Source organism: Pelagibius sp. (assembly GCF_965227505.1).
In the GTDB taxonomy this organism is placed as follows: domain Bacteria; phylum Pseudomonadota; class Alphaproteobacteria; order Kiloniellales; family Kiloniellaceae; genus Pelagibius.
This window is the reverse complement of sequence record NZ_OZ245757.1, coordinates 4608722-4724064: the sequence shown is the minus strand read 5'-3', so window position 1 is coordinate 4724064 and position 115343 is coordinate 4608722. Positions and strand designations below refer to the sequence as shown.

The window sequence follows — 115343 nt, the reverse complement described above, 5'->3', positions numbered from 1 at the left end:
CAGCGGGAGACCGTTGCGCGGTATCAACTGAACAGTCTCGGCTTCCGCGGCCCCGACTGGGACTTTGCGGCGCCTTACAGCAACGTCTTCCTTGGCGCCTCGTCCACCTTCAACTTTCATGACAGCGACGATGCGATCTGGCCCTTTCTCGTCAATGGCTGCCTACAGAGCCAGCAGAACAGGGACTATCAGTATGTCAATCTGTCCCAGCCGGGATACAGCGTGGAGAACGCACCGCACCTTTATATCCAGATCGCCCAACACCTGAATCCCCGCAACATCTTCGTCTATCATGCCTGGAACGACCTGAAGCTGGTTTCCAGGCTGGCGAGCGACAGGAACCGCCGGTTCTTTTCCGGTGTCTCCAGGAATCAATGGTCGATAAAGAACGCTCTCCTGGACCTGGGCCTCTTTCCGAACATCATTCAAAGAGCAAACATCTTTTTCAGATCGAACCTGGCGACCGAGAACTACTACGCAGACTCGAAGGTCTCCGAAGAAGACATCGCCTTTGCCATAGACTTTCTGCGGCGTCAGTACGAAGTCCTGATCGACCTCGCCGGAGAGGACCGACAGATCTATCTGATCAAACAGGGAGTCAACATCGACGGCGAGGGCTTGCCCCCCAAGGATGCCGTCATCGGCCGCCTTCAGCGCATGACAAAGGCGCAATTCCAAAGCGCACTGACAGCCTATTTCTCCATGCTGGACGATTTGGCCGAGGACCACACGCAGGTCAGAGTCATCGACGCACAGTCAATGCTCCCCAAGACCGAGGACATCTTCGAGGATCACGTGCACCTGCAAACAAAGGGCAACAGGCTGCTGGCCGAGGTCATCTGTTCGAACCTGTGATCCTGCAGGCCCGCTGCAATGGCGGCACCTAGGGCGTCCGGGTTCTAATCCTTGAACTCTGCATACGCGAGCGGCATCCTAGTATTGAAGTTTAGTAACAGAACGGCAGATACTTGGCCCATGATTTCAAGAGCAGCGGCATCACTTGCATCGGTTAGCCTCTTGGTCTTTGTAGTATTGGCGTGGGTGCCTGAAGTGGTCGCCGAAGAAGGACGGTGGGTCTCTCTGGCCAATGATCCGGATTGCCAGGTTTGGAATCCAATGCCGAACTCGAACATGAAAACCTTCGTCTTTTGGGATGGAGGGTGCTCTGATGGCAAGGCGGATGGCAAAGGCACACTACAATGGTCATCCCACGTTTCGGGACTGGAACTCCTGGACCGGTACGACGGAGGGATTCGTCGCGGTAAAATTCATGGAGAGGGAACCATAACCACCAATAGTGGATGGGTGACGTCAGGCTACTTCATTGATGGGCTGCTCCATGGGCATGGCGTTTCTTCATTTCCCAAGGGGGTTCGCTTCGAAGGTAACTATCAGAGTAATCGCAGACATGGCCTTGGAAAGTTGACCCTTCCGAACGGTGACACCTGCGAAGCAGAGTTTTCCAACGGAAGTCAAGTCGGCATCGGGCGTGGAGTTCAAAACGGTGTCGAGACTGTCTGCCAGATCAATGCGCTGAACGCCGTGTTCTCCCACTAGTAGCTATCAGGAGACTGTCACGGGTGCCGCAGCGCCCTCCGTATCGGCGGGTTTCTCGGCCGCCCGGCTCTGGCGCAGGATGCCGGCGTAGATCTCCTCGTCGCCGCAGACACCGACCAGACGGCCGTCCTCCATCAGCGCCACGGGGTGACCGGTGGCCTGGCGCAGTTCGATGGCCACGCGCATCGACATGTCTGTCGGCGCGGTGATCAGGGCAACGTCGGGAAGATCGGCCATGTCCATGGAGCCGTCATAGGCCATGAGGCGCCCCAGAAAGCCATCCAGGGTGACCGACTGCGGCGCGCCGCGCTCGTCCAGCTTCACCCGGAACCGCCCCCGGCGGTCCAGCAGTACGCTGTCGCCTTCGCGCTTCAACTGTTCGACCGGGGTCATGAGGGAGCCGCCGCGCAGTACGTTCAGCGGGTTCATGTGGGCGACGAACTCGGCCACGTAGTCGCTGGCCGGTTTGAGGACGATGGCCTCCGGCTCGCCGTACTGAACGATGCGGCCGGATTCCATGATGGCGATGTGGCTGCCCAGCTTCAGCGCCTCGTCGAGATCGTGGCTGACGAAAACGATGGTCTTCTTCAGGCGGCGCTGCAGCTCCAGCAACTCGTCCTGCAGATGGTCGCGGATCAGCGGGTCGAGAGCCGAGAAAGGTTCGTCCATCAGCAGGATGTCGGCATCGGTGGCAAAGGCCCGCGCCAGACCGACGCGCTGCTGCATACCGCCGGACAGCTCGTGCGCGAACTTGTCCTGCCATTGGGACAGGCCGACCAGCTCCAGCTTCTCCTCGACGATGGCATCGCGCTCCCCCTGCCCCAACCCGCGCAGTTCCAGCCCGAAGCCGACGTTCTCCTTCACCGTACGCCAGGGCAAGAGGGCGAACTGCTGGAAAACCATGGCCACCCGGTTCATGCGCAGGCGGCGCAGGGTGGCTGGGTCGCAGGAAGCCACGTCCACCAGCCCGCCTTCCCCCGGCTGTCCCTCATCCCGCACCATGACGGCCCCGCGGGTCACCTTGTTGAGGCCGTTGACGGCACGCAGCAGGGTCGACTTGCCGGAACCGGAGAGGCCCATGAGAACGCAGATCTCGCCCTCTTCGATGGCGAGCGAGGCGCCGGCAACCCCCAGCACATTGCCGGTCCGCTCCAGGATCTCGTCGCGGCCAGCGCCGCTGTCCAGCAGGGCCAGGGACTTCTCCGGCTCCTTGCCGAAGATGATGTCGACACTGCGGAAGTCGACGACGGTAGTGGTGTTGGGCTCAGCGCTCATGGCTCAGCGCTCCTGCGCGGCGGCGCCGCGCTGCTTGCAGAGACGGTCGAGGACGATGGCGACGATGACGATGGCGAGCCCCGCTTCGAAACCCCGCGCCACGTCCACCGTGTTCAGCGCCCGCACCACCGGTTTGCCGAGCCCGTCGGCCCCGACCAGGGCGGCGATCACCACCATGGAAAGCGACAGCATGATGCACTGGGTGAGCCCGGCCATGATGGTCGGCATGGCATGGGGCAGTTCCACCTTCCAGAGCAGCTGGCTCTTGGTCGCGCCGAAGGACTCCCCGGCCTCCACGAGATTGGTGGGGACGGAGGAGACGCCGAGGTAGGTCAGGCGGATCGGCGCGGGAATGGCGAAGATGACGGTGGAGATGAGGCCCGGTACCACGCCGAGACCGAAGAGGATGAGGGTCGGGATCAGATAGGCGAAGGTGGGGATGGTCTGCATCAGGTCCAGCACCGGCCGTATGGCGGTGTAGAGCCAGGGGCGGTGCGCGGCGGCGATGCCGACCGGCACGCCGATCACCATGCAGAACAGCGTTGCATAGATAACGAGGGACAGCGTCTCGATGGTCTCTTCCCAGTAACCCAGGTTGATGATCAGCAGCAGCGACAGCACGACGCCGACGGCCAGCCAGATCGAGCGCTGCAACCAGTAGGCCACGGCGGCAATGAGCACCACCAGCAACAGCGGCGGCGCGAACTGCAGGACGTCGATGAGCCCGTTGATCAAAAACCCGAGGATGTCGGAGATGCCGTCGAAGAACCAGGCGGCATTCTCGGTCAGAAATTCCACAAAGCTCTCGATCCACTTGCCGAGTGGGATCTTGTTATCGGTCAGCCAGTCCATGCCAAGGCCTCCCCCCTTTATCTGTCGGACCCGTAAAAGCAGAACGGCCAGGCAGTTCTGCCTGACCGTTCCAAGCTTACATGCAATGTGATGGGCTTTTACAGGCCCAGATGCGCCTTCACGGCAGGCAGTCCGTCACCGCCTTCAAGGGTTTTCACACCACTCAGCCAGCCGTCCAGGATCGCGGGATTGGCTTTCAGCCAGGCAGCGGCGGCTTCCTGCTTGTCCTCGCCGTCGAGGATGGCCTCCATGATGGCGCCTTCCATGGGCAGGGTGAACTTCAGGTTGGTCAGCAACTGGCCGACGTTGGGGCAGTCGCTGGTGTAGCCCTTGCGAACGTTGGTGTAGACCGTGGCGCCGCCGAAGTCGGGGCCGAAGATGTCGTCACCCCCGGAGAGATACGTCAGTTCGAAGTTGTTGTTCATCGGGTGCGGCGCCCAGCCCAGGAAGACGATATGCTCCTCGCGCTTCACCGCGCGGGCGACCTGGGTCAGCATGCCCTGCTCGGACGACTCCACCAGTTCGAAGTCTTTCAGGTCGAAGGTGTTCTGGTCGATCATGTCGAGGATCAGGCGGTTGCCGTCGTTGCCCGGCTCGATACCGTAGATCTTGCCGTCCAGCTCGTCCTCAAACTTGGCGATATCGGCAAAGTCCTTGAGACCGGCGGCGGCGGTGTAGCTGGGCACGGCAAGGGTATACTTGGCGCCTTCCAGGTTCACGCCCAGCACCTCCACCGAGCCTTCGTCGCGGTACTTTGCGAGATCGCCTTCCATGGTCGGCATCCAGTTGCCGAGGAAGATGTCGATGTCACCGTTCTTCAGGCTGGCGTAGGTCACCGGCACGGCCAGCAGCTCGTCCGTGGGTTCGTAGCCGAGCCCTTCCAGCACCACCGAGGTGGCCGCCGTGGTGGCGGTGATATCGGTCCAGCCGACGTCGGCGAAGCGAACCTCCTTGCAGGCGGCGGGATCTGCCGCCCAGGCGGCGCCGGCCGCCGATGAAACCACCAGGGCCGCCGCCGCGGCCAGGCCGAACTGGAAACTCCTGTGCATGGACTTCAAGCCTCCTCTTCCCTTTTTATCCGATCTTCGTGCGATCGCTTGTTTCTGATCGTGTTTCCGGTCTGGCGCCTGCAACCCGCATGGACACGCGTTCGCGCCCCCGGGGAACCGCCGACCTTTCGCTGATAAGGCGCACAGCCTAGGTTTTTTTGATTGAACGTTCAATCAAAATAAAATACCTCTTGAGCACAGCGCGCAGGCACGCCGCCCGCGCGGGTGGAACGACCGCCCCGCGCTGTCGGTTGTGCAGTGACAGGGTTTCAGGGGAAGGCGGACGCCGACGATGCCCAAGGTTGGAATGGAGGAGGTGCGGCGCCGGCAACTGATCGCGGCGACCATCACTTCGATCCATGAGCAGGGCTTCGCCAACGCCACCATTTCGCGCATCAGCCGCAATGCCGGCCTTTCCGGCGGTATCGTCGCCCACTACTTCGACGACAAGGCGGGCCTGCTGGCCGCAACCATGCGCTCCCTCGCCCAGGACCTGCTGGCCGAGACGGTGGGCCGCCTGAAGGCAGCCGCAACCCCGGCGGAGCGCATCGATGCGGTGATCCAGGCCAACTTCTCGCCGGACCAGAACGACCCGGAGACCGTATCCGCCTGGCTCGCCTTCTGGGCCGAGGCGCGGACCTTCCCGGCGCTCTGGCGCATCCAGAAGATCAACGAGCGGCGCCTGCTCAGCAACCTGCGCCATGCCTTCAAGCAGGTGCTGCCGGAAGCGGACGCGGAGATGGCGGCCACCGGCCTGGCGGCGATGATCGAAGGTCTCTGGCTGCGGTGTGCGCTGTCCGACGGCCTGCTGACCATCGATGAGGCCCGGGCCATTGCCCGCGACTACGTAACGCGCTGCCTTGCCAAGGCCGGCGCTTAAGAGGACCGCCTGAGAGGACCCCTGAGAGGACCTATGCGTAACCTTCCCGAACAGCAGCTCTACATTGACGGCGGCTATCGCGACGCCCGCAGCGGCCAGAGCTTTGAAACCCTGAACCCGGCGACCGGCGAGGTCATCTGCAGCGTGCAGCAGGCCGGCGCCGAAGACGTCGAGGCCGCTGTCGCCGCGGCGCAGGAGGGTTTCGCCGTCTGGTCGGCCATGAGCGGCGCCGAGCGCGGACGCATCCTGGGGGAGGCCGCCCGCATCCTGCGCGCGCGCAACCGCGAACTGGCGGAACTGGAGGTGCTGGACACCGGCAAGCCGATCCAGGAAGCGGAGGTCGTGGACATCATCTCCGGCGCCGACTGCATCGAGTTCTTCGCCGGCGTCGCCGGCACGCTGCACGGCGAGCATCACGATTTCGGCGGCGACTTCGCCTACACGCGGCGCGAACCCCTGGGGATCTGCGCCGGCATCGGCGCCTGGAACTATCCCATGCAGATCGCCTGCTGGAAGTCGGCGCCGGCACTGGCCTGCGGCAACGCGATGATCTTCAAGCCGGCGGAACTGACGCCGCTGACCGCCCTGAAGCTGGCGGAGATCTATACCGAGGCCGGGCTGCCGGACGGCGTCTTCAACGTCGTGCAGGGCTTTGCCGAGACCGGCCGCCTGCTGGTCCGCCATCCGGGCATCGCCAAGGTCTCCCTCACCGGCGAGGTGGGCACCGGAAAGAAAGTGATGGCCGACGCGGCGGAGACGCTGAAGGCCGTGACGCTGGAACTGGGCGGCAAGTCACCGCTCATCGTCTTTGAAGATGCGGATCTCGAGAACGCGGTGCACGGCGCGCTGCTGGCCAACTTCTACACGCAGGGCGAAGTCTGCTCCAACGGCACCCGGGTCTTCGTGCAGGAAGACGTGCACGACGCGCTGCTGGAGAAGCTGGTGGCAAAGACCGCCGGCTTGAAGATCGGCGATCCGCTCGACCCGGCGACCCAGGTCGGCGCGCTGATCTCCAGAGACCACACCGAGAAGGTGTTGGGCTATATCGACCAGGGCCGCTCCGAGGGGGCCAGGGTCGCCGTCGGCGGCGGGCGCCCGAATGACCCTGCGCTCGCCGCCGGCAATTTCGTCGAGCCGACCATCTTCGCCGGCTGCGCCGACGGCATGACCATCGTGCGCGAGGAGATCTTCGGGCCGGTGATGACGGTGCTGCCCTTTCGCGACGAGGAAGAGGTCATCGCCCGCGCCAACGACACCGAGTTCGGCCTCTCCGCCGGCGTCTTCACCCGCGACCTTGCCCGCGCACACCGGGTGATCGCCCGGCTGCAGGCCGGCACCTGCTGGATCAACACCTACAACATCACCCCCATCGCCATGCCCTTCGGCGGCATGAAGCAGTCCGGTCTGGGGCGCGAAAACGGCCTGGCCGCCATCGAGCATTACAGCCAGCTCAAGAGCGTCTACGTCGCCGTCAACGGCGTCGACTCGCCTTACTAGGATGACCGCCATGCTTCGAGACGGCCGCTACGCGGCCTCCTCAGCATGAGGTTTGCAAGAGGCCTCACCCTGGGGAGCCTTGCACAGCAAGGCATCTCGAAGGGTGGGTTCCTCGCAACACAGCATGAGATGACCGAGTAACGAGCCTATGTCCACGTCCAACAGCTTCGATTACATCATCGTCGGCGCCGGTTCCGCCGGCTGCGTGCTGGCCAGCCGCCTGACCGAAGACCCCGACGTCAGGGTACTGGTGCTGGAGGCCGGCGGGCGCGACTCTTCGATCTTCATCCACATGCCGGCGGCCCTGGCCAAGCCGCTCGCCAACGACAGGTACAACTGGTTCTATCATTCGGAGCCGGAGCCCCATCTGGACGGCCGCCGCCTCTACTGCCCGCGCGGACGCGTCCTCGGCGGCTCCTCCTCCATCAACGGCATGGCCTATGTCCGCGGCCACGCACGGGACTACGACCGCTGGGCGCAGAGCGGCTTGACCGGCTGGTCCTACGCCGAGGTGCTGCCCTACTTCCGCAAGGCCGAAACCTACGAGCGCGGCGCCGACGCCTACCGCGGCGGCGAAGGGCCTCTGCACGTCTCGGCCGGCGCCTGCAACAACCCGCTGTTCCAGGCCTGGATCGAGGCCGGGCGCCAGGCCGGCTATCCGGCCACGCCCGACATGAACGGGCGCCAGCAGGAAGGCTTCGCCCACATGGACATGACGGTCCATGACGGGCGGCGCTGGAGCGCAGCGGTCGCCTACCTGAAGCCGGCCATGGCCCGGCCCAATCTCACGGTCTGGACCCGCGCGCTCACCACCCGCGTGCTGTTCGACGGCTACCGCGCCGTCGGCGTCGAGCTGGCCAAGGGCAACACCAAGGCCGAGGTGCGGGCGGAGCGGGAGGTGATCCTCTGCGGCGGCGCCGTCAACTCGCCGCAGACCCTGCTGCTCTCCGGCGTCGGACCGGCGGACGAGCTGACAGCGCAGGGCATTCGGGTGGTTCAGGACCTGCCGGGGGTCGGCAAGAACCTGCAGGATCACCTGGAGGTCTACGTGCAGCACGCCTGCACCCAGCCCATCACGCTCTACTCGGCCCTGAAGCCCTGGAATCAGGCGAAGATCGGTTTCGACTGGCTGTTCTTCAAGAAGGGCCTGGGCGCCTCCAGCCACTTCGAGGCCGGCGGCTTCATTCGCAGCCGGGCGGGCATCGAGCACCCGGACCTGCAGTACCACTTCCTGCCCATCGCCATGAACTACGACGGCAGCAACCCGGCCGGCAGCCACGGCTTCCAGGCCCATGTCGGCCCCATGCGCTCCCAGAGCCGCGGCGAAATCACCCTGACCTCCGCCGACCCCAAGGCGCCGCCGCGCATCCTCTTCAACTACATGAGCCAGGAGGCCGACCGGCAGGAGTTCCGCGCCGCCATCCGCCTGACGCGGGAGGTCTTCGCCCAGAAAGCCTTCGACCCCTTCCGCGGCGCCGAACTGGCCCCGGGACCCGCGGTGCAGTCAGACCAGGAGATCGACGCCTTCGTGCGCCAGCACGTGGAGAGCGCCTATCACCCCTCCTGCACCTGCAAGATGGGCACTGATTCGATGGCCGTCGTCGACGGCGCGGCCCGGGTGCATGGGCTGGAGGGCCTGCGCGTCGTCGATGCCTCCGTCATGCCCGACATCGTCAGCGGCAACCTGAACGCCCCCACAATCATGCTGGCCGAAAAGCTCGCCGACACGATCCGCGGCAAGGCGCCCCTCCCCGCCTCCGAAGCCCCCGTCTGGATCGCCGAAAACTGGGCCACGGCGCAGCGGTGAAGGCTATTGGCCGCTCTTCAGGCTCAGCGCCAGCAGGGCTGCGAGTTCGGGGAGTTCGAAGTCGGCGGTGAGTTCGGGGTCGTCGGCCAGGGCCACCAGGTCCTGCGCGTCGCCCACGCGTCCCGCTTCGGCCAGCCGCACCGCGGTGACGTGGAGGAACACCCACTCGAAGTCAGCCTGCTTCAGGCGTTTGGACAGCAGGAGAATCTCCTCCGGGGTCAGCTCCGCCGGCAGGCGTTGCGCCATCATGGCGGTGCGGCCGTAACGCTCGTAGAGGCTGTCCCCTGCGACGAGGGCGATCATGTCTCCGATGGCGCGCGACAAGGCCTCCCCGGCGCCGGCCCGGGCTGCGGCCGCGGCCAGCCGGTCGAGCTTGTCAAAGCGGGCTGCCGGTTCGTGCAGCCAGTCGATGAGGCTCCGCGCCCGGTCGAACCGCTGCAGGCTGAGCTGGGTATCGACCAGCATGCCGTAAACGGCCTCGGCACCCTCGATGGAGTCCATCTCAAGAGCCATCTGCGCCCTCTCGGCCAGCGCCAGCGCACGGGCGCGTTCGCCCTCGACGATGCTGAGGGCGGTGGCGAGTTCGATCTGCCCGGTCACCCGGTGGAGGATGGACGGATCTTCCGTGACAATGCGCTCCGCCAGGTCAAAGGCGTTCTGGCGGGCCGCGGTCCGCGCGAGCGCCTGGCGCGCGTCTGAGCGGCGGTCCGGCGCCTCGATGCGCGCGATCAGCCGCAGGGCTTCGGAGGCGAAGCCGGCCTCGACCATGAACTCCGCCTGGCGGGTCAGCGCCAGGATGCGCTGTTCGGGATCAGCGATGGTTCCCGCTGCCGCGGCGTTGCCCTTCAGCACCGAGAGCGCCGCGTCGGTCTGACCGTTGCGTGCCAGGGTCGTGGCGATCCGCCCGGTCACCGTGAGCCGGCGTTCCACATCGCGGATCTCCGTGGCCACAGCCAGGGCCTCTGTGCCGCGGCCCGACGCCTCCAGCGCCCGTGCGATGCTCTGCCTAAGGGAGTCGGTGTCTGCGCTGCCGGCGGCCTCCGCTTGCGCCAGGTCTTCCAGAGCACGCGCGAACAGTCTCTCGGCGGCGTCCGGCTTCTTCAGGTCGTGGGCCTGCTGGCCCAGCAGCGCGAAATCCCGGGCGCGGTTCTCAGGATCGTCAATCGCCTCCAGAGACTGCAGCACGTCGTCCAGAGGCCGCGACGCCAGCTGCCGGGATGCCAAACCGAAGAGCACATCGGCGCGCCGTCCTGCATCGCGGACCTCCAATGCGTAGGGCAGGGTCAGCTCGAAGCGTCCCTCGGTGGCGAAGCGGACGACCAGCGCGGCCTGAAAGCTGTCCGACAGGGTGGCATCGCCGAGTTGCTTCACCAGGGTCCAGGCCGGCTCGACCTCTCCGTCGGCCACGAAGCGCTCGACGATGGCGGTATAGACCGGCAGGCGTTGCTGCGGGTCGCCGATCAGATCGGCGAGGTCGGAGGCCTTTCCGTAATGCCGCTGGTTCGCCTGCAGCACTCCGATCACCGCCAGTTTTACATCCCTGATCGGCGCGTGATCGATTCCCACCGCAACCTCTTGTGCGAGATCGAGGCTGCCCAGGTTGATCAGCTTGTCGGTGAGGGCGGCTTTCAAATCGGGCTGATCGTACGGCCGCTCGGCCTTGATCCGCTCCAGCAGCTGGTCGAACAGCGGCGCCGTGCAGTCGGCGGCCACCGGCGCCCGACGGCAGTGCTCCGGCAAAGCCTCCGCCGATGCCAGGCTGCCACCGGCAAGGAGGCTGGCGCCAAAGAGGACAATGCCCCGAAACATTGCATTCATTTCCGATCCCCCTTGCACGCAAAAGCGTCCGCGCCGCCACCGAAAGTCAGTCGCGTGGCCGCTACCGAAGGTTCAAGGCTCGCTGGTCTCCCAACCGCAATGGCACGATGCCTCCGGCCGCCGCCAGCAGGGCCCTCGCATTACAGTCGTATTTCGGGCGCAGCCGGAAGACTGCTATGCTTCCTGCTCTTCTGGATCCTTGTCGCTTGCGCCCTCACACTGCACGGCGGCGGTGCAGCTTCCACCATAAGGAACTTTTCCATGGCCTATGGCTTCAATCCCCCGAGCATCTGGGGGCCGAACGGGCGGGCCTTCTCGCAGGGCGTGATCGCTGGCGAGGGGGTGACGCTCTACATCACCGGGCAGGTCGCCTGGGACGCCGAAAGCAACGTCATCGGACCCGGCGACTGCGCCGCCCAGATGCACAAGGCGATCGAGAACACGCGAGCGATCCTGGAGGCCGCCGGCGGCACTCTCGACGACATCGTCTCCATGACCGTCTACTTCCTCAACCGCGAAGACCTGCCGGCGATCCAGCAGGTGCGCAGTCAGTACTTCGAGACGCCGAGCGCGCCGGCCAGCATCCTGATCCAGGTGCCGGGCCTGGTGATCCCGGAGCTACTGGTGGAGATTGTCCCCATCGCCCTCATCCCCCACAAGCGCTTCAAGCGGCCGGAGGTGTAGAGCACCCAAGGACGTACTCCAGAGAGACACAAAGCCACCCTCACCCTCCCGCTGTCGCGGGCCCCTCCCTCTCCCACAAGGGGAGAGGGATGCGCAGCCTTGGCGAGGGAACCGAGCCTAGGCGAAGCTGGGTGAGGGGGACCTCCCTACCCCTCGATCAGTTTCTCCAGGGTCGGCAGGCGGTCGGCTTCTTCGATGGGCTTGTCCCAGCGGATACGATGGATGCGCGGGAAGCGCATGGCGACGCCGGACTTGTGGCGCTTGGAGCGGTGGACGGCGTCGAAGGCGACCTCCAGCACCAGGCCCGGCTTCACCGCGCGCACGGGCCCGAAGCGCTCGGTGGTGTTGGCGCGGACCCACTTGTCGAGCCGCAAGAGTTCCTCGTCGGTGAAGCCGGAGTAGGCCTTGCCCACCGGCACCAGTTCCGGCTCGCCATGCGCGCCGCTGCGCCAGGCGCCGAAGGTGTAGTCGGAGTAGAGCGAGGAGCGCTTGCCGTGGCCACGCTGGGCGTACATCAAGACCGTGTCCAGCATCAGCGCGTCGCGCTTCCACTTGAACCAGGGGCCCTTGGGCCGCCCGGCGACATAGGGACTGTCGCCGCGCTTCAGCATCAGCCCTTCGATGGCGCGCTCGCGGGCCGTCTCCCGTAAAGCCGCCAGATCCTCCCAGCGCGCAAAGTCCAGCATGGGGGAAAGGTCGATGCGCGCCGGGTCGGTTTCCGCATGCCAGGCTTCCAGCCTGACGCGGCGCTCGTCAAAGCCCTGTTCGCGCAGATCCTCGTTGCCGTGAAAAAGAATGTCGTAGACCCGCAAGTGAGCCGGATAACTCTCCAGCATCTTCGCCGTCACCCGCTTGCGGTTGAGGCGCTGCTGCAGGTCGTTGAAGGGGGCGATCGCGCCGTCGCGCATCACCAGAAGCTCGCCGTCGAGAACCGCATCGAAGCGCGCGGTTTCCATGAGATCGGGAAAGGCCTGGGTGATCTCGTCGCCGGAGCGCGAGAACAGCCGCGCCTCGCCGCCGCCGGCGGCCAGCTGCACGCGGATGCCGTCCCACTTCCACTCCGCGCGGTAGTGCGCGGCGTCGAGCTTCTCCAGGTCGGCCTCGTCCAGGGGATTGGCCAGCATGAGCGGGCGGAAGGCGCGGCGCAGATCGATCTGCGGCATGGGCGCGCGGCCTTCCAGCCAGGCGAAGACCTCGGTGAAAGGCGGGGTCACGCCGTGCCAGACCTCCTCGATCTCTTCCAGGGAGACATCGCCCAGTTTCGCCAGCGCGGTCTTGGCGAGGCGCGCCGAAACGCCGACCCGCAGGCCCCCGGTGATGAGCTTCAGGAAGGCCCAGCGGCCGGTGGCGTCCAGGGCGTCGAGCCAGCCCTCCACCAGTGCCGGCGAGTCGGAACGGCTGGCGGTCGAAAGCCGCTCCACCACCTCGGCCAGTTCCGGCGGGCGGTTGGCGCCGGGGCGCTGCGGCCAGATGAGCGCCACGGTCTCCGCCATGTCGCCGACGTAGTCGTAGGACCAGCCGAAGAGCACCGGGTCGACGCGCTGCTCGACGAGGCCGCGGATCATCGCCGGCTTGGCGGTGGCAAAGTCGAGGCGCCCGGTGAGCGCCGCCAGCGCATAGCCGCGGTCCGGGTCCGGCGCGGCGCGGAAGTAGTCGGCCATCAGGGTGAGCTTGGCGTTGCGGCCCGCAGTGTAGGAGAGACGGTCGAGCAGTTCGGCGAAGGCCTTCATGACGCCGCCTCCTGATGCTCCTGCTCTGCCGCCCCTCCCTCCTGCTCCTCCTCGCCACGGCCGATGAGGGCCAGGGCGCGTGCGCGGATACCCTTGCCGGAGGCGTAGTGCACCAGCGCTTCCTCGTTGCCGTGGGTGACCCAGACCTCCGGCGCGGCGACGTCCTCCAGGGTCTGCACCAGCTCGTCCCAGTCGGCGTGGTCGGAGAGGATGAGCGGCAGTTCCGCGCCGCGCTGTTTGGCCCGGGCGCGCACCCGCATCCAGCCCGACGCCATGGCGGTCAGGGGATCCGGCAGGCGCCGCGACCAGCGGTCGTTGAGGGCCGAGGGCGGGGCCAGCACGATCTGCCCAGCCAAGTCGGCCTTGCTTGCGCCGGTGGCCGGCTTCAGCTCCCCCAACTCGACACCCAAGTCGCGGTAGAGGTCGCAGAGGCCCTGCAGCGCGCCGTGGATGTAGAGCGGCCGGTCGTAGCCCGCGTTCCGCAGCAGGGCGATCACCCGCTGCGCCTTGCCCAGGGAATAGGCGCCCACAAGTATGGCGCGCTCAGGGAACTGCTGCTGCGCCGTCAGCAGTTTGTCGACCTCCTCCGCGTCGGAAGGGTGGCGGAAGACCGGCAGGCCGAAGGTCGCCTCGGTGATGAAGACATCACAGGGCATCACCTCAAAAGGCGCACAGGTGGGATCGGCGCGGCGCTTGTAGTCGCCGGAGACGATGATGCGGCAGCCCTTCCACTCCAGAACCGCCTGGGCGCTGCCCAGCACGTGGCCGGCGGGCAGGAAGGACAGCGTCACGCCCGCGATATCGCGGGTCTCGCCATAGGCCAGCGGCTCCAACGCATCGCCCGCCTCGTCGCCGTAGCGCCGCTGCATAATCGCCAAGGTTTCGGGGGTTGCGAGCACGGCGCGGTTGCCGGGCCGGGCGTGGTCTGCATGGCCGTGGGTCACCACGGCGCGCTCGACCGGGCGGTGCGGATCGACGTAGAAGCCGCCCGGCACGCAGTAGAGCCCGCGCTCCGTGACCTTCAGCCAGGATTCCGGTTTCGGCGCTGTCACGGCGCAGGCGCCCGTCAGCTCTCGCCGCCGAGCAGGATCGGCGCGAGGAAGCTCCCCAGGGCTTCGTTCGCCTGCGCCCGCACCTCGTCGTTGCGGCCGATCAGGTAGCCTTCCTCGTCGGTGCAGAGGCCGAGGATGACCCGGCGGTAGAACACGCTGGACATGGGCAACCAGAGCCAGCGGTCGCGCACGGTGCCGTCGCTCTCCACCACGAAGCGGCAGTCGGCGAGGTTGCGGCCGATCTGCCGTTCACCGGCGAAGCGCCCGTCCCACTGGTGCACGGCCTCCGGGTAGACGATCGTCTCGACGGTCGTCCCGCCCTCCTCCAGCTGTTCGGCGACCCGCGCACAACGCTCCGGATCGACGATGGCGTCGCGCCCGCCATAAAGCATCAGCAGGGGCGCGCCGGTGGCGCGGCTGTCCTGAAACTCGGCGATGCAGGGCGCATAGAAGGCGACGTGGGCGGCAAAGCGCTGCCCCTCCGGCGCGTAGCGTTCCGCCACCTGGGCGTAGGCAGCATAGGTCGCCACCATGCCGCCATAGGAAAAGCCGATGAGGGCGATGCGCCCGGCATCGATCTCCGGCCGCGCGGCGAGGTGTTTGAGGCCCGCATAGGCATCGGCCAGAAACATCGCCTCGGTGATCTGGAGCAGGCGGTTGACGAAACCGGTCGCGCGGTCGCGGCGCGCGCCGAAGACGTCGATCACCAGGGCGGCGACGCCACGGGCGGCGAACTGCCGGGCGTAGGTCAGCTCCCGCACCGACTGCACGCCGGAGGCGCCATGCAGGATCACCACCGCCGGCACGGGATTTTCTTCAGAAGCCCCCGGCGGCAGGTAGAGCTGGCCGAGGCCATCCGTCTCCGGCGACTCCTCCGGGCCGTTGCCGACATTGGAGAGTGCAAAGGGGCTGCGGCTGGCGAAACTGATCGCGGTGCCGCCGCTGCGCCCCTCCAGGGCCGCGTCGGGCCAGGGCAAAGCGAGATCCGGCATGGCGGCAGCCCCAGTCGGAAGTCCCGCGGCCGGAAGCGCAGCGGCGAGCAAGACCAGCGCCACACCGCAAAGCCGCCTGACGGCGCGCTTCGCTTTCGCGGTTGTCGCAATTACGGTGGGGGGGACTGCCTTGGATCGGAACTCGAGACCGGGAAATCGCTTGCGCATGACCGACGACTTTGTCCTCCACGAAAGACTGGCGGCCGACTGTATCACGATCGACGACTGGCCGCTCTGCCGCGTACTGCTGATGAACGACGCCACCTACCCCTGGCTGATCCTGGTGCCGCGCCGCCCGGGCCTGCGCGACTTTCACGATGTCGGAACGGAGGACATGCCCCACTTCACCGGAGAAATCTGCACCGCCTCCCGCGCCCTGCAGGCCGCCTTCAGCCCCGAAAAGTTGAACGTGGCGGCCTTGGGCAACATGGTGCCCCAGCTTCACCTCCACGTCATCGCCCGCTTCGCCGGCGACCCGGCCTGGCCCGACCCGGTTTGGGGCAAGGCGCCGGCTGTGCCTTACGAGCCCCCGGCCCTGCAAAAGCGAGTTAAGGCATTGCAGGCCGCCTTCAAGGAAATCTGAACTGGCAAGGCGGTTTGTTTGCCTTGCGGCGATAGCACTCAGTTAACTGTTGCGTGCAATGCTGTGCGCTTGGCATGCTCGGAGGTTGAGAGGAGGCGCCGTGCCGGAAGCAGACCAGATCGCCGAGAAGACCGTGCTCCACGTCGGCTGTGGCAGCTGGCGCCCGGGTGCATTGCATCCCGACTACGAGGCCGGGGGCTGGTGCGAAGTCCGCCTGGACATCAACCCGGATGCCAAACCGGATATCGTCGCCTCGATGACGGATCTTGGCCCCGTCGACTCGAATTCCGTCGACGCGGTCTGGAACTCTCACGCGCTGGAGCACCTCTATGCCCATGAGGTGCCCATCGCGCTGGCGGAGTTCCTGCGGGTTCTGCGCCCCGGCGGCCATGTCTTCATGCGGATGCCCGACATCAAACGGGCCGCGGAACTGATCGTGCAGAACGGGCCGATGTCCACCGCCTACACCTCACCCTCCGGCCCGATCACGCCGCTCGACATTCTCTACGGCCACCGGGCCTCCATTGCCCGCGGAGAAACCGGGATGGCGCACAAGACCGGCTTCACCCAGGAAAGCATCGCGCAGCATCTGGCCTCCGCCGGCTTCGTGAAGGTGCGGGCCCTCCAGAACAAGTTCGATCTCTGGGCAAGGGGCGAAAAGAAGATGGAGCCGGCAGCCGCTGACTGAACCGAACGGTCTGTGGCAGGGTCTCCGCTGCCCTTTACAAGCCCCAGCCCGGGCCGAAGCGAGTTAGGATGCCAGAGAACGCTTTCAAGGCACTTCAACCGTGACCGAATCTCTGCAGCCAACGCCCGAGTTCCTGAAGTTCGCCGCCGGCTTCCACCAGGACATCTTCGAGATTCACGACAGCCCGGACGAAACCCTTGAAACAGCTTTGAATGGCCTTTCAAATGTGGAGCGGCTGTCTTTAAGAGACTTTCTGGAGTCTGCAATCCGATCGCAGTTGAGCGACGAAACGCTTGACGCCCTTTGGAAGGAGTCAAAAGCCGACTTCTATCTGGCGGACCCGAGCCAAATCCGCATCTTCTATCAGCAGATCGTCGATCTGGTTCCGACGCGATAGATCAGCTCTGATACGGCAGGTTCAGCGCGAAGCCCTCGAAGTTCTGGGTCACAACGTCATTGAAGGCCGGCGGGTCCGGGTAGGGATAGGGGTCGGTGTCGGTGAGCGCGGTGACGATCTCTTCCGGCATGCGCTCGCTGGTCTTCTTCGGCTGCTTGATCTCGTAGGTCGCCAGGGTCTCGTTCTCGGTAGCGATGATGCCACCCCAGACCTGGCGCCCTGTCGCGCCGTCGACGACCGTGTAGCTCACCCTGACCTGGCGCTTGGCCCATCGGTAGGTGGTCCCCTCGATGTCCTGGCTGCGCTGGCTGATATCGTCGCCGATCACCTGGGCGGAAACCTGGTAGCGCCCGCGCGCGCCGACGAAGACGTCCGGCCTTTTGCTGCGGATCGCCGCCGTCAGCATGGTCTGCAGGGCCTCAGGACTGACCGTCTTGCCGTCCAGCGTCGACCTGACGCCGGTGTTCCCGATGCCGCCGTCGGTCAGCGCCACGGCGGTGAAGTCCGGGGCCAGCAGCAGGCCCTCGACACCCGGCGCCGTGAGATGGTCGAGCGTCTCGCAGCCGGCCAGAAAGGTGGCCACGACCAAAGTCAGAAACAATTTTAGGTTGAAAATCCTTACCATGACAGTTGAGAAGCCCGTGCTCCCGATCCTGTACTGGTTGGATCAAAAAACCCTTACGTTACAGCGCTTTCAAGTGAAAGACCGAGTGACAGTAGCTCCCTCTCCGAGGACTGTCCAGGGTTGTCCTTTCGGTGATCACCGGGAACACCGGCGGCACGGCGCCTTCACTCGGTCAGGATGTCCAGGCCGATATCCAGACTGGGGGCGCTGTGGGTAAGCCAGCCGGCGGAGATCACGTCGACGCCGCTGGCGGCGACCTGGGCGACGGTCTCCAGCGTGATGCCGCCCGAGGCCTCGGTCACGGCGCGGCCGGCGACGATGCGCACCGCCTCGCGCAGCTGCTCCGGCGTCATGTTGTCCAGCAGCACCGCATCGGGCCCGGCGCCGAGCGCATCCTCGAGCTGGTCCAGACGGTCGACCTCCACCTCGATCTTCACGAGGTGCCCGGCCCGCGCCCGGGCGCGGGTCACAGCCTCCGCCACGCCGCCGGCCAGGGCGATATGGTTGTCCTTGATAAGGATCGCATCGTCGAGACCGAGGCGGTGGTTGGCCCCGCCGCCGGCGCGCACGGCGTACTTCTCCAGCGCGCGCAGGCCGGGGGTCGTCTTGCGGGTGCAGGTGACATGAACCGGGTGGGGCCGCACGGCGGCCACGAGCCCGGCCGTCGCCGTGGCGATGCCGGAGAGATGGCAGACCAGGTTCAGGGCCACCCGTTCGGCTGAGAGGATGGCGCGGGCCGGTCCCTTCAGCCGCAGCAGGCTGTCGCCCGGGGCCAGTGCATCGCCGTCGGCTTTCAGCGGCTCCGCCGTTATCGCCGGGTCCAGGACCTGAAAGGCGAGCGCCGCGGCATCGAGCCCGGCCAGCGTGCCCGCCCCGCGCGCCACCAGCGCCGCCTCCGCCATCTGGTCTGCCGGCACGACGGCCTCGCTGGTGAGGTCGCCGCCGCGCCCCAGGTCTTCCAGCAGCGCCGCCCGCACCAGGGGCTCCACCATCACCCGCGGGAGGGGCTGCGGACGCGTAACGACAACGGATGCCGCTGGCGCCTTCCCTGCGCTATCCACCGGCTCTATCCAATGGCCCTATCCAACGGCCAGCATCCGCTCGACCGCGACCCGCGCCCGGGCTGCCACCGCCGGGTCCAGTTCGACTGCGGGCGACAGAGTTTCCAGCGCCCGGCGGATCTTGGGCAGGGTGATGCGCTTCATATGCGGACAGAGGTTGCAGGGCCGCACGAAATCGATCTCCGGCAGTTCGACGGCGACATTGTCGCTCATCGAGCATTCGGTCACCATCAGCACCTGGTCCGGGCGCTCCCGGCGCACATAGTCGATCATGCCGGCGGTGGAGCCGACGAAGTCGGCGGCATCCAGCACATCGGGCGGGCATTCCGGGTGGGCAATGACGGTGAGACCGTCATGGCCTTCGCGGAAACTCTCGATCTCGGCGCCGGTAAAGCGCTCATGCACTTCGCAGCGGCCCTGCCAGTCGATGATCTCGACATCGGTGTTGCGCGCGACGTGGGTCGCCAGATAGGTGTCCGGCAGAAAGATCACCCGCGGCGCGTTCAGGGCCTCCACCACCTTGATGGCATTGCCCGAGGTGCAGCAGATATCGCATTCGGCCTTCACCTCGGCGGAGGTGTTCACATAGGTGACCACCGGCACGCCGGGATGCGCTGCGCGCAGCGCCCGCACGTCCGCTCCGGTGATCGACGACGCCAGCGAGCAGCCGGCCTCCAGATCCGGCATCAGCACCGTCTTCTCCGGGTTCACCAGCTTCGCCGTTTCGGCCATGAAGTGCACGCCGGCCAGGACGATGACATCGGCATCGGTCTCGGCGGCCCGCCGTGCGAGCGCCAGGGAATCGCCGGTGATATCGGCCACGCCGTAGAAGATTTCCGGGGTCTGATAGTTGTGTGCCAGCACGATGGCGTTGCGCTGCGCCTTCAGGCGGTTGATGGCGTCGATCTCCGGCGCGTGCAGCGGCCATTCCAGCGGCGGCACCACCGTTTTGATGCGCTCGAAGATCGCGGCGGTGCGCTCCGCAACCTCTTCCGTGAACGACAAGCTGCCGCTGTCCTGCGCGCCTGCGATGGCCATGTCCACCCTCCTTATACTCATTTTGAGCATTATTCTGAGCCGGGAAAAGGGCTGGATGAGAAACCAGCCCTTATGCTCTACAAGAGCATATGAGCGCGCAGGCCGGGGAGTCAAGCCGGGCCGTTGCGCCCCTTTGCACGGCCCAGCGTTACGGCGCGGCGGAAACGCATGAGCTTGGCGGGCCGCCCCCCGGTTTCGAAGTCCTGGGCGCCGGTCTCCTCCACCAGGCCCTGCTGGGTTACGAGACGTCGGAAGTTCTGTTTGTGCAGCCGCGCGCCGGTCAGCGCCTCCGCGGTGCGCTGCAGCTGAAAGAGGGTGAACTCGGCGGGCAGCAGTTCGAACAGCACCGGACGGTATTTGATCTTGCCGCGCAGGCGGCTGATGGCCGTGGCGAGGATCCGCCGATGGTCGGCGGCCATGGCCCGGCCCGCGACGGCCGACAGGTCCTGCGGCGGCGTCTTGCCCCTGTCGTGCCAGGCCTCCGGCACCAAAGCGGCCTCGTAGAGCAGTTCGTAGCGCTCCAGCGCCCTCTCCTCGTCCCAGCCTGCCGACGACGGCCCGAAGGTGGCGCGAGCGCGCTCCTGTCGGCCGCGCTTCTCCGCCCGGCCGGCCTCCTGCGCCCAAAGACGCAGGCGGCTGCGCAGGGGCTTCAGAACCGACGGCTCCCCCGCGCGCCAGTCCTCCCAGGGAAACGCAGCATACCAGGGCTGCCAGTCAGCCGGGCCGGCGGCTTCCCCTTCGGTGGCCGAGACAAGCGCCAGGTAGGCGATGGAGAGGGTTCTGGGCTGGCCATCCGCGCCCTCTCCGGCCCGGTCGGGGATAACGGGGACGGGGCGGTCGCCGAAGGTGTAGAGCTGCTCGATGTAGCCGAGCCGGCGTCTTGTCTGCTGCTCGACCCAGCTTCTGAGCCCCGCCTGCAGGGTGCCGTGGTCCGGCCGCAGCGGTCCTGACGGCAGCGCGGCCCGCCCGGCCTCGCCAGCGGGCACCACCAGAGCCTGCGGCTCGTCGTCGCGAACCGAGACCACCACGGCGGTCAGGTCGACGTCGACACCCTTGGCCGCCGGCCCGCTTCGGCCCATCGCTACTGTCCCCCTCGGTTGCTGGCGTTTGCCGTTCGAGAGGGATCACGATGCGGCGGGGCCGGTCAAGCGATTCGACGCGCTGCCGGGAGCCGCGGTCCCTGCCCGGCCCTCCCCGCAATTCGGAGAAGGGCCGGGCAGGGTGGCTACATGGAGATCCGCAGGTTGGAGACCTGTCGGGCGATGTCGCGGAAAGCCTGCTTCAGCGCGGTTCCGCTGCTGGGCAGATAAACGTGGTCTGCATCGGTGGCGCAGTTGTTCACGAAGGCCGTGGCGTCGGGCCTGCCCTCGAGTTCCAAACCGACGGTGTAGACCTTGACGCCTTCGGCCTTCATGGCGGTGCAGAGCGCCTGAGCCTGATCGAAGGAACTGCCGTTGGTGCCGGGCTGGTTGATCTTGTATTCAGGCTCGCCACTGCCGCCGGTCGAGTTGTTGGCGACCACGCCGGAGTTGTAGATGGTGTTGAAGTCACCGTCGGTCATGATGATCACGACCTTCAGCACCTCCTGACCCAGGTGGATCGCGCCGTAATTCGCCGGTTTGCCCTCGCCGGGGAAGAGATAGGCGAAATTGGGCGAGATCATGTACCAGCCCCAGGCCGTGCCGATCTGCCCGGCGGTGGAACCGCCATGGTTCAACCCGTTGATGGCGGTGGTCAGCGCCGTCTTGTTGCTGGTCAGCGGCATGATCTCCGCCGTCGGACAGGGATTGTAGGTGCCGTCCGGCGGATAATGCGTGCCCAGCGGCGCCAGGCTCGGCGCGGCATCGGTGGAAAGATGCGGGCCCGAGCGCTCCGTCACGCAGGTGCTGACATCGTAGGTTCTGGAATCGCCCTCATCGTTCGTAAACTCGAAGCTGTCGCAGTTCGGCGCGGCCGGGTGACTACAGGTGCCGGCGGTGATGGCGCCACGGACCTGATCGGCGTAGCTGCCGACGTTGACCCCGCTGGCATAGGGAACCAGCGCCACCTTGGAATAGAAGGGGTCCTGCAGATCCTGCACGACGATGTCGACCAGTTCGATCGCGGCAGCCTTGAGATCGACGAGCCGGTTGAAGTTTCTCATCGAACCGGTGACGTCGAGGACCAGCGCAACCTCCACATCGCGTGAGGACAGCGTCGCCTCGGCGCTCGCCGCGACATCGGTGGAGTCCGTCCCGAAGATGTTCATGAAGAACGTCGGGATGTTGGCTGTGGCGGTCACCGTGACGGTCCGGGCTTCGTCGTCCGGCGTGATGATCAGCGGCTCAAGCACCGAGCCCATGTAGCCGGCATCAAAGTTGGCATCGAAGAAACGCTGGATGTCGGCGTCGCGGGTCGGGCTTGCATAGTTGCGCGCACCGGCCAGCGCCGCGGCATCGACCGCCGCTGCCAGCTTCGATCGCACGTTGTAGGCCACCGAGGTATCGATGGCGATACCGACGGTGCCGAGAATCGCGAGTGCGCCAAACGCAAAGAAGACAGCGACGTTGCCATTGGCATCGTCCCTGAACTTCCGCCACGTTCGCTGCGCTGCTGTGACTCGTCCTTTCATAACGGGGGCCTCCCCGAAACTCTGTAAAATCCGATACTTAGACTAAAGACTTAGGGTCAATACTTCGTTAAGGGATGGCGATTTCCGGCGGGAAACGACAAAGCCCCGGCGCAGCAGGGACTTGCCGCGGAAAGTCGAAGTTCCGTCACACAGGCAGAACGGCGGCAGGAAAAAACCGCGACGCATTTGTGCGAAATCGCAGCGAAAAGGAGCACCCAACAACTGCGCAGCCGGAAGCGTGAAAGCCACCGCCACGCCGAGCCGAGTCAGCAGCCTTGCAGGAACCGCCCATTCCACCGCAGCACGCCTTTCCCCTGCTTCGGAGCCGCTCTATCTTAGGCCCCGTGAGCCAGCCAGCCCTTCTCAGCGACTCGAATCTTTCGGCCCTGCCACCACGCTTTGCGGAGTGGTTCGGGGCCCGCGGCTGGCAGCCCCATCCGCACCAGTTGCAGATGCTGCGGGCGGCGCAGGCGGGCGAGTCGGCCCTGCTGATCGCGCCCACCGGCGGCGGCAAGACGCTGGCGGGCTTCCTGCCGTCCCTGGTCGATCTCGCCGCCCGCCAGAGTCAGAGCCAGGACCAGAGCCGCGATCAGAGTCAGGGGCTGCACACGCTCTACATCTCGCCCCTGAAGGCGCTGGCGGTGGACATCCACCGTAATCTCACCCAGCCCATCGAGGAGATGAGCCTGGCGATTGCCTGCGAGACCCGCACCGGCGACACGCCGCAATCCAAACGCCAGAGGCAGCGCCGCAAGCCCCCGGCCATCCTGATGACGACGCCGGAGTCCCTGGCGCTGCTGCTGAGCTACTACGACGCGCCGGAGGTTTTCGCCGGCCTGAAGTGCGTCATCATCGACGAACTGCACGCCCTGGCCGGAACCAAGCGCGGCGACCTTCTATCGCTCGGCCTCGCCCGCCTGCAGACCCTCAGTCCGAACTGCCGGCGGGTCGGCCTCTCCGCCACCGTGCACGATCCCGACTGGCTGGCGGCCTGGATCTCCCCGACCGCCGAGGCGGGGGGCGTGCGCCGCATCATCGGCCGCGACGGCGCCGAGGCCGATGTGGAGATCCTCACGACCCAGGAATACCTGCCCTGGTCCGGTCACATGGCAGTGCACGCCATCGCCGAAGTCTACCAGCGGATCCGGACGGCCCAGACCACGCTGGTCTTCGTCAACACCCGGGCCCAGGCGGAGCTAGTGTTCCAGGAGCTCTGGCGCCTCAACGACGACGGCCTGGCCATCGCCCTGCACCACGGCAGCCTCGCCGTGGAGCAACGCCGCAAGGTGGAGGCGGCCATGGCGGCCGGCAAGCTGCGCGCCGTGGTGGCGACCTCCTCGCTCGATCTCGGCATCGACTGGGCCGCCGTCGACCTGGTGGTCCAGGTGGGCGCCCCCAAGGGCTCGGCCCGGCTGCTCCAGCGCATCGGCCGGGCCAACCACCAGCTCGACCAGCCGAGTCGCGCCCTGCTGGTACCGGCCAACCGCTTCGAGGTGCTGGAGTGCCGCGCCGCCCTGGAGGCGGTGGCCGCGCGCAGCCTGGACGGAGACCCGCCGAAGCCCGGCGGACTTGATGTGCTGTCTCAACACATCCTCGGAACCGCTTGCGCCGGGCCCTTCGCGGCAGACCGGCTCTACCAAGAAATCATCACAGCCTATCCCTATAAGTCCCTGACAAGGCAGGATTTCGACAAGGCCCTGGATTTCGTCTCAACAGGCGGCTATGCGCTGAAATCCTATGAGCGCTACCGCCGCTTGGGCCTTGATCCGGAAGGCTTTTACCGGGTCGCTCATATCTCGCATGTAAAGCGCTATCGCATGAACGTCGGCACCATCGTCGAGGCGCCCGTCCTGAAAATCCGGATGAGGAACGGCCGCGTTCTGGGCGAGGTTGAAGAGTATTTCGTCAACGGGCTGCTGCCCGGTGACAGCTTCATCTTCGCCGGCCAGCTGCTCTGCTTCGAGGGCATGCGCGACAACACCGTGCTGGTCAGCCGCGGCAAGGGCGGTGACCCCAAGGTGCCCGCCTATGCCGGCGGGCGGCTGCCGCTTTCCACCCACCTGGCCGAGCGGGTGCGCGGCATTCTCTCCAACCCCGCCCAGTGGCAGGACCTGCCGCCGGCGGTGGCCGAGTGGCTGCGCATCCAGCGCTGGCGCTCGGTGCTGCCCGACGCCTCCGGCCTGCTGGTCGAGACCTTTCCCCGCGGCGAGAAGGAATTCCTGGTCGCTTACAGCTTCGAGGGGCGCAACGCGCACCAGACCCTCGGCATGCTGCTGACGCGGCGCATGGAGCGGGCGGGCCTCGCCCCCCTCGGCTTCGTCGCCACCGACTACGTGATCGCTGTCTGGAGCCTGAAGCCGGCCAGCGATCTCACCGCCCTCTTCGACCAGGACATGCTGGGCGACGACCTGGAGGAGTGGATGGCCGAGTCCTCCATGCTGCGGCGGACCTTCCGCAAGGTGGCGGTAATCGCCGGGCTGATCGAGGCGCGCTCGCCGGGCCAGGAAAAGTCCGGCCGCCAGGTGACCTTCAACGCCGATCTCATTTACGACGTGCTGCGCAAGCACGAGCCGGACCACATTCTGCTGCAGGCCACGCGCGCCGACGCTGCCGGCGGCCTGACGGATATCGGCCGGCTTGCGGAGATGCTGAAGCGCGTCCAGGGCCGCATCGAGCACCGCCGGCTGGAGAAGATCTCCCCCCTGGCGGTGCCGGTGCTGCTGGAGATCGGCAAGGAGCAGGTCTACGGCAGCGGCCTGGACGAACTGCTCGACGAGGGCGCGCAGGCGCTGATCGAAGAAGCCACCGCCGGCATGGAGGTCGGCCGCGGCCAGTCGGAGCTGCCGCTATGAGCGGGGCGGTGGAGCCCCCGACGCCGCAAACGGACCGGCGCAGCGACCGACTGCTGGTGAACGGGGTGGAACTGATCGCCGACCATTCCGGCGCCCTGCTCTGGCCGGACCGGCGCCTCGCCGTGGTGGCGGACCTGCATTTCGAAAAGGGTTCGGCCTTCGCCGCGCGGGGCCAGTTCCTGCCGCCCTACGACACGGCGGCGACCCTCGACAGGCTGGAGGCCGTTCTGGCCCGCCATGCCGTGGAGCGGCTGATCTGCCTGGGCGACTCCTTTCACGACCAGGGGGCGGCGGCGCGCCTGCCCGCCCCCATTGTCCGGCGCCTGCGCGATCTGACCGCCCGCCACGACTGGATCTGGATTGCCGGCAATCACGACCCGGCGCCGCCGGAGGATCTGGGCGGAACCGTCGAGGCCGCCTGGACGGAAGGCGCCCTCACCTTCCGCCACGAGGCCGAGCCGGGGGCCACAGCCGGCGCAGTCTTTGGCGAAGTCTCGGGCCACTTCCACCCCAAGGCCGCGGTGCGCGTGCGCGGCAAGCGTATCTCCGCGCCCTGTTTCATCACCGACGGCCGGCGTCTCATCCTGCCCGCCTTCGGCGCCTACACGGGCGGCCTCAACGTTCTCGACCCGGCCATCGCCGGGCTTCTGGCGCCGCGCTTCCAGGTCATGCTGCTGGGCCGCCGCCAGGTTTTCCCCTACCCGCACAGCGCCCTTTGTTTGTAAACACAATTCATGTCGGTCGATGTTACCCCTGCCCTGTGTATCTGTTTGACGTAGCAATTGGCGGTTACAGAGTATCTACTATAGCGCGAAACACTTCACTTACATGGAGCGCATCCAATTGTTCAAAACCGAAACCCTTTTCATTGTAGGAGCGGGAGCCAGCAAAGAAGCAAACCTGCCGGTTGGCAATGAGCTGAAGTCAATAATCGCAAAGAGCATCGACATTAGATTTGGTGGGACCGGTCGGCAGCAGGAAAGTGGCGACTACGAGATTATGGAAGCGCTTCGAGCGCACGCATCGATGCGAAGCACCAATGAGAACAGTCGAATCAACGTAAACGACTATCTACATGCCGGCTGGAGAATCAGAGATGCGATGCCGCAAGCGTCTTCAATAGATACCTTCATCGATTCGCACGATGGTGATGAAGGTATCGAGACTTGTGGGAAGCTCGCTATTGCGAAAGCAATTCTAGAAGCAGAAAAGGCCAGCTTGTTGTATGTCAACCACCGGCGTGGCGACGAGCGTCCCTCCTTTGAGCGACTTGGCAACACCTGGTACAGCAGGATTTGGCAAGCGCTTACAATGGAGCGCAAGAGGTCTGAACTCCGAGATATCTTTCATAACACGGGGTTCATTGTCTTTAACTACGATAGATGCATTGAGCACTTTTTCTTTCACGCACTTCAGAACTTCTACGGTGTGAATGAAGGAGAAGCTGCCAAGCTATCTAGCTCACTCCGTGTGCATCATCCTTACGGAAAAGTTGGGGACCTACCATGGCAAGATGGAGAGTTGCGAGTTGAGTTCGGAGCATCTCCTCGTGGCCAAGGCCTTCTGGCAATCTCGAAGCAGATAAAGACATTTACCGAACAAGTGGATGATGCGCATACACTCAACGAAATGCGTGCAATGATCGGGGCTGCGAAGAACTTGGTTTTCCTAGGGTTCGGATTTCACGAGCAGAACATGCAACTGCTGCGCCCAGTGGTACCACCTTCCACAAAGCGGGTTTTCGCAACATCTAAAGGGATTTCATCTGCAGACCGCGACGTTATTGAGAACGAAATTGCGGAGTTGTATGGCCCAGAGATTGGTGAGAGGCTTCCTATACACACGAGAACTCAAATCACCTGCTGCGATCTGTTTGACGAGTACTGGCGATCACTGATGGCTTAGCCGGAAGGCCAATTGTGGTAGCGGCCGCCCCGGGGGGGTGGGGCGGCCGCTTGAACGCTGCCGCCGGGGGGAACGACGGCATGCGGATTGGAACTGATCCGTTACTGGGCTGATCCGTTACTGGGGCAACACCACGGTGTCGATGACGTGGATGACGCCGTTGGAGGTCTCGATGTCAGCCTGGATCACCTGCGCCTCCTCGACCTGGACGCCGCCCTTCATGGCATCGATGGTCAGCTCGCTGCCCTGGACTGTCGTCGCCTCGGTCATCTTGCCGGCGATGTCACCGGACATCACCTTACCCGGCACCACGTGGTAGGTGAGGATCGCGACCAGCTGATCCTTGTTCTCCGGCTTCAGCAGATTCTCGACCGTGCCTTCCGGCAGCTTGGCAAAGGCTTCGTCCGTCGGCGCAAAGACGGTGAAGGGGCCATCGCCCTTCAGCGTTTCGACAAGACCGGCGGCCTGCACCGCGGCGACCAGGGTTTCGAACTGACCGGCTTCGACGGCGGTGTCGACGATGTCGGCCGCCTTGGCGGCAAGGGACGAAAGGGCGAGCGGGGCCGCAATGGCGGCAGCAAAAAGGGTACGCGAAAGGGCCTTCATGAGGTGCCTCCTCCATGGATTGGACGATCTTGCTGGGACGATGGCAGTGACCGTTCCTGTCAGTCGAACCGGTTCCGTCGGTTTTGCTGCCGTTCGCTTAAGAGCGGAGGTAGAGCGGCAGACGGGAGCGTCAAGTCGCTGATCACATGAAGAAAATTTAAGGTTTGGGAGGTTGTCGGGTAAGCCCTTGATTGCGTGCTGCCACGGCCTCGTTGGCTCAGCGAGGAAGCGACCCTGGCCCTAGAAAGAACACAGCCCGGGCTGCCCGCAACGGGGATCGTCCTGCGGACTTCGCGCACCCTCTGCGCGCCACGACCGAAGCCGCAGCCACGAACAGGGGACCGCCCAGCAAGCGATCGCCGAACAAGGAAACGGCCGCCCCGAGTCATCGGGACGGCCGCCAGAACGCTGCTGCCGAACGCTACCGCGAAAAGCGGGAGCGGCGGCGTGCGATCTGATGATTTACCTTGGTGCGTTACCTTCGATGCCTTACTGCGGCAGCACCACGGTGTCGATCACATGGATGACGCCGTTGGAGGTCTCGATATCAGCCGAGATCACCTGGGCATTGTCGACGGCAACGCCGCCGTTCAAGGTGTTGATGCTCAGCTTGCTGCCCTGGACCGTGCCGGCCTTCAGCTGCTTGTTGCGGATGTCGGAGGACATCACCTTGCCCGGAACCACGTGATAGGTCAGGACCGCCACGAGCTGATCCTTGTTTTCCGGCTTCAGCAGGTTCTCGACCGTGCCGGCGGGCAGCTTGGCGAAAGCCTCGTCGGTGGGCGCGAAGACGGTGAAGGGACCCTCGCCCTTCAGCGTTTCGACCAGGCCGGCGGCCTTCACGGCGGCGACGAGGGTCTCGAACTGGCCGGCCCCGACGGCGGTGTCGACAATGTCAGCCGCCTTGGCAGCAATGGATGAAAGGGCGAGCGGGGCCGCAACGGCGGCGGCGAAGAGCGCGCGCGAAAGGGTTTTCATGAGAATACCTCCTCCAGTCAGTGGTTTTGCTGAGGCGGCGACAGAGGCTGTTGGCGGTAGCCCAACCGTTTCCCCCGGTCTTCTTGTCGCGCGCTTGCTCTGCCAATTAGCGCCTGGGTTTAGGCGGTCAAGACGCTCGGCGAAAAAAATGTGAAATTTTCCCACGATTCCTCAGAAAACCGCGGATGTCTGCCCACAAATAAGTTTCGGAGGGAGTTGGCAGCCTCGATCCGCGCTATAAATGGTCTGGGGAGTGTCCCCGTCACCAACCCGACCCTATGACCCCTTCACGATGACCGTCTCACCCAGCATCGTCTGGCTGCGCCAGGATCTGCGCCTGGCCGACAACCCTGCCCTGCAGGCCGCCTGCGCACGCGGGGGTAAGATCCTGCCGGTGTTCGTTCTGGACGACGCCAACGCCGGCGCCTGGAAGCCCGGTGGCGCGGCGCGCTGGTGGCTGCACCATTCCCTGGCCGCCCTGCAGGGGGAACTGCGGTCCCGGAGCGCGCCTCTATGCCTGCGCCGCGGCGATGCCGAGGAGATCCTGCCGGCGCTGGCGGCGGAAACCGGCGCAGGGGCGGTGTTCTGGAACCGCTGTTACGAACCCCACGCCATCGCCCGGGACAAGGCGCTGAAAGCAAGGCTGCGGGACGACGGCCTTACAGTCGAAAGCTTCAACGGCGGCCTTTTGTTCGAGCCCTGGGAGATCCGCACCGGCAGCGGCGGGCCCTACAAGGTCTTCACACCGTTCTGGAAGGCCATGCTGGCGGCCCCGGCCCCGCCTGCCCCCGAACCGGCGCCGGAGCGCATTGACGGCTTGGACGGAGTCTCCGGCGACCGGCTGGAACACTGGGATCTGCTGCCGACGAAGCCCGACTGGGCCGGCGGCCTGCGGGACAACTGGACGCCGGGCGAAAAGGGCGCGGTGGCCCGCCTTCGCGCATTTCTGGACGAGGCGGCCGGGGCCTACACCGCGCGACGCGACCGGCCCGACGAGCCCGCAACCTCCCGGCTCTCCCCGCACCTGCACTGGGGTGAGGTCTCGCCACGACAGGTCTGGCAGTCCGGACACCAGGTGATCGCCGCCGGCACCGCAAAGGAAGACGGCGTGATGGGCTTCCTGCGTCAGCTCGGCTGGCGCGACTTCTCCCACCTGCTCCTCTACCACTGGCCCGATTTCGCCGAGCGTTCCTGGCGGCCGGAGTTCGACGCCTACCCCTGGCGCGATGACGATGCCGGTTTCGAAGCCTGGTGCCGGGGGCGCACCGGATATCCCATCGTCGATGCGGGCATGCGCGAACTCTGGCATACCGGCTGGATGCACAACCGGGTGCGCATGATCACGGCGTCCTTCCTGGTGAAGCATCTGCTGATCCCCTGGCAGCGGGGCGAGGCCTGGTTCTGGGACACCCTGGTGGATGCAGACCTGGCGAACAATTCCGCGGGGTGGCAATGGGTCGCCGGTTCGGGCGCAGATGCCGCCCCCTACTTCCGCATTTTCAATCCCATCACCCAGGGCGAAAAGTTCGATCCCGACGGCCGCTACGTCCGCAAGTGGGTGCCGGAAATCGCGACGCTGCCGGATGCCTATCTGAACAAGCCTTGGGAGGCTCCGCCCCCGGTGCTGGCAGAGGCGGGCATTCTTCTTGGCGAGACCTACCCCAAGCCCATCGTCGATCACAAGGCGGCCCGGGCCCGCGCACTCAGCGGCTACGAGGACATGAAGAAGGCCGCCAGCGCCTAAGGATCAAGCGCCCGGCGCGGGCCACGCCCGCCAGAGATCCTCCTCCTGCCAGCCGAGTGCGCCCAGTTCCGCGGCGCGAAAGCCTCTGTCTTGATTCAGGAAGAACTCGTCGAGCTGCGGGGGCTCAACCCCGGCGGTGGACAGCAGGCCGTGTGCCTGGCCGCGATGATGGACCTGATGCTGGAAAAGATGCAGCAGCACCCGGTCGGTCCGTTCGATCCTGTCGCCGTCCGCGCGGATCAGGCGTACCGGGGCGCCAAGCGCGGTGTCGTCCAGGCCTTTGCAGAACACGATCAAGCGCTGGTCAACGGCGGCCTGTTCGCGCTGAAGGTCTGCAGGTGTCTTGCAGGGCTCCTCGTCGCGCCAGGCGGCGGGGCCCAGGCTGCCGCCCTCCAGCGCGTCAACATAGTACCAATCGACATAGAGGATGTGATTGAGGGTCGCCCGCAGGCTGCCGAAGAACCCGCCGAGAGGCGCGGTGAACTGCTCTTGTGTCACGGCAGCACAGGCCGCCAGCAGCCGCCGGTTCGCCCAGGCGTTGTTGCGCGCCTGGGCCAGAAGGTGGTCCACCGTGTTCACCGCCGCCCCCTACGCCAAGATCGCTAGACGTCGCGCAGGGGATCGATTGGCGCCTCGGCCTCGCTCCAGGCCTGAAAGCCGCCGACGAGGTTTGCCACCCGCTGGAACCCCATGTCCTGCAGCGTCTTTGCGGCAAGCGCCGAGCGCCCCCCGGAGGCACAGAACACGACAAGCTGCTTGGCCGGGTCGAAAGACGGGATGTGCATCGGGCTCTCCGGATCGGCGACAAACTCCAGCAGGCCGCGCGGCACATGGGCAGCGCCCGGAATCGTGCCTTGCGCCAGTTCTTCGCGCTCGCGCAGGTCGATGAAGGCCACATCGGCATCCTCGAGCATGTCCATGGCCTCGCGCACTGAGACCGCATCGACAACCGCATTGGCTTCCGCCAGCAGAGCCTTGAACCCCTTGGTGATGACCATGGCTGTCTCCTCTTGCTTCTCTGCGGGAACCATAGAGCAACGGCCGACGCGGTTCATCATCGATCGCATCCAGGAGCGGCCACGGCTGAGGCGGGAACCGGAAAAGTGTGCTGCGAGAAGGCCGTACGCCGCAGGCGACACGAGCGGGGCCTGCGACAATCAGTCGGCAGCCGCGTTCACCCGCCGCCGACCCGCTCGACAGTCTCCCGCTTCAGGATCGCGGCGAGACTGCGCGCCGGTGCCGAAGCCTCCGGCGCCCGGAGCATCCTCAATTCGATGCGCGGCAGATCCGGCAGGCCGGCGTTGCGCGGGAGACACACCATATCCTGCGGCAGGCCGTGCTCGGTTCGAACCGCAACGCCGAGTCTGGATCGCAGGGACGCCCAGATACCGGGCAGGCTCGGCGTTGTGACGGCTGCATGCCAGCGCCGCTTGGCCCTATCGAGCGCCGTCAGCGCGGCTTCGCGGAAATGGCAGGGATGGCTGAAGAGAACCAGGGGGAGCGGATCCTGATCCGCGAGTTCCGCGTTGTTCCGCTGCGCGATCCAACGCATCGGAAGGTCGCAAAGCGCCTCTCCTTCCGCAGCCGCCCGCTGCTTGAACAGGGCAATCGCCACGTCGAGACGGCCGGCGGCAGTCTCCTCCCCCAGGATGTGGTTCGGGCCCGCCTGCACCTCGACATGCACGTTGCGATGATCCTGTGAGAAGGCCGCCAGGGTCGCGGGCATCACATCGTCGAAGAAATCCTGCGGCAAACCCAGCCGGACCGTCGTCGTACTCGCGGCAACGCCGAGCGTGGCCGCCGCTTCATCATTGAGCGCCACGATCCGGCGCGCGTAGGCGACCAGAGCCTCGCCCGCCGCAGTCGGCACGAGGCCCCGTCCCTTGCGCACGAACAGCGGCGTCCCCGCCTGTTGCTCAAGCTTCTTCAACTGCATGCTGATCGCGGACTGGGAGCGCCCGAGCTGTACCGCAGCACTTGCGAAGCTGCGCAGGTCGCTTCCCAGGACGATGGCGCGCAGAGCATCGATGTCGAAGGTCGGTTTCACTTCAGGTTTCTTGAATTTTCAGTTCATATATTTTCGTTATTCAAAACTATAGGCTGCCACTAACCTCTCGGTCAATCCGGGCGCATCGCCGCCCCATGCGAAGCTTCTTGGCAGGACGCAGATGACCATCAGCACCTTGGCGAATGACCGGGATACCAGCGGTTCCATGAGCATCGTGATCGCCGGTGGTATCGTCCTGGCACTGTCCTTCGGAGTGCGCGCGGTCTTCGGCGGCATCGTTGAGCCGGTCTCCAACGATCTCTTCGACGGCCGCATTGAAGTGATCTCGCTGTCAATCGCGATCCAGAACCTCGTCTGGGGATTGGCGCAGCCAGCCTTCGGCGCCGTCGCCGACAAATGGGGAGACCGCCTGGCGCTGTGGATCGGGCTCGGCTGTTATGCCCTGGGCCTGGCCGTCTGCGTTACCGGAAGCACTCCTCTGGCCCAGCACATCGGCACCGGCCTGCTTGTCGGCATGGGGATTTCAGGCACCGCCTTCGGCGTCGTTCTCGCCGTTGTCGGCCGGGCGGCACCGGCGGAAAAGCGAAGCGCCTACCTGGGCCTGACGTCCGCCCTGGGATCGGTCGGGCAGGTCGTTCTGCCGCTTGTGGTCTCACAGCTCATCGAATGGTTCGACTGGCGCACCGTCATGATCATCGTCGCCGCCATGCTGGCGCCCATGGCGCTGTGCATCCCGCGCCTCTGCTCGGCAGCGCCGCCGGCGGCCGAAGCCGCGGCTGTGCCGCTCGTCCGGACCCTGCGCCATGCCTTTACCCAGCCCAGCTATCTGCTGCTCGGCCTCGGCTTCTATGTCTGCGGCTTCCACCTCGCCTTCATCACCGCGCATCTGCCGAACTATGTCGTGCACTTCTGCGGCGGAACCACCATGACGCCCGACGAACTGCGGGCCTTCGGCCTGCGCGCGCTGGCCCTGGTCGGCCTGGCCAACATCGCCGGCACGCTGCTGGCCTCGCGCCTGGGCGCCATCTACCCCAAACCCTATGTGCTGGCGGCAATCTACGGCCTGCGCTCCCTGGTTCTTCTCGCCTTCATCTCGCAGCCCCTGACCCCCCTTTCGCTGATGATCTTCGCCATGGCCATGGGCGTCCTTTGGCTTTCCACGGTACCGCTGACCAGTGCACTGGTGCTCGTGATGTTCGGGCCGCGCGCCATGGGCACCCTCTTCGGCTTTGTTTTCCTCAGCCATCAGCTCGGCGGCTTCGCGGGCGTGTGGATCGGCGGCCTCTACTTCGACCGTTTCGGGCACTACGATGCGATCTGGTACGCCTCGATCCTGCTGGGCCTTCTTGCTGCCGGACTGCATCTCTGCGTCAAGAAAAGGGACCTGCGGCAGGCGACCGCTCCGCAGCAAGCTCAGCCCTTGTTGCGGAGCGGGAGCTGATCGGTGCGCCGCTAGAGTCGCGGTCCGGGTATGTCCAGGGCGTAGGACTGGAGCTGTTCGGTAACGAAGTCGAAGGCCTCGTCCACCGAGTCGGTGCGAAAGAACAGCTCGAGATCCTCCGGGCTGATGGTGCCGTAACGCTCCAGCGCTTCCAGGTTGATCACGTCCGCCCAGTACTGGCTGCCGAAGAGAACCACGGGCATCTGCTTGCGGATCTTTCCTGTCTGCACCAGCGTCAGCAGTTCGAAAAGCTCGTCGAGCGTACCGAAGCCGCCGGGCATGACCACGACCGCCTTCGCCAGGTAGGCGAACCAGAACTTGCGCATGAAGAAATAGTGGAACTCGAAGTTCAGTTCCCGGCTGATGTAAGGGTTGTCGAGCTGCTCCATGGGCAGGGAGATGTTGAGACCGACGTTCAGGCCCTTGGCTTCGGAGGCGCCACGGTTGGCCGCCTCCATGATCCCCGGTCCGCCGCCGCTGCAGACCACGAAGCGGCGGTCACCGTCCTCCAGCCCCTTCGACCACTCGGTGAGCCGCCGGGCCAGCTCCCGCGTGTCCTCGTAGTAGCGGGACATCTCAAGGTCCCGCTCCGCCCGCTTCAGGTCGCCGCCGTCCGCCCTGGCGGCGTCGAGTCGCTGCTGCGCCACGTCCCGCGGCAGGATGCGCGCCGAGCCGAAAAAGATAATCGTGTCGTCGATCTTGTAGTGGTTGAACCGGCTGTTGGGCTCGATGTACTCGGAAAGAATACGCAAAGCCCTGGCCGAGGCCGATTCCAGAAAGTCGAGGTTACGGTAGGCCTTCTTCGGAAGACCGTCTGTCGAGTTGCTCATAGCTGCCCAGTTTTCTCCCCAGTCCCCCCTGACGCGGCTCCAGCCCCCGAAGATGCGGAGGGTGCACTGCAAAGCCTCCGCGCCAAGACCCCCTCAAGCTATCGCAGTCCCCCGGTCCTGCAAAGGAAACGCCCCCACCGGGGAGGTCGGCGGGGGCAAGAGAAGGGAAGCTTTCTTGGGGAAGAGAGCACTGAAAAGCAGGCTCTACTGCCGCTTCTGGCGAAAGTTTAACGCAGTGAAGACCGGATTACAATCTTAAGGTTGCATCTTGCCCGTCATTTCTGCGTTTTGGTGTTGCGCCTACTGATCGAGCTGCCACTTGCGAATGAAAGAGCGGGCAAGATCGCGAAACCCGATGTTGGTCAGCACCACATGATCGCGCTCGCCGGTGACAAAGAGACCGGAGTCGCTCCACAGCAGCACCTGACCGGCCCGCTCCGACTGGGTCTGGCGGTCGAAGTAGCGGGTGTTCTGGGTCGCCATGGCACCGATGGTCGAGATGCAGGTCGCGCCTTCGTAGACCACCGTCGTTGCAGTCACGACAATGCGCACATGGGCGGAGCGCTGCACCGCAAGCCCCTCGGCGACGAGCGGCTGTTGGAACGATTCGAGGATCAGGTCCTGCTGCAGGCCGCACCGCTGCGAATCCGCGCTCAAGGGCGCCACGCTGATCTGCAGGACATTGACACCCGCCAGCGGGCCGCCAGCCGGGGCCGCCGCCGGTTGCGTCTGGTCCTGGGTCTGGTCTTGAGTCTGGTCTTGGGCCGGGGCCCCGGCGGCGGAAAACAGCAACAGGAACACGGCCGCCAAAAGACGGCTTGGCCGTAGCATCATGAACTCCTCCAAAACGATCGCATCTGGAACTGCGCGCGGAGTATGCCACGCAGCCCGGCAGGCGGCCACCGCGGAGGACCCGGCCGCGACCGGGTCGCGAACCGCGGATTATGGTCAGGCGCCTGGCGCCGAAGCAGGCTATAAGGAGGTCTCCGACAGGCAGGGGGGAGCCGACGAACAAAAATCGGTCACGCTAGGCGCAAGATGGCCAGCCGCAAGAGGGAGTGGGGCATGCAATCAGATCATCCGAATGGCCGCCGCCCGGCGCCGGCGACAACACATCGTGCGCGCGCTCTGGGCAGCCTGGCGTTGCTGCTGCTCCTCCAGGCCTGCGCCCCGAGCCAGGAAGCTCCGCCGGTCCCCTCCGCAACCCCGGAGGCGCAGCCCCCGATAGCTACCCGCGCAGACCCGACCCCGCTGGACGGCCGCGTGATCGTCGATGCGCAGGAATACCCCTGGAGCGCGCTGGGGCGCGTCAACCTTGCCGGGCAGGGGTTCTGCAACGGAATCCTGATCGGGCCGCAACTGGTCCTGACCCAGGCCCAGTGTCTCTATTCGAAGCGCGAAGCACGCTGGTGGCAGCCGCAGGAACTGCACTTCATTGCCGCCTACCAGAAAGACCGCTTCCTGGCCGACTCGAAGATCGCCGGCTTCACCCCGGCGCCGGGATACAGCCCCGCCGCCGGCGCCAACCTGGCCAACATCACCAACAACTGGGCAATCCTGAAGCTGGCGGAGCCCATCGGCCTCAAGACCGGCTGGCTGGGCCTGCAGTGGCGCGATCCCAGCCTGGAAGCGCGCGAAGCGCGCGGCGAAGCCGTCACGCTGCGCGCAGGCTATCGCGTCGACTGGCCTCACGCGGTTTCCCTCTACTTCGGCTGCAAGGGCCGGGAAGCAGCCCTGGCCGGTCTCTGTCAGGCCACAGCTTCCGAGCGGGCCTTGCCGCCCTTCGTGATCGCCGATGGGGAGGTGCGGGTCCTGGCCGACTTCTTCGTGCGCGGGGCAGCGCAAGGATCCGCGTTGGCCCGCCAGGCGGCGATGACCCGGCGGGGCAACCTGCTGGGCGACCCGGGCCAGCCTGCCGAAAGAGGTCCGGTGCGGGCCGTGCCGACGGCCTCCGCCACCACGCTTCTTCAGGCCCTGGGTTATGTCAACGCGCCCCGCGATGTGCAGGCTGCGGCGGCCGACTATGCAGCGGATCTGGGGCTGCCGGCGCGCAGGCCGCTCGATCTCTCCCTGCTTGCCGCGATGATCCGCTCGGCGCAGCGCATCGAGTAGCGCCCGGGCGGCAGGCCGACACGGCCAAAAAAAAGGGGCGGTCGAAGCCGCCCCAGCAGTGGAACCCCTGCCGCCGCGCCCGAAGCCGAGATGCTTCCGGCGGGCGGCATTCGGCCCAGGTTTATTGCCAGCGTTTGATGATCTCCTCATAGGCGATGGTCTCGCCCTGGGGCTTCTCGTTGGCGAGCTTGGCCTTGGGGCCGTCCGGCTTGCCAAGCCAGGCCGAAGCATCCTGCTCGTCGTTCAGACGCGGGCCGCAGCCGCCGTAGACGTTGGCCTGCTCGTCGGCCGCCTGCATACGCGCCATCACCTGGTCCATCTCGCCGGCGAGGCGGTCCATGGCCTCCTGCGGCGTGAAGGCACCGGAGTTCACGTCACCGATCTGCTGCCACCAGAGCTGGGCCAGCTTCGGATAGTCGGGGACGTTGATGCCGGTCGGCGACCACAGAACGCGGTCGGGCGAGCGGTAGAACTCGACCAGGCCACCCAGCTTGGGCGCCCGCTCGCTGAAGCTCTCATGCCGCACGGTTGAGTCGCGGATGAAGGTCAGACCGACGTGGCTCTTCTTGACGTCCACGGTCTTGGAGACCACGAACTGCGCGTAGAGCCAAGCCGCCTTGGCGCGGTCGATCGGCGTCGACTGCAGGATGGTCCAGGACCCGGCGTCCTGATAGCCGAGCTTCTGACCTTCCTGCCAGTAGGGGCCGTGCGGGCTCGGCGCCATCCGCCACAGCGGGTTGCCCTCGTCATCGACCGTGTTGTTGCCTTCCGCCTTCGGCTTCACCATCGAGGCGGTGAAAGCCGTGTACCAGAAGATCTGCTGGGCCACGTTGCCCTGGCTGAGCGCCGGCAGCGACTGGTAGAAGTCGTAGCTGGCCGCCCCCGGAGGTGCGTACTGGCGCAGCCATTCGTCCCACTTGCGGATGGCATAGACGGCCGCAGGACCATTGGTGCCGCCGCCACGGGACACCGAAGCACCCTGCGGGTTACAGGAGCCCGCTTCCATGCGGATGCCCCACTCGTCGATCGGCACGCCGTTGGGCAGGCCGGTCGAACCGGCACCGGCCATCGACAGCCAGGCGTCGGTCATGCGCCAGCCGAGGTCCGGCGCACGCTTGCCGTAGTCCATGTGGCCATACACGCGCACACCGTCGATCTCTTTCACATGGACGCTGAAGAACTCGGCGATGTCCTCGTAGGCCGACCAGTTGATCGGAACGCCCAGGTCGTAGCCGTAGATCTCCTTGAACTGAGCCTGCAGTTCGGGCTTGTCGAACCAGTCCTTGCGGAACCAGTAGAGGTTCGCGAACTGCTGGTCGGGCAGCTGGTAGAGCTTGCCGTCGGGCCCGGTGGTGAAGGACTTGCCCATGAAGTCGTCGATGTCGAGACCCGGATTGGTCACGTCCTTGCCCTCGCCTTCCATGAAGTCAGTGAGGTTGTAGGCAAGCTGGAGGCGCGAGTGGGTGCCGATCAGATCGGAGTCGTTGATGTAGGCATCGTAGAGATTGCGGCGCGTCTGCATCTGCGTCTGCACCGCCTGCACCACCTCGCCCTCGCCGAGCAGCTGGTGGTTCACCTTGATGCCGGTGATCTCTTCGAAGGCCTTGGTCAGGACCTCGGACTCGTAGCTGTGGGTCGGAATCGTCTCCGACAGCACGTTGATCTCCATGCCCTGGAAGGGCTCGGCGGCTTTGATGAACCAGTCCATCTCGGCGAGCTGCTCGTCGCGAGTCAGCGCCGAAGGCTGGAACTCTTCATCAACCCACCTTTCCGCCGCCGCCATGTCCGCGAAGGCAGGACCCGCCCCGCAAAGCATGGCCAGCGCGGTGGCTGATGCCAGTAGCTTCTTCATATTCCCTCCTCCCTTGAGGTTTTCATGCGCCCGAAAACGGGCCCAAAAACCGGCTCTGGGGAGCTTGGAGCTCCCACACAGCCGCCTTCGCCAGCGCCCTTCTGCAAATCCGGCACCGCCGTGCCCGGAGCGAAAGCGAATTCCATGTCAGCAGCCCTCCACCTCAAACCCAGCGGAAGACCGCGAGGGCGTAGATCACCGCGATGATCGTGGCGATCCACAGCGGCCCGGTGGCCAGGGCCAGCCAGGCGAGGTGAATGTAGGCACTGCCCAAAAGCGAGATGAACAGACGGTCGCCGCGTGTCGTATCGAGCCCCAGGACGCCGCGGCGCGGGCTGCCGCCCGGGCGCCGCCACTCCCAGACCGTCATACCGACCAGCAGGAGGGCGATAACGCTGAAGAAGGTCGCCGTCTGCCAGGTCCAGGCCATCCATGAAAGGCCCATGATCAAACCCTCCCCATCGCAAAGCCCTTGGCGATGTAGTTGCGCACGAAGTAGATGACGATGGCACCCGGGATGATGGTCAGCACGCCGGCCGCCGCCAGCAAGCCGAGTTCATAGCCGGACGTACTGGCCGTGCGGGTCATCACGGCGGCAATCGGCTTGGCTTCCACCGAGGTCAGCGACTTGGCCAGCAGCATCTCCACCCAGGAGAACATGAAGCAGAAGAAGGCGGTGACGCCGATGCCGCTGCCGATCAGCGGCATGAAGATCTTGGTGAAGAAGCGCGGGAAGGAGTAGCCGTCGAGGTAGGCGGTCTCGTCGATCTCCTTGGGAACGCCGGACATGAAGCCTTCCAGAATCCACACCGCCAGCGGAATGTTGAACAGGCAGTGGGCCAGCGCCACGGCAATGTGTGTATCGAACAGCCCGATCGAGGAATAGAGCTGCAGGAACGGCAGGGCGAAAACCGCCGGCGGCGCCATACGGTTGGTCAGCAGCCAGAAGAAGAGGTGCTTGTCGCCGAGGAAGCGGTAGCGCGAAAAAGCGTAGGCCGCCGGCAGCGCGAAGGACACCGAGATCACCGTATTGAGCGCAACGTAGATGATCGAGTTGATGTAGCCGCTGTACCAGGTTGGGTCGGTGAAAATCTCGATGTAGCTGTCGACGGTGAACTCGGCCGGGAACCAGGAGAAACCGCCGAGGATCTCGTTGGTCGTCTTGAACGACATGTTCAGGAGCCAGTAGATCGGCAGCATCAGGAAGATGATGTAGAGCGTCGGGATCAGCCAGCGGAGACGGGTCATTTCTTCTCTCCCTGCATGGTGATCGTGTAGAACAGCCAGCAGACCAGAAGGGTCATCAGGAAGTAGATGATGCTCATGGCCGAGGCGACACCGAGGTTGAACTCGCCGAGCGCCGCTTTCACCAGATCGATCGACAGCACCGTCGTGGTGTTGCCGGGGCCGCCGCCGGTGAGCACGAATGGCTCGGTATAGATCATGAAGCTGTCCATGAAGCGCAGCAGGATCGCGATGGTCAGCACGTGCTTCATCTTGGGCAGCTGGATGTAGCGGAACACCGCCCAGCGCGAGGCGCCGTCGATCTGCGCCGCCCGATAGTAGTTTTCGTCGATGGACTGCAGCCCCGCATAGGCCAGCAACACCACCAGCGACGTCCAGTGCCAGACATCCATCAGGATGACCGTGAACCAGGCCGAGACCGGCTGCTGGGTGAAGTCGTAGTTGATGCCCAGCCAGTTGAGCCCGAAGCCCAGCAGGCCGATATCCGGCAGCGCGTAGATGTTCCACATCGCGCCCACGACATTCCAGGGAATCAGCAGCGGCAGCGCCATCAGGACGAGACAGACCGAGGCCCAGAAGCCGGAGCGCGGCATGGCCAGGGCGATCATCACGCCCAGCGGAATCTCGATCGCCAGAATGGTAGCGGTGAAGAAGAGCTGACGCCCCAGTGCGCTATGGAAGCGCTCCGAGGCGAGGACCGCATCGAACCAGCGGGTCCCCTCGAAGAAGAAGATGTTGTTGCCGAAGGTGTCCTGGACCGAATAGTTCACCACGGTCATCAGCGGCACGACCGCGTTCAGGGCAACGATCAGCAGCACCGGCAGAACCATGAACCAGGCTTTGTTGTTCTGGATCTTCTCCATGGCTCAGGCCTCTCCCCGGACGAGATGGGAATCCCTGTAGATGTTGATCCGGCGCGGATCGATCACCGCACTGGCCTCTGCCGGAACCGCGCTGCCCTCCGGCAGCACGGCGTCGAAGCTGCGCCCCTCGAAGAGCGCCCGTACGATCTTGAAGCGGCCGATGTCCTCGACACCCGTGACGGAGATCGGCAGGCCCTCGCCATTGGGCGCAAGTCTGACGAACTCCGGCCGCACGCCCATCTCCACCGTGCCCTCGAGCGCCGGATAGCGGCGCTGGAGGGGGATTTCGCTGTCGCCCAGCTGCAGGCGGTCGCCCGCGACCCGGCAGGGCAGCACGTTCATGCCCGGCGAGCCGATGAAGTAGCCGACGAAGGTGTGGGCGGGCTCGTCGAAGAGCTCTTCCGGCGTGCCGATCTGCACCACCTCGCCCTCGTACATCACCACCACCTTGTCGGCGAAGGTCAGCGCCTCCGTCTGGTCGTGGGTGACGTAGATCATGGTGTGGCCGAACTCGTGGTGCAGCTCCTTCAACTGGGTGCGCAGCTGCCATTTCATATGCGGGTCGATGACCGTAAGCGGCTCGTCGAAGAGGATGGCGTTCACGTCGTAGCGCACCAGCCCGCGGCCCAGGGAGATCTTCTGCTTCTCGTCCGCCGTCAGCCCCTGGGCTCTGCGCCCGGCCTTGTCGGTCATGTCGAGCATGGCCAGGGTCTTTTCGACGCGGCGGGCGATCTCGTCGGCGTCGACCTTTCTGTTGGCCAAAGGAAAAGCCAGATTCTGCGCCACGGTCATGGTGTCGTAGACGACCGGGAACTGGAACACCTGGGCGATGTTGCGCTGTTCCGGCGCCAGCGGCGTAACGTCGTGATCGTCGAAGAGGATGCGCCCACGCGACGGCACCAGCAGGCCGGAGATGATGTTCAACAGCGTGGTCTTGCCGCAGCCGGACGGCCCCAACAAGGCGTAGGCGCCGCCATCCTCCCAGTCGTGGTCGATCTGCTTCAACGCGAAGTCGCCCTCGCTCTGCGGGTTGGGCATGTAGGAATGGGCCAGCTTGTCCAGGGTGATGCGCGCCATGGTCCCTACCCCGCCTCTCGTACCGCCGGGGCGGCGACCAGCCGGTCGGCATCGTCGAAGACATAGAAGGATGCCGGATCGAGGTAGACCGAGATCGTATCCCCCACCTCGACGCGGTGCACACCGTGGGTCAGTGCGACCCAGCGCTCGCCCTCGCTCTCGACATGGACGAAGCTCTCGGAGCCGGTGATCTCCGTGGTGGACACAGCGGCCCGCGCCTCCAGACAGGCGACCCCAGGGCTGTGCAGCAGCAGATGGTGCGGCCGGATGCCTACCCGGTAAGGGCCGTCCGCCAGGGCCTCGGCCCCGGCGGGCGCCGCCACGGACCGCCCCGCGAAGCTGAACTGGCCGCCCGCCTTCACCATCGGCACCAGGTTCATCGGCGGGTCGGAAAAGGTGCGCGCCGTGATCAGGTCGACCGGGCGGTTGTAGACCTCGATGGTCGGACCGAACTGGGTCACCCGCCCCTCGGACAGCGTCGCCGTCCTGCCGCCCAGCAGCAGGGCCTCATGGGGCTCGGTGGTCGCGTAAACGAAGACCGCGCCGGTCTCGGCGAAAATGCGCGGCAGCTCGACGCGCAACTCCTCGCGCAGCTTGTAATCGAGGTTGGCGAGCGGCTCATCCAGCAGCACAAGGTCGGCGCCCTTCACCAGGGCCCGGGCCAGGGCGGTGCGCTGCTGCTGGCCGCCGGAGAGCTCCAGGGGCGTGCGCTTCAGAAGCGCGTCGATCTTCAGCAGTTCGGCCGCCTCGTTCACCTTGCGCTCGATGGTCGCCTTGTCGGCGCCGGCGACGCGCAGCGGCGAGGCGATGTTCTCGTAGACCGTCAGCGTCGGGTAGTTGATGAACTGCTGGTAGACCATGGCGACGTTGCGGTTCTGCACCGGCATGCCGACCACGGACTGGCCGTCGACCAGGACGTCACCCTCGCTCGGCCGGTCGAGCCCGGCCATCAGGCGCATGAGAGAGGTCTTGCCCGAAAGGGTCGGCCCCAGCAGAACGTTCAGCGAGCCGCTGTCGAGCATCAGCGAAACATCGCTGATGTGCATCTCCGAGCCGACGCGCTTGCTGACGTTCCGCAGTTCCAGCGCCATCAGGCCGACTCCTGCCGCGGCCTGCCGCCGTCCTGCCGCGCGAGCCAGGCCTCCAGCCTCTGCCGCGTCTGATCGGAAACGTGTAACCCCATCTTGGAGCGGCGCCACAGGATGTCGTCGGCGGTCTGCGCCCATTCATGCTCCCGCAGATAGGCCATCTCGGCGCCATAGAGGCCATCGCCGAAGTCTTCTCCCAGATCGGCAAGCGCACGCGCACCGGCAACGATGGCTTCGGCCCGCGTGCCGTAGTTGCGCACATAACGCCATGCCAGCTCCGCCGGCATCCAGGGGCGCTCCTTGCGGAAGCGGGCCAGATAGCCGTCGAAGTCGGCATCGGCGATGTTGCCGCCCGGCAGGGGCGCAGCGGCCGTCCAGGGCTCGCCCAGCGGCCCCAGGGCCTCGGCGAGTCTTACCAGAGCGTGCTCGGAGAGCTTGCGAAAAGTGGTGATCTTGCCGCCGAAGACCGAAAGCAGGGGCGCGCGACCGGGGCCGTAATCCAGTTCCAGCACATAGTCACGGGTGGCCGAGGAGGCATTCTCCGCCTCGTCGTCGTAGAGCGGGCGCACGCCGGAGTAGGCCCAGGCCACGTCCGCCGGCGTGATCTTCTCCCGGAAGTAGGCGTTCACCGCCTCGCAGAGATAAGCCGTCTCCTCCTCCGAGATCGCAACGGCGCCCGGATCGCCGTCGAAGTCGACGTCGGTGGTGCCCACGAGGGTGAAGTCCTGCTCGTAGGGAATCGCAAAGACGATGCGCCCGTCGGGGTTCTGGAAGATGTAGGGGTAGTCGTGCTCGAACATCTTGCGCACGACGATGTGGGAGCCTTTCACGAGGCGCAGCGACTGCGCCTTGTTGAGGCCGGCGCGTTGTTCGATGAATTCCGCCGTCCAGGGTCCCGCCGCGTTCACCAGCGCACGGGCCTGCACCTCCCGCGTCGAGCCGTCGCGCAGATCGCGCAGGACCACCTGCCAGCCGTCGTCCTGGCGGCGCGCCGAAGCGCATTCCACCCGCGTCAGCACCTCGGCCCCGTGCTCCTGCGCGTCCAGGGCGTTCAGGGTCACAAGGCGTGAATCCTGCACCCAGCAGTCCGAGTAGATGAAACCCTTCTTGAGTTCGGGTACCAGCGGCGCGCCGGCCTCGTGATGACGCAGGTCGACACCCTTGGAGCCCGGCAGCAACTTCCGCCCGCCGAGGTGATCGTAGAGGAACAGCCCCAGGCGAATCAGCCAGGCCGGCCTCAGCCCCTTGTTGTGCGGCAGGACGAAGCGCAGCGGCCAGATGATGTGCGGGGCCGAACGCAGCAGCACCTCGCGCTCGATCAGCGCTTCGCGCACCAGCCGGAATTCGTAGTACTCGAGATAGCGCAGGCCGCCGTGGATCAGCTTTGTGCTGGCCGAGGAGGTGGCTTGAGCCAGGTCGTTCTTTTCGCAAAGAAGGACGGAGAGACCGCGCCCGGCGGCATCGCGGGCAATGCCCGCCCCATTAATGCCACCGCCAACGACAACGATGTCGAACGCCTCGGTCATGACCGGCGCTGAGTCCTCCCCCAAAGCTGCCCCCTTGCACGGAGGCCTCCGCAGCCCAACGGTCTGCGCTTGATTGCTTGGGTGAAAGCATAGGCCGCATCGCCGAGCTTTGACAATCGAAAATATTCGAAAACGAAAAAAATCGAACTTAGGGAGCCGCAGGCCCAACCGGCGCAGAGGCCGGCGCCTCCTCCGCTCCGGCCGCAATATGCAGCGCCACGTCCGCCTGCTTCAGGATTTCACGCATTGCCTTGGACGGCGGGCGGTCGGTGAAGACCGCATCGATCTCGTCAAGGTGGCCAAGGCGGACCATGGCGTTGCGGCCGAACTTCGTGTGATCGGTCACAAGAAACACGCGGCGCGAGTTGCCGATGATGGCTTGCGCCGCGCGCACTTCCCGATAGTCGAAATCCAGGAGCGATCCGTCGTCGTCGATGCCGGAGATGCCGATGATCCCGATATCGACCTTGAACTGCCGAATGGCGTCGAGAGTCGCCTCCCCGACGATGCCTTTGTCGCGGCTTCGTACCAGTCCGCCGGCGATGATCACTTCGAAGTCGCGATTCTCCGATAAGATACTGGCAACATTGAGATTATTGGTGATAATGCGCAAGCCGCGGCGATTGACCAGGGCCTTTGCGACCTCTTCGGTCGTGGTCCCGATATTGATGAAGAGGGAGGCGTTGTCGGGCACCTCGGCAGCGGCGATGGCGGCGATGCGGGCCTTCGCCTCGCGGTTCATCACCTGGCGCGTCTGATAGGCCAGATTCTCCACCGAAGACGGCAGGCCGGCGCCGCCGTGATAGCGCCGCATCAGGCCCTGATCGCAGAGCTGGTTGATGTCGCGCCGCACCGTCTGGGGCGTTACCGCGAAGTGGTCGGCCAGGGCCTCGATGGCCACGAAGCCACGTTCGCGGACCAGATCGATGATCCGCTCCTGGCGCTGGTTCAACTCGCTGCGCGCGGGCCGCTGCTCAGCGCCGGCGCCCGCCTCACCAGGCTCGCTCACTGCCGTACTCCCATAACGAGATCATAGGTGCAGGCGCAAATTTTCGAAACCGAAAATTCGAACATTGACGCTGCGAGCGAGCCCGGGAGCCCAACAGCGGCCATTTCGGCGCCCGCTGCGGCCCCCCAGACGGCACAAAATATCAGGGCGTGAAAGGCCGGAGCGAAGTCCCTATATTGGCCCCTATATTGAAACGATTCAGCCACGCCGCGACGGACCGCCGATCACCGCGCCAAGGCAGTGGATTCCGCCCCGGTCGATCATCTCTATTTTTATGAGGCGTCTATGCAAGAGGCCGCTCCCCTCGCGCCAAAACTGCCCGAAACGCTGGATTCACGGGAATACCGCATTGCCATCGAACCGAGCCGCAAGCGCGTGCGGGTGGTCTTTGGCGGCCAGACCGTTGCCGACAGCAACCGCGCCCTGGTGCTGCGCGAGACCCGGCTGCCGCCGGTCTATTACCTGCCGCGCGAGGACATTGCGATGCCGCTGCTCCAAGCCAGCGAGCACCGCACCTACTGCCCCTTCAAGGGAACGGCCACCTACTGGCATGTTGTCGTCGATGGCAAGACAGTCGAGAACGCCGCCTGGAGCTACGAGGATCCCATCGAGGAGGCGCTCGGCATCCGCGGCTACGTCGCGTTCTACTGGAACAAGGTCGACACCTGGTTCGAGGATAACGCCGCAGTCGAGATCGACCCAAGTGACGGCATCGCCGAACACGCCAACCCGCTGGCCGCCTGGATGCTGCGGGAGGCCTGGGAAGCGACCTCCTCGGCGGAGCTGATCGACCGCCTGGGCCGCCAGCTGGTGGAAGCCGGCTTCGGCGTGTCGCGGATGAACGTGATCATCCCCACCCTGCACCCCCAGATGGCCAGCAACGCGTTCGTCTGGCGGCGCGGCGAGAGCGTCGTCGACGAGCGCGACTTTCCCCACTACGGCCTGCAGTCGGAGGCTTATCTCAACAGCCCCATTCGCCTGATCTTCGATGGTGCCGGCGGCATCCGCCGGCGTCTGGAAGGGTCGAATCCGCGGCTCGACTTTCCCATCCTGGAGGAGCTTCAGGAGGCCGGTGCGACCGACTACGTCGCCATGCCCATGCGGTTCTCCAACGGCAAGATCAACGCCTTCACTCTGGCGACCGACCGGCCCGGCGGGTTCACGACCGAACACCTCGGCCAGATCTACGAAGTCTTGCCGATCCTGAGCCGGCTGCTGGAGGTGCATGCCATGCACCGCATGTCACGCACCCTCCTTGATACTTATCTCGGCGCCTACACCGGTCAGCGCGTGCTCAACGGGCTCATCAAGCGCGGCGACGGCGAGAACATCCCTGCGGTGGTCTGGTACTGCGACCTGCGCGGTTCGACCGCATTGGCCGACAGTGTGTCGCGGGACGACTACCTCGATCTCATCAACCGCTTCTTCGAAGCCATGGCCGGCGCCGTCATGGACCGTGGCGGCGAAGTCCTGAAGTTCATCGGCGACGGCCTGCTGGCGATCTTTCCGATGGAGAAGGCACCCGCCTCCGAGGACGGCAAGGAAGCCTTCTGCGGTGCCAGCGCCTGCAAAGAGGCGCTGGAGGCGGCGCGCGACGCGCTGGGCCGCATGCAGCAAGTCAACGCCGCCCTGGCGGAAGACGGGCGGGCGCCGCTGCGCTTCGGTCTGGCACTCCATCTCGGCGACGTGACCTACGGCAACATCGGCGGCCAGAGCCGGCTCGACTTCACCGTGATCGGACCGGCCACCAACGAGGCGGCGCGCATCGACCATCTGACCAAGGAGCTGGGAATCTCCGTCCTGATGTCGGAGGACTTCGAGCGCTACGTCACCGGCAAGCTGACCTCGCTCGGCTTCCACCGCCTGCGCGGCGTGACCGACGACATGGAACTCTTCACGCTGCCGGAGCTGGCGCCGAAGGCTTAAAACGCCTGGACGTCAGTCACTCCGATAACGGTCTTCTTCGGCATAGTAGCGGTTGAAGCCGACAACCTCGCGCAGGCTGTCCCAGTCCAGCAGGTCCTGCGGGTGCTCCCCCGCCTCGAAGGATGCCAAAGCCTCCTGCATGGCCCTGATGGCCGCGGAAAGAAGGGTCAGCGGATAGGCCGCGAGCTTGTAGCCGATCGCCTCCAGTTCCGCCGGGGGCAGCACGGGGGTTTCGCCCTGCTCCACCAGGTTTGCCAGGGTCGGCTTGTCTACGGCGCTGCAGAAGGCGCGCATCTCCGCCTCCGATTTCGGCGCCTCAAGAAACAGAATGTCGGCGCCCAGGCGCTGGAACCCCTCGACCCGGCGCAGCGCCTCGTCCAGACCGTCCGTGGCGCGGGCGTCGGTCCTGGCCAGGATCAGAATGTCGGCGCCCTCGTCGCGGGCATCGACCGCCGCGCGCACGCGGGCCATGGCCTCGTCGTGGCCGACCACCGCCTTGCCGCGGGTGTGGCCGCAGCGCTTGGGCCAGACCTGGTCCTCGATCATGACCGCGGCAAAGCCGGCCTGGGCATAGCCGGCGACGGTGCGCTTCACGTTCACCGCATTGCCGTAGCCGGTGTCGCCGTCGCCGATCACCGGGATGCGGGTGGCCGCGCAGATGGTGCGGCCCTGATCCAGCATCTCCGCATAGGAGATCAGCCCTGCATCCGGAAGCCCCAGGCGCGCCGCGGAGACCGCAAAGCCGCTCATGAAGGTGAGCGGGAAGCCCGCCTGCTCGATGAGCTTCGCCGAGAGCGCGTCAAAGCAGCAGGGCATCGCGACGAGCCCCGGCTCCGCGAGGATCTTGCGCAAGGCCGCGGTCCCTTGCCGGCTGTTCCCCTGGGGGATGATGCCTGAAGCTGTCATCGATGGAGTCCTCACTTGCGTCTCGTGGCTCTTCGCCCTCCGTCGGGGCGTGACCGGCCGAACAGTAATCCCGCCGATACCATCGGGCCAGCTTTGGCGCTATGCTCGCCCTCCGATTCCCGAGGTTTCCCAGATGCTGCTTTCCGCCCGCCGCTCGACCCTTGTGCTGACAGTGCCGCCGGAAAGCGGGGCAGAGACCGGCAGAGTCGCAGCGGACCGGGCCAACCGGGCTCTGCTGGAAGCCGCGGCGCAGCGCCTCGGCATCGCCACAGCCACCCCGGCATCATTCGAAGCGGAAGCGGCCATGAGCCGTGGGCGCGATCAGGTCGTGCTCTGCGACTGGCCGATGACAGCGACCGCCGGCCCGGCGTTGCAGCGCTTTCTGGCGGTCGACTGCCTGCCGGAAAACGAGCGGCCGAGCGTTGACGACGTCGCGCGCTGCGGAATCACCGCCGTTGCCACGGAGATGGTGGTTTTCGAGTGGCTGGAGCGTGCGGACAGCGACGACTTCCGGGCGCTGCTGAAGCGCATTCGCTGACCGCAGGGCGGCGAGCGCGAGGAAACCGCCCCCCGCGCTACATGGTCTTCAGCACCTCGGCGGCACTCTCATCGCCGCCCGCGGCCGCCTGCTCCAGCCAGTAGCGGGCCGCGGAGGCATCGGCCGGCACGCCCTGGCCGCGCAGCAGCGCCATGCCGTAGTGATACTGCCCGACGGCATAGCCTGTCATCGCCGCCTGCTTGGCCCAGTGGGCTGCCAGCTCCGGATTCGGATCGGTGCCCAGGCCGTTCTCGTAAGCATGCGAGAGCAGGATCATCGAGGGGGCATTGCCGCTTTCGGCGCAGTCCTGCAGGGCTGTCAGAGCGGTGTCGTGCATGCCGCCCTTCTGGGTTTCGTAGACGACCCAGCAGACGAAGCCAGCACGGTCGGGCCGTGCGGCCAGGGTCTCGCGCAGGTGGGCGATCCCTCCCTCGTCGGGGTTGAGAGTCCCATCCTCGGCCTGGGCGGCGGTCGTCAGCAGAGCCAGGGCTATGACCATCATGAGCCGCATGTCGGTCTCCTCTTCAAGGAAGCGCGTCGCTTGGCAAAATCTACCCGCTTACACTGTACAACATCCGCGACCGCATGCCATCGCGACCTTGGTCGCAGCCGCCCAGTACGGAATCGATGGTGCAGGATCGATGGTGCAGGATCGATGGTGCCGCCGCCCGACCTGTCCTATTCTCGACCCCCACCCCGCCGGGCCGCTTTCGGCTGCCGGCAGGCGGCAACCAAGCAAAGGGAGCAACGGATGATCGTCGAGCAGATCTGGACCGGAAACGCCTATCGCAACTTCAACTATCTGATCGCCTGTCCGGACAGCGGGGAAGCGCTCGCCATCGATCCGCTCGACCACAAGAAATGCCTCGCCGCAGCGCGCGAGCGCGGCTGGGAGATCACCCAGATCCTCAACACCCACGAACACGGCGACCACATCGGCGGCAACAAGGCCATGGTGGCGGCCACCGGCGCAAGGATTCTCGCCCACAGGAACGCGAAGGACCGCATTCCCGACATGGACCAGGGCCTCGGTGCGGGGGATGTGGTGACGGTGGGGCGCAGTGTGGAACTGGAGGTGCTCGATACGCCCGGCCATACCATGAGCCACGTCTGCCTGCTCTCGCGCACGGATCAGCCGGCCCTCTTCTGCGGCGACACGCTGTTCAACGCCGGGGCCGGCAACTGCCACAACGGCGGCCACCCCAACGAGCTCTATCACACCTTCGCCGAACAGCTCGCCGGTCTCGGCAACGACACGCTGATCTATCCGGGCCACGATTACATCGCCAACAACCTGCGTTTCACGCTGGACCGGGAGCCGGACAACAACGCCGCTGCCGACCTTCTGGACCGGGTGGAGGATCAAGACCCCGCCCATGCGATGGTGTCGACCCTGGGCCTGGAGAAGGAGATCAACACCTTCTTCCGCCTGCACAGCCCGACGGTGATCGCCCGCCTGCGGGAGGCTTTCCCGGACCTGCCGGAGCAGCCCGGCGCCAAGGAGGTGTTCCTCAAACTGCGGGAACTGCGCAACGGCTGGTGACCCGGCGGCTCCAAAACCGCACCGGACAGGCCTGGGCGCTTACAGAGGCAGGATAAGGTCGGCCCTCAACCCCGGCGCATTGTCGCTCAGCACCAACTGTCCGTCGTGCAGGTGCGCAACCGCCTCCACGAGGCTGAGCCCCAACCCGCTGCCTGCGGTGCTTCGGCTTTGCTCCAGGCGCACGAAGCGCTGCAGAACCTGGCCGCGCTGGTCTTCCGGGATACCGGGGCCCCGGTCCCGCACCGAGAGGACGGCAAGCTCCCCCCTCTGCTCCACGCCGATGCCGATGCGCCCGCCACGATCGGAAAACTTGATGGCGTTGTCCATCAGATTGACCAGGGCCTGGAACAGCAGATCGCGGTCGCCCGGACGGGCCAGCGCCTGCAGAGGGGTCACGTCGATAGCGATCTCCAGATCCTCGGTCAGCGGGGCATAGAGTTCGATGACGTCTTCGACCAGCGCTTTCAGGTCCACCGCGGCGAAGCGGTCGCGCGATGTGCCGGCCTCGGCCTGGGCGATCCTCAGAAGCGCCGTGAAGGTCCGCAGCAGATCGTCCGCCTCTCCGATCGCCTTGGCGATCGCCTCGCGGTAGCCTGCCGAGCCCGGCTTCTCGATGAGCGCCAGCTCCAGGCCGCTGCGCAGGCGGGACAGGGGGCTGCGGAGGTCGTGGGCGATGTTGTCGCTGACCTGGCGCATGCCCGCCAGAAGGCGCTCGATCTGATCGAGCATGGCGTTGAGGTTTCCGGCCAGCTGGTCGAATTCGTCGCCGCGCCGGCTGACCGGCACGCGCCGGCCCATATCACCGGCCATGATATCCCGGCTGGTGCTGTTGATGGTCTCGATGCGCCGCAGGAGGGCGCGGCTCATGAGCAGTCCGCCGACCACCGAGAAACCGAGAATGGTCGCGAGGCTGAAGACCACGATCTCACCGATCTGGGCGCTCAGGCGATCACGCTCCCGGACATCATGGCCGACCAGAATACGCAGACCGCTCGGCAGGACGAAGGTACGGGCGCGTCCGAAGTTGACGCCGCCGCCCTCGCTGTCGGGAAAGGCCAGGCGGAAGGTCAGCCAGCCGTCTTCATCCGCCTGCTCGTCCGGCCAGCGGCTGAGGTTGCCGGCCAGGGGCCGGCCCGCAGGGTCGACCAGAAGATAGAGCCCGCGGGTCCGGTCCGCCGCGGCGCTGCGGCGGCGGATAGCCTCAATCAGGCCCGGCGTGCTGCGCTGCGAGAACTGCTCGGCCAGGCCACGGACCTCGGCCTCGATGGTATTGTCGATCTGGCGCGACACCTGGCCGGCGGAGATCCAGAAAACCACGGCCGCCAGAAAGAGCACCGCCAGACTGAAGAAGCTGAGATAGATCAGCGCCAGGCGAAAGATACTCGACCGGAGAAGCCTAGCCGTTCTCACGAAGCGCGTATCCCGCGCCCCGCACGGTGTGCAGCAGCGCCTTGTCGAAGTCCTTGTCGATCTTCTGTCTCAGGCGGGAGATGTGGACATCGACCACGTTGGTCTGAGGGTCGAAGTGGTAGTTCCACACGTTCTCCAGCAGCATCGTACGGGTCACCACCTGACCGGCATGGCGCATCAGGTATTCCAGGATCTTGAACTCGCGGGGCTGCAGGTCGATGGGCTGGCCGCTGCGCGAGACCTTGCGGGCCAGCAGATCCATCTCCAGGTCCGCCATCCGCAAGCTGGTTTCCACCTTGTCGCCGGCGGGGCGCCGCAGCAGCGCTTCGACCCGCGCCTGCAACTCAGAGAACGCAAAGGGCTTCACCAGATAGTCGTCGCCGCCGGCCTTCAGACCCTTCACCCGGTCGTCGACGCCGCCCATGGCAGAGAGGAAGAGGATCGGCAGAGTGCTGCCCGTGCCCCGCAGGGTTTCCACCACCGCGAGGCCATCCACCTGCGGCAGCATGCGGTCGACGATGGCCAGATCGAAATCCTCACTGGCGGCCCGCAGCAGGCCCTCCTTGCCGTCGGCGGCGATTTCGGCGGTGTAACCGGCTTCGCGCAGCCCCTTGGCAATGTAGCCTGCCGTTTCCTTGTCATCCTCGACGATAAGCACACGCATGGGACTCTGCCTCGGACAATGGGCGGGAGAAAGCCCGAACAGTTCCATCAGGGTTAGGCCTTTCCCGCTTGGGCCGCAACCCCGAAGCGCGGCTTTGTCCACTCGCAGCTTTCGGCATCACGGCCTGACTGCAGCGCAACGGCTTGGGGAGTGCCAGGCGCCAAGACGACCGCCGGCACTCCCCTTGCGGCCAGAGCAAACCGTCCTGGTATGCCCCGGCCTTGTATGCCCCGGCCTGGTATGCCTTGGGGGGTCGGTGCAGACCCGGCCTGGGCTTGCTTCAGGCTAGGCTTGCTTCAGGCTAGGCTTGCTTCAGGCGCAGGGCGAAGAAACTCTCGCTGCCGCTGCGCGCGGCCCGGATGGCGGCCACCGACTGACCGGATGCGGCGAGCTCGGCGATGCGCTCCGCCGCCTCCTCGGCGGTCTGCACAGGCTCAAGGGCGATGCTGCGGATGATGTCACCCTCGCGCAGGCCGCTGCGGGCAGCGTTGCTGCCCGGGGCGATCTCCACCACGACGACGCCGCCGGCCGCGTCTGAGAGGCCCAGGTCCGCGCGGATCTCGTCGTCCAGGGTGGCCACCGTGGCGCCGGTATCCCCAAGGACCGCCTCGCTGCTCCGGACCGGTCCGTCGGCCTCGGGCCCGGCCGGCGCCAAGGCCTGCTGCTCGCCGGGGGCCGCGCCGGTGACGACCGTCAGCGTTCGCAGCTCGCGGTCGCGCCAGATGCGCAGCTCCGCCTCTTTCTCCACCTCCGTGGCGGCAACGAGCTGACTGAGGTCCTTCACCCGCGTGACGGGCTCGCCATCCCAGCTCAGGACCACGTCACCGGCCCGCAGTCCGGCCTCATCCGCGGGGCTGCCGGGTTCCACCGCCGCCACCAGCGCGCCTTCGGTACTCTCCAGCCCGAAGCCCTCGGCGATGTCCGGGGTGACCGGCTGGATGCGCACGCCCAGCCAGCCGCGCTCGACGACGCCGTCGTCGCGCAGGTCATCGACGATCTGGCTGGCAAGCTCCGAGGGGATGGCGAAACCGATCCCGACGCTGCCGCCGTTGGGCGAATAGATCGCTGTGTTCACGCCGATCACTTCACCGGCGCTGTTGAAGGTGGGTCCGCCGGAGTTGCCACGGTTGATGGGCGCATCGATCTGGATGAAGTCGATCAGCGCGCCACCGGGCAGATCGCGGCCGCGGGCCGAGACGATACCGGCAGTCACCGATCCGCCGAGCCCGAAGGGATTGCCGACCGCGACCACCCAGTCGCCGGGCCGCAGATCGTCCGACTCGCCGAACGCGACAAAGGGCAAGGGACCCTCGGCATCGACTTTCAGCAGCGCAAGGTCGGTGCGCGGATCGGCGCCGACCAAGGTCGCCTCGTAGGCCTTGCCGTCGCGCAGCGTCACCGTGATCTCGTCGGCACCGTCGATCACATGGTTGTTGGTGACGACATAGCCTTCGGGATCGACGACGAACCCGGAACCGGCGCCCAGCCGCGGGCGCTGCGGCTGGGCGGGTCCGCCCGGCACTTGGCGATCGAAGAAGCGTTCGAAGAATTCACGAAACTCGGGATTCTGGGGGAAAGGCGCGCCCTCGCCTCCGCGTCCCTGCGGCTGCCGGGTTTCCGAACCGCTGCGCTGAACGACCGAGATGTTCACCACCGCCGGGGCGACGTCTTCGACGAGGTCGGCAAAACTCGCCGGCGCGGGGCGGGCAATCGCAGGCGCGAGCGAGCCTGCCAAGAGGGCCACGGAGAGGCCGGCCACGGCCAGGGCCCGGCGTGTCGAAGGCAGACGCCCCTGCGGTGCGGGGCTGCCCGCCGCTGAGGCCTGTCGGGCAGGTCGGACAAAAGCTGATACCACGGCTGCTTTCTCCTCGGCAGATCAAAGGAACTCCGAGGACATGGCGCGCCGCCATGAAGGCCGCTTTACGTGATCGTTAACTTTTGTTCATCTTGCAGCCGCGCCGTGCTGCCGGTGCCGGTTTCAGGCGGCAGCCTCGTTGCGGGCATACGCGCAGATTGCGGCGACAAGCCTGTCTATATCGGCCTTGAGCGCGTCGAAACCGCCATTCTTCGCGATCCGCTCCTCATCCATGTAGAGCTTGCGATTAATCTCGACCTGCAGACTGTGGCGGCCCTGGGCGGGATCGGAATAGCGGCGCACCAGTTCGACGCCCTTATAGGGCTGATTGATCTTCACCTCATAGCCCAGGCCCTTCAGCTGCTCCGCCACGAAAGCCGTGAACTCCGGGGCGCAGGTGGTGCCGTCGCGGTCGCCCAATACAAACTCGGCCCGTGCAACCGGCCCGTCCTCGGTGCCGGCGTTGCCCATGGCGGGCATGGAATGACAGTTGATGTGCCAGACCTGCCCGAAGCGCCGGTGCGCCGCGTCGATCGCCCCGGCCACGGCGTCGTGATAAGGCTGCCAGCAGGTATCGATGCGCCGGCGCACTTCGGCCAGGCTCAACAGCCGGTCATAAAGATGAGCGTCCGGCGGCATGAGGCGCCAGATCAGGCCGACACCCAGTTCGGTCTTGCGGCTGGGCACCAGAGGCTCCGGCCAGGCATCCTCCAACATCGCCGGGTCGAGGTCGACGAGGTCGCGGTTCGGGTCGATGTAGATGCGCGGAAACTCGGCGGCGATGAAGGCTGCACCGTGGTCCGGTGCGGCGCTGAAGAGCTCGTCGACGAAGGCGTCCTCGGCGCGGCGCAGAACCGAAAGCGGCGCGATGCTGCCGAAGTCCTCGGGATAGGTGCTGCCGCTGTGCGGGCTGTCGAAAACAGCCGGCACCGGGCTGCCCAGCGGCGGATGCTGCCGCAGCCGGGTCTCTGATTTGTCTGTGGACATGCCAAGCATTTAGGCCAGAAAACGCCGCAGGTCCAGCATCGAGCCACGGCCCCGTCTGCGCGGCAGGCCGTTTTGCACCGTCACTCCTGCCAGTACTCAGGCTTGTTCATGGCATCCGCGCAAGTGACCTGGTAATCGCCCTCGCCCGCCCGGTCGTCGCCCAGAGGCTGCACCATCCAGGCGTCGGCGTTGCGCGCGGCAATCGGGTAGGGGGCCGCGAACCCCAGCCGCCCGGCCGTCCGAAACCCGTGGCGCCGATAGTAGGCCGGCCAGCCGAGCACGAAGACGAACGCCGTGCCGGCCCGGGAGAGTTCCTCCAGACCGCGCCGGATAAGGGCGCCGCCGATTCCCTGGCCCTGCACCGCCGGCACGACGGCCAAGGGCGCGAGAATCGCCGCCGAAGGGCCGGCCTCCATTTCGGCAGAGCCAGTGTTGGAAAGGCGGGCGCGGGAAAACAGAACATGCCCCACCGTCTCGCCGCCGACGATGGCAATCAGCGACAGGACGGGCTGTGCGCTCGGATCGCGGAGGATCGCCTCCGTCAGGGTCGCCTCTTCCTCCTGGCCGAACGCCAGCCGATGAACGCGCAGAATGTCCGGCAGATCGCCCTCTGCCGTCTCTCGTATGAGCATCGTGAACCGGTCCTCCCTCCGGCTGCGGCAGCGCTACTCCTTCACCGCACCGGTCATGGAGGAGACATAATGCTCGACGAAGAAGGAGTAAAGGATCGCCACAGGCAGCGAGCCCAGCAGGGCGCCAGCCATGAGGGAGCCCCAGCGGTAGATGTCGCCGTCGACGAACTCCGACAGCATGGCCACGGGCACCGTCTTGTTGGAGGTGGTCGAGATAAAAGTGAGCGCGTAGATGAACTCGTTCCAGCACAGCGTGAACGAAAAGATGCCGGCGGAGATCAGGCCGGGAACCGCCAGCGGCAACACGATCTTCAGCAGGATCTGGGTGCGGGTGGCACCGTCGATCAGGGCGCATTCCTCCAGCTCGTAGGGGATCGTCTTGAAGTAGCCCATCAGGAGCCAGGTGGAAAAGGGAATGAGGATCGTCGGGTAGGTGAGGATCAGCGCCATCGGCGTGTCGAACAGCCCATAGGCGTGGACGATCACCGACAGCGGGATAAAGAGGATCGACGGCGGCACCAGGTAGGCCAGAAAGATCAGACCGCCGACCCACTGCGACCCCCTGTAGCGGATGCGGACGATGGCATAGGCGGCCAGCACCGAGGCCACCAGCGAAATGAAGGTGGCCACCACCGAGACCATCATGGTGTTCCACATCCAGACCGGGTAGTCGGTTTCGAAGATCACATGGAAGATGTGGGAGAGAGTCGGCGCGGCCACCCAAAGCGGGTTGGTGGTCTCCATGTCCAGCAGTTCCGCATTGGGTTTCAGAGCCGTCAGCGTCATCCAGTAAAAGGGGAACAGCAGGATGAAGACGATGATAGAGAGCGGAATGTAGATGGTGACCCAGCGCGTGCGCCGGGTCATCAGGAAGTCCATGCCCTCCGCATCGTCTCTTGCCGCCGCCTTGGCCGCCGCCTTTGCCGCCGCTGCGTTCTTTGCCGCGTCAGTCATCGCCTTCCCCCTGTTGCCACTTGCGGCGCTGCAGGCCGAACCAGGAGACCATGATGGCCGCCAGCAGGAAAGGAATCATGGCGGTGGAAATCGCCGCCCCCTCGCCCATGTTGCCGCCCAGGATCGCCCGCTGATAGCTGAGGGTCGCCATCAGATGGGTGGCGTTGGCGGGTCCGCCGCGGGTGATCGCCCAGATCAGCTGGAAGTCGGTGAAGGTGAAGAGCACGGAAAACGTCATCACCACGGCGATGATCGGGGTCAGCAGCGGAAAGGTGACGTGGCGGAACATCTGCCAGCGCCCGGCGCCGTCCAGGGTCGCCGCCTCGTAAAGGGAAGGCGGTACGGTCTGCAGGCCGGCCAGCAGGGTGATGGCCACGAAGGGCACGCCGCGCCAGACGTTGGCGAAGATCAGCGACCAGCGGGCATTCCAGGGATCGCCCAGGAAGTCGATATACTGATCGATCAGCCCCAGCTTGGTGAGCGACCAGGAGATGATCGAGAACTGCGCGTCATAGATCCACCAGAAGGCAATCGCCGAAAGCACGGTCGGCACGATGAAGGGCAGCAGGATCACGGCCCTGAGGATCGCCTTGAACGGCAGATGGTTGTTGAGGAGCAGGGCAAGATAGAGCCCGATGGCGAACTTCGCGACGCTGGCGACGGTGGTGTAGAAAATGGTCTGCCACACTGACTGCCAGAACACATGGTCGCCGAAAAGCCCGTAGATCTCGCAGTCGTCGGGCCCGTAGCATTCCTTTTCATAGAAGTTCAGGATCCCGACGAACTTGCCGGGATTGCCGATGCTGGCATCGGTCAGCGAGAGCCAGATGCCGAGACCCAGCGGATAGGTCAGGAAGAGGACCAGGATCGCCGCCGCCGGCAGCATGAACCAGAAACCGAGCCAGTTGCGGTCGTTGTTCAGGCGGGTCCAGAGCCCCGGTCCCGGCATGGCGACCGCACCGCGGCGAAGCGTCGAATCGGTCATCTGGCTGCCTTCTCCGGCGCCCGGGCGCCGGCTTGCGTCACGCTCCGGCAGAGCGTAGCCCAGGAGAGCATAGCCCGGTAGAGCATGGCGCAGCTGCGAAGCGTGAGCAAGCCGGCATCCTTTCCGCGGGTCGGCGCCTTAGCGGTAGATCCGCCGTGCCTTCTTGGTGGCGTCGGCCACCGCATCGGCGGGAGACATCTGGCCGGTCGCGGTGTTGGCGAACATATCGACGACGATGAACTCGGCGATCGCCGAGGCCGCCTTCTGCCCGACCGAGCCTTTGTAACCGGCCACGAAGGTGCGGTTTGCCGCCTCCTTGAAAATCTTGCGCTTCGGATCCGACGTCCAGATCGGGTTGCCCTCGAAGGCCTGCAGCGAGTGGGTCAGGTAGGCGACCGAACCCTCGAGCCAGCGGTTGTACTGCTCGGCTTCCATCAGGAAGGCGATGAAGGCCTTCGCCGCATTGGGGAACTTGGTGTAGGTCGGCACCAGGATCGGATAGGCGATGTGGAACTCCGTCGGCTCGCCCACCGGCCCCACCGGATAGTAGGCGTGGTCCATGTCGTTCTGGATATCCAGGCCGTCGACCAGCGCCTTCTGGTAGATCGAGATGCCGTTGTTGGTGAGCCCGACCTCGCCGGCCAGGAAAGCCTTGTTGTTGGAGCCGTCGTTCCAGGAGGCCGTGCCCGGGATGAAGGCATCGTAGAGCTTCTTCACGTACTCGCAGGCCGCAACCGCTTCCGGGCTGTTGAGGATGACCTTGTCGTTCTCGTCGACCATGGCGGCACCATGGGCCCAGAGCGCCCAATGAACCCAGGCGTTGGCGTCGCCCGTGGCGTGGCCGAGCGCCATGCCCGCCGGCATGTCTCCGCCCTTCATCGCCTCACAGAGCGCCAGGAAGCCGTCGAGGTCCTGCGGCACCTCCTTGAAGCCCGCCTTCTCAATCGCCGAATTGCGATAGTTGATGTAGTTGCCGCCGAAGCACATCGGGATGCCGATCCACTTGTCGCCGCTCTTGCCATAGGTCTCCGCCGCCGGCACCCAGCCGCCGTACTTGCCGCCCAGGTAGTCGGCGACATCGGTGAGGTCGGTGCACCTGTTCGGGAAGAGGTGCGGCAGGGAATAGAGACCCCAGATCAGGTCCGGCCCGGCACCCACATTGACCGCGACGGAAGACTTCGGCTGCACGTCGTCCATCGACTCGTTCAGCACCTCGACCTCGATGCCGGTCGCCGTGGTGAAGGCCGCGACCAGTTCCATGAAGGCGTCTTCTTCCGACTGGATAAAGCGCTTCCAGCGGAGCACCTGCAGCCTGGCCCCGCTTTCGGGCTTGAAGGGCGCATCCGCCGCCCAGGCGCTGCTCCAGTCCAAAAGGTCGCTGCCGGCCACCGCAGCGCCGGCCACGGTCGCCGCCGTCGCTTTCAAAATCGAACGACGCGTGAATTTCTGCTGCATAACCATTCCTCCCATTCCTTTTATCGCTGTGGGCTTGTCTTTGTCGGTCTGTCGTCGCCGCTGCCGTCTACCTCTAGAGCCTCTCTCCGGAGTCCTGATGAAAGAGGTGAACCTTCGCCAGGTTGGGACGCAGGTGGATGCGCTGGCCCGGATGAAACTCGTGACGCTCGCGAAAGGCGGCGACGATCTCGCGCCCGTCGAGCCGCGCCAGGACCTGCGTCTCCGATCCCATGGGCTCCACCACCACCACCTCGGCGGCAAAGCCGTCATGTTCGGACACCAGGTCGAGATGCTCCGGGCGGACGCCATAGACCACGGGCTGCCCGTCGCCGGCCGCGGCCGCCTCGGCCAGCGGCAGCGCGGTGCCGTTGCTCATGGTGACCCGTGCCCGGCTGCCGCGCTCCACCGCGCCCGGCAGGAAGTTCATCGCCGGCGAGCCGATGAAGCCGGCGACGAAGACGTTGGCCGGGCTGTCGTAGAGGTCCAGCGGCGCCCCGATCTGTTCGACGATCCCGTCGTGCATGACCACGATCTGATCGGCCATGGTCATGGCCTCGATCTGGTCGTGGGTGACGTAGATGGTGGTGGTCCTGAGGCGCTGGTGCAGTTCGCGGATCTCGGTGCGCATCTGCACGCGCAGCTTGGCGTCGAGGTTGGAGAGCGGCTCGTCGAAAAGAAAGACCTGCGGGTCGCGGACAATGGCGCGGCCCATGGCGACGCGCTGGCGCTGGCCGCCGGAAAGCTGACGCGGGTAGCGCTCCAGATAGTCTTCGAGGTTCAGGATGCCGGCAGCGCGGTGTACGGCCTCCTCGATCTGCTTCGCATCGACCTTCGCCAACTTCAGCGAGAAGGCCATGTTGTCGAAGACCTTCATGTGCGGGTAGAGCGCGTAGTTCTGAAACACCATGGCGATGTCGCGCTGTTTGGGCGGCACCTCGTTCACCACCTGCCCGCGGATCACGATTTCGCCCGAGGTCACCTTCTCAAGGCCCGCGATCATGCGCAGCAGTGTGGACTTGCCGCAGCCCGAAGGACCGACCAGGACCGTGAAGGACTCATCGGGGATGGAGATGTCCACCCCGTGAAGCACCTCAGTAGCGCCAAAGGACTTGCGAACGTCGCAAATCTCGACGTCAGCCATCGTGCCTCCCCAGTTCCGTGGGCTCATGGCCCACGGTCTCATCCCTGTTATTGACGATGACCATATATTGTATACGTAATCGCGTCCATTGTTTTTGGCCCTGCCCGCGCGAAGCTCTCGGAAATCGCGACTCGAAGATCTTTTTGCACTTTTTTCGGGAAATCCTCGCTGCAGAAGACGGGGCCTGCCGGCGCGCAGCCTTGCGATGACGGTCCTTCAAGAAGCGTGCGACGGCGGCTATGGTCGCACAGGACGTCAGGCAAAAGGCGTGGGATAAGAAGGGCCTGGATATGGGGGCAAACGGAATGGAGGGGCGTGTCGCCGTCGTGACCGGCGGGGCGCGGGGAATCGGTCTGGCCGTTGCCCAACGCCTGGCGGCGGAGGGCGCCAAGGTGGCGCTCTGGGATCGCGACGGGGCCGCGCTGGAAGACGCCAGGGCGACCTTCACGAAAGCGGACTGTGCCGCCTCTGTCCTCGACATCACCGACGAAGAGGCCGTGACCGCTGCGGCCGCCGAGACGGCGGGAACCCTGGGCCCGGTCGACGTTCTGGTGAACAACGCCGGCATCACCGGCCCGAACCTGAAAACCTGGGAATACAGCCCGGCCGACTGGCGGCGCGTGATCGAGGTGGATCTGACCGCCACCTTTTTGTGCTGCCGCGCCCTGGTGCCCGGCATGCTGGAACGCGGCTACGGGCGGATCGTGAACGTCGCCTCCATCGCCGGCAAGGAGGGCAACCCGAACGCACCCGCCTACAGCAGCGCCAAGGCCGGCGTCATCGGCCTGACCAAGTCCCTGGGCAAGGAGACCGCGGGCAGCGGCGTGACGGTCAACTGCGTCACCCCCGCGGCGGTCGAGACCGACATCTTCAAGCAGATGACCCGGGAGCACATCGACTACATGCTCTCGAAGATCCCGATGGGCCGCTTCGGCCAGGTCGAGGAGGTGGCCGCCCTCATTGCCTGGCTGGCCTCGCCCGAGGCCTCCTTCAGCACCGGCGCGGTCTTCGACGTCTCCGGTGGCCGCGCCACCTACTGACCGGGCCCACCAGAACGGCAGCCCTGCGTTTTCGCATGGGCGGCCTGCAGAGAAGACGCTACTGACGCCGGAGGGCTGAGGCTAGCATTGCCTGCCGCTCTGGGCGTTTGTCGCGCTGCCCATGCGCAAATTCGGGGCGGCGCCAACCCGCGAGGCCAAGGCCCGACGCCCATGCAGATGCCCAGAGACCTCCAGATCCAGCCAGTGGTGCACGCACCGCTGCAGGGCATTGCCTTGATGATCGCGGCCTTCACCACCTTCGCCGCGCTCGACACCACGGCCAAGTATCTGGTGCAGTTCTATCCGCCGGAGCAGGTGGTCTGGGCCCGCTACACCGGTCATGCCGTCCTCGCCCTGCTGATCCTCTGGCCACGCAACGGCGCCGCCCTGCTGCGCAGCCAGCGGCTTGGCACCCAGGTGCTGCGCTCGCTGCTGCTGTTCGCCACCACCTGCACCAACTTCGTCGCGCTGCAGTACCTCCAGCTTGCCGAAACCTCGGCGATCTTCTTTTCGACGCCGCTGATCGTCGCTCTGCTTTCCGTGCCACTTCTTGGCGAGCGGATCGGCCCGCGGCGCTGGACCGCGATCCTGATCGGATTCCTGGGCGTCCTGGTGGTCGTGCGTCCCGGCCTCGGCCTCATGCACTGGGCGGCCGGCCTGTCCCTGCTGACCGCCCTCGGCGCCGCGCTCTACCAGATCACCACCCGGAAACTGGCCGGCGTCGACCCGGCAGCCACGACCCAGTTCTATACGGCGTTGGTCGGCACCCTGGCGATCACGCCGCTGGTGCCCTTCACCTGGCAGGCGCCGGACCTGACCGGTGTGCTCCTGATGGCATTGCTGGGCGTGCTGGGCGGTTTCGGCCACTGGCTGCTGATCCTCGCCCACCGCATGGCGCCGGCCCCGATCCTGGCGCCCTTCAACTACACCCAGATCGCGCCCATGGTGCTGCTCGGGTTTCTGGTCTTCGGCGACCTTCCGGACATCTGGACCGTCACCGGGGCGGGCGTGGTGCTGGCCAGCGGCCTCTACCTGTTCTACCGCGAACGCAAGGTGAAGGCCGCCGCCTGATCCTCGATGCGTTCACGACCGCTCGGTTGCGAGGCGCAGCCCCGCGGCGACGAAGAGCGCCCCGGTCACCCGCTCGATCCAGCGCCGGGCCCGGGCATAGGCTGCGGCAACCCGCGGCCGCGCAAAGATCAGCGCCGCCAGGGCGTACCAGCCAGCCGCAATCACCACGACCAGCGCACAGATGCCAGCCTGAAAGGCCAGCGGCGCACCCGCGGGCACGGACACCGCGAACAGAGAGGCGAAGAAGGCGGCAGCTTTGGGGTTCGCGAGGTCGGTGGCCAGCCCGAAGAGGAAAGCCCGGCGCAGACCGCCCGGTACCGGCGCGGCTCTCGCCGGATGGATGGGGGCGGCGCCCGCGCCGCGCTGGAACAGCAGCTTCAGGCCGATGACGATCAGGTAGGCCGCGCCCGCCAGCTTCACCGCCGTATAGGCCCAGGTCACGGTTTCGAAGAGCACCGCCAGCCCCGCCAGGCTGAGGCCCGACCAGATCGCGGTGCCGAGCCCGATGCCGGCCGCCGTTGTGACCCCGGCGCGCGCGCCGCCGCGCGCGGTGGCGTGGAGGGTTGCCAGCAGGTTGGGGCCCGGGCTCAGAACCGTCACGGTCCAGACGCCGGCGATGAAGACGGCAACGGCCAGATGGCCATGAAGCCAGTCAATCGCTAAAAATGCGGTGCTTTCCATTCTCTATGCCTCCATGATGCCCAGCCAGCGCAATTTCAACATGTTGAATGGCTGAGGTAAATCGGTGCGCAAGAGGCTTGACCAAGGATGAAGTGGCAATCACCGGCAGTGGAGAAGGAAGAGGCTTTTAGCAGGATCTATGAGGCTTTCAATCCGCTTCAACACGACCCGGAACACCTTGACGCCCATGCCGTCGCGATTGACAAGCATTGTGAACAGCTCCTTGTGAAAGAAAGCTGGGCGGAAGACAGCTAGCGGCGGTGCCCTGATGTCCTACGAAAAACTCAAAGGCCGCCTCGATGACGGCAGCGTGGTGATCCTGGACGGTGCCACCGGCACAGAACTGCAGCGCCGCGGCGTCGATATGGACCCGGCGGCCTGGTGCGGCGTCGCTACTCTGGAGAATGACCGGCTGCTCAGCGAAATCCACCGGGACTATATTGCCGTCGGGGCCGAGGTGATCACCGCCAACACCTTCGCCTCCTCGCGGCTGATGCTCTCGCCCGCCGGATACGGCGACCAGGTCGAGGAGATCAACCGCCGCGCCGTCGAAGCCGCCCTGAGTGCCCGTGACGCCACGCCGGGGGGCAAGGCTGTGGTTGCCGGCTCCCTCTCCCACATGATCCCGATCGCCGAAGGCACGGACAAGAGCGATCTCAGAACCATCCCCAGCGATGCCGCGCTTTCGGACGCCTTCCACGAGCTGGCGGGCATCCTGAAAGCATCCGGTGTCGAGTTGATCATCCTGGAAATGATGTATCACCCGGTCCGGGCAAAGCTCGCCCTGGAAGCCGCCCAGGACACGGGCCTGCCGATCTGGTTCGGCCTCAGCGCCCGGCGCAATGACCAGGGCGAGGCGATCAGTTTCTATCATGTCGACGACCTGCCGCTCAGCGCGGTCACCCGCCTGCTGCCGGGCGCCGGGCTTGATGCCGCCGGCTGCATGCACTCAGGCGCCGATCTCATCGCGGCCGCGCAGGCCGAGACCCGCAAGGCCTTCGACGGCGCCCTGATGGCCTACCCCGACGGCGGCTACTTCGAAATGCCGGACTGGCGCTTCGTCGACGTCATCGACCCCGGGCGCATGGAAGACTTCTTCCTCGACTGGCTGAAGCAAGGCACCCAGATCATCGGCGCCTGCTGCGGCCTCACCGTCGAGCACATCCAAGCCGCGGTCCGCGCCCGCGACAGGTTTCTGGACGGTCTTTAGATCCTTCGCGCAAGTCGATACGAAGCTAAAGCGTCACACCGCCGTCGACCACCATCGCCGTGCCGGTCGTATAGGCCGACTCGTCGCTGGCCAGATAGACGGCCATGGCGGCGATCTCCTCCGCCGTGCCCAGGCGGCCGATGGGCTGGCGGGCGATGAAGGCCTTGCGCGCCTCGACCGGGTCGTCGAAGGCGGCGATGCGGTCGTCCAACGAAGGGGATTCGATGGTCCCCGGACAGATGCAGTTGCAGCGCAGCCCCTGCTTGATGAAATCCGCCGCGACGGACTTGGTGAGGCCGACGACGGCGGCCTTGCTGGCGCCGTAGACGCAGCGGTTGGGCAGACCGCGCAAGGAAGAAGCCACGGAGGCCATGTTGACGATGGAACCGCCGCCGGCATCCAGCATCGCCGGCAGGAAGGCCGAGATCATGCGGTACATGGACTTGACGTTGAGGTCGAAGGAGAAATCCCAGTCCTCCTCCGGACAGTCCAGAATCGTGCCGTTATGCACGAAGCCGGCAACGTTGCAGAGCACGTTCAGCGGCGGCAGTTCCGCCGCCAGGCTGTGCACGCCCTGGGCATTGGTCACATCGAGCCGGCGGGTCGCGATGCCCGGCGTGCCGGCAAGCTCCTCCAGCCGGTCGACGTTGATGTCGGTTGCCAGCACCTGGGCGCCCTCGGCGGCGAAGGCAAGCGCGGTCGCCCGCCCGATCCCCTGCGCCGCCGCCGTTACCAGCGCCGTCTTGCCCGCCAGGCGTTCGCCCATTCTTCCGTTCCCCCTCTTCGCGATCTCTTCGACTGCCGGCAACCTCTCCTAGTGGGAGTCCCGGGGCAGGTCCTTGACCACCTGGTGGTAATGCACCGCCGGCTCCAGACAGCCGCCGGTCGCCAGCTGTCCGACCATGCCGCGGTAGATCTCCTGCCAGGGCGTCTGATGCTTCAACACCGGCGGCTCGTAGGCCGCCCAACGCGCCGCCATCTCCTCTTCGCTGATGAGCAGATCGACCCTGCGGTTGTTGAGATCGACCCGCACGCGGTCGCCGGTCCGGATGATCGCCAGTCCCGATTTCGCAGCGGATTCCGGCGAGGCGTTGAGGATCGAAGGACTGCCGGAGGTGCCGCTCTGCCGGCCGTCGCCGACGGTCGGCAGTTCGGAGACCCCGGCCTTGATGAGGGCGTCGGGCGGCTGCATGTTCACCACCTCGGCGGAGCCCGGATAGCCGATGGGCCCGGCGCCGCGGATGAACAGCAGGCAGGTGTCGTCGATCTCCAGCGCCGGATCGTTGATCCTCTCGTGATAGTCCTCCGGTCCTTCGAACACGATGGCGCGGCCTTCGAAACGGTTCTCCTGGCCGGGCGCGGAGAGATAGCGCTGGCGGAAATCCTCGCTGATGACAGAGGTCTTCATGATCGCGGCATCGAAGAGGTTGCCGGACAGCACGACAAAGCCGGCCTCTTCCATAAGGGGCTGATCGTAGGGACGGATCACGTCTGGATTGCTGGCGACGATGTCGCTGTGCAGTTCGCCCATGGTCTTGCCGGCCGCCGTCATCGCACCGGTGTTGATCTTGCCCGCACGGATCAGTTCGCCGATGACCGCCGGCACGCCGCCTGCCCGGTAATAGTCCTCGCCCAGATACTCCCCGGCCGGCTGCAGGTTGACCAGCAGCGGGATGTCGTGACCGTGGGTCTGCCAGTCCTCGATGTCCAGTTCGACGCCCATGTGGCGGGCAATGGCGGTGATGTGCGGCGGGCAGTTGGTCGATCCGCCGATGGCGGAGTTTACCACGATGGCGTTCTCGAAGGCTTCGCGGGTCATGATCTTGGAGGGCGTCAGCTCTTCCCAGACCATTTCAACAATGCGCTTTCCGGTTTCGTAAGCCATATGGCCGCGCTCCCGGTAGGGCGCGGGGATCGCCGCGGCGCCGGGCAGCATCATGCCCAGCGCCTCGGCCAGGGAGTTCATGGACGAGGCCGTGCCCATGGTGTTGCAGTGCCCCGCGCTGGGCGTCGAAGCGGCCACCAGGGCGATGAAACCCTCGAAGTCGATCTCGCCGGCCGCCAGGCGTTTGCGCGCTTCCCAGACGATGGTGCCGGAGCCGACCCGCTTGCCGTTCCACCAGCCGTTCAGCATGGGGCCACCGTTCATCGCGAGGGCCGGCATGTCCACGGTCGCCGCGGCCATCAGGCAGGCCGGCGTTGTCTTGTCGCAGCCGGTGGTCAGGATGACGCCGTCGATCGGATATCCGTGCAGAATCTCGACCAGGCCGAGATAGGCGAGGTTGCGGTCGAGCGCCGCCGTGGGGCGCCGGCCGGTCTCCTGGATCGGATGCACCGGAAACTCAAAGGCGATCCCGCCGGCATCGCGGATGCCGTCGCGCATCCGCCGGGCGAGATCGACATGGATCCGGTTGCAGGGGGACAGATCGCTGCCGGTCTGGGCGATGCCGATGATCGGCTTGCCGCCCATCAGTTCTTCCTTCGTCAGCCCGTAATTCAGATAACGCTCCAGGTAGAGCGCCGTCATGCTGGGGTTGTCCTGGTTGTTGAACCAGTTCTGGCTGCGCAGGCGACGATCCATTTCTGCGATCTTCACGGGGCCGTTTCCTCCTGATTGATTCTTTGCGGCAGGCTAGAGCATGTTCCCGCCTTTGAAAACACGGTGCCCCGGGGCCTCCGGCCCCGGCCTTCCATGGCGGTCTCAGGCCAGGTCGCGGGGGCGGATAAAGTCCTTCAAAGCCGCAGGCAACATGGCAGTGGCCCGTCCCGCCCGCGGCCAGGCCGCCAGCTTGAAGTGCGCCAGCGCAGCTGTCGGGTACTTTTCCGCCATGCGGCGGGCGGCGGGCGCGGTGTCGCCGCGGGCCAGCTGCGCCGCCAGATTCTCCATACCCGGATTGTGGGCGACGATCATGATGCTGCCGGCATCGCCGGGCTGGCTTTCCAGCAGCCGCAGCATGCGGCTGGGCGGTGCCAGATAGAGCGACTTGTAGAGCCGCACCTCCGGCGCCTTCGGCAGCGCCGCCAGCACGAGATCCAGGGTCTGAACCGCGCGGGCCGCCGTGGAACACAGCACCAGCGTCGGGCGCCACTTGCGCTTGCCGATCCACTTCCCCATCTCCCGGGCAGCCCTTTCGCCGCGCGGCGCCAGAGGACGATCAAAGTCCGCCAGGGAGGGATCGTCCCAGCTGGATTTCGCGTGGCGCAGCAGCAACAGATGGGGCATCCGGGAGTTTCCTAATCATTTGATTATGGGATGGCCAGAGAGAATGAGAGGCGGCGCCTTTTCACTTGCGGGCATGGACGAATATCCGCAAAGGTACAGTCTAACAAAAACGAAACCGTCGCCTTTTGCGCGCATCCAAGCGGAAGGGCCGACGGCTAGAGCGCGGGCTGGCGTCCATAACACGATAGACTGACTTCGGAAGCAAGAACGGCAGGATGCCGGGGCGCACGCTGCACGCGGATGCGATCACCAAGCGTACGGAAACATCAGGAGTACGGACACTATCGATGGCGGGTGAACCTTCCACCGGAACGGAAATCGAACTGAAGCTGACGGCGGAACCGGCGGTCCTGGAGCGGCTCTGGCAGGCGCCCCAGCTCAGCGGCGGTCAGGAATCAGCGCCCAAGACCAAGAACCTTGAGAACGTCTACTACGACACCGCGGACTTGCGGCTGCGCAAGCGCGGGCTGGCGTTCCGCATCCGCCGGGACGGCGAGCGCTTCATCCAGACGGTCAAGAGCGGCGATGCAGAGGCTGCCGGCCTGTTCAGCCGCAGCGAGTGGGAGGGACTGGTCCCATCCCTCGAACCGCAGCCCGATATCGTCGACGACCCGAACATCCGCGCCGCGCTGGGGTTGATCCTGCCCGGCGAACTGCGCCCGGTATTCACCACCCGCGTTCACCGCGAAGTACAACAGGTGAACGGCACCGACTCCCTCGGCCGCCTGAAAATCATCGAGGCCGCCTTCGACCGCGGACAGATCGAGGCTGCCGGGACGGTCCAGCCCCTCGCCGAGATCGAGCTGGAACTGGTCGAGGGCTCGCCGCGCGCGCTTTTCGACCTTGCGCTGTCGCTGCAGGACATTGCGCCGACCCAACTGGAAACCCGCAGCAAGTCAGCGCGCGGATACGCGCTGGCGACCGGGCGGCGCCCCGCCTGGCACCGCGCCAAGCCGTTGGCCCTGAAGCCCGGTATGAAGGCAGACGACGCCCTGGCGGCCATCTTCGAGTCCTGTCTTCTCCACTGGACGGCGAACGAGGCCGCGGCCCTGGATGGCAGCGATCCCGAAGGCGTGCATCAGCTGCGCGTCGGCCTCAGGCGCTTCCGCTCGGCCCTTTCAGTGTTCTCCGAACTGCTGCCGCCCGAGCACTGCAGCCGCCTGAACGAGGAGGCGCGCTGGATCCTCGGCGCGCTCGGCCCCGCGCGGGACTGGGATGTCTTCCTGGCCGACCTGCTGGCGCCGCTGGAGCTGAATCGCGAGGGCGACAAGGACCTGGCGGTCCTCCGCAAGGCGGTCACCGAACGCCGCGCGGAGGCTTATGTGCAGGTGCGTCACGCCCTCAGCGACCCACGCTATACGCGCTTTATCCTGCAGCTGGGCGGCTGGCTGGAGGATCGAGCCTGGCACTGCGCCGACCTGACACCGGCGCAAGCGGTCTGGCTCGACCAGCCATTGATCACCCTGGCCGACAAGCTGCTGAGCAAACGTCACGGCAAGACCCTGAAGCTGGGGCGCCGCTTTGCCAAACTGTCCATCGAGCAGCGCCACCGCGTGCGCATCGGCATGAAAAAGCTGCGCTACACGACAGAGTTCTTCCGCGATCTCTATCCGCAGAAAAAGGCGGCGCCTTACATCAAGGCAATGCGCAACCTGCAGGAAAGCCTCGGCCACCTGAACGACGTCGCCGTGGCCGAGGACCTGCTGGCGGATCTCACCAGACCGCAGGCGGGGCGCCGGCGCCCGGCCGGGCTTGAGCAGGCGGCCGGCAAGGTCATCGGCTGGTACGCCCATGGCGTCACGCAGTTCGAACCGGAAATGCGTGCGACCTGGAAGGCCTTTGCCAGGACCAAGCCCTTCTGGCACGAGGCGCCTCGCTAAGAAATCCTGCTGACGGGGGCCCGAGCCGCGGAAATCGGTCGAGCAGCGGGGCGGACTTGGGGTAGGCTTGGCCGCATGATCACGGTTCTCGTCGCCAATCCCAAGGGCGGCTGTGGCAAGACCACGGTCGCCACCCATCTCGCCGCCGTCTTTGCCAATGCCGGCCTGCGCACGGCGCTGGCGGATGCCGACAAGCAGGGCAGTTCTCTCGGCTGGATCAAAAAGCGCCCGCAGGAGGCGGGCCGGATCACGCCGCTCGACTGGCGTGACGGCCAGGCCAAGCCGCCGAAAGCCGTGGACAGGCTGGTGATCGACTCGCCGGCGGCCATGAAGATGGGCAAGATCGACGACCTGCTGCGGATCGCCGACGTGGTGGTGGTTCCGGTCCTGCCATCGGGCTTCGACGTCGAGGCCACGGCTGCGTTCCTGAAAAAGCTGGACTCCCTGAAGCCGATCCGCAAAAGCAAGACCGCGGTCGCTGTGGTGCGCAACCGCGTGCAGCTGGGCACCCGCTCCGCCGCGCAGTTGGACAGCTTCATGCTCGGCGTTGGCCACGTCGGGGTGGGCCGCCTGCGCCACCGGACGGTCTATACCGAAATCGCCGGCCAGGGCCTCAGCATCTTCGATCTCCCGGGACAGAGGATCGAAGAACTGCGCGAGGACTGGGCGCCCCTGCTGCGCTACATCGAGAACTGCGATCCGCAGATCGGCAAGATCGCGGTCGGTGGTGAGATCCCGCTCTAGCGGCCTGCAGGCTCAACGCTACGAACAACCCTTTTCTTCGATTGCCCGGCACACGTCGTTTTTCCTCAAGCCCGGCTTCAGAAGTCTTTTCCGGGCGTCTCATTGAGCGTCGCGCTTTCGGGCACCTGATCGGCCAGGAGTTTCTTCAGCTTTCGGTTCTCCTCCTCCAGGCCTTTCAGCCTCTTGGCGTCGGAGACTTCCATGCCGCCGTAGCGGAAACACCGCTTCCAGAAGATGGCGTCGTTGATGCCGAGTTTACGGCGGGGATCGGCGGCCGACAGGTCAGCCTGATACTCATTCAGGGTCCCAATGATCCGCTCGCCAGCAAATCTGCTGCGCTTCATCGTCTGTCTCCCTCATCAGGAAACGGACCTGCCTAAAATCGCGCAGCTTCTGGGGAGCACTTCACTATCTCCGCACTCTGTCGCAATCATCGGGGAGATCGGTCAAGAACAGGGGATCAACCCATGTCGGCATATCCACCAACTGTCTTGTTGCCTATATCCTTCAGCCGCCGATAAATGAAAGGCGCCCCAATGACAATGTAGACGAACAAGAGAAAGGTACCCACTACGCTGTGCAAAGGGACTTTCCTCCCCGCCTCCGCTTCACACACCGCGCGGGCTGGAACCCAGAAAAAACCAAAAAACAGGATCGCCGTCCCCATCGCCAAGAACCATTCAACAGGTTCTTCAAGAAGCGTTCCGCTGAACATCGCGGATTGCAGGTACCCTTTGTACAAAACCACACCTGCAATAAATGCGGTCAACATCAGTAAGATGCGGCGGGCTGTCCATAGGGGTTCAGGGTCACTAACGCTGTGCCGTAGATAATGAAGTCGCGTTGAAACAAATACTAATGCGCGATACGCCCAAGTGAACTGCAAGGCGAAGGCGCCCAAACCAAGAAGAAGACTCCAAAACACCGCAAAATCTATATCCAATAAAACCGGATAAACTGACGTAAAGCTAAGGAGCAAATACGCAGGTACGAAGAAGAGGGGTCTAAGCGGTAGCCTTTCCATCGAACGCCCTCAACCGGTTAGGCAGCCACACAAGTAAATTGAGCATCAGATCTCGCATCTGATTCCCACCTCAAGATCAGATATCGAGGCGGCACCAATCTCAAGAAAAGACAAACACTTTCACTTCTTATGTATTCTTGATTTCGTAATTTCGCCTTCTCTGACACCTTCCTACTAAACATTCCTTCGCAGCGGGACCCTAATATGCCGCCGGCAGAAGCAGGCCCGGTGGTCGCTACTCCCGTGATGTCCGCTTCCTTCTAGTTGGGTCCTGCGGCCTTGGCTGCGGCCACCGCCTCGCGGAAGGCAGGCACGCGGCCTGCCACTGCGGCCGCATCGTCGCCGGGCCGGTAGAGGCTGCCGCCCAACCCAAAGCCCCGGCCCCCCGCGGCCCAATACCCGGGAATCTTCTCCGGCGTGATGGAGCCGACCGCCAGGACGGGAAGATCCGGCGGAAAGACGGCGCGCATCGCTTTCACCACCGGCGGCGGATTGGCCTCGGCCGGAAACAGCTTCACCGCATCGGCGCCGGCCTCGATCATGGCCAGCCCCTCGGTGGGCGTGGCAAAGCCGGGCACAGCATAGAGGCCCCGGGCCTTTGCGGCCTTGACGACCGCCGCCCCCGCATTGGGGGTGACGACCAGGCGCCCGCCCGCCCCGGCGACCCTTTCGACATCGGCGGGATCCAGCACCGTGCCGGCGCCGACGAGGGCTTCGCCGCCGCAGGCCTCGGCCAGGGCCGCGATGCTGTCAAAGGGCCTGGGGGAGTTCAGAGGCACCTCGATGATGCCGATCCCTTCGGCCAGCAAGGCCTCGCCGACAGCCACGACCTCCTCCGGCCGCACGCCGCGCAGGATCGCCACCAGCGGCATCCGGTCCATCCAAGACTTGAGATCGCTCATCGCAGCCCCGCGATGGTATCGCCGTCGAGCAGCCTGGATGCCACCTGAAACAGGCCCTTGGCTGCCACCTCGGCATCGAGACGCCTTACATCGCACCCGAGTTTGCACAAGGCAACCTCGTAAAGCGTCTCCAGCGCCGGCGCGCCGAGCAAAGCGACCTGTGGTGGCGGGCGCACGAGATCGCGCAGCGCCGCAGCGGCTTCATGGCCGATCAGCAATCCCGAGAGATAACTGCGCACGGCGGTTTCCGGAAGGTCGCCGCTGAGCACACGGCTGCGCGCCGAAAACAGTACATGCAGCAAGGCACCCTCGGCGCCCAGCGTGACCCCTTGCTCGAACCAGGCGTCCGCCGCCGCCGGTTCCTCGGTCATCAGGCGGCCGAGAATGGAGTGCTCCTGGAGAACGTCATAGACTTCCCCGGTCATGTAGGTTGCAAAGCCTGTCACCGCACCATCTGCGACACTCGCCCACTTGCTGTGGGTGCCGGGCAGACAGATCAGAGCGCGCTCGTGAAACAGATCGGGCAAGGCGCCGAAAATCTGAACCTCCTCGCCACGCATCACATCGGGCAGACCGGGCGCGGTTTCGGTACTGAGCCCGGGGACGACCCAGACCTCGACCCCCGGCCAGCGCTGCGCATCCGGCCAGTCCAGACGTCGCAGACCACCGGCCAGCATGGAAAGATCGCAGGGACAGGGGCAATAGGGCACCTCCATCCAGCCCTGCCGGCTGCCGATCATGCCGCTCATCACCACCAGCGCGTCCGGCTGCTCGTCCAGCCAGCCGCCGATCTGCTGTCGGAAGACGGCCGCAAAATCTCCCTCCGGAACCCGCAGAATCCCCGCGTCCGAGGCCCGGCGATCCCGGATCGCACCCTCGGAACCCAGGGCATAGGCGCGAAGCGATGATGTGCCCCAGTCGACCGCAATGACGGGGCGCGGCGCGGTCACAGATAATCCTCGATGTAAGCCTCCACGATGGCATCCAGGCTCGCGTCCTTGGGGAGGCCAAGCGCCGTGGCGCGCTCATAAGAAGCGTCCTTTGGCCAGCCGGCAACGATCTGCTCGATGAAGGGGTCAGGCTCGAAGACGATCTCTCCCAACGCGCGCGCGCCGCCCACCCGTCTCAGGGCTTCGATCATTTCCGCAACAGTGACCGTAAAACTCGGCAGGCTGACCGCGCGGTCGTCCCCCAGGGCCGCTCCCTCAACCTCATGCAGGGCGATGAAGCCGTCGACGATCGAGCGGTAGCCAAGCACCGGCATGACGGTTTCCGGCGCCACCGGGATCTTGCAAGGCTCCCCGTTCAAAGGCTCGCGAAAGAGTCCGGATACGAAGCTGGAAGCCGCCTGATTGGGCTTGCCGGGCCTTACGATCACTGTCGGCAACCGCGCGGAGCGACCGTCGAAGAAGCCTTTGCGCGTGTAGTCGTTCACCAGCAGTTCGCAGACGGTCTTGGTCATCCCATAGGTCGTCTGCGGCGTCTGCTTGACGCTGTCACCCACAACGGCGGGCATGCCCGCACCGCCGAAAACCGCGATGGAACTGGCGAACACGACGCGCGGCAGGCCGCCACGGGCACGGCAGGCCTCGAAAACGTTCAAGCCGCCGTGCAGATTGACCCGAATCGCGAGATCAAAATCCTTTTCGCCGCCTCCGCTGACGACGGAAGCCAGATGAAAAACGGCGATATCGTCACGGTCGACGAGGCCGGCAACGGTCGCCGCATCGGAGATGTCGCCGCTCTGGAAGACCACCCGCTCGTCGGCCCAGGCCGGGCGCTCCGCCGGTGCCGCGACATCGAACAGCAGCAGGGAATCGATGGCCGCCTGGGCCCCATCGGGGGCTGTGAGGCTACCGCGCTGCAGCAATGCCTGCGCCAACCGCAGGCCGATGAAGCCCGCCCCCCCGGTGATGAGAACTTTCACGCTGCGTTCCTCCCGCCTCTGGACGTTTTTTGCTTAACGGCAGCCGGCAAGGGGCGCGTTCCTGCGTTCCTCGGGCTATCACGGGCGGTGATTGTGACCATGGCGCGCAGGCCGCGCAACGGAGGATCGCCGCGCCGGTATGCAACACCGGGATGCAAAACCGGCATGCGACGGCTGCGTCGCTGTCGCCTTGGCGCTGGGCCGCAGGTTTGCTATTGATCTTGGACGCCCCCGCCTGAGGGCCAGCCACGCAACCTCCAGATCCGCCCTAGCGCAGCTTACCAATGCCCCTATGTCCCGGCGTCCTTTGCCTTGCGACCTTGCGGTCCTGAGGCTGCAAGGGCGCCCTCGTATCACGGAGAAACAGACAGTGAAGCCGGAGCTTGTACTAGTCGGCCCAATGATGCCGCACGTCATGGAAGCCTTGGACGCGGACTTCACGGTCCATCGTCTTTGGGAGGCGGAGGACCGGGACGCCCTCTTGGCCAAGGTCGGCCCCGCCGTCCGGGCCATCGGCACGAACGGACATCTGGGTGCCTCCGCCGCGCTGATGGATGCCCTGCCGAACCTCGAAATCATCGGCTGTTACGGGGTCGGCGTCGACTCCATCGATCTTCCCCATGCAGCAAAGCGCAATGTGATTGTCACAAACACGCCGGACGTTCTGAACGACGACGTCGCCAACATGGCCATCGCCCTGCTGCTGGCGACCTCCCGGCGGATCTGCGTCGGCGACCGCTATGTCCGCGACGGCCGCTGGCTGGAGGCGAACATGCCCCTGACCCGCAGCATCCGCGGCAAAACCCTGGGCATCCTGGGTCTGGGCCGCATCGGCAAGGACATCGCCACCAAGGCCGCGGTTTTCGGCATGGAGATCAGCTACCATGGCCGCAGCCGTCAGAGCGACGTGCCTTACCGCTATTACGACGACCTGGTGGCGATGGCGCGGGACTGCGACTACCTGGTGGCGATCTGCCCGGGCGGCGAGGCCACCCGCAACATCGTCGACCGCGCCGTCGTCGATGCCCTGGGGCCCGAAGGCGTGCTGATCAACGTCGCCCGCGGGTCGGTGGTCGACGAGCCCGCGCTGGTCGCGGCCCTGCAGGAGGGGCGCCTGGGCGGCGCCGGACTGGACGTCTTCGCGGAGGAGCCTAAGGTGCCCGAAGCGCTCTTGACGATGGATCAGGTCGTGCTCCAGCCGCACGCCGCCAGTGCCACGGCCGAGACCCGTCACGCCATGGGCGACCTTGTCGTGAAGAACCTGCGGGCGCATTTTGCCGGACAGCCGGTTCTGACCCCGGTTCAATAACGCCGGCCCGGAAGAGCATCGAAGAACAGAAGAGCATAAGGAGACATGCCATGAAGTTGCTGCGCTATGGAACGCCCGGAAGCGAAAAACCGGCAGCCGTCGACCGGAAGGGGATTCTGCGCGACCTCTCCGGACAGATCGGGAACCTGGCCGGCGCGGCGCTGCTTCCCGAGAACCTGGAAGCGCTGAAGGGGCTGGACCTGGAAAGCCTGCCGGAGATCGAAGGCACACCGCGCATCGGGCCCTGTGTCGGCCAGGTCGGGAAGTTCGTGGCCATAGGCCTGAACTACGCCGATCACGCCAAGGAGTCGGGCGTCGACGTGCCGCGCGAGCCGGTGATCTTCATGAAGGCCACTTCCTGCATCTGCGGGCCCAACGACAACGTCATCATTCCCAGCGGATCGGAGAAAACCGACTGGGAGGTCGAATTGGGCGTGGTGATCGGAACGCCCGGGCACAGCATCGAGGAGGCAGACGCCCTGTCCCACGTCGCCGGTTATTGCGTGGTCAACGACGTCTCGGAGCGTGCCTTTCAGCTCGAAGGAACCGGCCAGTGGGTCAAGGGCAAGAGCTCCGACACCTTCGGTCCCATCGGTCCCTGGATGGTTACCACGGATGATGTGCCGGACCCGCAGAACCTGCCGATCTGGCTGGAGGTCAACGGCCACCGCTATCAGGACGGCAGCACCAAGACCATGGTCTTTCCCGTCGCACATCTGGTCAGCTACGTCAGCCGCTTCATGTCGCTGCAAAGCGGCGACATCATCACCACCGGAACGCCGCCGGGCGTGGGCATGGGCCAAAACCCGCCCACCTATCTGAAGCCCGGCGACGTGATGACCCTGGGCATCGAGGGGCTGGGCGAACAGCGCCAGCACGTCGTCGCCAGCAATTGAGAACACCCGGCGCCTGTACCCCCAAACGCAAACAGGGGCCTGGGCGCAGATGGAAGGACTGAGGTAAATGAGCGCAGCGAAGCAGAGAGTCGGCTTCATCGGCGTCGGGCTGATGGGTCACGGCATGGCCAAGAACATCGTCGAGAAGGGCTATCCCCTGGAGGTGATGGGCCACCGCAACAAGAAGCCGGTGAAGGACCTGGTCAAGCGCGGCGCCAAGGAGGCCAAGAGCCCGGCACAGATGGCGCGTGATTGTGATGTGATCTTTCTCTGCGTCACCTCGTCGGTGCAGGTGGAAGACCTGATCCACCGGGCCGACGGCATCAAGGCCGGGGCCCACAAGGGCCTGATCGTCGTCGACTGTTCGACCGCCGACCCCAACTCCACCATCGCCCTGGCCGAAGAACTCAAGCCGCTCGGCGTGCGTCTGATCGACGCGCCGCTCGGCCGCTCCCCTAAGGAAGCCGAACAGGGTCTGCTCAACACCTTCGTCGGCTCCGACGACAAGACCTTGAAAGAGATCCTGCCGATCATCGAGACCTGGGCAGAGAACATCATTCACGTCGGGCCCATCGGTTCGGGCCACAAGATCAAGCTGATCAACAACTTCGTGGCCATGAGCTATTCGGCGATCTTCGCGGAGGCCTATACCACCGCAAAGAAAACCGGCGTGCCGCTGGACAAGTTCTACGACGTCATCACCGCCGGCGGGCTCAACAGCGGGTTTTTCCAGAACCTCAGCAAGTGGGTCATCGGCCGCGATCCCAAGGCGCATGAGTTCACCCTGGCGAACTGCGACAAGGACATCCGCTACTACAACCAGTTGGCCAACGCCGAAAAACTGACCACGGTCGTCGCTTCTTCCGTACAGCAGAGCTACACCATGGCGCTGGCGATGGGCCGCGGCGACTGGCACATGCCCATGCTGGCCGACGTCATCGCCGACTTCAACGGCGTCTCCCTGGGCGCCAAGCCGAAGGCAGGCAAAGCCAAGAAAGCCGCAAAGAAGACCAAGAAAGCCAAAAAGAAGTAAGGGCTAGCCGCCAAACCGGCCAGGCGCCACGCCTGTAACGCCGGGGTCGATCTCGAAGAGGGCCCCGGCGAGCGGCTGGTCCTCAAGTTCCTTGTCGCTAAGGCCGACGGCGGCCGAGGTGACGAAAAGGCGGTCCAGCTTCTCGCCGCCGAAGGCACAGCTCGTCACCTGCCCGACCGGCATTTCTATGACCCGGTCCAGTTCGCCGTTCGGGCGGAAGCGGCTGATCCGCCAGCCGCCCCAGTGGGCGACCCAGAGTCCGCCTTCGGCATCGCAGGCCATACCGTCCGGGTAGCCATCGCCCTCCGGAATCTTGGCGAAGACGCGCTTGCCGTTCAGCCGTCCGTCGGATGAGAGATCAAAAGCGTAGATCGTGCCCTCAAAGGTGTCGGTGTGGTAAAGCACGCTTTCATCGGGGCTGAGCGCCGGGCCGTTGCTCACCACATAACCCTTGTCGACGCGGTGCCAGTCCAGGTCCGGATCGAGCCTGTAAAGGCTGCCGCTGGCTTCGCGCTCGTTGTCGTCCATGGTGCCGGCCCAGATGCGGCCCTGGGAGTCGGCCTTGGCGTCGTTGAAGCGGTTGTCGGGGTAGTCCGGTTCGGGTTGGCCGATCACCTCGACCCCCATGGTGCCGGGGGTCAGGAACACGAACCCGCGGTCCTTGAAGCCGGCGACCAGACCCTCTCCGTTGGCACGCTCGATGACCCAGCCGATGCGCTCCGGCATCACCCAGGACGTGGTGTCGCCGTCCGCCAGCCGGTAGCGGTGCAGCGCGGGAGACTTGATGTCCACCCAATAGACCGCGCCTTCGCCGACCGACCACAGCGGGCCTTCGCCCAGCGCCGCGCCCGCAGGCCAAAGGCACTTCACCTCCGACATCCCGTCTCTCCGTACCGGCTGTCCTCTTGTCAGCGGCTACCTTAGAGGCATCTGGGAAGGATCAAAACAAACAATTGCCTATGGCAGGGTTGCACAGAAGCGGGGTGGTCCTAGAGATAGCGTTGCGCGTAGTAACGCGCGAACTTTGCGGGGTCACCGCCGGCGTCGTTGAGGAAATGCAGGAGATCTTCCGCGACACGGCGTCCGGTGATATAGGCGCCGTGCACCGCGAGCGGCTGATAGTGGCGGTCGTAAGCTGGCGCCACCGCCTCCCCGGCCCAGAACAACGGCAGCGTATCGCGCGGATCCTTCAGTGCTTCGCGGGCTTCTTTGGCCAGCATCCGGCCCTGGCGGCGCGGCGCGAAAGCCAGATAGGAGTTGCCGCCCTTGGCGAAGGGGTCTTTCGACCAGTCCTGGCGCAGATAGTTGGGACGAAACGTGCCGCTGCGGTCGGTCTTGCCGGCCAGCACCGCTTTCTGCGTCCAGCGGCGGTTGCGTCCGTAGATGCGCCCGATCGCTTCGAAAACATGGGCGATGGCCGCTTCGTCGTCCATGCCGGCGATCTGGTCGTGGTCCTGATTCATCAGCAGGCCGGTCAGCACATGCGGCCCGTGATGCTCCTTGGGAAAGGAGGAAAAGAACGTGCGCGCCTTGCCCTGCGGGTTGCTCAGCACCGACATGTGACCCGACGATTCGCCGCCGTCATCGACCCACACCCGTTCCTTGAACTCCAGGCTGAACTTCGTGATGGCGCCCATGCGCACCAGCCCCAGCGCCTCGCGCTTCCGGGGCGTCAGCAGCGGGCCGAAGATCGCATCGCCTTCGCCGCTGTCCGGGTTGAGCATGCCCACGGAAAACGTGCAGACCGCGCTGCGGCCGCGGAAGATCGCGCCGCCGGCTGTGGTGACCGCGACCGTGCCGTCGGCCAGGCGCTCGACCTTCACGACCTTGCGCCCCGTGGACCCGGCCCGGCTTTTTTCGATCTGACCGCCGGCCTTGCGGAACTCCTCGGCAATCTTCGCCGGCAGCGTGTCGAAGCCGCAGAGCCCGAAAGGCTTTACCGAGTCGTGTTCCATGCGCAGTTCCTTGCGCTCCATCAACTGGTCGACGATGGCGTCGGTCTTGAGCCCGGCAATGGAGATCTCGTTCAAGGGCCCCGGCGTGTGGGCGGACAACGTGTACTCCAGCAGCGCCAGCGCACGCTTGGAGAGATCGTTCTTCTCTGCATAGCGCTTGATGAAAGTGGCCGTCGTCATGTCGGCCTTGGTATCGGCATCGAATTCCTGAATCTTCTGCAGGGCATCGGGCATCGACCAGAATTCGGGCTGGATGATCACCTCGGCCAGCATCTTGGTGCGCTGCCAGGGGCTGAAGAACATGCGGTTGCGCGGAATCTTCAGAAAGCCCATGCCGCATTTATGGAAGGGCGAGGTGGTGAAACCGTGTTTGCGGACCTCCCGCCAGAACTCGAGGTAGCGGTCCTGCTCGGCGATGTGGATGTACTCCGCGCCGCCCTCGATAGGCACGGGCTTGCCGCTTTTCTTCACGATGTCGCGGCGCGAATACATGCGCCCGCCGATGCGGCTCGCCCCCTCCAGCAGCAAGACCTTCAGCCCGGCGGCCTGCAGGTCCCGGGCCGCGGTGACGCCGCTGATCCCGGCTCCGAGCACGATGCAGTCGTAGACCGTGTTGGCGGATGATGTGGTGCTTGAAGCTGGCGTCGGCATGGTTCGCCCCCTGACGTGCGCGCGCCGCCGCTTTTGCGGCGCCGGCCTTGTGAAACCGCATACCTGCAGGAAACCGCTGCCCGCGATCCCTGCGGGCAGACATGGATCACAACAGGTTGGCGAACCCCCCGGCGCCGCTTGGCGGGCGCCGCAAAAAACAACACGGCTCCCGCGCCGCCAAGTCTAAGCCGCAATCGAGGTTCGGACCAAGCAATAGCAGATGCCCGCTGCCGAGAAGACGGAAACCCCGTGCTACTCCGAAAGAGGTTGCCTCTCGCCGGGCTCCCCCGGACCGGGGCCCGAAGACCGGCATCCTGAGGCCACCAGGGGGCCTTGCGGCGCGCGCCGATGCCTGACACTGTCAAACGACCGTCAGAGGCTGGCAAACCGGTAAGGCCCGTCGCCCAGGGGGTTGGGGTTCTCCATCATCTCAAGCAGTGAGCGAAACGATGCAGGGTAACGAGCGAGAACCAGCCCTCCCGACGGACGGCCGCCTGACTTTGGCCGCCGGCAAGGCAGAGCTGGAACTGAGCCTCGATGGCGGCTGCATCACGGCCTTTCGCTGGTACCGCGAGGGCGGCGCAGTGGACTGGATGCGCGCGGCTCCCGCCGAAGACGGCTTTGCGCCGACCGATTCCGCCTGCTTTCCGCTGGTGCCCTACTCCAACCGGATTCGGGACGGACGCTTTTCGTTCGAGGGAAACGACTATCAGCTCGCCTTGAACTTTCCACCGGAACACCATGCCATTCACGGCCATGGCTGGCAGAACCGCTGGCGCGCAGAAGACCGGAGCGCCGCGGGCGTCACCCTGGTCTTCGACTATCCCGAAGACGGGGGCGGCCCCGAAGAAGGGGGCAGCGACTGGCCGTCGCGCTATCGCGCCGAACAGCGCTTCGAGCTGAGCGAACGCGATCTCATGATCGAAATCGCCGTGACCAACACAGGTGCGCGCGCAATGCCGGCGGGCCTCGGCCTGCACCCCTACTTTCCACGCACGCCGGAATGCCGGCTGACTGCGGCCATCGGGCGCATGTGGGAGAGCGACGCCGAGGTCATGCCGGCGCAGCTCGTTGTCCCGCCGCCGGAACGCGATCCCGGCCGCGGCATCCAGCCGGCCAAGAGTGCGCTCGACAACTGCTTCACCGACTTCGGTGGGCAGGCAGAGATCGAATGGCCGGAATGGGGTGCAAAACTGACGATGACATCGGAGGCCGTGCTGGGCTTTCTAGTCGTCTACACACCGCCCGCCGAGGACTTCTTCTGCGTCGAGCCCGTTTCGGCCATGACCGATGCGGTAAACCTGGCCCGGCAAGGTCGCAGCGACAGCGGGTTCCGCAGCCTGGGACCCGGCGAACGCTTTGCCGCGCGCACGGTCTTCACGCCGCATTTGGATCGCGCCTGATGACCGGCACCGCCGCCGCACCGTTGCATCCCGCCGGTCCCGGGAGCGCGCTGCGACGATGGCACCGGCCGGGCCATCGTTCTTCGCCCGGACTGCTGCGCGGGAACCAACGGTTCCGACGACCACAAGAATAACTCAGGCCGCCGGCCCGCAGGTGCAAGCCTGCGCGGTTTTTGCAGGACCAAGACTTTCCACAGAGAAGCGCTCGCGGAATCGGCATTCTGCGATAGACTGAGCGCCAAAGGATTCGAAGGAACCGCCTTCAGGTGCTGCACGCTCTGCTTCGTTCGTTTGCCTGGCGGTCGCCGGCCATGGCCCTGGACGCCGGCCAATGATCCCCGCCGATCTTCTCGCCACCTTCCAGATGGGCTTCCTCTTCGCTGTGATCGTGGTGGCGCTCACCCTCTTTGCGACCGAGGCCGTCTCCATCGAACTGACGTCCCTCTCGGTCATCGCGGTGCTCATCCTCTTCTTCCACTTCTTCCCCGTCGTCGGCGCGGAGGGGGAAGATCTCTTGAGTCTGCGCAACCTGTTCTCCGGATTTGCCAATCCGGCGTTGATCGCCGTTCTGGCGCTGCTGGTGCTGGGCGAGGGTCTGACGCGCACCGGCGTTCTGGATCTTGCCGCCAATGCGGTCATTCAATGGACGCGGTCAAATCCCTTTTTCGCCGTCACCATGATGCTGGTGGTGGTGATGGCCTTCAGCGCGGTGCTGAACAATATCCCGGTCGTCGTCCTCTTCGTGCCGATCATGCAGACCCTGACCAAGCGGTTCCGCCAGTCGCCCAGTCGCTACATGATGCTGCTGAGCTATGCATCTGTGCTGGGGGGCATGACGACCCTGATCGGCTCTTCGACCAATCTGCTGGTCTCCCTGGAACTGGACGATCTGGGGGAAGACACCTTCGGCTTCTTCGATTTCACGGTGCCCGGGCTGGTGCTGGCGTGCTGCGGCCTCGTTTACCTGCTCCTGGTCGCGCCGCGCCTGCTGCCGGACCGGCCGGCGACAGCGGGCGGCGCCGGGGAACAGGGCCGCCACTTCGTCGCCCAGGTCTCGATAAGTGCGGGGTCGCGCCTGGTGGGCCTGCGCCCGGTGGGCGGTATCTTTCCTGCGCTGCCGGACATCACCATCCTGATGATCCAGCGCGGCGAACGGGCGATCCTGCCGCCCTTCGAAGACCTGGTGCTGGAGGCCAACGACCTGGTGGTCATCGCCGCCACCCGTGCCGCGCTGGCAGGTCTCGCCAAGAACGAGCCGGAACTGCTGCATCCGGAACTGTTGGAAGATGCGGTTCAGCAGCAGGGCCAGAGCGAAGACGGGAGCGACCAGATCAAGCGGCCGCGCTGGCTGCTCGGCGGGCAGGTCCAGGCCGAGGTGATGGTGCGCCCGGACTCCGAGATCGTCGGGCACACGCTCGAGGAGATCGGCTTTCGCTACAAGCACCACTGCATCGTCCTGGGCATCGAGCGGCGCAACCGCATGCTGCGCGAGCGCATCACCCGCATTCCCCTGAAGGACGGCGACGTGCTGCTGATCCAAGGTCGGCCGGAAGACGTCGACCGCCTGCGCGGCGAGCGCAGCGTCGTCCTGATGGAATGGTCGCGCCAGCCGCTGGTCACGGCCAGCCATCAGCGTGTCGCGGCGGCCATCTTCCTGGGCGTCATCGCCGCCTCGGCCAGCGGCGTGATTCCCATTGCCCTGGCGGCCTTCTGCGGCGCAACGGCCATGATCGCCACGCGCATCCTCTCGCTGGGTGATGCCTTACAGGTGCTTGACCGCAAGATCGTGCTGACAATCGCCATGGCTCTGGCGCTGGGGGCGGCGATGCAGGCAACCGGCGGGGCTGCCTTTCTGGCGGAAACCATGATGGCGGCGCTCAGCGGCGCGACACCGGCTCAGATCCTCTCGGCCTTCTTTCTGCTGCTGGCCTTGCTGTCCAACGTCCTGAGCACCAAGGCGACGGCCGTGCTCTTTACACCCATAGCCGTCGATCTGGCCTACGTCCTGGACCTGCCCGTGGAACCCTTCGCCGTGGCGGTGATCTTCGCGTCGAACTGCTCCTTCGCCTCACCCATCGGTTACCAGACGAACCTGGTGGTGATGACGCCGGGAAACTACCGCTTTATGGACTTCGTCCGGGTCGGCATGCCGCTGATCGTCCTTGTCTGGGCGGCCTTCAGTCTCTTTGCGCCCTGGTACTACGATCTGCCTTCGCAGTAACCGCGTTCACGAAGGACTCGACCTCCTGCTTCGCGCGCTGAAGGCTTTGGCGTCCGCTATGCGGCACCTGGTGTTCGGCGAGGTCGAACAGCGTCAGGCCGCGGAAGAAAAGCTCGCGGAAGACCACCCGCTCGCTGAAGCCGGGCTGCAGGCGAAAGCCCAGGCGTTGCGACAGCACATCCAGCAGCCCGGCCATCTCCCGGGTGTTGCGGCTGTCCAACTGGCCGACCCGGTTGCGTGTGACGATCCAGTCCAGATCGGAACTGCCTTTCAGGTCGCGCCCCTGCTTTTCCTGCCAGACCATGCGGCAGTAGTGACTGGGCGCCCGGACCTCCCGGCGCACACGGTCGATGTCCGCCAGCGCATCGATGTCGATGAAGCTGTCGTTGATCGGCGTGATGACGACGTTGGCGTGGGCGTGGGCCAACTGCGCCAGGTGGCTGCTGTGCCCCGGCGTGTCGATCACGACGGCATCGCAGCCGCCGAGATCGGCCATGGCTTCGTCGAAGCGGCCGCGCTCCTCGGCCTCGGCTTCCAGCTTGCGCCCGGCCGAGGACGGTTCGATGCGGCGATACCTGGGCACGACAACCGTTTCGGCAGAGCTTTCATGGGCGGCTTTGCGGTTCTGCAGAAAGCGCGACAGCGTTCCCTGCTGCCCGTCGAGATCGAGACAGCCGACCCTTTGCCCCTGCAGCGCCAGGCCGGTGGCGATATGGATCGCCGTCGTGGACTTGCCGGTTCCACCCTTTTCGTTGCCGATGACAATCACGCGGGCGCCAAGGTCCTGCGCGGCCTCCGTCCCCGCCAGCGCAGGCGCGGGCGCGCCGACGGCCGCAGCGATTTCCTGGACCATGGCCTTGACGTGCGCACTGGCGGAACCGTCGGCAAGCGCGATGGCCTGCACGACCCGCAGCAGCAGGTCAACCGCCGCGGTCTCCCCCGCCAAGCGCTTGACGTTCGCAAGGGCAGCCGCCCGACCCGCGCGGCCGTCGGTGCGGATCCGCCCCAGGTCCGTTTCGAAAATCTCGACGGCCCTGTGGACTTCCAGATCATGGGCCGCACAGAGTTCGTCGAGGATCTGGTCCAAGCGGTTGCGCCGCGCCAGCGACAGCGTGGCGTCGACCGAGGCGACCAGCGCCGCCGCCGACAGACAGCCCCGCAAAAGCGGCGTTGCCCGCGACCAACCCTGTCCGCGCAACACACCGCCGGCAAGCTTGCCAAGGAAGGTCAAACGATCCCCCCTGATTCGACTTCCAGGCCGACGGCTTCGAGACCTCCGGGCTACCCCTGCCGGTGAGCGGCAGAAACGGCCTCACAAGTGCCCCGTATCCCTCGGCACCCCCTGCTCCGCAGTATAGGCGCCCCGGGCGGTTTGGTTAACAAATATGGTTAAGCCATTGAGAACACGACAGTCGCGCAAGGCCCACGGCCTGCGCTGCGGCAGGATCCCGATTCGCCGCCGCGCCGCGGCCCGCCCGCTTCAGCCGAGGGGGGCCGGCGGCGTCACGCAATCCTCCCCCTCGCGGAAGCGGCAGAGCCGATAGCGCAGCAGAACCGCATAGTCCCGGAGCAAGGCATTCACATCGGCCCAGCTTCGGATCGGGTCCGCATCGATGCTGCGGCGCCCGAAATTGCGGTCGACAGTGGCCCCGAGAACCTCTCCCGTCACCGAGTCCGTCCACTCGGCTTCAATGACGAAGGCACGCCCCTTCAGAAGCGGGCTGGCCAGCATGTCCTGCACCACCGCGGCCTCGCCACTGCCGGGCTCCACCGTCGACACGGTGTCGAGAACTACGGCATCCCGGGTTTCCGGCAGGATCGCAAACTGCACCCGCGCCACCCCGGCTGCGGGAAAGCGGACAAGGCTGTAGTCCTTGGCCAGTTCGGCGCGCAGGAGAATGTAGAGGTTGTTCAGCAGCACCTGGCGGTCGTCCGGAGACACCAGGCGCATCTGCTCCAGGGGCGCGAAGTAGAGCAACGGATCCAGCAGAATACTATCATATGCATTCGGCGATGCCGCCGGGCTGGCGTAGACCTGGTCCGGCGCATAGGGGCCTTCGCCCGGCTGCAGCTGGGCGCGGACCTCCGGCGGCAGGATCGCCGATCCGGTCGGACCGTCTTGCGACGACGTGGACGCACAGCCCGCCAGAGCCAGCACAGACAAGAACACAACAACACAGCGGCGCATCGCAGTCTCCCAGGATGAGGCGCGGAGACAGTAGGCCACCGTGAGCGATTCCGGCAATCCAAGATACCACCCGGCAAGCGCATCGACAGCCGGACCGTGCCGAGTTCGGCCCGGCCTATGAACCCGGTCCCGCCCCTTCACGACACATGCCCGAGGGGAAGATAAGCCCGCCAAGGCCAGACCCCTCGCGTTATTGGATAGCCGGGGTGGACCATGCCTCAAATCAGATACCTTGCGGCCCCCTTGCCGGCCGCGGTCATGCTCTACTTCCTCGACCGGGGATTTGCGATCATCCTGAACAGCCGGAAACCGGGCGGCATTTCCGCTTTGGTTGAAGGGCACCTTGCAGACGATACACTGCTGTCGCTGGCCGTCGTCGGGTTGCTGTGCCTTGTCTTTGCCGGTGTCATCGGTTGGATGTTCGGCGACTGGGCCGTCCGCGCCACGGCGCGCTTCGGCGGACTGCGCTGCGGCGTCTATCTGGGTGAGACCTTCTCCGGCGTCCGCTACTACGCAGACGGCAGCCTGTCGTCGGGCCGGGTGCTTGAGTTCAAGACCGGCGGCGCCGGAAACCCGGACGTGCAGAGCTTTCGCCATCTCTTTCGCCGTCACCTGCTCGACGACGAGGGGTTGCGCCTCGAGCGTTGGGAAACCGGACTACACAGGGCCATCGAGCAGCTGATCATCCGCCTGCTGACGCTCTGGCTGGTCTTCATTTTTGCCGGCCTGGCATTGCTGCCCTCCCTGGTTTTCCAGGTGAGCGGCGGGCCCGGCGTCATCGGCGCCCTCTTTGCCACGCACGCCCCCTATCTCGAGCAGGTGCTCCTGCCCGCGATGCCCGGCCTCGCCGCAGGGCTCCTGGCGACGCTGGCGCTCGGGATCGCAGCCCTGTGGCGCCGCCAGCGTTTCCTGCGGGGCTTTGAAAGCGCGACGGCCGGCGTCCCCACGAAGCCGCGGGTCCAAAGCGGCGAGATTCTGGAGGGCCGGGTGATGGAGCGCGTGCAGATCGACCCGGATTGGTACCACGCGCCCCACGTGGGCTACTGCCTGGAGTTTGCCGAGCGGTTCGACCCCGCCGTTGTACTGGGGTTCTCCCTGCCCGCCCGGGCGGACTGCCCGATCTATCGCAGCCTAGAGAAGGCCGCGGCCGCGCAGGCCGTCGTCAGGGTCTGGGTCGACCCCCAGGCGCGCATCCATCCGCTCACCGAACCTCTTGCCGAGGCCGTTGAATGACCGCACTCCGGCCGGATCCAGACATCCGGCCCGGTATCCCCAAACGCAACGGGAAGTCTCGCCTCCACGACCTCGAATCCATCCGCGGCTTCGCTGCCCCGGTGCCGGCCGGATCCTGTTTTCACCGGGAGGTTGCCCGGCGCGCGCTGGAAGATCACCGGGACGCAAGGGTCGGGCGCCCAACCGAAACCCGGGCCGAAACCTCAGAAGCCCTACCCCTCCTGCCCGGCGAACCCGGACCCTCTCCGGCGCTGGTCGACCAGAAGAGCTTCGGCGACGGTTCAGAACCGGAGGTGGAAAACGAGCGGTCGGTGCTGCCAATCAACGCAATCGAAAGAATCAATTGGCATTCTGTCCCAGGCCCGACCATGTTGATTTCAAGCTCCCCATGCCCGGGGCGGCCACGGGTAGCACGGAGCAGGCGACGGAGTGAGTATCCCATCCATGAGCGGCAGCACCGCAGCACAGGATAGCGCCAAGCAGGCCACGGCCAAGAGCGCCGAGGCGGCTGAGCGGAGCCGCCGGAACTGGGCCTGGACCGGGGCCGGTTACGGGTTCTTCGTCATCGGTCTGGTCGGCCTGGTCCTCCCGGTCATGCCGACCACGATTTTCTGGATTGCCGCCGCCGCCTGCTTTGCGAAGAGCTGCCCGGCCATGCAGCAGCGGATTTTCGCCTGGCCCGGCGTCGGCCCCTCGGTGGAAGCCTATCTCCTGCACGGCGTGGTGGAACCGAGGTCCAAGCGCGCCGCCATGCTCGGCATGATGCTGGCGACGGTCATCATGATCATGCTGTCCGACTCGGCCGTCGTGAACGGCATCGGCAGCGGCCTGATTCTGCTGGGCGCGCTTTATGTGATTACGCGCCCCTCCAGCATTCCCTCATCTTAGCGGGCGTTCCCTCTGCCCCATCCCACACCGAATCGCTTGAGCCGAAACCCTGCCGACCGCTAGCCTCGGAAACAGTGTTGAGGCCGGCGGACGATAGCGATGACACCAGACGATCTGTTTCCCGGGTTCCGCGAAGAGCGCCTGGAGGGCGCCGGAACGGACATTTTCTGCCGTATCGGGGGCGCCGGCCCTCCGCTGGTCCTGCTGCACGGCTATCCGCAGTGCCACGCCACCTGGCACCGGGTGGCACCGGCCCTGGCGGAGCACTTCACCTGCGTCCTGCCCGACCTGCGCGGTTACGGCCAAAGCGGCATTCCGGCCAGCGATGCGGACCACCGCGCCTATTCGAAGCGCCGCATGGCGGAGGACGTGGTCGCCGTTATGCAGGGGCTGGGCCATGCCAGCTTCCGGGTTGTCGGCCACGACCGCGGCGCAAGGGTGGCCTACCGCATGGCCTTCGACCATCCGCAGGTGGTCGAACGGCTCGCCATCATCGAGGTCGTGCCAACACTGGTGATGTGGGACGCATTCTCCGCCGAGATGGCGATGAAGGCCTACCACTGGCCCTTCCTGGCCCAGCCCGCGCCCCTGCCGGAGACGCTGATCGCCAGCGCGCCGGACTACTACGTCGATCACACCCTGCAGTCCTGGACCCGGGACAAGGACTTGGCCGTCTTCGACCCGCGGGCGCTGGCCCTCTACCGCGACGCCTACCGCGACCCGGCGCGCCTACATGCGTTCTGCGAGGACTACCGCGCCGGTGCCGGCTGCGACCGCGCCGACGATCAGGCGGATCTGGATGCCGGACGCAAGATCGCAGCCCCCCTGCATTTCATTTGGGGGCACGCCGGCTTTCCCGCCAAAACAGGCGATCCGCTGGGCATCTGGCGGCAATGGGCCGAGGACGTCAGCGGGTCAACGACGGACTCCGGCCACTTCGGTCCGGAGGAGGACCCGGAGGGCATCCTCGCCGGCCTGCTGCCCTTCCTGCGGGCGTCATAACGACCGGAGCCGCCGCGCAGGCGCCCCCTACCCCTTCTTTGTCACTGAACTGGCGGCGGCCATGGCCCGACCCATGGCTACACCGCCGCAATTGGGCGCGGTCCTGACCCTTGAAAGGATACCGCCATGACCCAGTACTGTTCATCTCGTGCTTTGCCGCCTCGGAACCCTGGCCTGCCAGGGATCGCCCCCGGGATCGCCCCCGGGATCGCCTTGGCGGCCGCAATCGCCCTCCTCGCCTCCGCCACGAGCGCAGAGACCGGGCCGTTCTCCGCTTCGGAGTCCGTCGCCATCCCCGGCGGGGGCAACAGCAACTTCGCCCAGCTGAAACAGATCTCAGGCTTCACCGGCGTGATGGGTTTCGGCTACTCCGACGGGGCCTACAACCTCGTCGGCCAGAGCTTCAACAAGCTGATCGCGCTGCGCTTCACCGTGGACTGCCCGGCGAACTACCGCGTTCACGAGGCCGGCATCCGCGTCAAAGGCGCGGACGTCTACAATTACACCGTGGAGTTGGTCAGCCCCGGCGACGTGCCCTTCGACCAGAACACCTGGCAGCAGGTCCTCGAGCAGGAGCCCTGGGACTTTGATGCTGTGCAGCAGACCGGCATCGATGCCCTGGACGCCGCCAACAACAACGGTCCGGTTTACGTGAGCCTGGACAAGGTGCTGGACAGCCGCACCGAATTCTATGCCAGCTGCAGCCCCAGCCAGCCGAGTTCGGGCCTGCCGTTCCTCTACTACGACAGTGCAGTGGACAACGGCGACCTGAGGCCCATGACCCGGGTGCGCTACAGCCTGCAGCACAGCGCGGTGGCGGCCCCCCAGGTCCGCCTGCAGGTCCCGCTGGCCGGCCCGTCGGGCAACGCAGGAACGGCGGAGCGGCTGCGCCACCGTGAGCGTGCCGCCGCCCGGATACCGGCCAAGCGGCCGGCCGTGCTGGTCGCCCCGGGCGGCTGCCCTTACGACTGTCCGCCGCCGGCGCTCAAGCTGCGCAAGCAGCGCTGACATCCGGCACCGTCCGGTTCCTGGGCCGGGAGCCCGGCGCCCTGCGCCGCGTTCCCGGCCTGCCGCGCAGAGGGTTGACGGCAACGCGACGTAGTATCGTCCTACTACCCGCAACCGCACAATCCGGCTAGGCTGTGAGCATAAACAAGAAAAACTCACGGGAGGAACTCACATGCCCTTTGCCACAGGTGTCAAAACCCTCACCGTTTCCGCACTTGCGATGCTGCTTGCCACGCCTGCTCTCGCGCAGACGAATCTGGAAAAACTCAGCGGCTTCAAGCAGACCGGTGTGACCGAATTCGAGTTCATCGAACAGGGCGGCGACAACGCCGCGGCGATCCGCGAGACCTTGAAGCGCATCACGCTTCCCGAGGGCTTCAAGATCGAACTCTATGCGATCGTGCCCGATGCGCGTCACATGGCCGTCGGCCCGCAAGGAATCGTAACCTTCGTCGGCACCCGCAAGACCGATGTCTGGTCCGTCACCGACCGCAACAAGGACCGGGTGGCGGACGAGGTCAAGCGCTTCGCGCCGTCGATCGAATTCGCCATTCCCAACGGGCCCTGCTTCTCCAAGGACGGCTTCCTCTACATCGCCGAACAGAACCGGGTGCTGGTTTATCCCGCCGCCGAGTTCTTCTACGAAAGCCCCGACGTCGCGGCCTTCAACGTGGTCCCCGGCGGCAAGCTGATCCCGGTGGAGGAGGAAAGCTACAACCACACGGCCCGGGTCTGCCGCATCGGCCCGGACGACAAGCTCTATATCTCTCTGGGACAGCCCTTCAACGTCTTCCCCGAGGAGAAGATGGACCTCTATAACCAGACCGGTATCGGCGGCATCATCCGCATGAACCGCGACGGCACCGGGCGGGAGGTCTACACCTACGGCGTCCGCAACTCGGTCGGCATGGATTTCAACCCGGCCAACGGCGAGCTGTGGTTCACCGACAATCAGGTCGACGGCATGGGGGACGACATCCCGCCCGGCGAGCTGAACCGCCAGACCGCGGCCGGCCAGCACTTCGGCTTTCCCTGGTACGGCGGCGGCGACACACGGACCAACGAGTACGTCGGATCCGAGCCGCCGATGGACAACGTGATGCCGGCGGTCAACATGGTGGCCCACGCCGCCGATCTCGGCATGATCTTCTATACCGGCAGGATGTTCCCGCAGAAGTACCGCGGCGGCATCTTCTCGGCCCAGCACGGGTCCTGGAACCGCACCACGCCGGTCGGCGCGCGCGTCATGTTCACCAGCGTCAACGAAGACGGCTCGGTGGGCGAGTCCATCCCCTTCGCGGAAGGCTGGATCGACCAGAACGGCGAATACCTCGGCCGGCCCGTTGATGTGGCGCAACTGCGCGACGGTTCGATCCTGGTCTCCGACGACCTTGCCGGCGCGCTCTATCGGATCTCTTACGGCAACTAGACCGGATAACTGCAAACCTCGGCGGCCGGGCGCGTCCTTCGCACTGGCCGCCGCCCTCTCCTCTGAGCCGGGACATCGACCGCGGGGATTGCCGGACGCCATGGCCCCAACCACTCGAGAGCTCACTCTGATCGGCCTGCTGGGCCTTGCGCTTTGCGCCTTGCCCGCTGTCAGCCAGGCTGGCGATGCCGCTGCCGGCCGCGAGAAGGCACGCCAATGCCGGACCTGCCACGGCATCGATGGAATCGCCCGAATTCCCATCGCGCCGCACATCGCCGGGGAAAGCGAGATCTATCTCGTCACCCAATTGAAGGCCTTTCGTTCGGGCAAGCGGACCCACGAGATCATGACCGTGATCGCCAAGGATCTGACCGACGAGGACATGGCCGATCTGGCGGCCTGGTACGCCGCCATCAAGTTCGAGGTGACCCTGCCCGAGTAGCCGCCGCCCCCCGGCAGACCATGCCGATCGTCGGCGGATCGTCGCTTGTGCGGCGGGTCTTTCAGCACCTTCACGCGCTGGTCTCCCCCCGCAAATCAACTAAAATGCGGTCATGCTGCGTCTCATCTGCAGATTCGGGGGTCTGGCCCTTCGCTTCGGCGCTGTCGGGCTCTGGGCCGCCCTCACGGCTGTGCTGGCGGCTCCTCTGACGGTTGGCCTGGTTCCACCGGCGCAGGCCCAGACAGGCCTGTCCGATGCTGAGTTGCTGGAGCTGGAAAGCCTGCTGCGGGACCTCGGATTTGGCCCCGGATCGGTGGACGGAGTCGTCGACGAAGGCACCCTGGCCGCCATCGCCCGCTATCAGGACTTCGCCTCGCTGCCGGGCGACCCCGAACCGAGCCCCGCGCTGCTTGGAGAGCTGAGAGGCGTTGCCGCCGCCTTCGCCGCGCTGCGCAACGACGACGCCCCCGCGGAACGGAGGGAGGAGACGCCTGCATCCGGTCAGGCGGCTGTTGCGCCCGAACCGGCAGCGCCCGACACCTCTAAGCCCGAAGCAACACCCGGGTCCGACTCACCGGGTTCGCCGCCGCCGGGCGCCGACCCATCGTACACCGACCCATCGCAGACCGGCCCATCGCAGGCTGACCCATCGCAGGCTGACCCCATACCTCGGGCTGAAGACGGCACGGCGACAGCCAAGGTTGTCGTACCGCCACCGCCGGCACCGCCGAAGCTGAAGCCGCTAGACGCCACCCCGCCGGCGCAGCCGCCCGCGGAGCCGCCGGTCGTCGCAGCACGGTCGCCGGACGACGAAGCGTCCGCCGCCGGCGCGACCGGCCCCGCTCCGCCGGGCGATGCCGACAGCGCCGACGGTGACGCCGCCCCGGGAGACGACGCGGCCGCGCGGGAGGCGCGGATAGAAATTGCCCTGCGCCCGCATCGCCGGGGCCTGGCGGACGGCAGTCTCAGCCGCGACGACCTCGCCCGGCAGTTCAACCAGGATGGCCGCGCGCTGCTCGCGCAGGCCGCCTATGAGGCGGCGATCGCTCACTTCGATGTGGCGATCTTTCTGAACCCGCGCTTTGCCGGCGCCTACTCCAACCGCGGCACCGCCTATGAGCTGATGGGCGAGCGCGAACTGGCGCTGGAGGACTTCGCAACGGCACGACAGCTCGGCTTCGGCGGCTTGCGCCTGCAGTGACCGTCCTTCCGTCGCCGGCCGGCGCTTTGCGCGCGAAGGTCGCATATCCAACGATCTTCAATCACAAAGTGTCAGATCCTTTGCGGTTCTTTAACCAAGCGTGAAGGCTGGAGCCCTAGAATCAGCGGCTTCGCATTCTACCTCAGGGCACCTCTCGAATGCAGCCGCGCTTGCCGGTCATGGCGCAAACCTTTCGACTACTGCGATCCCGCCTGTGCCGCCGGATCGCTCTGGTCGTCATGTTCAGCATCTTCGCGGTGGAAGCCGCGATCGTGGTGCCGTCCTATCTCGGGCTCCGCTCCAAACTCTTCAGCGCGCTCGAAAACGACATCTTGAAGGTGGTCGAGCTGTCCCTGGCGCTCCATGAGATCGGCAAAGCGGACGGCCTGTTGGACGCGAGCTGGCGCAGCCTGCAAGGCTCCGGCGTCACCGGGCTCGCGCTCTTCGACGCGGCCGGCAGGCGGCTGGCCAGCCGGGGGGAGCCGGTGCTTCTGGTCCCTGAAACTTCCGGCATCGACACCCGGGCCGGAACGCCGGCGAGCGGCGCTTCGCCCGGCCGCGGCGCTGAGGGGCCGGAGAGCGGCGCCGAAACGATCCATCGCCGCCACGACGGCGACACCGGCATCTACTCGCTGCTGTGGCCCGCTGCCGCCACTGGGCTGCCCTTCACCGTCTCCGCCAAAGCGAGCACCGCTGCGATCACCCGGGAACTGCGATCCTTCGCGCTGAGAATAGGCGGCCTGGTACTCATCATTGCCTGTGTCGTGACGGCCACCACCGTCGCCATCCTGGGCCGCGAGGTCTTGAGCCCGGTCCTCGCGATCCACCGCAACCTCACCGCCGCCCACGCCGACCCCGGCCGAGCCGAGAGTTATCGTCTGAACCTGCGGATCGGGCACGAGATCGAGGAAACGGTGCACGCCCTGAACGCGCTGCTGGACCGCCTGGCAGAACTGCGCCGCAGGGATCTTCACGATCAGGAGCAGCGCTTCGAGGACTTTGCCAGATCCAGTTCGGACTGGTTCTGGGAAATGGACCGGCAGCTACGCTTCTCCTTCTTTTCGGATCGCTTCGCCGAGATAACCGGCGTCGACGAGCGCGAGTTGCTCGGCAAGACCCGCGAGGAAACCGGCATTCCAGGGGTCGACCCCGCTGTCTGGGAGCAGCACCTGCGGGACCTCAGGGCGCACCGGCCTTTTCGCAACTTCACGCATCCGCGCGAAAAGGCAGACGGCCAGGTGGTCTGGCTGGCGATCAGCGGCACGCCGGCCTTCGATGCCGCAGGCCGTTTCACCGGCTATCGCGGCACCGGCCGCGACATTACGGCTGACGTGGAACTGAAAGAGCAACTCCTGAGCGCCAAGGAACTGGCGGAGGCGGCCAACCGCACCAAGTCGGAGTTCCTGGCCAACATGAGCCACGAGCTGCGTACGCCGCTGAATGCGGTCATCGGCTTTTCCGAACTGATGCTGGCGACAACGCCGGAGGATATCCATCACAGCCGGCCGCGCGAGTACCTGACCGATATCAACGAGGCCGCCCAGCACCTGCTCTCCCTCATCAACGACATCCTCGATCTCTCCAAGATCGAAGCGGGCGTCAAGGACATGAATGAGGAACTGATAGACGTGGAGGCCATGGCCCAATCCGTCCTGCGGGTCGTTCGTCAGCGCGCCGAGAAAGCCGGAGTCTCGCTGACCTATGACGCGGACAGCGTGCTGCCGGCACTCCATGCCGACGAGCGGAAGCTGAAGCAGGCGCTCCTCAATCTGCTGAGCAATGCGGTAAAGTTCACGACCGCGCGCGGCAAGGTCGTGCTCAAGATCCGCTGCGAGGCGAAAACCGGGTACGTCTTTCAGGTCGCCGATACCGGCATCGGCATGGCGGCGGGCGACATCCCGAAGGCGCTCCGGCAGTTCGGCCAGATCGACAGCGACCTCAATCGCCGCTACGAGGGCACCGGTCTCGGCCTGCCCCTGACCAAGGCCCTCATCGAGCTGCACGGCGGCTCGCTGACGATGGAAAGCGCGCTCGGCGAGGGCACCGTCGTCACCCTGCGCCTGCCGCCGCAGCGCACCGCCGACACGGAGGGCGGGCCCCGCGCGACGCACCCCACGAACACGGCAGGGGCCGCGGCCGAGTGAGGCGAGGCCGCTCCGCTCAGGCCGAGTCCGCCAGTTCGTCGTAGAGGAAGTATATGAACCGCACGTGGGGATCTTCGCCCAGCTGATACGCGAGATAGCGCACCGCGCTGCGGTCGGTGCCGGTCGCCGCGGCAATGGCGGCCAGCAAGTCGTTCCTGGCCTTTGTCAGCTCATCGACCGCAGCCTGGTCTCCGGCCGCCCCGGCGATGCGTTCGTCCATTTCCCGTACCCGGCGGCGCACCTGGGCCATCTCGATGGCCCCGCGGATGCCCAGGGGCTTCAGATTGGCGACCTGGTCCTTGCCGAGGTAGAGGCGCAGCAAGGCCTGGTCGGTCCAGTCGATGACGATCTTCAGAGGGTAGGCGGTGGAGAAATGGACCTCCAATGGATTTGCGTAGGCAAGCTGCTGGATGTTCTTGATGTTCTCTTCGTGCAGGCGCTCGATCTCGTCGAAGTCGATGCCGTCGAGTTCGGTGAGTTCGGCAACGCCGAACTGGACTGCCTCGGTCTGGTCCGAGCGGTTCATGCGCGTCTGCGCCTGCACGCGGATCCAGCGCACGATCTCGGAGTAGGGCAGGAAACCGACAGCAAAGGCGATGAACAGCACGAACTCGTCGGCAAACATGAAGGTGGCGAAGGTGGCAACGCCGATTGCGATCACCGGCTGGTAGCTCAGCCGCAGCAGGAACTGCGGTGACTGATCGGCAGTGGAAATGCGCGCGATCACCGAATAGAGGGCGAAGGCCCAGGCGCCGAAGAGAGCGGCGATGGCGGCATTGGGCATGCGCTCCAGAGTTGTCTGCAGGCCGCCCAGATCCGTCACCGGCTTGACGTTGTTGAAGGCCAGGAAGAAGCCGAAGGCGTAAACGGCAGCCAGAAACGCGAAGCTCCCGCGAAAACGCTCCAGCTGATAGGTCCGCTCGAGTTCGCCCTCCTGCTCTTCCAGGTTTTTCAGGTTGGCCCGCCAGATGGCGACGTGTTCCCCGTCGCGCAGCGCTGCGCCTTTCTCTTCCTGCTTGGCGAGCTTGGCGTTCAGCGAGGCCTTGAACTTGCCGATCTGCCTTTTGACGTCACTGAGGCGCGTCGCCAGCGTGCCCTGCAGGTTCATGACCACAAGGGAGACCAGAGAAAGAGGAAACAGCAGCGCCAGCACCGACCAGACGATGCTCTCGCCAAGCGCGGTCTGCGCCCAGAAGGCGGGGACCACAAAGATCGCAACCATAACCAGGATCACGATGACGAACACGACCGCCCCTCCCCCTTATTCCTTCCGCCGGCCTGCCCGCGCTTCGCCGCCCCCGGCCTCAGTCGTCGCGCCAGACTCACTCTTCACGCCAGACTCAATCGTCACGCCAGACTCAATCGTCACGCCGGTGTCCGCTGGCCAGCAGCGGCAGCCAGTCGTCCATGCGATCCTTCAAGGTGTAGGATTTGCGGCGGAAGACGTCCCAGCCGATGTCCGAATGCACGACGCCGTAGATCATCCGCCGCCTCGACACATGGGAGGTGCGCATGCCTTCGAGAAACATGCGGTCGGCGAAGTCCCAGTCGCTGCGCGACGCCTGAGAGCGGTAGTCGGTCCAGGCCATGTAGAGGTAGTCGTGGAGGATGCTGGCCTCCAGATGCGGGCCGATCGGCCCGACCAGCGACCACAGCACCTTGGGCACCGAAGCGAGGTCGGTCATCAGGCCGCGCGGCGCCTTCAGCCTCAGCCGATAGGAGCCGCCGTCCTTCCTGTGCACCGTCATGTCGGCGCGGAAGTCGGCGGCAAGCTGCCAGAGCGATTCCGGCGGGCGCCGGACGTGCACCTTGGCGTGGCGGACAAGCTTCAGTTCGTCGCGATAGCTGAAGTGTGTGATGCGGCGTACCGCGCCGCCCGGAAAGGGATCCGGCCCCGGCGACCAGCCTGGCATAGCGCTCTCTCCCCAGTCCCGCGCTTCAGGCGAGGGATCAGCGTAGAACCGATCAACAGCCCGGGCAATGACGCGAAAGGAGAGGGTCCGGACCGAAGGCAGGCGGAGGACAGCGGGCGTTCCGGACCGCCTGATGCAAAACAAGGCCCGGCGCGCCAGCGCCAAGACCTTGTTTTCACGATGCTTTGAATTGGTAGCGGGGGAGGGACTTGAACCCCCGACACGCGGATTATGATGAAGCGCCTCAAGCTATTAGAATCAATAGCTTATGTTTTACTTGTCGCACTTATGTCGCACAAAACCCTTGTGTTCGAGCCTTAGTGCATAAGCCACTGAAACCTCGGGTCAGCTTCTCAACCCATGAGTGCCTCTTCGCCACGGCTGAACTCTTCGGCTTCGTCGACTTTCGCTGGCAACAGGTGACCATAGGTGTCAGCCGTCATCTGCAGAGAGCTGTGACCAAGCAGCACCTGTGCTCGCTTCAAGGAAACTCCGAGGCCTCCCCTCGCCTTTTCGTTTATCAACCAAGAAGCAAAGAAGTGGCGCAAGGCGTGAATGCCGTACTTCGGCTTGAGGACAGGTCCGCCGTCCTTGTCCTTCTTGCCAGTGTCGATCGTAGCACCTCCAGCGACCCAAGCGGGACCAAAGACTCGTGCGTAGAGGTTGCCATGGTTCTCCACGTTGCCGGCTCCATTTGGAAAGACGAGATCGAGCTTGCCTTTCGGGCAGGCGAGGTCCCATTCCTTCAAAGTGTTCAGCAGCATTGCTGTCATGGGAATGGATCGCCGCCCAGCCTCGGACTTCAGCGCGCCGATCTGGTTCCAGCGGTCGGCGCGCTGGCGGACGTGTAGCTGCTTCTTGTCGAAGTCGATGTCGGTCCAACGGAGCCCGCGCAGTTCCGAAGCCCTAAGGCCGGTTCTGGCAGCGGTAAGGAAAGCCGCCCGCTGGTAACCCTCCAACCTCGCCAAGGCATCATTGATCTCCACAGCAGTTGGAATGTCCTGACCAACCTCGAGGCGCGTCTGCTGTCGCTTTGCCTGACCATCGTGGCGACGCTTTCTAGGCCGCTCCCGCACGACGTTGCGCACCACCCTTCCCATTTCCTGAGCATCAGCAAGTAGCGATCCGAGGCTGGAGACGACCTTGCGCACCATGGCCGGCGAGCGCCCATTGTCCCGAAGCCAATTCTCGAAGTCCTTTACCATCGGCGCAGACAAGTCCGAGAGTTTTACACTTCCGAGCCTTGGGATGATGTGCAAATCCAAGTGCTGCTGGTACTGGCGCACAGTAGACATCTCCAAACCGTCTCTTTCTGCTGAGTCAACCCAGCACTTGCCTGCCTCCTGGACGGTGATGCTGGTGCTCGCGGCCGTGTGGACTCCTTGTGCGATCTCATACCCTGCCTGCCCGCACCACCAGGCATCTGCGTCTCTTTTGCGCCGAAAGGTCTTCAACCGACGCTTGCCGTGCTGGTCCTTGTAGTCAACGACCCAAGCGGTCTTTCTTTCTCCGCCCGCCGACCACGTCCGCTTACGAATGGACATTGCAGCCTCCTGCAAACCAGAGGATGATCTGGCATTGTTGCACATAATCCGCTAGTCGAAAAGAGAGCATGCCCAGACGATGGATCGGTAGATAGGATTCGGCTCGAACATCTTTTCCGAGTAATCCACAGGAAAATTCGCTTGAGGCCTTGAAACCTTCGCGCGCTCCGTTGCAGCATGGACTCGCGCTTGGCGTTTGACCGCTCCGGTTGCATAAGGGGCTTGGTGCCGGACCGGGTTTGCGGGCGCACAAAGGATACCTGACCGTTTTTCGAACTGACTTGGCCTGCCGTTGGCGGGAACGCTGGAGGTTGGCCTGACTGGAGAGACCGCATGACGTGGCTTTCGAGAACAGGGAAGTGCGTCCTGATGCCGAGGATGCCCCTCCGGGCGGTACACCGGCGTATCAGGGGCGGCGTCACTGAAACGGCTGCTGTCCCAGCCCCGTTGCGGGGCGGCACTCCCTCCCCGCAACCTGCCTTCCTCCCTTCTTCTCTTCTTGATGGCCGTTCCCTTCGGGACGGCCTTTGCGATTGCACTGCCCTTCCTTCTTTCTGTCTGAACCAAAAGGTTCTGCCATGACGCGCACCCTTACCTGCCCGCCTGTCACCGCTTCTCCAGCTCAGAGGTCCAGGCCGTGGGGACTGGGCCTTGGGATCGCCCTGGCGCTCTTCATTGCGGTGCCGCCGCAGACAACACTGGCGCAGACGACGGTTGCGGGGGTAACGGCGGGGGCGCTGTCGGTGGATGAGACCGGCTCGGCCGGCTACACCGTCCCCATCGCCGTGCCCCCGGGCATCGCCGGCCTGCAGCCCTCCGTCGCCCTCGTTTACAAGAGCCACGGCGGCAACGGCAGCCTGGGCGTCGGCTGGTCCTTGAGCGCCGCCTCCTCCATCCACCGCTGCAGCCAGACCCTGGCCCAGGATGGCGCCATCCACGGCGTCGACTTCTCGGCGCAAGACCGCTTCTGCCTCGACGGCCAGCGCCTGGTGGCGATCAATGGTGTCTATGGGGCCGACGGCACCGAGTACAGGACCGAGATCGACGGCTTCGCGCGCATCACCTCCCACGGCACGGCGGGCACGGGGCCGCTCTCCTTCACCGTGGAAAGCAAATCGGGCCAGACCCTGGATTATGGCAATGCCGCCGATGCGCGCCTCGGCGTGCCGGGCGCCAGCGAGATCCGCCTGTGGTCGCTGAACCGGGTCACCGATCCCTCCGGCAACGCCATGACTTACCACTACATCGAGGATCTTGCGGACAAGAGCTACCGTCTCGACAGGATCGCCTACGCCTACGATGCCGCGGTCACCACCGCCAAGAGCGAAGTGCGCTTCCTCTACGAGGCCCGGCCCGACATCAGAACCAGCTATCTGGCCGGCGCCGCGCTGGCCCTGACCCGGCGCCTCGCCAAGGTCGAGACCTGGACAGACACAGGCACTGGTCTCGCCCTGGTCAAGGACTACCGCCTCACCTACGAGCTCAGCCCTGCCACCGACCGATCCCGCATCACCGCCATCACAGAATGCGATGCAAGCAACAACTGCCTCCAGCCGGTGGGATTGGGGTGGCAGGGGCAGATGCCGGGATACAGCTACAACCTCGTTCGAGACACCTGGGGCATGAGCGATGCCCATTGGGACGCGACCAAGCGGAAGATCCATATCGTTGATTACAACGGAGACGGTCTGAGCGACATCCTCCTGCAAGGGCAGATCCAGACCCATGGCTCGATTCTCCTAACCAACAACAGCGCTGGCTTCGACTACTCTGATGTGAGGAACTCATGGGGGATGACGGACGCCCACTGGGCCGCCGACCGACGAGAGCTACACGTTGTCGATGCCAACGGCGACGGCCTCAGCGATCTCCTCCTGCAGGGGCAGACCTTAAATCAGGGCACCCTATTGCTCACCAATAACGGTGCCGGCTTCGACTATTCTGATGTCTCCTATTCCTGGAGCATGACGGACGTCCATTGGGCCGCTGACCGACGAGAGCTGCACATTCTCGATGCCAATGGCGACGGCCTCAGCGATCTCCTCCTGCAGGGGCAGACCTTAAATCAGGGCACCCTATTGCTCACCAATAACGGTGCCGGCTTCGACTATTCTGATGTCTCCTATTCCTGGAGCATGACGGACGTCCATTGGGCCGCTGACCGACGAGAGCTGCACATTCTCGATGCCAATGGCGACGGCCTCAGCGATCTCCTCCTGCAGGGGCAGACCTTAAATCAGGGCACCCTATTGCTCACCAATAACGGTGCCGGCTTCGACTATTCTGATGTCTCCTATTCCTGGAGCATGACGGACGTCCATTGGGCCGCTGACCGACGAGAGCTGCACATTCTCGATGCCAATGGCGACGGCCTCAGCGACCTCCTTTTGCAAGGTCAGATCCAGACCCACGGCACGATCCTGCTCACCAACAACGGGGCCGGCTTTGACTACTCCGATGTGTCGAACTCCTGGGGTATGACGAACGGCCATTGGGCGGCCGATCTGCGTCAATTGCATGTGGTTGACGTCAACGGCGACGACCTCAGCGATCTCCTTTTGCAAGGTCAGATCCAGACCCACGGCACGATCCTCCTCACGAACACCGGCGCCGGCTTCGATTACTCCGATGTGAGGAACTCCTGGGGCATGACCGATGGCCATTGGGCTGCGGACAGACGCCAGATTCATGTCCTCGAATACCAAGGCGATGGCCTCGACGACTTGTTGCTGCAAGGTCAATCGGGAACGGAAGCATCAGTTCTCCTCACCAACACAGGCCCCGCGCCCGATCTCCTGACCTCGATCACCGACTCTCTCGGCCGTGTCTCCACCCTCACCTACGCGCCGCTGACGGACGATACGGTCTATACAAAGGACAGCGATGCGGTCTTCCCGGTGGTGGACATCCAGGCGCCGCTCTATGTCGTGAAGTCTGTCTCCTCCGACGACGGCCTGGGCGGTCAGAAGGTCACGTCCTACGACTACGCCGGGGCCAAGGTCCACGTTCAGGGCCGCGGCTTCCGCGGCTTCCGCCAGATGACCGCCACCGACCAGCAGACCGGCATCGTCACTTCGACGACCTACGAGCAGGTCTTCCCCTACACCGCCCAGGTCAAGAGCTCCGTCAAGACCCTGGCCGACGGCACCACCGTCAAGACCATCGCCAACACCTGGGACCAGCTCTCCCTGAACGCCGGCGCCACGGTCTACCCCTATGTCGCAACCTCGGTCTCCGAGGACTACGAGATCAACGACGGCATCGGCAACCTGCCCGTCGTCAGCCGCAGTGCCACGGCCGTCTTCGACATCTACGGCAACCCGACCTCGCTCACCACCACCACATCAGGCGGCGGCGAGACCTTCACCGAGACCGTCGCCAACACCTACACAAACGACATCCCCAACTGGTTCCTCGGCCTCCTCACCCGCTCCGAGGTCACCCGCAGCAGGGGAGCGACGCCATGAGGCAACAGCGCTTCGAAACGCCGTGCGCGGCGATCCTTACCGCCCTGGCCCTCGGCCTGCTGCTCACCGCATCTCCTGGCGCCCTAGCCCAGACGACGGTTGCGGGGGTGACGGCGGGGGCGCTGTCGGTGGATGAGACCGGCTCGGCCGGCTACACCGTCCCCATCGCCGTGCCCCCGGGCATCGCCGGCCTGCAGCCCTCCGTCGCCCTCGTTTACAAGAGCCACGGCGGCAACGGCAGCCTGGGCGTCGGCTGGTCCTTGAGCGCCGCCTCCTCCATCCACCGCTGCAGCCAGACCCTGGCCCAGGATGGCGCCATCCACGGCGTCGACTTCTCGGCGCAAGACCGCTTCTGCCTCGACGGCCAGCGCCTGGTGGCGATCAATGGTGTCTATGGGGCCGACGGCACCGAGTACAGGACCGAGATCGACGGCTTCGCGCGCATCACCTCCCACGGCACGGCGGGCACGGGGCCGCTCTCCTTCACGGTGGAAAGCAAGTCGGGCCAGACCCTGGACTATGGCAATACAGCCGATGCGCGCCTCGACGTGCCGGGCGCCAGCGAGATCCGCCTGTGGTCGCTGAACCGGGTCACCGATCCCTCCGGCAACGCCATGACTTACCACTACATCGAGGATCTTGCGGACAAGAGCTACCGTCTCGACAGGATCGCCTACGCCTACGATGCCGCGGTCACCACCGCCAAGAGCGAAGTGCGCTTCCTCTACGAGGCCCGGCCCGACATCAGAACCAGCTATCTGGCCGGCGCCGCGCTGGCCCTGACCCGGCGCCTCGCCAAGGTCGAGACCTGGACAGACACAGGCACTGGTCTCGCCCTGGTCAAGGACTACCGCCTCACCTACGAGCTCAGCCCTGCCACCGACCGATCCCGCATCACCGCCATCACAGAATGCGATGCAAGCAACAACTGCCTCCAGCCGGTGGGATTGGGATGGCAGGGGCAGACGCCGGGATACTCAAATGACAATGTGACGACATCTTGGGGTATGACGATTGCCGAGTGGTCAGGCAGTCGGAAGAACGCGTTCGTTCTCGACTACAACGGCGACGGCCTTAGCGACATCCTTCTCCAAGGTAAGACTAACGGGAACAACTCAGTTCTGCTCACTGCAAATGGTACAGGATTTGACTATTCTGTCGTCACCAATTCTTGGGGGATGAACCTCAACCATTGGGCCGCAAACCAGCGCAGTCTCTTTGTGCTTGATCACAATGGCGACGGCCTTAGCGACATCCTTCTCCAAGGCAAAGCCAGCAACGAGGGTTCCTACCTTCTGACCTCCAATGGCAGCGGGTTCGACGCGGTCGTAAATGTCACGAATACATGGGGAATGAGCGCTAATCATTGGGCCGGTGACCAACGCAGTCTCCTTGTCCTCGATTACAACGGCGATGGCCTCAGCGACGTCCTTCTTCATGGCAAAGCCAGCAATGAGGGGTCTTACCTTCTCACATCCAATGGCAGTGGGTTCGATACAGTCGCAAATGTCAGCAACTTGTGGGGTACGAACCCAAACCATTGGGCGGATGATCAACGAAATCTGTTTGTCGTCGACTACAATGGCGATGGCCTCAGCGACATCCTCTTTCAAGGTTCATCCGATACCCAGGGGTCATACCTGCTAACTTCGAACGGCAGTGGATTTCAAACCGTCGAGAATGTCACGAACACTTGGGGCATGACCATTGCCGAATGGTCTGGCAGCCGAAAGAACGCGTTCATCCTCGACTACAATGGCGATGGCCTCAGTGACATTCTACTTCAGGGAAAGTCCGATACGAATGCATCTCGCCTGCTGACCTCAAATGGCAGCGGTTTCAACACCGTTGAGAACATCAACACGGCTTGGGGTATGACCATCGCAGAATGGTCTGGTAGTCGAAAGAGAATTCACATTCTAGACCACAATGGCGATGGCCTCAGTGACATTCTGCTTCAGGGAAAGTCCGATACGAATGCATCTCGCCTGCTGACCTCAAATGGCGGCGGTTTCAACACCGTTGAGAACATCAACACTGCCTGGGGCATGAGTCTGGACCATTGGGCTGCAAACCAGCGCAACCTCTTTGTCCTTGATCGCAACGGCGATGGCCTCGCCGACCTTTTGATGCAGGGTACTGCCGACACAGAAGGATCACGAATCCTCACCCACGACGGCCCCGCCTCCGATCTCCTGACCTCGATCACTGATTCCCTTGGCCGGGTCTCCACGCTCACCTATGCGCCGCTGACGGACGGGACGGTCTACAGCAAAGACAGTGACGCGGTCTTCCCGGTGGTCGACATCCAGGCGCCCTTGTACGTGGTGAAGTCCGTCTCCTCCGACGACGGCCTGGGCGGCCAGAAGGTGACGGCCTACGACTACGCCGGGGCCAAGGTCCATGTCCAGGGACGCGGCTTTCGCGGCTTCCGCCAGATGACCGCCACCGACCAGCAGACCGGCATCGTCACCGCGACGACCTACGAGCAGACCTTCCCCTACACCGCCCAGGTCAAGAGCTCCGTCAAGACCCTCGCCGACGGCACCACCGTCAAGACCATCGCCAACACCTGGGATCAGCTCTCCCTGAACGCCGGTGCCACGGTCTACCCCTATGTCGCAACCTCGGTCTCCGAGGACTACGAGATCAACGACGGCATCGGCAACCTGCCCGTCGTCAGCCGCAGTGCCACGGCCGTCTTCGACATCTACGGCAACCCGACCTCGCTCACCACCACCACATCAGGCGGCGGCCAGACCTTCACCGAGACCGTCGCCAACACCTACACAAATGACACCACCAACTGGTTCCTCGGCCTCCTCACCCGCTCCGAGGTCACCCGCAGCAGGGGAGCGACGCCATGAGGCAACAGCGCTTCGAAACGCCGTACGCGGCAATCCTTCCCGCCCTGGCGGCGGGCCTGCTACTAGCAGCTGCGGCACAAGTCATGGCCCAGACGACGGTGGCGGGGGTGACGGCGGGGGCGCTGTCGGTGGATGAGACCGGCTCGGCCGGCTACACCACCCCAGTTACCGTGCCGCCGGGCATCGCCGGCCTGCAGCCCTCGATCGCCCTGGTCTACAAGAGCCACGGCGGCAACGGCAGCCTGGGCGTCGGCTGGTCTCTCAGCGCGTCTTCCTCCATCCACCGCTGCAGCCAGACCCTGGCCCAGGATGGCGCCATCCACGGCGTCGACTTCTCCGCCGACGACCGCTTCTGCCTCGACGGCCAGCGCCTGGTGGCGATCAATGGTGTCTATGGGGCCGACGGCACCGAGTACAGGACCGAGATCGACGGCTTCGCGCGCATCACCTCCCACGGCAGTGCAGGCACGGGGCCGCTCTCCTTCACCGTGGAGAGCAAGTCGGGCCAGACCCTGGACTACGGCAACACCACGGACTCCCGCCTGGGCGTGCCGGGCCAAAGCGAGATCCGCCTGTGGTCCCTGAACCGGGTCACCGACAGCTCCGGCAATGCCATGACCTACCATTACATCGAGGATCTGGCGGACAAGAGCTACCGCCTCGACAGGATCGCCTACGCCTACGATGCCGCGGTCACCACGGCCAAGAGCGAGGTGCGCTTCCTCTACGAGGCCCGGCCCGACATCAGAACCAGCTATCTGGGCGGCGCCGCGCTGGCCATGACCCGACGCCTCGCCAAGATCGAGACCTGGACCGACACAGGCACCGGCCCCGCCCTGGTGAAGGACTACCGCCTCACCTACGAGCAGAGCCCCGCCACCAGCCGATCCCGCATCACCGCCATTACCGAATGCGATGCGGGGAACAACTGTCTGGAGCCGGTCGCAATGGGGTGGCAGACGGGAACGGCCGGCTGGCAGACCGATCCCGCGTATGCACCACCGGATTATCTTTATCACAATTCCTTCGACAACAGCCGGGGCGAGGTCATCGACGTCAACGGCGACGGGCTTCTGGATTGGGTACGCGCTTACCGAAGTTCTGCCAGCACTTTTGTTATGCAGACTTGGCTCAACACCGGATCCGGTTGGCAACTCGATGCAGGGTACGCTCCACCGGATGTAATCTACGACTACATTGATACGCCTGGCGGTACACGAGGTGAATTCGTCGACGTCAACGGTGACAATCTGCCCGACTGGGTGCGTGCCTATCGCAAAGCCAGCAACGGCAGTTTCATCATGGAGACCCACCTGAACACAGGCTCCGGCTGGCAGGCTGATGCCGGCTACGCTCCGCCGGACGTGCTCTACGACAACCAGAATGTCCCGAACGGAAAGCGTGGCGAGCTGGTCGATCTGAACGGCGATGGTTTGGTCGACTGGGTGCGTGCCTATCGTAAGGTCGTCAACGGCAACGTCGTAAAGCAAACGTTCATCAACACTGGCGCCGGGTGGCAGTTGGATGTGCCTTACACACTGCCGGACGTCATCTACGACCCCTTGAACACCTCTGGCGGAAAGCGCGGGGAATTCGCTGACGTGAATGGTGACGGGCTGCCCGATTGGGTGCGCGCCTACCGCAAGATCAGCGACGGCAGCTTCATTAAGCAAACCTACCTCAACACCGGCAGCGGTTGGCTTTATAGCCCAGCCTTTGAACCACCGGATGTGTTGTTCGACTACAGCAACGTACCGAACGGAAAGCGTGGCGAGCTGGTCGATCTGAACGGCGATGGTTTGGTCGACTGGGTGCGTGCCTATCGTAAGGTCGTCAATGGCAACGTCATAAAGCAAACGTTTATCAACACTGGCGCCGGGTGGCAGTTGGATGTGCCTTACACACTGCCGGACATCATCTACGATCCGATTGACGTGCCCGGCGGCAAGCGGGGGGAGCTGGCCGACGTGAATGGCGACGGCCTGCCGGACTGGGTGCGGTCCTATCGCAAGAAGAGTAACGGAAACTATATCCTACAGACCTACCTGAACACCGGTTCGGGGTGGCTCTATGACGCGGCCTACACCCCGCCAGGCGTCTTCTATGACGGCCATATCAACGTCAAGCTTGGCGATCTGATTGACATCAACGGCGACGGTGCCCTGGATTGGGTCAAAGCCTACAACTGGTCGTCCGGCGGAAGTCTCAATAAGATCGTCGACCTGAACCAGGGGCCCGCGCCCGATCTCCTGACCTCGATCACCGACTCTCTCGGCCGTGTCTCCACCCTCACCTACGCGCCGCTGACGGACGATACGGTCTATACAAAGGACAGCGATGCGGTCTTCCCGGTGGTGGACATCCAGGCGCCGCTCTATGTCGTGAAGTCTGTCTCCTCCGACGACGGCCTGGGCGGTCAGAAGGTCACGTCCTACGACTACGCCGGGGCCAAGGTCCACGTTCAGGGCCGCGGCTTCCGCGGCTTCCGCCAGATGACCGCCACCGACCAGCAGACCGGCATCGTCACCGCCACGACCTACGAGCAGGTCTTCCCTTACACCGCCCAGGTCAAGAGCTCCGTCAAGACCCTGGCCGACGGCACCACCGTCAAGACCGTCGACAACACCTGGGACCAGCTCTCCCTGAACGCCGGCGCCACGGTCTATCCCTTTGTCGCCACCTCGGTGTCGGAGGACTACGAGATCAACGACGGCCTCGGCAACCTGCCCGTCGTCAGCCGCAGCGCCAGCGCGGTCTTCGACATCTACGGCAACCCGACGTCGCTGACCACCACCACATCAGGCGGCGGCGAGACCTTCACCGAAACCGTCGCCAACACCTACACAAACGACACCGCCAACTGGTTCCTCGGCCTGCTCACCCGCTCCGAGGTCACCCGCAGCAGGGGAGCAACGCCATGACCAGACGCCGCCTCAAGGCCGCAGCCGCGCCTGCCTCTTCACACTCTGTTCTCTCCGCCAGCACCCATCCGGGAGATCCCGTCATGACCTGTGCCGTCCCCGCCGCCACCGCACTGCAGCACGCGCGCAACGAGGGCTTGCGCCTTGGCGCAAAGACAACGCCGCTCGCCCTGGCGGCGGGGCTGCTGCTGGCGGCCGGGCTGGCGCCGCAGGCGGCCTGGGCCCAGGCCAGCGAAACCCGGGTGCAGGCGTTCAGCTACCACCCCACAACCGCCCTGCTCACCCAGCAGGTCAACGAGCCGGACAACGCCGCCATCGCGCTCACCACCGACTACACCTACGACGGCTTCGGCAACCAGCTCTCGGCCACCGTCTCCGGCCCCGACATCGTGAGCCGCGCCACCTCCGCCACCTACACCCCCGACGGGCGCTTCCTGGAGACCGCCACCAACGCCCTGACACACTCCGAGACCCACGCCACCGACGCGCGCTTCGGCACCGTCACCAGCCTCACCGGCCCCAACCTGCTGGCCACCACCTGGGTCTACGACGGCTTCGGGCGCAAGACCACGGAGACCCGCGCCGACGGCACCGAGACGCGCTGGACCTACGAGCTCTGCGCGGCGCAGTGCCCCGCCGGCGGCGTCTACAGGGTGACGGCCCAGGACTTCGATTCCGGCGGCACCGCCAGCTCCGCCAAGGCGATCCAGTACCTCGACACGCTGAACCGCGTCTTCCGTTCGGAGACCGAGGGCTTCGACGGCACCCCGGTCTATGTCGACACCGAGTTCACCGCCCGCGGCGAGGTCCACCGCGTCTCCAAGCCCTACTTCCAGGGCACCCCAGCCCAGGACATCCTCTGGACCACCTATGCCTACGACGTGCTGGGCCGCGTCACCTCCGTCACCCTGCCCGACGGCGGGGTGGAGTCCACCGCCTACGACGGCCTCACCACCACGCTCACCAACGCCCTCACCCAGACCTCGGTCAGGGTGGAGAACGCCCTGGGCGCGCTTGTCTCGGCGACCGACAACCTCTCCAACGTCACCACCTATGCCTACGACCCCTTCGGCAACCTGACCGAGACCGACGCCGCCGGGGTGGTCACCACCATGACCTATGACGTCCGCGGCCTGAAGCTCACCATGGACGACCCGGACATGGGCGACTGGTCCTACGACTACAACGCGCTGGGCGAACTCGTCAGCCAGACCGACGCCAAGGGCCAGGTCACCACCATGGCCTACGACGTCCTCGGGCGCATGACCGCGCGCACCGACGCCTTCGGCACCGTGGATGCCGTCACCACCACCTGGACCTACGACACGGCCACGAAGGGCATCGGCAAGATCCATACCGTCTCCGCCCCCCACGACAGCTATGCGGAGGCCATGACCTACGACAGCCTGGGCCGGCCCAGCACCGCCAGCGTCACCATCGACGGCACCGCCTACGACACCACCACCCTCTACGACACCGCCGGCCGCGCCGACACCCTGGTCTACCCGACGGGCTTTACCGTGCGCTCCTCCTTCACGCCGCGCGGCCACCTCTCCCAGGTCACCGACGATCTGGGCAGCACCGTCTACTGGCAGGCCGACACCGTGAACGCCGAGGGCCAGGTCACCGCCGAGACCCTGGGCAACGGCGTCACCACCACCCGGGTCTACGACCCCGCCACCAGCCGCATCGATTCCATCCTCACCACCAAGGCCGCCGTCACCATCCAGGACCTGGGCTTCGACTTCGACACCCTGGGCAACCTCACCGAGCGCCGCGACCTGCGCCAGGACCGCGCCGAGGCCTTCACCTACGACGGCCTCAACCGCCTGAAGTCCACCACGCTGACCGACACCGCCACCCTGCAGACCCTGGGCACCCCGGTCACCTATACCTACGACGCGCTGGGCAACATCACCAACAAGTCCGATGTCGGCGCCTACACCTACGGGACCGGCGCGCCCGGCCAGCCGGGGCCCCACGCCGTCGTCACCGCAGGCGGCAACACCTACACCTACGACGCCAACGGCTCCATGGAGACGGGCGCCGGCAAGACCACCACCTGGACGCCCTTCAACAAGCCGAAGCTCATCGTCGCCTCGCCCAATGACGAGACCTTCTTCGTCTACGGGCCGTCCCGCGCGCGTTTCAAGCAGAACATCAAGAAGGGCGGCCTCATCACCAACGTGATCTACGTCGGCAGCCACTTCGAGAAAAAGACCCGCGTCGGTGAGGACGACGAGCTGGTCCACTACATCCGCGCCGGCGCCACGGTGGCCATCTACACCGAGTACCGCGACGCCCTCGACACGGTGACTTCGTCCAAGACCCGCTACCTGCACCGCGATCACCTGGGCTCGGTGGAGTCCATCACCGACGAGGCCGGCGCGGCCACGGAGTATCTCTCCTACGACCCCCACGGCAAGCGCCGCCTCACCGACTGGCAGGCCGGCACCCCCGTGGCCGCCGCCGAGACCCCCCGGGGCTTCACCGGCCACGAACACCTCGACGCCGTCGGCCTCATCCATATGAACGGAAGGGTTTACGACCCGACCCTCGGGCGGTTCCTGTCAGCGGACCCCTTCGTGCAGGCGCCCGAGACCACGCAGGGCTTCAACCGCTACGCTTATGTGAGCAACAACCCCCTCAGCTACACCGACCCGAGCGGATTCAGCTACAAGGACATCCGGGACGGCGTCGTCAAGGATTTCCCGACCGGCAACGGGATCAAGGATTTCCCGACCGGCAACGGAACTGGCAGGTCTAACAGAAGCTCTGAAGGTCAAAAGGAAACGGCAATACCCTCTCGCCCGTTCACACGACCGCAAACTGGGATTCTGGGTGCGCTCGCCGACATTGATGATTTTTTGTCAGGCCTTCTTGGAGTTGACCCAGGCTTGCGAGATTGGCATCGAGATTTAAACAGACGGGGCACTGCAGTTTCTTGGTCCACCGTGATGAAAGTTGGCGGACACTTGACTGGAGGAAGATATATCGGCAACAACACAATAGAAATACAAGGTAGCAATCAAGTAGCTGGACTTGGAGAATACTCCGCCCAAGTTGCTGAAACACTAGAGTTGAAAGTGGTTTACGTGGTCAACGGGCTCTTCGCACATGGAGCAAATGTAATCTCCGAAGGTGAGTTTGAGAATGGCGGGGGGGCAGTCGGCGTCGCGGTTTCTTGGCCTCATATCACGTTTCCAAATGGCTATGCTGAGATGCCGGAGTGGGTTGGTGAGTTCGACTTTGGATTTACGTTTTCAGGATTTGGAATAGCCGAAGACTATTCAATTCCAGGCATAGGGACGAACCCACTTGGTAAATGGAGCAATATCGCACGTGGGTTTGGTAAGTTCAGTGTTGACATGGTTATGGGCCACGGGGTTCCGTCAGTGCGTGACCTTAGCGGGAGATCAATTGAACTTGACGCTCACGCACTGGGAGGAGGAATAACAGCAGGCTTTGACTACGATACTAATGCTTGGGAAACAACGGGCATAAGCATTGGACCTGGTGCGACCATTAGCGCAAGCGTCGCAGAAACACGCGTGGGTTCCGCTAGAGATTTGATTGATACCGTGCAAAGAGCAGTCTCTTCAATGTGGCGATGAACCATGTAGAATCCATATCTACGAGGATGAATACTCAGTGTTTGTCGTAAAAATCCTTGTTTTATTAGCACTCGTCGGATCATTTGTATCTGCTATGGTGTCAGTGCTGATGGTCATCTACCTAGCTGGACGGCTGATTTCCTCAAGCAAACGACAAAACTTGCCTATACCAAAAAAAATACTCGTCCAAGTTGTGCCTGTTTCAGTAATAACATCATTTATACATGAAAAAAATGGGAGAAATTTAGCACGAAGATTTGCATTTTGGATAATACTTTTTGCGTTCTCATCTTGCATCTACTTTACATCGAAATACATGATTGATCACTATATTGCTCCAATAAACTAACAAGCAGAATTACGGTGACAGTGCACTCAATTGACGTTGTCAGAACTCGGGTATAGCTTGCTTGTATGGCTCGTTTGGCGCGCGTGGTGATCCCTGGCCTGCCCCACCACGTCACACAGCGTGGCAAGGTCGGGCGCAAACCTTTTTCGGCGACGACGATTACCAACTCTATCTCGATCTGTTGCGCAAACACTGTACGGAAGCAGGCGTCAGCATCTGGGCATGGGTGCTCATGCCAAACCACGTGCATCTGATCTTGACGCCGCTGGGCGCGGACGGAATCCGGCGGGCGCTTTCGAAGGTGCATCGCACCTATGCCGGACACGTTCACGCGCGGCTGCGGAAGACCGGCCTTGCCTTGATCTGTTGCGCAGACACTGCGCGGAGGCCGGGGCAAGCATTTGGGCAGGGGTGCTCATACCGAACCACCTGCATTGGACCTTAACGCCGTAGCCTGACGCCCGGCCCTGCGGACCCATCCGCTTCGATGAAAACGACGCCGGCTCCTTCCAGCGTTTCCCGCAGCGCTTTCAGGTTCGCGGGGCTCGGAACCCGCGCGCCGCGTTCGAAGTCGGCAACTGTTGAGCGACCCAGGCCAGCCGCCTCCGCAGTCTCTTCCTGAGACAGACCGACAATGTTTCGGGCGGCCCGGCACAGCGAGCGAAAGACGGACGGCTCCGTGGTCGGCCCCTGCCGTTCCGGTGGCACGGAGAAGCGCACGCCGGCTCCGCCGCGATTTGCCGGCACCAGAACGATGCCCCAAGCTTCGAGAACGCTGCAGATAGCCTGAAGATTGTTGTAGGTCGGAACCTTTCCGTCCCGTTCGAACCTGGCGACCATCGACTCGGTGATGTGGGCCGCCTTTGCCAAGTCCGCTTGTGAGAGGTTCAGGAGTCCTCTCGCTGCTGCGCATTGTTCAGAAGAAACAGACAAATTAGTCATAATGCCTTATTTGTTTGACAACGAGTCGCTCTGCGATTATCCTGCTCACGCACTGGATGCCTGCTCCATCAGGCACGACCAAAAGACAAGCAAGCGACACGTTGGGGTGTTGGCCGCACCCGCCCCGCGCCTGACCACAACCTGACTGTAAGGAGTCCGGTCATGGCTGAGCATACCCTTAGCACAGGGCCTTCGCACCGCACCATGCCGGCTGAGGACAGGGCTGGGGAATGTGCCCCGCCCGCGGGTTCCCACGAACGGGCTTCCGAGGCCGCCGCCGCGCCCGCCACGCTCCCCCCGGACGCAGCGTCCCGCGCGGCAGCCGTTGCCGCCAACGAGCGCCGCATCGCCGCGCTGGCCGCGCGCTACACCGGGGCGCTCGACGCGCTGGCCGCCTGGGTCTTGGCGGTCGAGGAGCGCGCGGGGCCCGGCGCCTACCTGCGCCCGCAATACATCCGCCGCTACCGCGCCCTGCTGGCCCGCGACGACGCCTGCGCCCGGGCCCTGGCGCGGGCCCGGCCCCTCAGCCTGCGCGGCGTCGTGCTGAAGCTGCGCCCCGCCTTCTTCTGCACCACCCTGCGCGAAGCCGAAGCCGACTACCACAGCCTTCTGCTCCGCGCCGCGCTGCGCGACCTCGAACGCCTCGCCCGCCTGCCCGCGCCCTGAGGCCCCAGCGGCGCCATGGTTCGAGACGCGTCCTGGCGGGCGCTCCTCACCATGAGGGCGGTGTGTGGTCCTCACCCTGAGGAGCCGCGTCAGCGGCGTCTCGAAGGGTGCGGGCCGGTTATGGTTCGAGACGCATCCCGACGGATGCTCCTCACCATGCGGGCGGTGTCGGGCAAACAGACGGCGCCGTGGTTCTTGCGGCGGGACGCCGGGGCGCCTAATGCTGTCGGGGTCTTCCGTCTCACTCGCACGCGCGCCCGGGTTCCGCTTTGGTCGTCTCCCTTCTCCCCCTCCTCCTCGCGCCCTTCGTCGGCTCGTTCCTCGGCACGCTGATCGCGCGGCTGCCGGCGGAGCGGCCGGTGGTCTTTGACCGCTCGCGCTGCGAGGCCTGCGGGCATGTCCTCGGCGTCCGCGATCTGATTCCGGTGTTCTCCTGGCTGGTTCTCAAGGGACGCTGCCGCCATTGCGGCGTGAAGCTCAGCACGTTCTATCCGCTGATCGAACTGGCGGCGCTGGGGGGCGCGGTCTGGGCGGTGCTGACCGTGCCCGCGCCCCTGGTCTGGCCGACGGCGGCGCTGGGCTGGGTGCTGCTGGCGTTGGCCGTCATTGATTACCGCCATTTCATCCTGCCGGACGTGCTGACCCTGCCACTGATTCCGGCCGGGCTGGCCCTGGCCTGGGGACTGGAGCCCGGCATTTTCGGAGATGGATTACTCGGCAGCCCCCTGCTCCACCACGCACTTCTGCATCATGCTTTGGGCGCGGCCGCCGGCTTCCTCGGCTTTGCCGGGCTGGCCTGGGCCTACCGGACCTTGCGCGGGCGCGAGGGGCTGGGGCTGGGGGATGCCAAGCTGCTGGCGGCGGCGGGGGCCTGGCTGTCGTGGACGGGCCTCGGCTCCGTCCTGCTCTGGGCCGCGCCTCTCGCCCTGGTGGTAGCGCTTGCCGCCGGAGTTATACAGGGTACACTATCCGATAAGTTGGCCGGCCGGTCGGCCCTGCCCTTCGGCCCCTTCCTGGCGCTGGGCTTCTGGCTGACCTGGCTCTACGGGCCGATCCGGCTCGGCGGACTGGGATAAATCGCGCCTTTCCAGGATCTTAACGGGAAGGGCCGGGACGTGAGGGGGCCGATCCCATGGGGGATCCCGCGGCGCTGCAAGGGCCCAGCCCAGGATTGGGTGAAGGGTTGCATGAGGAGCCTGCCGTAAAGCCTTCGGTGGAAAGACTTTCCGCCGAGGCTGCGCCGGCGGCGGTCCCCGCTTCAACCTCAGATACCAGACCGAACGGGGCCGCTTCGGAAGCCCCGGTACCGGGGAATGGGGCCGCACCCCAAACCGCGCAACACCGCTCCGCCGGCGATTTGCTGGTGGCGCGGGGACGGCTGGAGCCTGCGGCCCTGGCGCGGGCGGAGCGGGCCCAGGCGGGAACCGGGGAGCGGCTGGACCGGGTGCTGACGCGCCTCGGCCTCGTCGGCGAGCGCGACATGGCCGAGGCCCTGGCCGAACAGCTCGGCCTGCCGCTGGCGGCGCGGGAGGACTATCCCGCCCTGCCCCTCACCGAAGACGCCCTCCCGGCGAAGTTCCTGAAGGACAGCCGGGTGTTGCCCATCGCGCTCGACGAGCGCCGCGTCACCCTCGCCATGGCCGACCCGCTGGACGACTTCGCCGCCGAGGCGGTGGGCCTGCGCCTCGGCCTCGCGGTCGGGCGCTGCGTCGCCGTCGCGGCGGAGCTGGAGGACGCGCTGGAGCGGCTGGCCGGTGCCGGCGCCGGCTCCCTGGAGCAGATCGCCGAGGCCGCGGCCACGGCGGCGGAGGAGTCCACCGAAGCGGACGTCGCGCGCCTGCGCGACCAGGCGAGCGAGGCGCCGGTCATCCGCATCGTCAACCTGCTCATCGCCAAGGCCGTCGAGGCCCGCGCTTCCGACATTCATATCGAGCCCTTCGAGGCTTCTTTACGCGTGCGCACCCGCATCGATGGCGTCCTGCGGGCGGTGGAGGCGCCGCCCGCGCGCCTCAGCGCCGCCGTCATCT

Annotated in this window: 98 protein-coding genes and 1 pseudogene (2 of these 99 running past the window's edge); 44 read left to right on the top strand and 55 right to left on the bottom strand. The window is 65.3% G+C overall.

Annotated features, from left to right (window positions below; translation table 11 throughout):
• On the top strand, positions 1 to 855 hold the 3' portion of the coding sequence (locus ACO06P_RS22175) for a hypothetical protein (RefSeq protein ID WP_420347408.1). Its footprint begins 207 nt before the window's first position; 855 of the gene's 1062 nt are visible here — the last part of the coding sequence; the start codon falls outside the window, past its left edge; it ends in the stop codon at positions 853 to 855.
• A gap of 120 nt (positions 856 to 975) precedes the next feature.
• A complete protein-coding gene (locus ACO06P_RS22170; protein WP_420347407.1) occupies positions 976 to 1557 on the top strand; it encodes a hypothetical protein in 582 nt (193 codons plus the stop codon).
• Between the two features lie 6 nt (positions 1558 to 1563).
• Here ACO06P_RS22170 and choV read toward each other — a convergent pair whose 3' ends face one another.
• The 3 genes from choV to choX form a co-directional block, all read right to left on the bottom strand.
• A complete protein-coding gene (gene choV / locus ACO06P_RS22165) occupies positions 1564 to 2832 on the bottom strand; it encodes a choline ABC transporter ATP-binding protein (protein WP_420347406.1) in 1269 nt (422 codons plus the stop codon).
• Positions 2833 to 2835: 3 nt separating this feature from the next.
• A complete protein-coding gene (gene choW, locus ACO06P_RS22160) occupies positions 2836 to 3684 on the bottom strand; it encodes a choline ABC transporter permease subunit (RefSeq protein ID WP_420347405.1) in 849 nt (282 codons plus the stop codon).
• A gap of 98 nt (positions 3685 to 3782) precedes the next feature.
• A complete protein-coding gene (gene choX / locus ACO06P_RS22155; protein WP_420347404.1) occupies positions 3783 to 4733 on the bottom strand; it encodes a choline ABC transporter substrate-binding protein in 951 nt (316 codons plus the stop codon).
• 292 nt (positions 4734 to 5025) lie between these two features.
• Here choX and betI point away from each other — a divergent pair, with 292 nt between their 5' ends.
• From betI to betA, 3 genes are all read left to right on the top strand, one after another.
• The gene (betI, locus tag ACO06P_RS22150) at positions 5026 to 5613 is read left to right on the top strand and encodes a transcriptional regulator BetI (RefSeq protein WP_420347403.1); all 588 of its coding nucleotides are present in this window, start codon (positions 5026 to 5028) and stop codon (positions 5611 to 5613) included.
• Between the two features lie 33 nt (positions 5614 to 5646).
• Positions 5647 to 7110, top strand: coding sequence for a betaine-aldehyde dehydrogenase (gene betB / locus ACO06P_RS22145; RefSeq protein ID WP_420347402.1), 1464 nt, complete (start codon positions 5647 to 5649; stop codon positions 7108 to 7110).
• A gap of 148 nt (positions 7111 to 7258) precedes the next feature.
• Positions 7259 to 8917, top strand: a complete 1659-nt coding sequence (gene betA / locus ACO06P_RS22140; RefSeq protein WP_420347401.1) for a choline dehydrogenase — start codon at positions 7259 to 7261, stop codon at positions 8915 to 8917.
• Positions 8918 to 8920: 3 nt separating this feature from the next.
• Here betA and ACO06P_RS22135 read toward each other — a convergent pair whose 3' ends face one another.
• Positions 8921 to 10735: a hypothetical protein gene (locus ACO06P_RS22135; protein ID WP_420347400.1), complete on the bottom strand. Its 1815-nt coding sequence runs from the start codon at positions 10733 to 10735 to the stop codon at positions 8921 to 8923.
• A 261-nt stretch (positions 10736 to 10996) separates the two neighbouring features.
• Between ACO06P_RS22135 and ACO06P_RS22130 the strand changes: the two genes are divergently transcribed.
• Complete coding sequence (locus ACO06P_RS22130; RefSeq protein ID WP_420347399.1) at positions 10997 to 11419, top strand: RidA family protein; 423 nt, start codon at positions 10997 to 10999, stop codon at positions 11417 to 11419.
• A 146-nt stretch (positions 11420 to 11565) separates the two neighbouring features.
• Here the strand turns inward: ACO06P_RS22130 and ACO06P_RS22125 are convergent, their stop codons facing one another.
• From ACO06P_RS22125 to ACO06P_RS22115, 3 genes are read right to left on the bottom strand one after another with little or no spacing between them, the layout of a single operon-like run.
• Positions 11566 to 13149, bottom strand: coding sequence for a cisplatin damage response ATP-dependent DNA ligase (locus ACO06P_RS22125; RefSeq protein ID WP_420347398.1), 1584 nt, complete (start codon positions 13147 to 13149; stop codon positions 11566 to 11568).
• Positions 13146 to 14201 (bottom strand): ligase-associated DNA damage response exonuclease, encoded by a 1056-nt coding sequence (locus ACO06P_RS22120; protein ID WP_420347397.1) that lies wholly within the window; start codon positions 14199 to 14201, stop codon positions 13146 to 13148. Before ACO06P_RS22120 ends, ACO06P_RS22125 begins: the two co-directional genes overlap by 4 nt.
• A 14-nt stretch (positions 14202 to 14215) precedes the next feature.
• Complete coding sequence (locus tag ACO06P_RS22115; RefSeq protein ID WP_420347396.1) at positions 14216 to 15193, bottom strand: dienelactone hydrolase family protein; 978 nt, start codon at positions 15191 to 15193, stop codon at positions 14216 to 14218.
• A 166-nt stretch (positions 15194 to 15359) separates the two neighbouring features.
• Here ACO06P_RS22115 and ACO06P_RS22110 point away from each other — a divergent pair, with 166 nt between their 5' ends.
• The 3 genes from ACO06P_RS22110 to ACO06P_RS22100 all read left to right on the top strand — a co-directional run bounded on the left by ACO06P_RS22110 (position 15360) and on the right by ACO06P_RS22100 (position 16861).
• Entirely contained in the window at positions 15360 to 15776 is a 417-nt protein-coding gene (locus ACO06P_RS22110) for an HIT domain-containing protein (protein WP_420347395.1), read from the top strand.
• A 100-nt stretch (positions 15777 to 15876) separates the two neighbouring features.
• A complete protein-coding gene (locus ACO06P_RS22105) occupies positions 15877 to 16464 on the top strand; it encodes a class I SAM-dependent methyltransferase (RefSeq protein WP_420347394.1) in 588 nt (195 codons plus the stop codon).
• Positions 16465 to 16564: 100 nt separating this feature from the next.
• Entirely contained in the window at positions 16565 to 16861 is a 297-nt protein-coding gene (locus ACO06P_RS22100; protein WP_420347393.1) for a hypothetical protein, read from the top strand.
• Between the two features lies 1 nt (position 16862).
• Here ACO06P_RS22100 and ACO06P_RS22095 read toward each other — a convergent pair whose 3' ends face one another.
• From ACO06P_RS22095 to ACO06P_RS22075, 5 genes are all read right to left on the bottom strand, one after another.
• A complete protein-coding gene (locus tag ACO06P_RS22095) occupies positions 16863 to 17462 on the bottom strand; it encodes a hypothetical protein (RefSeq protein ID WP_420347392.1) in 600 nt (199 codons plus the stop codon).
• Between the two features lie 188 nt (positions 17463 to 17650).
• Positions 17651 to 18478 (bottom strand): carboxylating nicotinate-nucleotide diphosphorylase, encoded by an 828-nt coding sequence (gene nadC / locus ACO06P_RS22090; protein ID WP_420349668.1) that lies wholly within the window; start codon positions 18476 to 18478, stop codon positions 17651 to 17653.
• 87 nt (positions 18479 to 18565) lie between these two features.
• Complete coding sequence (nadA, locus tag ACO06P_RS22085) at positions 18566 to 19585, bottom strand: quinolinate synthase NadA (RefSeq protein ID WP_420347391.1); 1020 nt, start codon at positions 19583 to 19585, stop codon at positions 18566 to 18568.
• Positions 19586 to 19695: 110 nt separating this feature from the next.
• Positions 19696 to 20664 (bottom strand): NUDIX hydrolase, encoded by a 969-nt coding sequence (locus ACO06P_RS22080; RefSeq protein WP_420347390.1) that lies wholly within the window; start codon positions 20662 to 20664, stop codon positions 19696 to 19698.
• Positions 20665 to 20810: 146 nt separating this feature from the next.
• On the bottom strand, positions 20811 to 22196 hold the full coding sequence (locus ACO06P_RS22075) for a pilus assembly protein TadG-related protein (protein ID WP_420347389.1): 1386 nt from the start codon (positions 22194 to 22196) through the stop codon (positions 20811 to 20813).
• 344 nt (positions 22197 to 22540) lie between these two features.
• On the opposite strand from ACO06P_RS22075, the gene ACO06P_RS22070 reads away from it, so the two are divergent.
• The 3 genes from ACO06P_RS22070 to ACO06P_RS22060 all read left to right on the top strand — a co-directional run bounded on the left by ACO06P_RS22070 (position 22541) and on the right by ACO06P_RS22060 (position 26953).
• The gene (locus ACO06P_RS22070; protein ID WP_420347388.1) at positions 22541 to 25048 is read left to right on the top strand and encodes a ligase-associated DNA damage response DEXH box helicase; all 2508 of its coding nucleotides are present in this window, start codon (positions 22541 to 22543) and stop codon (positions 25046 to 25048) included.
• The gene (pdeM, locus tag ACO06P_RS22065) at positions 25045 to 25773 is read left to right on the top strand and encodes a ligase-associated DNA damage response endonuclease PdeM (protein WP_420347387.1); all 729 of its coding nucleotides are present in this window, start codon (positions 25045 to 25047) and stop codon (positions 25771 to 25773) included. The genes ACO06P_RS22070 and pdeM overlap by 4 nt, the downstream gene beginning before the upstream one ends.
• A 103-nt stretch (positions 25774 to 25876) precedes the next feature.
• Entirely contained in the window at positions 25877 to 26953 is a 1077-nt protein-coding gene (locus ACO06P_RS22060; RefSeq protein WP_420347386.1) for a hypothetical protein, read from the top strand.
• A 117-nt stretch (positions 26954 to 27070) separates the two neighbouring features.
• Here ACO06P_RS22060 and ACO06P_RS22055 read toward each other — a convergent pair whose 3' ends face one another.
• Both ACO06P_RS22055 and ACO06P_RS22050 read right to left on the bottom strand, forming a co-directional pair.
• Complete coding sequence (locus tag ACO06P_RS22055; RefSeq protein WP_420347385.1) at positions 27071 to 27559, bottom strand: fasciclin domain-containing protein; 489 nt, start codon at positions 27557 to 27559, stop codon at positions 27071 to 27073.
• 489 nt (positions 27560 to 28048) lie between these two features.
• Positions 28049 to 28537 (bottom strand): fasciclin domain-containing protein, encoded by a 489-nt coding sequence (locus tag ACO06P_RS22050; protein WP_420347384.1) that lies wholly within the window; start codon positions 28535 to 28537, stop codon positions 28049 to 28051.
• A gap of 292 nt (positions 28538 to 28829) precedes the next feature.
• Between ACO06P_RS22050 and ACO06P_RS22045 the strand changes: the two genes are divergently transcribed.
• Entirely contained in the window at positions 28830 to 30281 is a 1452-nt protein-coding gene (locus tag ACO06P_RS22045) for a cryptochrome/photolyase family protein (protein WP_420347383.1), read from the top strand.
• A gap of 3 nt (positions 30282 to 30284) precedes the next feature.
• Here ACO06P_RS22045 and ACO06P_RS22040 read toward each other — a convergent pair whose 3' ends face one another.
• From ACO06P_RS22040 to ACO06P_RS22030, 3 genes are all read right to left on the bottom strand, one after another.
• Positions 30285 to 30860, bottom strand: coding sequence for a DinB family protein (locus ACO06P_RS22040; protein ID WP_420347382.1), 576 nt, complete (start codon positions 30858 to 30860; stop codon positions 30285 to 30287).
• Positions 30861 to 30883: 23 nt separating this feature from the next.
• The gene (locus ACO06P_RS22035; RefSeq protein WP_420347381.1) at positions 30884 to 31279 is read right to left on the bottom strand and encodes a rhodanese-like domain-containing protein; all 396 of its coding nucleotides are present in this window, start codon (positions 31277 to 31279) and stop codon (positions 30884 to 30886) included.
• 176 nt (positions 31280 to 31455) lie between these two features.
• On the bottom strand, positions 31456 to 32328 hold the full coding sequence (locus ACO06P_RS22030) for a LysR substrate-binding domain-containing protein (protein ID WP_420347380.1): 873 nt from the start codon (positions 32326 to 32328) through the stop codon (positions 31456 to 31458).
• Between the two features lie 121 nt (positions 32329 to 32449).
• On the opposite strand from ACO06P_RS22030, the gene ACO06P_RS22025 reads away from it, so the two are divergent.
• The gene (locus tag ACO06P_RS22025) at positions 32450 to 33730 is read left to right on the top strand and encodes an MFS transporter (protein WP_420347379.1); all 1281 of its coding nucleotides are present in this window, start codon (positions 32450 to 32452) and stop codon (positions 33728 to 33730) included.
• A gap of 11 nt (positions 33731 to 33741) precedes the next feature.
• On the opposite strand, the gene ACO06P_RS22020 is transcribed toward ACO06P_RS22025, so the two are convergent.
• Complete coding sequence (locus tag ACO06P_RS22020; RefSeq protein WP_420347378.1) at positions 33742 to 34560, bottom strand: LOG family protein; 819 nt, start codon at positions 34558 to 34560, stop codon at positions 33742 to 33744.
• Between the two features lie 300 nt (positions 34561 to 34860).
• Positions 34861 to 35394 (bottom strand): hypothetical protein, encoded by a 534-nt coding sequence (locus ACO06P_RS22015; protein ID WP_420347377.1) that lies wholly within the window; start codon positions 35392 to 35394, stop codon positions 34861 to 34863.
• Positions 35395 to 35625: 231 nt separating this feature from the next.
• On the opposite strand from ACO06P_RS22015, the gene ACO06P_RS22010 reads away from it, so the two are divergent.
• Positions 35626 to 36672, top strand: a complete 1047-nt coding sequence (locus ACO06P_RS22010) for a trypsin-like serine peptidase (RefSeq protein WP_420347376.1) — start codon at positions 35626 to 35628, stop codon at positions 36670 to 36672.
• Positions 36673 to 36793: 121 nt separating this feature from the next.
• On the opposite strand, the gene ACO06P_RS22005 is transcribed toward ACO06P_RS22010, so the two are convergent.
• From ACO06P_RS22005 to ACO06P_RS21970, 8 genes are all read right to left on the bottom strand, one after another.
• Complete coding sequence (locus ACO06P_RS22005) at positions 36794 to 38524, bottom strand: ABC transporter substrate-binding protein (protein WP_420347375.1); 1731 nt, start codon at positions 38522 to 38524, stop codon at positions 36794 to 36796.
• A gap of 163 nt (positions 38525 to 38687) precedes the next feature.
• The gene (locus ACO06P_RS22000; RefSeq protein WP_420347374.1) at positions 38688 to 38969 is read right to left on the bottom strand and encodes a DUF2160 domain-containing protein; all 282 of its coding nucleotides are present in this window, start codon (positions 38967 to 38969) and stop codon (positions 38688 to 38690) included.
• Between the two features lie 2 nt (positions 38970 to 38971).
• Positions 38972 to 39772, bottom strand: coding sequence for a carbohydrate ABC transporter permease (locus ACO06P_RS21995; RefSeq protein WP_420347373.1), 801 nt, complete (start codon positions 39770 to 39772; stop codon positions 38972 to 38974).
• A complete protein-coding gene (locus tag ACO06P_RS21990; protein ID WP_420347372.1) occupies positions 39769 to 40632 on the bottom strand; it encodes a carbohydrate ABC transporter permease in 864 nt (287 codons plus the stop codon). Before ACO06P_RS21990 ends, ACO06P_RS21995 begins: the two co-directional genes overlap by 4 nt.
• 3 nt (positions 40633 to 40635) lie before the next feature.
• Entirely contained in the window at positions 40636 to 41709 is a 1074-nt protein-coding gene (locus tag ACO06P_RS21985; protein WP_420347371.1) for an ABC transporter ATP-binding protein, read from the bottom strand.
• A gap of 5 nt (positions 41710 to 41714) precedes the next feature.
• Complete coding sequence (locus ACO06P_RS21980) at positions 41715 to 42800, bottom strand: ABC transporter ATP-binding protein (protein ID WP_420347370.1); 1086 nt, start codon at positions 42798 to 42800, stop codon at positions 41715 to 41717.
• On the bottom strand, positions 42800 to 44323 hold the full coding sequence (gene glpD, locus ACO06P_RS21975) for a glycerol-3-phosphate dehydrogenase (protein ID WP_420347369.1): 1524 nt from the start codon (positions 44321 to 44323) through the stop codon (positions 42800 to 42802). The genes ACO06P_RS21980 and glpD overlap by 1 nt, the downstream gene beginning before the upstream one ends.
• 148 nt (positions 44324 to 44471) lie before the next feature.
• The gene (locus ACO06P_RS21970) at positions 44472 to 45275 is read right to left on the bottom strand and encodes a DeoR/GlpR family transcriptional regulator (protein WP_420349667.1); all 804 of its coding nucleotides are present in this window, start codon (positions 45273 to 45275) and stop codon (positions 44472 to 44474) included.
• Positions 45276 to 45617: 342 nt separating this feature from the next.
• On the opposite strand from ACO06P_RS21970, the gene ACO06P_RS21965 reads away from it, so the two are divergent.
• Positions 45618 to 47258, top strand: coding sequence for a DUF427 domain-containing protein (locus ACO06P_RS21965; protein WP_420347368.1), 1641 nt, complete (start codon positions 45618 to 45620; stop codon positions 47256 to 47258).
• 12 nt (positions 47259 to 47270) lie between these two features.
• On the opposite strand, the gene ACO06P_RS21960 is transcribed toward ACO06P_RS21965, so the two are convergent.
• The gene (locus ACO06P_RS21960) at positions 47271 to 48164 is read right to left on the bottom strand and encodes an isocitrate lyase/PEP mutase family protein (protein WP_420347367.1); all 894 of its coding nucleotides are present in this window, start codon (positions 48162 to 48164) and stop codon (positions 47271 to 47273) included.
• Between the two features lie 133 nt (positions 48165 to 48297).
• Here ACO06P_RS21960 and ACO06P_RS21955 point away from each other — a divergent pair, with 133 nt between their 5' ends.
• Positions 48298 to 48702 carry a hypothetical protein gene (locus tag ACO06P_RS21955; RefSeq protein ID WP_420347366.1) on the top strand — a complete coding sequence of 135 codons (405 nt, stop codon included), beginning with the start codon at positions 48298 to 48300 and terminating at the stop codon, positions 48700 to 48702.
• A gap of 37 nt (positions 48703 to 48739) precedes the next feature.
• Here ACO06P_RS21955 and ACO06P_RS21950 read toward each other — a convergent pair whose 3' ends face one another.
• Positions 48740 to 49213, bottom strand: coding sequence for a tetratricopeptide repeat protein (locus ACO06P_RS21950; protein WP_420347365.1), 474 nt, complete (start codon positions 49211 to 49213; stop codon positions 48740 to 48742).
• 240 nt (positions 49214 to 49453) lie between these two features.
• Here ACO06P_RS21950 and ACO06P_RS21945 point away from each other — a divergent pair, with 240 nt between their 5' ends.
• Entirely contained in the window at positions 49454 to 50245 is a 792-nt protein-coding gene (locus ACO06P_RS21945) for a hydroxyacylglutathione hydrolase (protein WP_420347364.1), read from the top strand.
• A gap of 39 nt (positions 50246 to 50284) precedes the next feature.
• Here ACO06P_RS21945 and ACO06P_RS21940 read toward each other — a convergent pair whose 3' ends face one another.
• From ACO06P_RS21940 to ACO06P_RS21900, 9 genes are all read right to left on the bottom strand, one after another.
• Positions 50285 to 51655 carry a sensor histidine kinase gene (locus ACO06P_RS21940; RefSeq protein WP_420347363.1) on the bottom strand — a complete coding sequence of 457 codons (1371 nt, stop codon included), beginning with the start codon at positions 51653 to 51655 and terminating at the stop codon, positions 50285 to 50287.
• On the bottom strand, positions 51642 to 52319 hold the full coding sequence (locus tag ACO06P_RS21935; protein ID WP_420347362.1) for a winged helix-turn-helix domain-containing protein: 678 nt from the start codon (positions 52317 to 52319) through the stop codon (positions 51642 to 51644). Before ACO06P_RS21935 ends, ACO06P_RS21940 begins: the two co-directional genes overlap by 14 nt.
• 301 nt (positions 52320 to 52620) lie before the next feature.
• Positions 52621 to 54174, bottom strand: a complete 1554-nt coding sequence (locus tag ACO06P_RS21930) for a Do family serine endopeptidase (protein ID WP_420347361.1) — start codon at positions 54172 to 54174, stop codon at positions 52621 to 52623.
• Between the two features lie 123 nt (positions 54175 to 54297).
• The gene (locus ACO06P_RS21925) at positions 54298 to 55161 is read right to left on the bottom strand and encodes an N-formylglutamate amidohydrolase (protein ID WP_420347360.1); all 864 of its coding nucleotides are present in this window, start codon (positions 55159 to 55161) and stop codon (positions 54298 to 54300) included.
• A gap of 80 nt (positions 55162 to 55241) precedes the next feature.
• Entirely contained in the window at positions 55242 to 55793 is a 552-nt protein-coding gene (locus ACO06P_RS21920) for a GNAT family N-acetyltransferase (protein WP_420347359.1), read from the bottom strand.
• A gap of 33 nt (positions 55794 to 55826) precedes the next feature.
• Positions 55827 to 56747 (bottom strand): carbohydrate ABC transporter permease, encoded by a 921-nt coding sequence (locus tag ACO06P_RS21915; RefSeq protein WP_420347358.1) that lies wholly within the window; start codon positions 56745 to 56747, stop codon positions 55827 to 55829.
• Positions 56740 to 57732, bottom strand: a complete 993-nt coding sequence (locus ACO06P_RS21910; RefSeq protein ID WP_420347357.1) for a carbohydrate ABC transporter permease — start codon at positions 57730 to 57732, stop codon at positions 56740 to 56742. The genes ACO06P_RS21915 and ACO06P_RS21910 overlap by 8 nt, the downstream gene beginning before the upstream one ends.
• A 138-nt stretch (positions 57733 to 57870) precedes the next feature.
• Positions 57871 to 59187, bottom strand: coding sequence for an ABC transporter substrate-binding protein (locus ACO06P_RS21905; protein WP_420347356.1), 1317 nt, complete (start codon positions 59185 to 59187; stop codon positions 57871 to 57873).
• 73 nt (positions 59188 to 59260) lie between these two features.
• Positions 59261 to 60328: an ABC transporter ATP-binding protein gene (locus ACO06P_RS21900; protein WP_420347355.1), complete on the bottom strand. Its 1068-nt coding sequence runs from the start codon at positions 60326 to 60328 to the stop codon at positions 59261 to 59263.
• A 290-nt stretch (positions 60329 to 60618) separates the two neighbouring features.
• Here ACO06P_RS21900 and ACO06P_RS21895 point away from each other — a divergent pair, with 290 nt between their 5' ends.
• Positions 60619 to 61368 (top strand): SDR family oxidoreductase, encoded by a 750-nt coding sequence (locus ACO06P_RS21895; protein WP_420347354.1) that lies wholly within the window; start codon positions 60619 to 60621, stop codon positions 61366 to 61368.
• A 171-nt stretch (positions 61369 to 61539) separates the two neighbouring features.
• Entirely contained in the window at positions 61540 to 62439 is a 900-nt protein-coding gene (locus tag ACO06P_RS21890; protein ID WP_420347353.1) for a DMT family transporter, read from the top strand.
• Between the two features lie 12 nt (positions 62440 to 62451).
• On the opposite strand, the gene ACO06P_RS21885 is transcribed toward ACO06P_RS21890, so the two are convergent.
• Complete coding sequence (locus ACO06P_RS21885) at positions 62452 to 63120, bottom strand: LysE family transporter (protein ID WP_420347352.1); 669 nt, start codon at positions 63118 to 63120, stop codon at positions 62452 to 62454.
• Positions 63121 to 63207: 87 nt separating this feature from the next.
• Here ACO06P_RS21885 and ACO06P_RS21880 point away from each other — a divergent pair, with 87 nt between their 5' ends.
• Both ACO06P_RS21880 and ACO06P_RS21875 read left to right on the top strand, forming a co-directional pair.
• Positions 63208 to 63375 carry a hypothetical protein gene (locus ACO06P_RS21880; RefSeq protein ID WP_420347351.1) on the top strand — a complete coding sequence of 56 codons (168 nt, stop codon included), beginning with the start codon at positions 63208 to 63210 and terminating at the stop codon, positions 63373 to 63375.
• Positions 63376 to 63388: 13 nt separating this feature from the next.
• A complete protein-coding gene (locus tag ACO06P_RS21875) occupies positions 63389 to 64330 on the top strand; it encodes a homocysteine S-methyltransferase family protein (RefSeq protein WP_420347350.1) in 942 nt (313 codons plus the stop codon).
• A gap of 25 nt (positions 64331 to 64355) precedes the next feature.
• Here ACO06P_RS21875 and ACO06P_RS21870 read toward each other — a convergent pair whose 3' ends face one another.
• From ACO06P_RS21870 to ACO06P_RS21860, 3 genes are all read right to left on the bottom strand, one after another.
• Positions 64356 to 65096 (bottom strand): SDR family oxidoreductase, encoded by a 741-nt coding sequence (locus tag ACO06P_RS21870; protein ID WP_420347349.1) that lies wholly within the window; start codon positions 65094 to 65096, stop codon positions 64356 to 64358.
• Positions 65097 to 65144: 48 nt separating this feature from the next.
• Positions 65145 to 66911, bottom strand: coding sequence for an IlvD/Edd family dehydratase (locus tag ACO06P_RS21865; RefSeq protein WP_420349666.1), 1767 nt, complete (start codon positions 66909 to 66911; stop codon positions 65145 to 65147).
• 120 nt (positions 66912 to 67031) lie between these two features.
• The gene (locus ACO06P_RS21860) at positions 67032 to 67553 is read right to left on the bottom strand and encodes a SixA phosphatase family protein (protein WP_420347348.1); all 522 of its coding nucleotides are present in this window, start codon (positions 67551 to 67553) and stop codon (positions 67032 to 67034) included.
• A 287-nt stretch (positions 67554 to 67840) separates the two neighbouring features.
• Between ACO06P_RS21860 and ACO06P_RS21855 the strand changes: the two genes are divergently transcribed.
• Both ACO06P_RS21855 and ACO06P_RS21850 read left to right on the top strand, forming a co-directional pair.
• Positions 67841 to 69433 carry a CHAD domain-containing protein gene (locus ACO06P_RS21855; RefSeq protein ID WP_420347347.1) on the top strand — a complete coding sequence of 531 codons (1593 nt, stop codon included), beginning with the start codon at positions 67841 to 67843 and terminating at the stop codon, positions 69431 to 69433.
• 75 nt (positions 69434 to 69508) lie between these two features.
• Positions 69509 to 70177: an AAA family ATPase gene (locus tag ACO06P_RS21850; RefSeq protein ID WP_420347346.1), complete on the top strand. Its 669-nt coding sequence runs from the start codon at positions 69509 to 69511 to the stop codon at positions 70175 to 70177.
• A 124-nt stretch (positions 70178 to 70301) separates the two neighbouring features.
• On the opposite strand, the pseudogene ACO06P_RS21845 reads toward ACO06P_RS21850, so the two are convergent.
• The 5 genes and pseudogenes from ACO06P_RS21845 to denD all read right to left on the bottom strand — a co-directional run.
• Positions 70302 to 70521, bottom strand: a pseudogene (locus ACO06P_RS21845) (transposase); the annotation flags it as partial.
• A 116-nt stretch (positions 70522 to 70637) separates the two neighbouring features.
• The gene (locus tag ACO06P_RS21840) at positions 70638 to 71201 is read right to left on the bottom strand and encodes a hypothetical protein (protein ID WP_420347345.1); all 564 of its coding nucleotides are present in this window, start codon (positions 71199 to 71201) and stop codon (positions 70638 to 70640) included.
• A 260-nt stretch (positions 71202 to 71461) separates the two neighbouring features.
• Positions 71462 to 72103 carry a 2-dehydro-3-deoxy-6-phosphogalactonate aldolase gene (locus ACO06P_RS21835; protein ID WP_420347344.1) on the bottom strand — a complete coding sequence of 214 codons (642 nt, stop codon included), beginning with the start codon at positions 72101 to 72103 and terminating at the stop codon, positions 71462 to 71464.
• Positions 72100 to 73053: a 2-dehydro-3-deoxygalactonokinase gene (locus tag ACO06P_RS21830; RefSeq protein WP_420347343.1), complete on the bottom strand. Its 954-nt coding sequence runs from the start codon at positions 73051 to 73053 to the stop codon at positions 72100 to 72102. The genes ACO06P_RS21835 and ACO06P_RS21830 overlap by 4 nt, the downstream gene beginning before the upstream one ends.
• The gene (denD, locus tag ACO06P_RS21825) at positions 73050 to 74030 is read right to left on the bottom strand and encodes a D-erythronate dehydrogenase (protein WP_420347342.1); all 981 of its coding nucleotides are present in this window, start codon (positions 74028 to 74030) and stop codon (positions 73050 to 73052) included. The genes ACO06P_RS21830 and denD overlap by 4 nt, the downstream gene beginning before the upstream one ends.
• Before the next feature lie 400 nt (positions 74031 to 74430).
• Between denD and ACO06P_RS21820 the strand changes: the two genes are divergently transcribed.
• The 3 genes from ACO06P_RS21820 (at position 74431) to ACO06P_RS21810 (ending at position 77268) form a co-directional block, all read left to right on the top strand.
• On the top strand, positions 74431 to 75339 hold the full coding sequence (locus ACO06P_RS21820; RefSeq protein WP_420347341.1) for a 2-hydroxyacid dehydrogenase: 909 nt from the start codon (positions 74431 to 74433) through the stop codon (positions 75337 to 75339).
• A 50-nt stretch (positions 75340 to 75389) separates the two neighbouring features.
• On the top strand, positions 75390 to 76235 hold the full coding sequence (locus ACO06P_RS21815; protein WP_420347340.1) for a fumarylacetoacetate hydrolase family protein: 846 nt from the start codon (positions 75390 to 75392) through the stop codon (positions 76233 to 76235).
• Positions 76236 to 76302: 67 nt separating this feature from the next.
• Positions 76303 to 77268 (top strand): NAD(P)-dependent oxidoreductase, encoded by a 966-nt coding sequence (locus ACO06P_RS21810; RefSeq protein ID WP_420347339.1) that lies wholly within the window; start codon positions 76303 to 76305, stop codon positions 77266 to 77268.
• A 3-nt stretch (positions 77269 to 77271) separates the two neighbouring features.
• Here ACO06P_RS21810 and ACO06P_RS21805 read toward each other — a convergent pair whose 3' ends face one another.
• Entirely contained in the window at positions 77272 to 78147 is an 876-nt protein-coding gene (locus ACO06P_RS21805; protein WP_420347338.1) for an SMP-30/gluconolactonase/LRE family protein, read from the bottom strand.
• A gap of 110 nt (positions 78148 to 78257) precedes the next feature.
• Positions 78258 to 79874: a flavin monoamine oxidase family protein gene (locus tag ACO06P_RS21800; protein ID WP_420347337.1), complete on the bottom strand. Its 1617-nt coding sequence runs from the start codon at positions 79872 to 79874 to the stop codon at positions 78258 to 78260.
• 449 nt (positions 79875 to 80323) lie between these two features.
• On the opposite strand from ACO06P_RS21800, the gene ACO06P_RS21795 reads away from it, so the two are divergent.
• Both ACO06P_RS21795 and ACO06P_RS21790 read left to right on the top strand, forming a co-directional pair.
• A complete protein-coding gene (locus tag ACO06P_RS21795; RefSeq protein ID WP_420347336.1) occupies positions 80324 to 81277 on the top strand; it encodes an aldose 1-epimerase in 954 nt (317 codons plus the stop codon).
• 331 nt (positions 81278 to 81608) lie between these two features.
• On the top strand, positions 81609 to 83498 hold the full coding sequence (locus tag ACO06P_RS21790; protein WP_420347335.1) for an SLC13 family permease: 1890 nt from the start codon (positions 81609 to 81611) through the stop codon (positions 83496 to 83498).
• Here the strand turns inward: ACO06P_RS21790 and ACO06P_RS21785 are convergent.
• Entirely contained in the window at positions 83455 to 84729 is a 1275-nt protein-coding gene (locus ACO06P_RS21785) for a division plane positioning ATPase MipZ (RefSeq protein ID WP_420347334.1), read from the bottom strand. The two genes, ACO06P_RS21790 and ACO06P_RS21785, sit on opposite strands and share 44 nt — an antisense overlap.
• A 249-nt stretch (positions 84730 to 84978) precedes the next feature.
• Complete coding sequence (locus ACO06P_RS21780; RefSeq protein WP_420347333.1) at positions 84979 to 85686, bottom strand: DUF3313 domain-containing protein; 708 nt, start codon at positions 85684 to 85686, stop codon at positions 84979 to 84981.
• A gap of 213 nt (positions 85687 to 85899) precedes the next feature.
• Between ACO06P_RS21780 and ACO06P_RS21775 the strand changes: the two genes are divergently transcribed.
• The 8 genes from ACO06P_RS21775 to ACO06P_RS21740 all read left to right on the top strand — a co-directional run bounded on the left by ACO06P_RS21775 (position 85900) and on the right by ACO06P_RS21740 (position 95033).
• On the top strand, positions 85900 to 86919 hold the full coding sequence (locus ACO06P_RS21775) for a hypothetical protein (protein WP_420347332.1): 1020 nt from the start codon (positions 85900 to 85902) through the stop codon (positions 86917 to 86919).
• A gap of 444 nt (positions 86920 to 87363) precedes the next feature.
• Positions 87364 to 87807: a YbaN family protein gene (locus ACO06P_RS21770; RefSeq protein WP_420347331.1), complete on the top strand. Its 444-nt coding sequence runs from the start codon at positions 87364 to 87366 to the stop codon at positions 87805 to 87807.
• 99 nt (positions 87808 to 87906) lie between these two features.
• Positions 87907 to 88809: an alpha/beta fold hydrolase gene (locus tag ACO06P_RS21765; RefSeq protein ID WP_420347330.1), complete on the top strand. Its 903-nt coding sequence runs from the start codon at positions 87907 to 87909 to the stop codon at positions 88807 to 88809.
• A 213-nt stretch (positions 88810 to 89022) separates the two neighbouring features.
• On the top strand, positions 89023 to 89817 hold the full coding sequence (locus tag ACO06P_RS21760; RefSeq protein WP_420347329.1) for a hypothetical protein: 795 nt from the start codon (positions 89023 to 89025) through the stop codon (positions 89815 to 89817).
• 172 nt (positions 89818 to 89989) lie between these two features.
• Positions 89990 to 91246, top strand: a complete 1257-nt coding sequence (locus tag ACO06P_RS21755; RefSeq protein ID WP_420347328.1) for a PQQ-dependent sugar dehydrogenase — start codon at positions 89990 to 89992, stop codon at positions 91244 to 91246.
• 100 nt (positions 91247 to 91346) lie between these two features.
• A complete protein-coding gene (locus tag ACO06P_RS21750) occupies positions 91347 to 91688 on the top strand; it encodes a c-type cytochrome (RefSeq protein ID WP_420347327.1) in 342 nt (113 codons plus the stop codon).
• Between the two features lie 112 nt (positions 91689 to 91800).
• Positions 91801 to 92889, top strand: coding sequence for a peptidoglycan-binding protein (locus tag ACO06P_RS21745; RefSeq protein WP_420347326.1), 1089 nt, complete (start codon positions 91801 to 91803; stop codon positions 92887 to 92889).
• 239 nt (positions 92890 to 93128) lie between these two features.
• The gene (locus tag ACO06P_RS21740) at positions 93129 to 95033 is read left to right on the top strand and encodes a PAS domain-containing sensor histidine kinase (protein WP_420347325.1); all 1905 of its coding nucleotides are present in this window, start codon (positions 93129 to 93131) and stop codon (positions 95031 to 95033) included.
• A gap of 16 nt (positions 95034 to 95049) precedes the next feature.
• On the opposite strand, the gene ACO06P_RS21735 is transcribed toward ACO06P_RS21740, so the two are convergent.
• The 3 genes from ACO06P_RS21735 to ACO06P_RS21725 form a co-directional block, all read right to left on the bottom strand.
• Positions 95050 to 96279 carry a hypothetical protein gene (locus ACO06P_RS21735; protein WP_420347324.1) on the bottom strand — a complete coding sequence of 410 codons (1230 nt, stop codon included), beginning with the start codon at positions 96277 to 96279 and terminating at the stop codon, positions 95050 to 95052.
• 112 nt (positions 96280 to 96391) lie between these two features.
• Entirely contained in the window at positions 96392 to 96946 is a 555-nt protein-coding gene (locus ACO06P_RS21730; protein ID WP_420347323.1) for a DUF1353 domain-containing protein, read from the bottom strand.
• A gap of 353 nt (positions 96947 to 97299) precedes the next feature.
• Positions 97300 to 98490 carry a tyrosine-type recombinase/integrase gene (locus ACO06P_RS21725; protein WP_420347322.1) on the bottom strand — a complete coding sequence of 397 codons (1191 nt, stop codon included), beginning with the start codon at positions 98488 to 98490 and terminating at the stop codon, positions 97300 to 97302.
• Between the two features lie 578 nt (positions 98491 to 99068).
• Here ACO06P_RS21725 and ACO06P_RS21720 point away from each other — a divergent pair.
• The 4 genes from ACO06P_RS21720 (at position 99069) to ACO06P_RS21705 (ending at position 111359) form a co-directional block, all read left to right on the top strand.
• Positions 99069 to 101957, top strand: coding sequence for a toxin TcdB middle/N-terminal domain-containing protein (locus ACO06P_RS21720; RefSeq protein ID WP_420347321.1), 2889 nt, complete (start codon positions 99069 to 99071; stop codon positions 101955 to 101957).
• Entirely contained in the window at positions 101954 to 104824 is a 2871-nt protein-coding gene (locus ACO06P_RS21715; RefSeq protein WP_420347320.1) for a toxin TcdB middle/N-terminal domain-containing protein, read from the top strand. Before ACO06P_RS21720 ends, ACO06P_RS21715 begins: the two co-directional genes overlap by 4 nt.
• The gene (locus ACO06P_RS21710; protein WP_420347319.1) at positions 104821 to 107745 is read left to right on the top strand and encodes a toxin TcdB middle/N-terminal domain-containing protein; all 2925 of its coding nucleotides are present in this window, start codon (positions 104821 to 104823) and stop codon (positions 107743 to 107745) included. The genes ACO06P_RS21715 and ACO06P_RS21710 overlap by 4 nt, the downstream gene beginning before the upstream one ends.
• 83 nt (positions 107746 to 107828) lie before the next feature.
• Positions 107829 to 111359 carry an RHS repeat-associated core domain-containing protein gene (locus ACO06P_RS21705; protein WP_420347318.1) on the top strand — a complete coding sequence of 1177 codons (3531 nt, stop codon included), beginning with the start codon at positions 107829 to 107831 and terminating at the stop codon, positions 111357 to 111359.
• Positions 111360 to 112149: 790 nt separating this feature from the next.
• Here ACO06P_RS21705 and ACO06P_RS21700 read toward each other — a convergent pair.
• Positions 112150 to 112578, bottom strand: a complete 429-nt coding sequence (locus ACO06P_RS21700; RefSeq protein ID WP_421938153.1) for a helix-turn-helix domain-containing protein — start codon at positions 112576 to 112578, stop codon at positions 112150 to 112152.
• Positions 112579 to 112812: 234 nt separating this feature from the next.
• Here ACO06P_RS21700 and ACO06P_RS21695 point away from each other — a divergent pair, with 234 nt between their 5' ends.
• The 3 genes from ACO06P_RS21695 to gspE form a co-directional block, all read left to right on the top strand.
• A complete protein-coding gene (locus ACO06P_RS21695; RefSeq protein WP_420347316.1) occupies positions 112813 to 113316 on the top strand; it encodes a hypothetical protein in 504 nt (167 codons plus the stop codon).
• Between the two features lie 269 nt (positions 113317 to 113585).
• Positions 113586 to 114392, top strand: a complete 807-nt coding sequence (locus ACO06P_RS21690; protein ID WP_420347315.1) for a prepilin peptidase — start codon at positions 113586 to 113588, stop codon at positions 114390 to 114392.
• 287 nt (positions 114393 to 114679) lie between these two features.
• Positions 114680 to 115343 carry the 5' portion of a type II secretion system ATPase GspE gene (gspE, locus tag ACO06P_RS21685; RefSeq protein ID WP_420347314.1) on the top strand. 989 nt of this gene lie beyond the right edge of the window, so 664 of the gene's 1653 nt are visible here — the first part of the coding sequence; the start codon lies at positions 114680 to 114682; the stop codon falls past the right edge of the window.

Excerpts from the sequence above, each read along its gene's own strand:
- ACO06P_RS21780 (WP_420347333.1), bottom strand. The coding sequence starts at position 85,686 with ATGCGCCGCTGTGTTGTTGTGTTCTTGTCTGTGCTGGCTCTGGCGGGC.
- ACO06P_RS22115 (WP_420347396.1), bottom strand. The coding sequence starts at position 15,193 with ATGCCGGATCTCGCTTTGCCCTGGCCCGACGCGGCCCTGGAGGGGCGC.
- ACO06P_RS21850 (WP_420347346.1), top strand. The coding sequence starts at position 69,509 with ATGATCACGGTTCTCGTCGCCAATCCCAAGGGCGGCTGTGGCAAGACC.
- ACO06P_RS22130 (WP_420347399.1), top strand. The coding sequence starts at position 10,997 with ATGGCCTATGGCTTCAATCCCCCGAGCATCTGGGGGCCGAACGGGCGG.
- ACO06P_RS21945 (WP_420347364.1), top strand. The coding sequence starts at position 49,454 with ATGATCGTCGAGCAGATCTGGACCGGAAACGCCTATCGCAACTTCAAC.
- ACO06P_RS21895 (WP_420347354.1), top strand. The coding sequence starts at position 60,619 with ATGGGGGCAAACGGAATGGAGGGGCGTGTCGCCGTCGTGACCGGCGGG.
- ACO06P_RS21765 (WP_420347330.1), top strand. The coding sequence starts at position 87,907 with ATGACACCAGACGATCTGTTTCCCGGGTTCCGCGAAGAGCGCCTGGAG.
- ACO06P_RS22055 (WP_420347385.1), bottom strand. The coding sequence starts at position 27,559 with ATGAAGGCCCTTTCGCGTACCCTTTTTGCTGCCGCCATTGCGGCCCCG.
- ACO06P_RS21720 (WP_420347321.1), top strand. The coding sequence starts at position 99,069 with ATGACGCGCACCCTTACCTGCCCGCCTGTCACCGCTTCTCCAGCTCAG.
- ACO06P_RS22125 (WP_420347398.1), bottom strand. The coding sequence starts at position 13,149 with ATGAAGGCCTTCGCCGAACTGCTCGACCGTCTCTCCTACACTGCGGGC.
- ACO06P_RS21965 (WP_420347368.1), top strand. The coding sequence starts at position 45,618 with ATGCAAGAGGCCGCTCCCCTCGCGCCAAAACTGCCCGAAACGCTGGAT.
- ACO06P_RS22000 (WP_420347374.1), bottom strand. The coding sequence starts at position 38,969 with ATGGGCCTTTCATGGATGGCCTGGACCTGGCAGACGGCGACCTTCTTC.
- ACO06P_RS22060 (WP_420347386.1), top strand. The coding sequence starts at position 25,877 with ATGGAGCGCATCCAATTGTTCAAAACCGAAACCCTTTTCATTGTAGGA.
- ACO06P_RS22135 (WP_420347400.1), bottom strand. The coding sequence starts at position 10,735 with ATGAATGCAATGTTTCGGGGCATTGTCCTCTTTGGCGCCAGCCTCCTT.
- ACO06P_RS22075 (WP_420347389.1), bottom strand. The coding sequence starts at position 22,196 with ATGAAAGGACGAGTCACAGCAGCGCAGCGAACGTGGCGGAAGTTCAGG.
- ACO06P_RS21875 (WP_420347350.1), top strand. The coding sequence starts at position 63,389 with ATGTCCTACGAAAAACTCAAAGGCCGCCTCGATGACGGCAGCGTGGTG.
- ACO06P_RS22015 (WP_420347377.1), bottom strand. The coding sequence starts at position 35,394 with ATGATGCTACGGCCAAGCCGTCTTTTGGCGGCCGTGTTCCTGTTGCTG.
- ACO06P_RS21920 (WP_420347359.1), bottom strand. The coding sequence starts at position 55,793 with ATGCTCATACGAGAGACGGCAGAGGGCGATCTGCCGGACATTCTGCGC.
- ACO06P_RS22025 (WP_420347379.1), top strand. The coding sequence starts at position 32,450 with ATGACCATCAGCACCTTGGCGAATGACCGGGATACCAGCGGTTCCATG.
- ACO06P_RS21715 (WP_420347320.1), top strand. The coding sequence starts at position 101,954 with ATGAGGCAACAGCGCTTCGAAACGCCGTGCGCGGCGATCCTTACCGCC.
- glpD (WP_420347369.1), bottom strand. The coding sequence starts at position 44,323 with ATGACCGAGGCGTTCGACATCGTTGTCGTTGGCGGTGGCATTAATGGG.
- ACO06P_RS21695 (WP_420347316.1), top strand. The coding sequence starts at position 112,813 with ATGGCTGAGCATACCCTTAGCACAGGGCCTTCGCACCGCACCATGCCG.
- ACO06P_RS21910 (WP_420347357.1), bottom strand. The coding sequence starts at position 57,732 with ATGACCGATTCGACGCTTCGCCGCGGTGCGGTCGCCATGCCGGGACCG.
- ACO06P_RS21795 (WP_420347336.1), top strand. The coding sequence starts at position 80,324 with ATGCAGGGTAACGAGCGAGAACCAGCCCTCCCGACGGACGGCCGCCTG.
- pdeM (WP_420347387.1), top strand. The coding sequence starts at position 25,045 with ATGAGCGGGGCGGTGGAGCCCCCGACGCCGCAAACGGACCGGCGCAGC.
- ACO06P_RS21755 (WP_420347328.1), top strand. The coding sequence starts at position 89,990 with ATGCCCTTTGCCACAGGTGTCAAAACCCTCACCGTTTCCGCACTTGCG.
- ACO06P_RS21725 (WP_420347322.1), bottom strand. The coding sequence starts at position 98,490 with ATGTCCATTCGTAAGCGGACGTGGTCGGCGGGCGGAGAAAGAAAGACC.
- ACO06P_RS21890 (WP_420347353.1), top strand. The coding sequence starts at position 61,540 with ATGCAGATGCCCAGAGACCTCCAGATCCAGCCAGTGGTGCACGCACCG.
- ACO06P_RS21990 (WP_420347372.1), bottom strand. The coding sequence starts at position 40,632 with ATGGAGAAGATCCAGAACAACAAAGCCTGGTTCATGGTTCTGCCGGTG.
- ACO06P_RS21775 (WP_420347332.1), top strand. The coding sequence starts at position 85,900 with ATGCCTCAAATCAGATACCTTGCGGCCCCCTTGCCGGCCGCGGTCATG.
- ACO06P_RS21995 (WP_420347373.1), bottom strand. The coding sequence starts at position 39,772 with ATGACCCGTCTCCGCTGGCTGATCCCGACGCTCTACATCATCTTCCTG.
- ACO06P_RS21815 (WP_420347340.1), top strand. The coding sequence starts at position 75,390 with ATGAAGTTGCTGCGCTATGGAACGCCCGGAAGCGAAAAACCGGCAGCC.
- ACO06P_RS22045 (WP_420347383.1), top strand. The coding sequence starts at position 28,830 with ATGACCGTCTCACCCAGCATCGTCTGGCTGCGCCAGGATCTGCGCCTG.
- ACO06P_RS22110 (WP_420347395.1), top strand. The coding sequence starts at position 15,360 with ATGACCGACGACTTTGTCCTCCACGAAAGACTGGCGGCCGACTGTATC.
- ACO06P_RS21770 (WP_420347331.1), top strand. The coding sequence starts at position 87,364 with ATGAGCGGCAGCACCGCAGCACAGGATAGCGCCAAGCAGGCCACGGCC.
- ACO06P_RS21900 (WP_420347355.1), bottom strand. The coding sequence starts at position 60,328 with ATGGCTGACGTCGAGATTTGCGACGTTCGCAAGTCCTTTGGCGCTACT.
- ACO06P_RS21880 (WP_420347351.1), top strand. The coding sequence starts at position 63,208 with ATGAAGTGGCAATCACCGGCAGTGGAGAAGGAAGAGGCTTTTAGCAGG.
- ACO06P_RS21885 (WP_420347352.1), bottom strand. The coding sequence starts at position 63,120 with ATGGAAAGCACCGCATTTTTAGCGATTGACTGGCTTCATGGCCATCTG.
- ACO06P_RS22010 (WP_420347376.1), top strand. The coding sequence starts at position 35,626 with ATGCAATCAGATCATCCGAATGGCCGCCGCCCGGCGCCGGCGACAACA.
- nadC (WP_420349668.1), bottom strand. The coding sequence starts at position 18,478 with ATGGTGGAGCCCCTGGTGCGGGCGGCGCTGCTGGAAGACCTGGGGCGC.
- choW (WP_420347405.1), bottom strand. The coding sequence starts at position 3,684 with ATGGACTGGCTGACCGATAACAAGATCCCACTCGGCAAGTGGATCGAG.
- ACO06P_RS21935 (WP_420347362.1), bottom strand. The coding sequence starts at position 52,319 with ATGCGTGTGCTTATCGTCGAGGATGACAAGGAAACGGCAGGCTACATT.
- ACO06P_RS22050 (WP_420347384.1), bottom strand. The coding sequence starts at position 28,537 with ATGAAAACCCTTTCGCGCGCGCTCTTCGCCGCCGCCGTTGCGGCCCCG.
- ACO06P_RS22080 (WP_420347390.1), bottom strand. The coding sequence starts at position 20,664 with ATGGGCCGAAGCGGGCCGGCGGCCAAGGGTGTCGACGTCGACCTGACC.
- ACO06P_RS21985 (WP_420347371.1), bottom strand. The coding sequence starts at position 41,709 with ATGGCGCGCATCACCCTGGACAAGCTGGCCCATTCCTACATGCCCAAC.
- ACO06P_RS22035 (WP_420347381.1), bottom strand. The coding sequence starts at position 31,279 with ATGGTCATCACCAAGGGGTTCAAGGCTCTGCTGGCGGAAGCCAATGCG.
- ACO06P_RS21915 (WP_420347358.1), bottom strand. The coding sequence starts at position 56,747 with ATGACTGACGCGGCAAAGAACGCAGCGGCGGCAAAGGCGGCGGCCAAG.
- betA (WP_420347401.1), top strand. The coding sequence starts at position 7,259 with ATGTCCACGTCCAACAGCTTCGATTACATCATCGTCGGCGCCGGTTCC.
- ACO06P_RS21790 (WP_420347335.1), top strand. The coding sequence starts at position 81,609 with ATGATCCCCGCCGATCTTCTCGCCACCTTCCAGATGGGCTTCCTCTTC.
- ACO06P_RS21705 (WP_420347318.1), top strand. The coding sequence starts at position 107,829 with ATGACCTGTGCCGTCCCCGCCGCCACCGCACTGCAGCACGCGCGCAAC.
- ACO06P_RS21805 (WP_420347338.1), bottom strand. The coding sequence starts at position 78,147 with ATGTCGGAGGTGAAGTGCCTTTGGCCTGCGGGCGCGGCGCTGGGCGAA.
- ACO06P_RS21740 (WP_420347325.1), top strand. The coding sequence starts at position 93,129 with ATGTTCAGCATCTTCGCGGTGGAAGCCGCGATCGTGGTGCCGTCCTAT.
- ACO06P_RS21835 (WP_420347344.1), bottom strand. The coding sequence starts at position 72,103 with ATGAGCGATCTCAAGTCTTGGATGGACCGGATGCCGCTGGTGGCGATC.
- ACO06P_RS21820 (WP_420347341.1), top strand. The coding sequence starts at position 74,431 with ATGATGCCGCACGTCATGGAAGCCTTGGACGCGGACTTCACGGTCCAT.
- ACO06P_RS21855 (WP_420347347.1), top strand. The coding sequence starts at position 67,841 with ATGGCGGGTGAACCTTCCACCGGAACGGAAATCGAACTGAAGCTGACG.
- ACO06P_RS21980 (WP_420347370.1), bottom strand. The coding sequence starts at position 42,800 with ATGGCGCTGGAACTGCGGAACGTCAGCAAGCGCGTCGGCTCGGAGATG.
- choV (WP_420347406.1), bottom strand. The coding sequence starts at position 2,832 with ATGAGCGCTGAGCCCAACACCACTACCGTCGTCGACTTCCGCAGTGTC.
- ACO06P_RS21865 (WP_420349666.1), bottom strand. The coding sequence starts at position 66,911 with ATGGATCGTCGCCTGCGCAGCCAGAACTGGTTCAACAACCAGGACAAC.
- ACO06P_RS21745 (WP_420347326.1), top strand. The coding sequence starts at position 91,801 with ATGCTGCGTCTCATCTGCAGATTCGGGGGTCTGGCCCTTCGCTTCGGC.
- nadA (WP_420347391.1), bottom strand. The coding sequence starts at position 19,585 with ATGGCCATCGCAGGCGCGCAGGACAGCGGCAGCTTGTCGTTCACGGAA.
- ACO06P_RS21925 (WP_420347360.1), bottom strand. The coding sequence starts at position 55,161 with ATGTCCACAGACAAATCAGAGACCCGGCTGCGGCAGCATCCGCCGCTG.
- ACO06P_RS21710 (WP_420347319.1), top strand. The coding sequence starts at position 104,821 with ATGAGGCAACAGCGCTTCGAAACGCCGTACGCGGCAATCCTTCCCGCC.
- ACO06P_RS21870 (WP_420347349.1), bottom strand. The coding sequence starts at position 65,096 with ATGGGCGAACGCCTGGCGGGCAAGACGGCGCTGGTAACGGCGGCGGCG.
- ACO06P_RS21860 (WP_420347348.1), bottom strand. The coding sequence starts at position 67,553 with ATGCCCCATCTGTTGCTGCTGCGCCACGCGAAATCCAGCTGGGACGAT.
- ACO06P_RS21810 (WP_420347339.1), top strand. The coding sequence starts at position 76,303 with ATGAGCGCAGCGAAGCAGAGAGTCGGCTTCATCGGCGTCGGGCTGATG.
- betI (WP_420347403.1), top strand. The coding sequence starts at position 5,026 with ATGCCCAAGGTTGGAATGGAGGAGGTGCGGCGCCGGCAACTGATCGCG.
- ACO06P_RS21840 (WP_420347345.1), bottom strand. The coding sequence starts at position 71,201 with ATGGAAAGGCTACCGCTTAGACCCCTCTTCTTCGTACCTGCGTATTTG.
- ACO06P_RS22170 (WP_420347407.1), top strand. The coding sequence starts at position 976 with ATGATTTCAAGAGCAGCGGCATCACTTGCATCGGTTAGCCTCTTGGTC.
- ACO06P_RS21960 (WP_420347367.1), bottom strand. The coding sequence starts at position 48,164 with ATGACAGCTTCAGGCATCATCCCCCAGGGGAACAGCCGGCAAGGGACC.
- ACO06P_RS22020 (WP_420347378.1), bottom strand. The coding sequence starts at position 34,560 with ATGAGCAACTCGACAGACGGTCTTCCGAAGAAGGCCTACCGTAACCTC.
- ACO06P_RS21950 (WP_420347365.1), bottom strand. The coding sequence starts at position 49,213 with ATGCGGCTCATGATGGTCATAGCCCTGGCTCTGCTGACGACCGCCGCC.
- ACO06P_RS21750 (WP_420347327.1), top strand. The coding sequence starts at position 91,347 with ATGGCCCCAACCACTCGAGAGCTCACTCTGATCGGCCTGCTGGGCCTT.
- ACO06P_RS21730 (WP_420347323.1), bottom strand. The coding sequence starts at position 96,946 with ATGCCAGGCTGGTCGCCGGGGCCGGATCCCTTTCCGGGCGGCGCGGTA.
- ACO06P_RS21955 (WP_420347366.1), top strand. The coding sequence starts at position 48,298 with ATGCTGCTTTCCGCCCGCCGCTCGACCCTTGTGCTGACAGTGCCGCCG.
- choX (WP_420347404.1), bottom strand. The coding sequence starts at position 4,733 with ATGCACAGGAGTTTCCAGTTCGGCCTGGCCGCGGCGGCGGCCCTGGTG.
- ACO06P_RS22005 (WP_420347375.1), bottom strand. The coding sequence starts at position 38,524 with ATGAAGAAGCTACTGGCATCAGCCACCGCGCTGGCCATGCTTTGCGGG.
- betB (WP_420347402.1), top strand. The coding sequence starts at position 5,647 with ATGCGTAACCTTCCCGAACAGCAGCTCTACATTGACGGCGGCTATCGC.
- ACO06P_RS21800 (WP_420347337.1), bottom strand. The coding sequence starts at position 79,874 with ATGCCGACGCCAGCTTCAAGCACCACATCATCCGCCAACACGGTCTAC.
- ACO06P_RS21905 (WP_420347356.1), bottom strand. The coding sequence starts at position 59,187 with ATGCAGCAGAAATTCACGCGTCGTTCGATTTTGAAAGCGACGGCGGCG.